107 protein-coding genes, 4 tRNA genes, 1 pseudogene and 1 riboswitch (2 of these 113 only partly in view) are annotated in these 114,181 nt (G+C 61.5%); of the genes and pseudogenes, 41 read left to right on the forward strand and 71 right to left on the reverse strand.

The genetic code is table 11. The features are described 5' to 3' along the window. Positions 1-395: the 3' portion of a DNA polymerase IV gene (locus QMO80_RS04755; protein WP_283200111.1), read on the forward strand. Its footprint begins 898 nt before the window's first position; the window shows 395 of its 1,293 coding nt (coding positions 899-1,293); its start codon lies off the left edge, out of view; the stop codon is at positions 393-395. A gap of 196 nt (positions 396-591) precedes the next feature. Then, on the forward strand, positions 592-1,845 hold the full coding sequence (locus QMO80_RS04760) for a L,D-transpeptidase family protein (protein WP_283199077.1): 1,254 nt from the start codon (positions 592-594) through the stop codon (positions 1,843-1,845). A 146-nt stretch (positions 1,846-1,991) separates the two neighbouring features. Here the strand turns inward: QMO80_RS04760 and dnaE are convergent, their stop codons facing one another. Beyond that, a complete protein-coding gene (dnaE, locus tag QMO80_RS04765) occupies positions 1,992-5,489 on the reverse strand; it encodes a DNA polymerase III subunit alpha (RefSeq protein ID WP_283199078.1) in 3,498 nt (1,165 codons plus the stop codon). Positions 5,490-5,991: 502 nt separating this feature from the next. Between dnaE and QMO80_RS04770 the strand changes: the two genes are divergently transcribed. Further along, positions 5,992-6,456, forward strand: a complete 465-nt coding sequence (locus QMO80_RS04770) for a DUF5680 domain-containing protein (RefSeq protein ID WP_283199079.1) — start codon at positions 5,992-5,994, stop codon at positions 6,454-6,456. Positions 6,457-6,585: 129 nt separating this feature from the next. Here QMO80_RS04770 and QMO80_RS04775 read toward each other — a convergent pair whose 3' ends face one another. From QMO80_RS04775 to QMO80_RS04900, 26 genes and pseudogenes are all read right to left on the reverse strand, one after another. After that, the gene (locus QMO80_RS04775; RefSeq protein WP_283199080.1) at positions 6,586-7,269 is read right to left on the reverse strand and encodes an ABC transporter ATP-binding protein; all 684 of its coding nucleotides are present in this window, start codon (positions 7,267-7,269) and stop codon (positions 6,586-6,588) included. Positions 7,270-7,283: 14 nt separating this feature from the next. Beyond that, positions 7,284-8,588, reverse strand: a complete 1,305-nt coding sequence (locus QMO80_RS04780; RefSeq protein WP_283199081.1) for a lipoprotein-releasing ABC transporter permease subunit — start codon at positions 8,586-8,588, stop codon at positions 7,284-7,286. A gap of 15 nt (positions 8,589-8,603) precedes the next feature. Next, entirely contained in the window at positions 8,604-9,926 is a 1,323-nt protein-coding gene (gene proS / locus QMO80_RS04785; RefSeq protein ID WP_283199082.1) for a proline--tRNA ligase, read from the reverse strand. 590 nt (positions 9,927-10,516) lie between these two features. After that, positions 10,517-10,792, reverse strand: a complete 276-nt coding sequence (locus QMO80_RS04790) for a DUF1467 family protein (protein WP_003587260.1) — start codon at positions 10,790-10,792, stop codon at positions 10,517-10,519. Positions 10,793-10,935: 143 nt separating this feature from the next. Beyond that, positions 10,936-11,340 carry a methylmalonyl-CoA epimerase gene (gene mce, locus QMO80_RS04795; protein WP_283199083.1) on the reverse strand — a complete coding sequence of 135 codons (405 nt, stop codon included), beginning with the start codon at positions 11,338-11,340 and terminating at the stop codon, positions 10,936-10,938. A 2-nt stretch (positions 11,341-11,342) separates the two neighbouring features. Continuing rightward, positions 11,343-13,013: a ribonuclease J gene (locus QMO80_RS04800; protein ID WP_283199084.1), complete on the reverse strand. Its 1,671-nt coding sequence runs from the start codon at positions 13,011-13,013 to the stop codon at positions 11,343-11,345. A gap of 17 nt (positions 13,014-13,030) precedes the next feature. Then, positions 13,031-13,795, reverse strand: coding sequence for a biotin--[acetyl-CoA-carboxylase] ligase (locus QMO80_RS04805; protein ID WP_283199085.1), 765 nt, complete (start codon positions 13,793-13,795; stop codon positions 13,031-13,033). Then, positions 13,795-15,240: an NADH-quinone oxidoreductase subunit NuoN gene (gene nuoN, locus QMO80_RS04810; RefSeq protein ID WP_283199086.1), complete on the reverse strand. Its 1,446-nt coding sequence runs from the start codon at positions 15,238-15,240 to the stop codon at positions 13,795-13,797. Before nuoN ends, QMO80_RS04805 begins: the two co-directional genes overlap by 1 nt. An 18-nt stretch (positions 15,241-15,258) precedes the next feature. Further along, positions 15,259-16,770 (reverse strand): NADH-quinone oxidoreductase subunit M, encoded by a 1,512-nt coding sequence (locus tag QMO80_RS04815; protein WP_283199087.1) that lies wholly within the window; start codon positions 16,768-16,770, stop codon positions 15,259-15,261. Beyond that, positions 16,770-18,770 carry an NADH-quinone oxidoreductase subunit L gene (gene nuoL / locus QMO80_RS04820; protein WP_283199088.1) on the reverse strand — a complete coding sequence of 667 codons (2,001 nt, stop codon included), beginning with the start codon at positions 18,768-18,770 and terminating at the stop codon, positions 16,770-16,772. The genes QMO80_RS04815 and nuoL overlap by 1 nt, the downstream gene beginning before the upstream one ends. A gap of 7 nt (positions 18,771-18,777) precedes the next feature. Further along, a complete protein-coding gene (nuoK, locus tag QMO80_RS04825; RefSeq protein WP_049734055.1) occupies positions 18,778-19,086 on the reverse strand; it encodes an NADH-quinone oxidoreductase subunit NuoK in 309 nt (102 codons plus the stop codon). A gap of 22 nt (positions 19,087-19,108) precedes the next feature. Then, entirely contained in the window at positions 19,109-19,723 is a 615-nt protein-coding gene (locus tag QMO80_RS04830) for an NADH-quinone oxidoreductase subunit J (RefSeq protein ID WP_283199089.1), read from the reverse strand. A gap of 141 nt (positions 19,724-19,864) precedes the next feature. Next, entirely contained in the window at positions 19,865-20,356 is a 492-nt protein-coding gene (nuoI, locus tag QMO80_RS04835) for an NADH-quinone oxidoreductase subunit NuoI (protein ID WP_003547385.1), read from the reverse strand. A 40-nt stretch (positions 20,357-20,396) separates the two neighbouring features. Then, positions 20,397-21,440, reverse strand: coding sequence for an NADH-quinone oxidoreductase subunit NuoH (nuoH, locus tag QMO80_RS04840; protein ID WP_003587271.1), 1,044 nt, complete (start codon positions 21,438-21,440; stop codon positions 20,397-20,399). A 12-nt stretch (positions 21,441-21,452) separates the two neighbouring features. After that, positions 21,453-23,534, reverse strand: a complete 2,082-nt coding sequence (nuoG, locus tag QMO80_RS04845; RefSeq protein ID WP_283199090.1) for an NADH-quinone oxidoreductase subunit NuoG — start codon at positions 23,532-23,534, stop codon at positions 21,453-21,455. A gap of 223 nt (positions 23,535-23,757) precedes the next feature. Then, on the reverse strand, positions 23,758-24,462 hold the full coding sequence (locus QMO80_RS04850) for a 5' DNA nuclease (protein ID WP_283199091.1): 705 nt from the start codon (positions 24,460-24,462) through the stop codon (positions 23,758-23,760). Positions 24,463-24,464: 2 nt separating this feature from the next. Next, positions 24,465-25,769, reverse strand: coding sequence for an NADH-quinone oxidoreductase subunit NuoF (nuoF, locus tag QMO80_RS04855; RefSeq protein ID WP_003547378.1), 1,305 nt, complete (start codon positions 25,767-25,769; stop codon positions 24,465-24,467). Between the two features lie 10 nt (positions 25,770-25,779). Beyond that, a complete protein-coding gene (locus tag QMO80_RS04860; RefSeq protein WP_283199092.1) occupies positions 25,780-26,943 on the reverse strand; it encodes an NADH-quinone oxidoreductase subunit E in 1,164 nt (387 codons plus the stop codon). 16 nt (positions 26,944-26,959) lie between these two features. Then, positions 26,960-27,232: a hypothetical protein gene (locus tag QMO80_RS04865; protein WP_049734051.1), complete on the reverse strand. Its 273-nt coding sequence runs from the start codon at positions 27,230-27,232 to the stop codon at positions 26,960-26,962. After that, the gene (locus QMO80_RS04870; RefSeq protein WP_283199093.1) at positions 27,232-28,422 is read right to left on the reverse strand and encodes an NADH-quinone oxidoreductase subunit D; all 1,191 of its coding nucleotides are present in this window, start codon (positions 28,420-28,422) and stop codon (positions 27,232-27,234) included. The genes QMO80_RS04865 and QMO80_RS04870 overlap by 1 nt, the downstream gene beginning before the upstream one ends. Before the next feature lie 79 nt (positions 28,423-28,501). Next, positions 28,502-28,857, reverse strand: a pseudogene (locus tag QMO80_RS04875) (four helix bundle protein). Positions 28,858-28,908: 51 nt separating this feature from the next. Further along, positions 28,909-29,511, reverse strand: coding sequence for an NADH-quinone oxidoreductase subunit C (locus tag QMO80_RS04880; protein WP_283199094.1), 603 nt, complete (start codon positions 29,509-29,511; stop codon positions 28,909-28,911). 18 nt (positions 29,512-29,529) lie between these two features. Further along, the gene (locus QMO80_RS04885; RefSeq protein WP_003573916.1) at positions 29,530-30,114 is read right to left on the reverse strand and encodes an NADH-quinone oxidoreductase subunit B family protein; all 585 of its coding nucleotides are present in this window, start codon (positions 30,112-30,114) and stop codon (positions 29,530-29,532) included. Then, the gene (locus tag QMO80_RS04890) at positions 30,105-30,470 is read right to left on the reverse strand and encodes an NADH-quinone oxidoreductase subunit A (protein ID WP_007626195.1); all 366 of its coding nucleotides are present in this window, start codon (positions 30,468-30,470) and stop codon (positions 30,105-30,107) included. Before QMO80_RS04890 ends, QMO80_RS04885 begins: the two co-directional genes overlap by 10 nt. 247 nt (positions 30,471-30,717) lie before the next feature. Further along, positions 30,718-30,794: transfer RNA gene (locus QMO80_RS04895), tRNA-Asp, on the reverse strand. A gap of 83 nt (positions 30,795-30,877) precedes the next feature. Continuing rightward, positions 30,878-30,954 (reverse strand) — tRNA-Asp (locus QMO80_RS04900). A 402-nt stretch (positions 30,955-31,356) separates the two neighbouring features. On the opposite strand from QMO80_RS04900, the gene QMO80_RS04905 reads away from it, so the two are divergent. The 4 genes from QMO80_RS04905 to QMO80_RS04920 all read left to right on the forward strand — a co-directional run bounded on the left by QMO80_RS04905 (position 31,357) and on the right by QMO80_RS04920 (position 32,770). Continuing rightward, positions 31,357-31,432 (forward strand) — tRNA-Val (locus tag QMO80_RS04905). A gap of 134 nt (positions 31,433-31,566) precedes the next feature. Beyond that, positions 31,567-31,821: a type II toxin-antitoxin system ParD family antitoxin gene (locus QMO80_RS04910; protein WP_283199095.1), complete on the forward strand. Its 255-nt coding sequence runs from the start codon at positions 31,567-31,569 to the stop codon at positions 31,819-31,821. A 5-nt stretch (positions 31,822-31,826) separates the two neighbouring features. Beyond that, complete coding sequence (locus QMO80_RS04915) at positions 31,827-32,132, forward strand: type II toxin-antitoxin system RelE/ParE family toxin (RefSeq protein WP_283200112.1); 306 nt, start codon at positions 31,827-31,829, stop codon at positions 32,130-32,132. A gap of 425 nt (positions 32,133-32,557) precedes the next feature. Continuing rightward, positions 32,558-32,770: a hypothetical protein gene (locus QMO80_RS04920; protein WP_283199096.1), complete on the forward strand. Its 213-nt coding sequence runs from the start codon at positions 32,558-32,560 to the stop codon at positions 32,768-32,770. Between the two features lie 305 nt (positions 32,771-33,075). On the opposite strand, the gene QMO80_RS04925 is transcribed toward QMO80_RS04920, so the two are convergent. Together QMO80_RS04925 and QMO80_RS04930 are read right to left on the reverse strand one after the other, a co-directional pair. Beyond that, positions 33,076-33,624, reverse strand: a complete 549-nt coding sequence (locus tag QMO80_RS04925; RefSeq protein ID WP_283199097.1) for a glutathione peroxidase — start codon at positions 33,622-33,624, stop codon at positions 33,076-33,078. A gap of 133 nt (positions 33,625-33,757) precedes the next feature. After that, positions 33,758-34,117 carry a hypothetical protein gene (locus tag QMO80_RS04930; protein WP_283199098.1) on the reverse strand — a complete coding sequence of 120 codons (360 nt, stop codon included), beginning with the start codon at positions 34,115-34,117 and terminating at the stop codon, positions 33,758-33,760. Between the two features lie 163 nt (positions 34,118-34,280). Between QMO80_RS04930 and QMO80_RS04935 the strand changes: the two genes are divergently transcribed. Continuing rightward, positions 34,281-34,886 carry a class I SAM-dependent methyltransferase gene (locus QMO80_RS04935; RefSeq protein ID WP_283199099.1) on the forward strand — a complete coding sequence of 202 codons (606 nt, stop codon included), beginning with the start codon at positions 34,281-34,283 and terminating at the stop codon, positions 34,884-34,886. Here QMO80_RS04935 and QMO80_RS04940 read toward each other — a convergent pair whose 3' ends face one another. Next, the gene (locus tag QMO80_RS04940) at positions 34,887-35,288 is read right to left on the reverse strand and encodes a cupin domain-containing protein (protein WP_049734043.1); all 402 of its coding nucleotides are present in this window, start codon (positions 35,286-35,288) and stop codon (positions 34,887-34,889) included. It lies immediately after the preceding gene. A gap of 151 nt (positions 35,289-35,439) precedes the next feature. Between QMO80_RS04940 and QMO80_RS04945 the strand changes: the two genes are divergently transcribed. Next, positions 35,440-36,426, forward strand: a complete 987-nt coding sequence (locus tag QMO80_RS04945) for an aldo/keto reductase (protein WP_283199100.1) — start codon at positions 35,440-35,442, stop codon at positions 36,424-36,426. A 185-nt stretch (positions 36,427-36,611) separates the two neighbouring features. Here QMO80_RS04945 and QMO80_RS04950 read toward each other — a convergent pair whose 3' ends face one another. From QMO80_RS04950 to clpP, 6 genes are all read right to left on the reverse strand, one after another. Next, positions 36,612-38,822: an esterase-like activity of phytase family protein gene (locus QMO80_RS04950; protein ID WP_283199101.1), complete on the reverse strand. Its 2,211-nt coding sequence runs from the start codon at positions 38,820-38,822 to the stop codon at positions 36,612-36,614. Positions 38,823-38,902: 80 nt separating this feature from the next. Further along, positions 38,903-39,802, reverse strand: a complete 900-nt coding sequence (locus QMO80_RS04955) for a DMT family transporter (protein ID WP_283199102.1) — start codon at positions 39,800-39,802, stop codon at positions 38,903-38,905. 91 nt (positions 39,803-39,893) lie between these two features. Then, positions 39,894-40,048: riboswitch (FMN riboswitch) on the reverse strand. A 140-nt stretch (positions 40,049-40,188) separates the two neighbouring features. Then, on the reverse strand, positions 40,189-40,464 hold the full coding sequence (gene hupB, locus QMO80_RS04960) for a DNA-binding protein HupB (protein ID WP_003573937.1): 276 nt from the start codon (positions 40,462-40,464) through the stop codon (positions 40,189-40,191). Between the two features lie 206 nt (positions 40,465-40,670). Further along, on the reverse strand, positions 40,671-43,088 hold the full coding sequence (gene lon / locus QMO80_RS04965) for an endopeptidase La (protein ID WP_283199103.1): 2,418 nt from the start codon (positions 43,086-43,088) through the stop codon (positions 40,671-40,673). Positions 43,089-43,508: 420 nt separating this feature from the next. Then, positions 43,509-44,786 (reverse strand): ATP-dependent Clp protease ATP-binding subunit ClpX, encoded by a 1,278-nt coding sequence (clpX, locus tag QMO80_RS04970; RefSeq protein WP_003573940.1) that lies wholly within the window; start codon positions 44,784-44,786, stop codon positions 43,509-43,511. 297 nt (positions 44,787-45,083) lie between these two features. Beyond that, positions 45,084-45,713 carry an ATP-dependent Clp endopeptidase proteolytic subunit ClpP gene (gene clpP / locus QMO80_RS04975; RefSeq protein WP_003573944.1) on the reverse strand — a complete coding sequence of 210 codons (630 nt, stop codon included), beginning with the start codon at positions 45,711-45,713 and terminating at the stop codon, positions 45,084-45,086. Between the two features lie 430 nt (positions 45,714-46,143). Between clpP and QMO80_RS04980 the strand changes: the two genes are divergently transcribed. Further along, positions 46,144-47,397, forward strand: coding sequence for a GGDEF domain-containing protein (locus QMO80_RS04980; RefSeq protein WP_283199104.1), 1,254 nt, complete (start codon positions 46,144-46,146; stop codon positions 47,395-47,397). Between the two features lie 153 nt (positions 47,398-47,550). Further along, positions 47,551-48,795 (forward strand): cytochrome P450, encoded by a 1,245-nt coding sequence (locus QMO80_RS04985; RefSeq protein ID WP_283199105.1) that lies wholly within the window; start codon positions 47,551-47,553, stop codon positions 48,793-48,795. Positions 48,796-48,842: 47 nt separating this feature from the next. Here the strand turns inward: QMO80_RS04985 and QMO80_RS04990 are convergent, their stop codons facing one another. From QMO80_RS04990 to QMO80_RS05000, 3 genes are all read right to left on the reverse strand, one after another. Then, a complete protein-coding gene (locus QMO80_RS04990) occupies positions 48,843-50,966 on the reverse strand; it encodes an EAL domain-containing protein (RefSeq protein ID WP_283199106.1) in 2,124 nt (707 codons plus the stop codon). A gap of 234 nt (positions 50,967-51,200) precedes the next feature. Then, the gene (locus QMO80_RS04995) at positions 51,201-51,545 is read right to left on the reverse strand and encodes a cupin domain-containing protein (RefSeq protein ID WP_283200113.1); all 345 of its coding nucleotides are present in this window, start codon (positions 51,543-51,545) and stop codon (positions 51,201-51,203) included. A 129-nt stretch (positions 51,546-51,674) separates the two neighbouring features. Continuing rightward, positions 51,675-52,193 (reverse strand): nucleotidyltransferase family protein, encoded by a 519-nt coding sequence (locus tag QMO80_RS05000; protein WP_283199107.1) that lies wholly within the window; start codon positions 52,191-52,193, stop codon positions 51,675-51,677. A 103-nt stretch (positions 52,194-52,296) separates the two neighbouring features. On the opposite strand from QMO80_RS05000, the gene QMO80_RS05005 reads away from it, so the two are divergent. Beyond that, positions 52,297-53,493, forward strand: coding sequence for an IS256 family transposase (locus tag QMO80_RS05005; RefSeq protein ID WP_283197540.1), 1,197 nt, complete (start codon positions 52,297-52,299; stop codon positions 53,491-53,493). Positions 53,494-53,720: 227 nt separating this feature from the next. Here QMO80_RS05005 and QMO80_RS05010 read toward each other — a convergent pair whose 3' ends face one another. The 3 genes from QMO80_RS05010 to QMO80_RS05020 all read right to left on the reverse strand — a co-directional run bounded on the left by QMO80_RS05010 (position 53,721) and on the right by QMO80_RS05020 (position 56,349). After that, positions 53,721-54,326 (reverse strand): nucleotidyltransferase family protein, encoded by a 606-nt coding sequence (locus QMO80_RS05010; protein ID WP_283199108.1) that lies wholly within the window; start codon positions 54,324-54,326, stop codon positions 53,721-53,723. A gap of 193 nt (positions 54,327-54,519) precedes the next feature. Next, entirely contained in the window at positions 54,520-55,803 is a 1,284-nt protein-coding gene (locus QMO80_RS05015) for an O-acetylhomoserine aminocarboxypropyltransferase (RefSeq protein WP_049734034.1), read from the reverse strand. Positions 55,804-55,920: 117 nt separating this feature from the next. Next, complete coding sequence (locus QMO80_RS05020; RefSeq protein ID WP_283199109.1) at positions 55,921-56,349, reverse strand: CoA-binding protein; 429 nt, start codon at positions 56,347-56,349, stop codon at positions 55,921-55,923. A gap of 120 nt (positions 56,350-56,469) precedes the next feature. Between QMO80_RS05020 and QMO80_RS05025 the strand changes: the two genes are divergently transcribed. Together QMO80_RS05025 and QMO80_RS05030 are read left to right on the forward strand one after the other, a co-directional pair. Then, entirely contained in the window at positions 56,470-56,793 is a 324-nt protein-coding gene (locus QMO80_RS05025; RefSeq protein WP_049734148.1) for a hypothetical protein, read from the forward strand. 475 nt (positions 56,794-57,268) lie between these two features. Then, a complete protein-coding gene (locus QMO80_RS05030) occupies positions 57,269-58,105 on the forward strand; it encodes an EamA family transporter (protein WP_283199110.1) in 837 nt (278 codons plus the stop codon). 1 nt (position 58,106) lies between these two features. Here the strand turns inward: QMO80_RS05030 and QMO80_RS05035 are convergent, their stop codons facing one another. Together QMO80_RS05035 and QMO80_RS05040 are read right to left on the reverse strand one after the other, a co-directional pair. After that, positions 58,107-58,931, reverse strand: coding sequence for an enoyl-CoA hydratase (locus QMO80_RS05035; protein WP_283199111.1), 825 nt, complete (start codon positions 58,929-58,931; stop codon positions 58,107-58,109). Positions 58,932-59,028: 97 nt separating this feature from the next. Then, positions 59,029-59,259 (reverse strand): DUF1127 domain-containing protein, encoded by a 231-nt coding sequence (locus QMO80_RS05040; RefSeq protein ID WP_283199112.1) that lies wholly within the window; start codon positions 59,257-59,259, stop codon positions 59,029-59,031. A gap of 73 nt (positions 59,260-59,332) precedes the next feature. Between QMO80_RS05040 and QMO80_RS05045 the strand changes: the two genes are divergently transcribed. From QMO80_RS05045 to rpsI, 3 genes are all read left to right on the forward strand, one after another. Continuing rightward, positions 59,333-60,211, forward strand: coding sequence for a LysR family transcriptional regulator (locus QMO80_RS05045; RefSeq protein WP_283199113.1), 879 nt, complete (start codon positions 59,333-59,335; stop codon positions 60,209-60,211). Between the two features lie 316 nt (positions 60,212-60,527). Further along, positions 60,528-60,992: a 50S ribosomal protein L13 gene (gene rplM / locus QMO80_RS05050; protein WP_010069368.1), complete on the forward strand. Its 465-nt coding sequence runs from the start codon at positions 60,528-60,530 to the stop codon at positions 60,990-60,992. A gap of 2 nt (positions 60,993-60,994) precedes the next feature. After that, positions 60,995-61,462: a 30S ribosomal protein S9 gene (gene rpsI / locus QMO80_RS05055; RefSeq protein WP_049734030.1), complete on the forward strand. Its 468-nt coding sequence runs from the start codon at positions 60,995-60,997 to the stop codon at positions 61,460-61,462. A 181-nt stretch (positions 61,463-61,643) separates the two neighbouring features. On the opposite strand, the gene QMO80_RS05060 is transcribed toward rpsI, so the two are convergent. Next, complete coding sequence (locus QMO80_RS05060; protein WP_283199114.1) at positions 61,644-63,614, reverse strand: acyltransferase family protein; 1,971 nt, start codon at positions 63,612-63,614, stop codon at positions 61,644-61,646. 381 nt (positions 63,615-63,995) lie between these two features. Between QMO80_RS05060 and cml the strand changes: the two genes are divergently transcribed. The 4 genes from cml to QMO80_RS05080 all read left to right on the forward strand — a co-directional run bounded on the left by cml (position 63,996) and on the right by QMO80_RS05080 (position 68,154). Next, a complete protein-coding gene (cml, locus tag QMO80_RS05065; RefSeq protein ID WP_283199115.1) occupies positions 63,996-65,183 on the forward strand; it encodes a CmlA/FloR family chloramphenicol efflux MFS transporter in 1,188 nt (395 codons plus the stop codon). Positions 65,184-65,404: 221 nt separating this feature from the next. Continuing rightward, positions 65,405-66,367, forward strand: a complete 963-nt coding sequence (gene speB / locus QMO80_RS05070) for an agmatinase (protein WP_283199116.1) — start codon at positions 65,405-65,407, stop codon at positions 66,365-66,367. Positions 66,368-66,425: 58 nt separating this feature from the next. After that, positions 66,426-67,358 carry an N-acetyl-gamma-glutamyl-phosphate reductase gene (gene argC / locus QMO80_RS05075; protein ID WP_283199117.1) on the forward strand — a complete coding sequence of 311 codons (933 nt, stop codon included), beginning with the start codon at positions 66,426-66,428 and terminating at the stop codon, positions 67,356-67,358. 4 nt (positions 67,359-67,362) lie between these two features. Further along, positions 67,363-68,154: a sulfite exporter TauE/SafE family protein gene (locus tag QMO80_RS05080; protein ID WP_283199118.1), complete on the forward strand. Its 792-nt coding sequence runs from the start codon at positions 67,363-67,365 to the stop codon at positions 68,152-68,154. 18 nt (positions 68,155-68,172) lie between these two features. Here the strand turns inward: QMO80_RS05080 and QMO80_RS05085 are convergent, their stop codons facing one another. Further along, entirely contained in the window at positions 68,173-69,276 is a 1,104-nt protein-coding gene (locus tag QMO80_RS05085; RefSeq protein WP_283199119.1) for a COX15/CtaA family protein, read from the reverse strand. Between the two features lie 115 nt (positions 69,277-69,391). Here QMO80_RS05085 and QMO80_RS05090 point away from each other — a divergent pair, with 115 nt between their 5' ends. Then, positions 69,392-69,601, forward strand: a complete 210-nt coding sequence (locus tag QMO80_RS05090) for a DUF2842 domain-containing protein (RefSeq protein ID WP_003573983.1) — start codon at positions 69,392-69,394, stop codon at positions 69,599-69,601. 167 nt (positions 69,602-69,768) lie between these two features. Continuing rightward, positions 69,769-70,965: a GNAT family N-acetyltransferase gene (locus QMO80_RS05095; RefSeq protein ID WP_283200114.1), complete on the forward strand. Its 1,197-nt coding sequence runs from the start codon at positions 69,769-69,771 to the stop codon at positions 70,963-70,965. Positions 70,966-70,969: 4 nt separating this feature from the next. Here the strand turns inward: QMO80_RS05095 and QMO80_RS05100 are convergent, their stop codons facing one another. Continuing rightward, positions 70,970-73,135 carry a GumC family protein gene (locus QMO80_RS05100; RefSeq protein ID WP_283199120.1) on the reverse strand — a complete coding sequence of 722 codons (2,166 nt, stop codon included), beginning with the start codon at positions 73,133-73,135 and terminating at the stop codon, positions 70,970-70,972. A gap of 190 nt (positions 73,136-73,325) precedes the next feature. Here QMO80_RS05100 and QMO80_RS05105 point away from each other — a divergent pair, with 190 nt between their 5' ends. From QMO80_RS05105 to QMO80_RS05120, 4 genes are read left to right on the forward strand one after another with little or no spacing between them, the layout of a single operon-like run. Beyond that, entirely contained in the window at positions 73,326-73,901 is a 576-nt protein-coding gene (locus QMO80_RS05105) for a polysaccharide biosynthesis/export family protein (protein WP_003573986.1), read from the forward strand. Between the two features lie 3 nt (positions 73,902-73,904). After that, positions 73,905-75,074, forward strand: a complete 1,170-nt coding sequence (locus tag QMO80_RS05110) for a glycosyltransferase family 4 protein (protein ID WP_283199121.1) — start codon at positions 73,905-73,907, stop codon at positions 75,072-75,074. Positions 75,075-75,129: 55 nt separating this feature from the next. Then, entirely contained in the window at positions 75,130-76,695 is a 1,566-nt protein-coding gene (locus QMO80_RS05115) for an undecaprenyl-phosphate glucose phosphotransferase (protein WP_283199122.1), read from the forward strand. Continuing rightward, positions 76,692-77,924 (forward strand): O-antigen ligase, encoded by a 1,233-nt coding sequence (locus QMO80_RS05120; protein ID WP_283199123.1) that lies wholly within the window; start codon positions 76,692-76,694, stop codon positions 77,922-77,924. Before QMO80_RS05115 ends, QMO80_RS05120 begins: the two co-directional genes overlap by 4 nt. Before the next feature lie 19 nt (positions 77,925-77,943). Here the strand turns inward: QMO80_RS05120 and QMO80_RS05125 are convergent, their stop codons facing one another. The 3 genes from QMO80_RS05125 to QMO80_RS05135 form a co-directional block, all read right to left on the reverse strand. After that, entirely contained in the window at positions 77,944-78,774 is an 831-nt protein-coding gene (locus QMO80_RS05125) for a carbohydrate ABC transporter permease (RefSeq protein ID WP_283199124.1), read from the reverse strand. Next, entirely contained in the window at positions 78,774-79,667 is an 894-nt protein-coding gene (locus QMO80_RS05130; protein WP_283200115.1) for a carbohydrate ABC transporter permease, read from the reverse strand. Before QMO80_RS05130 ends, QMO80_RS05125 begins: the two co-directional genes overlap by 1 nt. Before the next feature lie 129 nt (positions 79,668-79,796). Further along, complete coding sequence (locus QMO80_RS05135) at positions 79,797-81,131, reverse strand: extracellular solute-binding protein (RefSeq protein WP_283199125.1); 1,335 nt, start codon at positions 81,129-81,131, stop codon at positions 79,797-79,799. A gap of 177 nt (positions 81,132-81,308) precedes the next feature. On the opposite strand from QMO80_RS05135, the gene QMO80_RS05140 reads away from it, so the two are divergent. After that, complete coding sequence (locus QMO80_RS05140; RefSeq protein WP_283199126.1) at positions 81,309-81,923, forward strand: GNAT family N-acetyltransferase; 615 nt, start codon at positions 81,309-81,311, stop codon at positions 81,921-81,923. A 20-nt stretch (positions 81,924-81,943) separates the two neighbouring features. Here QMO80_RS05140 and QMO80_RS05145 read toward each other — a convergent pair whose 3' ends face one another. Continuing rightward, on the reverse strand, positions 81,944-83,704 hold the full coding sequence (locus QMO80_RS05145; RefSeq protein WP_283199127.1) for a glycogen debranching protein: 1,761 nt from the start codon (positions 83,702-83,704) through the stop codon (positions 81,944-81,946). 360 nt (positions 83,705-84,064) lie between these two features. Between QMO80_RS05145 and QMO80_RS05150 the strand changes: the two genes are divergently transcribed. The 3 genes from QMO80_RS05150 (at position 84,065) to QMO80_RS05160 (ending at position 85,831) form a co-directional block, all read left to right on the forward strand. Continuing rightward, positions 84,065-85,246, forward strand: a complete 1,182-nt coding sequence (locus tag QMO80_RS05150) for an ROK family transcriptional regulator (RefSeq protein ID WP_097627134.1) — start codon at positions 84,065-84,067, stop codon at positions 85,244-85,246. 49 nt (positions 85,247-85,295) lie between these two features. Further along, positions 85,296-85,589, forward strand: coding sequence for a RodZ family helix-turn-helix domain-containing protein (locus QMO80_RS05155; RefSeq protein WP_097627132.1), 294 nt, complete (start codon positions 85,296-85,298; stop codon positions 85,587-85,589). A gap of 92 nt (positions 85,590-85,681) precedes the next feature. Then, positions 85,682-85,831 carry a hypothetical protein gene (locus QMO80_RS05160; protein WP_097627130.1) on the forward strand — a complete coding sequence of 50 codons (150 nt, stop codon included), beginning with the start codon at positions 85,682-85,684 and terminating at the stop codon, positions 85,829-85,831. Positions 85,832-85,834: 3 nt separating this feature from the next. On the opposite strand, the gene QMO80_RS05165 is transcribed toward QMO80_RS05160, so the two are convergent. Continuing rightward, positions 85,835-86,047, reverse strand: coding sequence for a hypothetical protein (locus tag QMO80_RS05165; RefSeq protein ID WP_003587392.1), 213 nt, complete (start codon positions 86,045-86,047; stop codon positions 85,835-85,837). 195 nt (positions 86,048-86,242) lie between these two features. Here QMO80_RS05165 and QMO80_RS05170 point away from each other — a divergent pair, with 195 nt between their 5' ends. Beyond that, positions 86,243-86,476, forward strand: a complete 234-nt coding sequence (locus QMO80_RS05170; RefSeq protein WP_283199128.1) for a DUF982 domain-containing protein — start codon at positions 86,243-86,245, stop codon at positions 86,474-86,476. 2 nt (positions 86,477-86,478) lie between these two features. Here the strand turns inward: QMO80_RS05170 and QMO80_RS05175 are convergent, their stop codons facing one another. After that, positions 86,479-86,697: a hypothetical protein gene (locus QMO80_RS05175; RefSeq protein WP_283199129.1), complete on the reverse strand. Its 219-nt coding sequence runs from the start codon at positions 86,695-86,697 to the stop codon at positions 86,479-86,481. Between the two features lie 564 nt (positions 86,698-87,261). Here QMO80_RS05175 and QMO80_RS05180 point away from each other — a divergent pair. After that, positions 87,262-87,894 (forward strand): bifunctional 2-polyprenyl-6-hydroxyphenol methylase/3-demethylubiquinol 3-O-methyltransferase UbiG, encoded by a 633-nt coding sequence (locus tag QMO80_RS05180; protein ID WP_283199130.1) that lies wholly within the window; start codon positions 87,262-87,264, stop codon positions 87,892-87,894. A gap of 89 nt (positions 87,895-87,983) precedes the next feature. Here QMO80_RS05180 and QMO80_RS05185 read toward each other — a convergent pair. The 7 genes from QMO80_RS05185 to bcsN all read right to left on the reverse strand — a co-directional run bounded on the left by QMO80_RS05185 (position 87,984) and on the right by bcsN (position 98,136). Next, positions 87,984-88,060 (reverse strand) — tRNA-Pro (locus tag QMO80_RS05185). A gap of 99 nt (positions 88,061-88,159) precedes the next feature. Then, positions 88,160-88,828, reverse strand: a complete 669-nt coding sequence (locus QMO80_RS05190) for an HAD family hydrolase (protein WP_283199131.1) — start codon at positions 88,826-88,828, stop codon at positions 88,160-88,162. A 125-nt stretch (positions 88,829-88,953) separates the two neighbouring features. After that, positions 88,954-91,353, reverse strand: coding sequence for a cellulose synthase (locus QMO80_RS05195; RefSeq protein WP_283199132.1), 2,400 nt, complete (start codon positions 91,351-91,353; stop codon positions 88,954-88,956). Beyond that, positions 91,350-92,393, reverse strand: a complete 1,044-nt coding sequence (locus tag QMO80_RS05200) for a glycosyl hydrolase family 8 (protein WP_283199133.1) — start codon at positions 92,391-92,393, stop codon at positions 91,350-91,352. The genes QMO80_RS05195 and QMO80_RS05200 overlap by 4 nt, the downstream gene beginning before the upstream one ends. After that, a complete protein-coding gene (locus QMO80_RS05205) occupies positions 92,390-94,852 on the reverse strand; it encodes a cellulose biosynthesis cyclic di-GMP-binding regulatory protein BcsB (protein WP_283199134.1) in 2,463 nt (820 codons plus the stop codon). Before QMO80_RS05205 ends, QMO80_RS05200 begins: the two co-directional genes overlap by 4 nt. Further along, positions 94,849-97,044 (reverse strand): UDP-forming cellulose synthase catalytic subunit, encoded by a 2,196-nt coding sequence (bcsA, locus tag QMO80_RS05210; RefSeq protein ID WP_283199135.1) that lies wholly within the window; start codon positions 97,042-97,044, stop codon positions 94,849-94,851. Before bcsA ends, QMO80_RS05205 begins: the two co-directional genes overlap by 4 nt. Before the next feature lie 111 nt (positions 97,045-97,155). Beyond that, the gene (gene bcsN / locus QMO80_RS05215; RefSeq protein ID WP_283199136.1) at positions 97,156-98,136 is read right to left on the reverse strand and encodes a cellulose biosynthesis protein BcsN; all 981 of its coding nucleotides are present in this window, start codon (positions 98,134-98,136) and stop codon (positions 97,156-97,158) included. Positions 98,137-98,466: 330 nt separating this feature from the next. On the opposite strand from bcsN, the gene QMO80_RS05220 reads away from it, so the two are divergent. Next, a complete protein-coding gene (locus QMO80_RS05220) occupies positions 98,467-98,781 on the forward strand; it encodes a DUF1236 domain-containing protein (RefSeq protein ID WP_283199137.1) in 315 nt (104 codons plus the stop codon). Positions 98,782-98,844: 63 nt separating this feature from the next. On the opposite strand, the gene QMO80_RS05225 is transcribed toward QMO80_RS05220, so the two are convergent. After that, the gene (locus QMO80_RS05225) at positions 98,845-100,491 is read right to left on the reverse strand and encodes an ATP-binding protein (RefSeq protein WP_283199138.1); all 1,647 of its coding nucleotides are present in this window, start codon (positions 100,489-100,491) and stop codon (positions 98,845-98,847) included. A gap of 268 nt (positions 100,492-100,759) precedes the next feature. Between QMO80_RS05225 and QMO80_RS05230 the strand changes: the two genes are divergently transcribed. Beyond that, positions 100,760-101,107 carry a response regulator gene (locus QMO80_RS05230; protein ID WP_283199139.1) on the forward strand — a complete coding sequence of 116 codons (348 nt, stop codon included), beginning with the start codon at positions 100,760-100,762 and terminating at the stop codon, positions 101,105-101,107. 54 nt (positions 101,108-101,161) lie between these two features. Here QMO80_RS05230 and QMO80_RS05235 read toward each other — a convergent pair whose 3' ends face one another. The 6 genes from QMO80_RS05235 to QMO80_RS05260 all read right to left on the reverse strand — a co-directional run bounded on the left by QMO80_RS05235 (position 101,162) and on the right by QMO80_RS05260 (position 105,616). After that, positions 101,162-101,701: a MerR family transcriptional regulator gene (locus tag QMO80_RS05235; RefSeq protein ID WP_283199140.1), complete on the reverse strand. Its 540-nt coding sequence runs from the start codon at positions 101,699-101,701 to the stop codon at positions 101,162-101,164. A 149-nt stretch (positions 101,702-101,850) separates the two neighbouring features. After that, positions 101,851-102,189, reverse strand: coding sequence for an integration host factor subunit alpha (locus QMO80_RS05240; RefSeq protein ID WP_003578475.1), 339 nt, complete (start codon positions 102,187-102,189; stop codon positions 101,851-101,853). A gap of 104 nt (positions 102,190-102,293) precedes the next feature. Continuing rightward, on the reverse strand, positions 102,294-103,265 hold the full coding sequence (locus QMO80_RS05245) for a beta-ketoacyl-ACP synthase III (protein ID WP_283200116.1): 972 nt from the start codon (positions 103,263-103,265) through the stop codon (positions 102,294-102,296). A gap of 20 nt (positions 103,266-103,285) precedes the next feature. Then, entirely contained in the window at positions 103,286-104,332 is a 1,047-nt protein-coding gene (gene plsX / locus QMO80_RS05250) for a phosphate acyltransferase PlsX (protein ID WP_283199141.1), read from the reverse strand. Positions 104,333-104,430: 98 nt separating this feature from the next. Then, the gene (locus QMO80_RS05255; protein ID WP_283199142.1) at positions 104,431-104,985 is read right to left on the reverse strand and encodes a DUF177 domain-containing protein; all 555 of its coding nucleotides are present in this window, start codon (positions 104,983-104,985) and stop codon (positions 104,431-104,433) included. Between the two features lie 10 nt (positions 104,986-104,995). Beyond that, the gene (locus QMO80_RS05260) at positions 104,996-105,616 is read right to left on the reverse strand and encodes a ubiquinol-cytochrome C chaperone family protein (protein WP_283199143.1); all 621 of its coding nucleotides are present in this window, start codon (positions 105,614-105,616) and stop codon (positions 104,996-104,998) included. A 188-nt stretch (positions 105,617-105,804) separates the two neighbouring features. On the opposite strand from QMO80_RS05260, the gene QMO80_RS05265 reads away from it, so the two are divergent. Beyond that, on the forward strand, positions 105,805-106,338 hold the full coding sequence (locus QMO80_RS05265; RefSeq protein WP_088940485.1) for an outer membrane protein assembly factor BamE: 534 nt from the start codon (positions 105,805-105,807) through the stop codon (positions 106,336-106,338). A 266-nt stretch (positions 106,339-106,604) separates the two neighbouring features. Here the strand turns inward: QMO80_RS05265 and QMO80_RS05270 are convergent, their stop codons facing one another. The 4 genes from QMO80_RS05270 to QMO80_RS05285 form a co-directional block, all read right to left on the reverse strand. Further along, on the reverse strand, positions 106,605-108,743 hold the full coding sequence (locus QMO80_RS05270; protein WP_283199144.1) for a sodium-translocating pyrophosphatase: 2,139 nt from the start codon (positions 108,741-108,743) through the stop codon (positions 106,605-106,607). Positions 108,744-108,941: 198 nt separating this feature from the next. Continuing rightward, positions 108,942-109,424 (reverse strand): transcription antitermination factor NusB, encoded by a 483-nt coding sequence (nusB, locus tag QMO80_RS05275; protein WP_003587419.1) that lies wholly within the window; start codon positions 109,422-109,424, stop codon positions 108,942-108,944. A 3-nt stretch (positions 109,425-109,427) separates the two neighbouring features. After that, positions 109,428-109,883, reverse strand: a complete 456-nt coding sequence (gene ribH / locus QMO80_RS05280; protein WP_003574043.1) for a 6,7-dimethyl-8-ribityllumazine synthase — start codon at positions 109,881-109,883, stop codon at positions 109,428-109,430. A 3-nt stretch (positions 109,884-109,886) separates the two neighbouring features. Beyond that, entirely contained in the window at positions 109,887-110,096 is a 210-nt protein-coding gene (locus QMO80_RS05285; RefSeq protein ID WP_283199145.1) for a hypothetical protein, read from the reverse strand. Positions 110,097-110,226: 130 nt separating this feature from the next. Here QMO80_RS05285 and QMO80_RS05290 point away from each other — a divergent pair, with 130 nt between their 5' ends. From QMO80_RS05290 to QMO80_RS05310, 5 genes are all read left to right on the forward strand, one after another. Then, the gene (locus QMO80_RS05290; RefSeq protein WP_283199146.1) at positions 110,227-110,586 is read left to right on the forward strand and encodes a hypothetical protein; all 360 of its coding nucleotides are present in this window, start codon (positions 110,227-110,229) and stop codon (positions 110,584-110,586) included. A gap of 175 nt (positions 110,587-110,761) precedes the next feature. After that, positions 110,762-111,265: a cupin domain-containing protein gene (locus tag QMO80_RS05295; protein WP_283199147.1), complete on the forward strand. Its 504-nt coding sequence runs from the start codon at positions 110,762-110,764 to the stop codon at positions 111,263-111,265. 10 nt (positions 111,266-111,275) lie between these two features. Further along, positions 111,276-111,791, forward strand: a complete 516-nt coding sequence (locus QMO80_RS05300; RefSeq protein WP_283199148.1) for a GNAT family N-acetyltransferase — start codon at positions 111,276-111,278, stop codon at positions 111,789-111,791. A 245-nt stretch (positions 111,792-112,036) separates the two neighbouring features. Further along, on the forward strand, positions 112,037-112,843 hold the full coding sequence (locus QMO80_RS05305) for a hypothetical protein (RefSeq protein ID WP_283199149.1): 807 nt from the start codon (positions 112,037-112,039) through the stop codon (positions 112,841-112,843). Positions 112,844-113,182: 339 nt separating this feature from the next. Beyond that, positions 113,183-114,181: the 5' portion of a glycosyltransferase family 1 protein gene (locus QMO80_RS05310; protein WP_283199150.1), read on the forward strand. The gene runs 978 nt beyond the window's last position; 999 of the gene's 1,977 nt are visible here — the first part of the coding sequence; it begins with the start codon at positions 113,183-113,185; the stop codon falls past the right edge of the window.

The raw sequence follows: 114,181 nt of genomic DNA on the forward strand, positions 1-114,181 counted from the left end.
TGCCGATCCTGCGCAATCTTTCGGAGAAGGTCTCCTGGCGGCTGAAGAAAAACGACATCGCCGGCCAGACCGTGGTCCTGAAGATGAAGGCCGCCGACTTCAAGATACGGACGCGCAATCGCAAGCTCGAAGACCCGACCCAGCTTGCCGACCGGATCTTTCGCATCGGGCTCGAGCTTCTCGAAAAAGAGACCGACGGCACGAAGTTCCGGCTGCTCGGCATCGGCGTCACCGATCTCGGCGATGCCGCCCGCGCCGATCCGCCCGATCTCATCGACCGGCAGTCGGGCCGGCGGGCGGCCGCCGAAGCGGCGATGGACAAGCTGCGCGACAAGTTCGGCAAGAACACCGTCGAGACCGGCTACACCTTCGGCAGCGGCAAACGCGATCACTAAAGCGCGCCGCGGTTAACTTGAATCTTGCGACGCGCTTTAGCTCTTTGTCTTTATGCATGTCGTTATCCGGGAACCGCTGCACACTTCCCGGCGACATGCATTAACGCGTGAGCCGCGAGCGCCGCGCGGCCTATAAAATCTTCCTTAAACTTCGTCCCATAATGTGCCGGGCAAGTATTGCGTATGGTTGGCTATCATGTTCTCGCGTCTCGTCTTCGGCCTCGGCTTGCTGTCGGCCACTGCACTCGTGCACCCTGCTCTTGCCGCCGATGCGCGCACGCTGCAGATCATCGTCTCGAAGGACAAGCAGTCGCTTGCGGTCTATGACGGCACCGAGGTCGTCGCGACTTCGAAGGTCTCGACCGGCAAGGACGGGCACACGACGCCGAGCGGCATCTTCTCGGTGCTCGAAAAGCAGAAATACCACGAATCCAATCTCTATTCGAACGCGCCGATGCCCTTCATGCAAAGGCTGACATGGTCGGGCATCGCGCTGCACGAATCCAATTCCGTGCCGCGCTATCCGGCCTCGCATGGCTGCGTGCGCATGCCCGGCGCTTTTGCAAAAAAGCTTTACGGGATGACCGAGCCCGGCATTCCTGTCATCATCAGCGACGGCGAAGTAGTGCCGCAGCCGATCGACCATCCGACCCTTTTCCACCCAGAGGCGCCGGCGCCGATGCTGCTGCTTTCGGATGTCGAACTGCGGCCCTCGATGCCCGACAGCCCGGGGACACCGGTGCAGGTGGCGATGAACGATACCGCCGCAATGCCGATGCCGGCAGCGCCGGTTGCAGCGCCCGAAGCCGAGCCGCCGTCCGAGCCGATCAGCATGCTGATCACCCGCCGCACGCTGCGCGAGACGGTGATCGACATCCAGACCCTGCTTAACCAGCTCGGCTTTTCCGCCGGCGATCCGGACGGCTTGCTCGGGCCGGCGACCGTCCAGGCGATCAAGACCTTCAAGACGCTGCGGCCGGCGGAATTTGCCGGCGACAGGAGCCTCATCTCCGATGCGCTGCTCAAATCCGTCTATGCGGCGACGGGCAAGGGTGAACCGCCGAACGGCGTTATCATGGTGCGCCAGGCGTTCAAGCCGATCTTCGAAGCCCCGGTGACGATCGCCGATCCGGGACTGGCGCTCGGCACGCATTTCTTCACGCTGCATGCACTCGATGAAAAGGCCGGCACGGCGGATTGGCTCGCTATCACGCTGGAGAACAATCTCTCGCGCGAGACGATGAAGCGGCTCGGCATCACCAATCAGGAAAGCTCGATCGTCAGCGGCAGGCCGATCGCCCGGTCGCTCAGCCGCGTCACGATCCCAGAGGAGACCCGCCGCAGGATCGACGCGCTGATCGCGCCCGGCTCGACCCTGACGATCTCCGATACGGGCCTCGGCCGGGAGACCGGCGAAGGCACGGATTTCATCACCATCACAAGGGGTTGATGATTCCCCGGGGCGATAAACTATCGCCCGGGATAAACCATCGCCCGGGGCGATAACCGTCCACCCCGGAGATGATAATCATCACCCCGGGGATGATAATCATCACCCTGGGTGATGCGCGTCACCTAAGGTGAGGCGCATCACTCCTAGACAAGCTCGACATCGACGACGCCAGGGGCGGCGCGAAGCGCGGCGGCGATCTCCGGCGTGATGCGGTATTTCTCCGCCAGCGCCACTTCCACCTCGCGTTTGCCATCCTCCTTGATGACGATGAAGGAAACGAGGCCGTCGCCCTTGGCGTTGAGGTGGCCGGCGACCATTCTCAGCGGCCCGGAATCTCTGATATAGACGCGCAGCGCCTTCTGCATCTGCAGCGATTTTTCCTCCAGCGACTGGATCGTCTGGATGCGCAGGCCGATGCCCTCCGGCCGCTCCTCCCCCGTCGCGGTCAGCACGAAGGATTTTCCCGACTCCAGTACGTCGCGATACTGGTTGAGCATTTCCGAAAACAGCACCGCCTCGAACTGGCCGGAGGAATCGGAAAAGACGATGATGCCCATCTTGTTGCCGGTGCGGGTCTTGCGCTCCTGCTTCGAAATGACGGTGCCGGCGAGGCGCGCATTGAAGGCGCCCTGTTTGATCGCCTGGGAAAATTCGGCAAAGGTCTGCACCCGCATCTTCTGCAGGATGTTGCTGTAGGAATCGAGCGGATGGGCGGTGAGGTAGAAGCCCAGCACCTGGAACTCCTTGAGCAGCCGCTCGGAGGCAAGCCAGGGCGAAAACGGCGGCAGGGAAATTTTTTCAGGCCCCGAGGTCAGAGTGCTGCCGAATATGTCCGACTGGCCGCTCAGCTTGTTCTCCTGGGCGCGCTGGGCATAACCGAGGATACGGTCGAGGCCGGCTGAAAGCTGGGCGCGGTCGGTGCCGAAACAATCGAAGGCGCCGGCAAAGATCAGGCTTTCGAGCACGCGGCGATTGACCTGGCGCGGATCGATGCGCAGGCAGAAATCCTCGATACCGGCAAAGGGCTTGTCGCCGCGCACCTCGACGATATGGTCGACGGCGGATTCGCCGACGCCCTTGAGGGCGGCGAGCGCGTAGTAGATGCGGTTGTCGCCGGTCTGGAAATGGCGGAAGGAGGTCTGCACCGAAGGGGCGATCACCTCGATGCCGAGGCGCTTGGCATCCTGGCGGAAATCGTTGACCTTTTCCGTGTTGGACATGTCGAGCGTCATCGAGGCGGCGAGGAATTCGACCGGATAATGCGCCTTCATGTAGGCCGTCTGGTAGGAGACGATGGCGTAGGCGGCGGCATGCGACTTGTTGAAGCCGTAATTGGCGAACTTCGCCAGCAGTTCGAAGATATTGTCGGCCTGCGGCTTCGAGACGCCGTTCTTGACGGCGCCGACGACGAAGCGTTCGCGCTGCTGGTCCATCTCGGCCTTGATCTTCTTGCCCATGGCGCGGCGCAGAAGGTCGGCTTCACCAAGTGAATAGCCGGACAGGACCTGGGCGATCTGCATCACCTGCTCCTGATAGACGATAACGCCCTGGGTTTCCTTGAGCAGGTGGTCGATCATCGGATGGATCGACTCCAGCTCCTCGTCACCATGCTTGCGGGCATTGTAGGTCGGGATGTTCTCCATCGGGCCCGGGCGGTAGAGCGCCACCAGCGCGATGATATCCTCGATACAGTCCGGCTTCATGCCGATCAGCGCCTTGCGCATGCCGGCACTTTCCACCTGGAACACGCCGACCGTCTCGCCGCGCGACAGCATCTCGTAGGTGGGTTTGTCGTCGAGAGGAATGGCGGCGAGATCGACATTGATGCCGCGTTTGGCGACGAAATCGACCGCGACCTTCAGCACCGTCAGCGTCTTCAGGCCGAGAAAGTCGAATTTGACGAGGCCGGCCTGCTCCACCCACTTCATGTTGAACTGGGTGACCGGCATGTCGGAGCGCGGATCGCGATACATCGGCACCAGCTTGGAAAGCGGGCGGTCGCCGATGACGATGCCGGCGGCATGCGTCGAGGCATGGCGGTAAAGCCCCTCGATCTTCTGGGCGATGTCGAGCAGGCGCGCAACGACCGGTTCCTTCGCCGCCTCTTCCTGCAGCTTCGGCTCCTCCTCGATCGCTTTGGAGAGCGGCGTCGGATTGGCCGGATTGTTCGGCACCAGCTTGCAGATCTTGTCGACCTGGCCGTACGGCATCTCCAGCACGCGGCCGACGTCGCGAAGGGCGGCGCGTGCCTGCAGCGAACCGAAGGTGATGATCTGGGCCACCTGCTCGCGGCCATATTTGGCCTGGACGTAGCGGATCACCTCTTCGCGGCGGTCCTGGCAGAAGTCGATGTCGAAGTCCGGCATCGAGACGCGTTCCGGGTTGAGGAAGCGTTCGAAGAGCAGCGAAAACCGCAGCGGATCGACGTCGGTGATCGTCAAAGCGTAGGCAACCAGCGAACCGGCGCCCGAACCGCGGCCAGGGCCGACCGGAATGTCGTGCTGCTTGGCCCATTTGATGAAGTCGGCAACGATCAGGAAGTAACCGGGAAAACGCATGCGCTCGATGACGCTGAGTTCGAAATCCAGCCGCTCGCGATAATCCTTTTCCTCGTAGCCCGGCGACATGCCGAGCGTTGCAAGCCGCATGTCCAGCCCTTCGACCGCCTGGCGGCGCAACTCGCTCGCCTCGGCGCGCTCGGCCTCCTCGGCGTCGTCGGTCGCACCGGTGAAGCGCGGCAGGATCGGCTTTCGGGTCTTCAGCACGAAGGAGCAGCGCCTGGCGATCTCGATCGTGTTCTCCAGCGCTTCGGGCAGATCGGCGAAGAGCTTGGCCATCTCGGCCCGGCTCTTCAGATAATGGTCCGGGGTCAGGCGAAAGCGGCTGTCGTCGGAGACGATGGCATTGTGGGCGACCGCCATCAGCGCGTCATGGGCGTCGTAATCGTCACGCGTCGGAAAGAAGGCCTCGTTGGTCGCAACCAGCGGCAGGTCGTTGCTGTAGGCGAGCCCGACGATCTTCTGCTCGTGACGTTTGTCGTAGGTGCCGTGCCGCTGCAATTCGACATAGAGCCTGTCGCCGAAGAGACGTTTCAGCGCCAGCAGCCGGGCCTCCGCCTGCGCGGGATGGCCCTCCCGGATCGCCGCGTCGACGGGCCCGGTCAGGGCGCCGGTCAGGGCGATCAGCCCTTCCGTGCCGGCCTCCTCCAGCCAGGAGGCACGGATATGGATAGCCTGGTTGCTTTCACCGCCGAGATAGGCGCGGCTGACGAGATCGACGAGCCGTTCGTAACCGGCATCCGTGGCGGCGAGAAGAACGATCGACGGCAGCTTGACCAGCGCCTGCTGGCCGCCGCGCTTTTCCGTTTCCAGCCCATCTTCCATGTCGATCGAGACCTGGCAGCCGATGATCGGCTGCAGGCCCTCATCCATCGCCTTCTGGGAGAATTCCAGCGCGATGAACAGATTGTTGGTATCGGTGATGGCGATCGCCGGCTGGCTGTCGCCGGTCGCCTTGTAAAGGATCTTCTTCAGCGGCAAGGCGCCTTCGAGAAGCGAATAGGCGGAATGGACCCTCAGGTGGATGAAGCCCGGCGTGCCGCCGATCGCCTCACCCGTGGAACCCTTTGCCGTATCCGCCATGTCATGCCTTCCCAATCACCCGAATGAATCGGACGCATTGTCGGCATAGAGGGCGATGATGTCCAGAAGAAGTCCCGCGTCCGGACCGCATGATTGCCATGCGGTCCCCTGAAAACTTTAGATCGCCATGACGATGAGCGAGAAGCTGGCAACGAACATTGCGATGGAGGTGAATGCTGCGATATCACGGATCATGTCAGTCATTTGGCTCTCCTTTACTCGTTATGTTTTCAATTTGTTCGATGTATGTTCCATTGTCAACAGGAATCTTTTCCTTCTTTCTTGCGTTTGAAAAACCCGAAATGCGCATTGCGAATCGGTAGGCGGCAGCGAGCGATCCGATGGGGCGGCTCCTCCCCCTACCCGATCCGTGACGGATCGGACACGCTGCCCGAGCGGCAGACCGCCTCTCACGGCGACCGCCTGTTTTTGGCTTCCGTTCTGTTTTTGTTCTTTACATGGCGCAGCATATTTGCCAGCATCCGGCCGGGAGGAGAACGGCATGTTCGACATTGCGATGCTCAATGAATTCGTCGTGGAGGCCAAAGCTGCGACCTATGTCGGCGGCGGTGTGCCGCGCACGCCCTGCCGGCCGGGCGCTCACGATATCGGCTATGAGCGCGGCGACTGGCGTTATCTCGACAGTTACTTCGGCGGCACCGATTTCGCCGGACAGGAGGTTGTCTGGTTTGCCGGCGAGCCCGTCTGGGTGATGAATTATTTCGGCTGGATCGTCGCACCGGAGCTCATCGACGGCGCTGCCGCCGGTGCGGTGATCAAGGCGGCACTTTCAGCCATGTATCGGCAGGGACGCTTTCTCGGCGGCATGGAATTCGACCATCCGCTCGGCCGCTATCTCGATCGCAGCGAAGGGAACTGCGAGCGGTTCAGCGGCAATGAATGCATCATGGTCGACTTCAGGAAAGCCTATATGCTCGAATATCGCGGCGGATTGGTCGTCCCCTAATTGCAAGCCGACATATTGGAGCATGAAGTTATCCGAAAACCGCACACACTTTTCGGCATCATGCTTTAGCTCGTTGTTTTTATGCATGTCGTTATCCCGGAACCGCTGCACACTTCCGGGCGACATGCATTAGAAATCGACGATCTTGCCATCGGAGATCGTCACACGCCGATCCATGCGGCGGGCGAGCTCGTGATTGTGGGTGGCGATGAGGGCCGCGAGGCCGGACTGGCGCACCAGCGCCTCCAGCGCGTCGAAGACGTAACTTGCCGTTTCCGGGTCGAGATTGCCGGTCGGCTCATCGGCAAGAAGCAGGGTCGGCGCATTGGCGACGGCGCGGGCGATCGCAACGCGCTGCTGCTCGCCGCCGGAAAGCTCGCCGGGGCGATGGGCGCCGCGGTGGCCGATGCGCATATAATCGAGAAGCTGGCCGGCCCGCTCTCCTGCTTCCTTCCAGGACAGCCCGGCGATCAGCTGCGGCATCATGATGTTCTCAAGCGCGGAAAATTCCGGCAGCAGGTGGTGAAACTGGTAGACGAAGCCGATTTCGCTGCGGCGGATCGCCGTGCGCTTGTCATCGCTCAGGCCATCACAGGCATGGCCGTTGATGTTGACCTCGCCGCCGTCCGGATGCTCCAGCAGGCCGGCGACATGCAGCAGGGTCGACTTGCCGGTGCCTGAAGGAGCGACGAGAGCGACGATCTCGCCCTTCGACATCGAAAAATCCGCGCCCTTCAGGATCGGGAGCAGCGTATCGCCCTGCCCGTAATGGCGCTCGACGCCGGTAAGCTTGAGAACGACGTTGCGTTTCATGAAGGCGGCATTCCTTATTCGTAGCGCAGGGCCTGCACCGGATCGAGCCTGGAGGCGCGCCAGGCGGGGAAGATGGTCGCGATGAAGGAGAGCGTCAGCGCCATGACGACGATCGAGATCGTTTCGCTGAGATCCATCTCGGCCGGCAGCTGACTGAGGAAATAGACCTGCGGATTGAAGATCACGGTGCCTGAAATCCAGGAGAAGAACTGGCGAATGGATTCGATGTTGACGCAGACGAGGACGCCGAGCAGAACCCCGGCAACGGTGCCGACGATACCGATTGCCGCCCCGGTCATGAAGAAGATGCGCATGATCGCGCCGGCACTGGCGCCCATGGTACGCAGGATGGCGATATCGCTGCCCTTGTCCTTCACCAGCATGATGAGGCCGGAGATGATGTTCAGCGCCGCGACAAGCACGATCAGCGTCAGGATCATGAACATGACGTTGCGCTCGACCTGCAGCGCCGAGAAGAAGGTCTGGTTGCGCTGACGCCAGTCGGTCAGGTTGATCTGACGGCCTGCCGCCTGCTCGACCTTCGGTCTCAGCGTGTCGATATCGTCGGGGTGATCGACGAAAAGCTCGATCGACTGCACCAGCCCCTCGGCATTGAAAAAGAGCTGCGATTCCTCCAGCGGCATGAAGATGATCGAGGAATCATATTCCGACATGCCGATCGTGAAGAGGCCGGAGATCTTATAGGACTTGACGCGCGGGCTGACGCCCATCGGCGTGATGTCACCGTCCGGCGACGTCAGCGTGATAAGGTCGCCGACGCTCAGGCCGAGCTGGTTGGCCATGCCGGTGCCGATCAGTACGCCCTGGCCGGAGGCAAAACCCACCATGTCGCCCGGTTTGATATTCTCGGAGACCGCTTTGAGTTTGGTCAGGTCCTCGGCGCGGACGCCCCGCACCAGCGCGCCGGTACTGCCGCCGGCCTGGGCGGAGGCGAGCACCTGGCCTTCCACCAAGGGAAGCGCCATTTTGACTCCGGGCACCGCAGCAAGCCTGCTGGAGAGATCGGCATAATCGGTGAAGGGACCATCGGACGGCTGGACGATCATGTGGCCGTTGATGCCGAGGATGCGCGAGACGAGCTCGGTGCGGAAGCCGTTCATGACGGCCATGACGATGATCAGCGTCGCAACGCCGAGCATGATGCCGACGAAGGAAAAGCCGGCAATGACCGAGATGAAGGCTTCCTTGCGCCGGGCGCGCAGATAGCGCCAGGCCACGAGGCGTTCGAAGGTGGAAAATGGCCTGCCAGCCGGACCCAAGCCGGATTTTGAACTCCGGTCCACTGCTGCCTCTGCCATTTCGCCTCCGTTTCCTTAAGCCACGAACCTGTTGATCGCCGCTTCGATGGTCATCGTTTCGCGGGCGCCGGTCTTGCGGTCCTTCACCTCGACTTCGCCGTTGGCGACCGCGCGCGGGCCGGCGATGATCTGGACGGGCACGCCGATCAGGTCGGCGGTCGCGAACTTCGTGCCGGCCCGGTCGTCGGTATCGTCGTAGAGCACATCCTTGCCGGCCTTGGTGAGCGCCGCATAGATCAGCTCGCAAGTATCGTCGCAGGCCTGATCGCCCGCCTTCATGTTGATCACCACGACATCGAAGGGCGTGACCGAGGCCGGCCAGATGATTCCGTTGTCGTCATGCGATGCCTCGATGATGGCGGGAACAAGGCGTGTCGGGCCGATACCGTAGGAACCCATGTGAACGAAGTGTTCCTTGCCGTCGGGCCCCTGCACTTTCGCGCCCATCGCCTCGGAATATTTCGTGCCGAAATAGAAGATATGGCCGACCTCGATGCCGCGCGCCGAAAGCCGCTCGCCTTCGGGAACGGCGTTGAAGGCGGCCTCGTCGTGCATTTCCGAGGTCGCCGCATAGAGCGAGGTCCATTTGTCGAAAATCGCCTTCAGGCCCTCGACGCTGTCGAAATCGGTGTTGTCGTCGGGAATATCGAAGCCGACGAAATCCTTGTGGCAGAAGACCTCGGATTCGCCGGTGTCGGCGAGGATGATGAATTCATGGCTGAGATTGCCGCCGATCGGGCCGGTATCGGCACGCATCGGAATGGCGCGCAGGCCAAGCCGATCGAAGGTTCTGAGGTAGGCGGCGAACATCTTGTTGTAGGAATGCTCCGCCCCTTCGCGCGTCAGATCGAAGGAATAGGCATCCTTCATCATGAATTCGCGCGAGCGCATGGTGCCGAAGCGCGGACGGATCTCGTCGCGGAACTTCAGCTGGATGTGATAGAGATTGAGCGGCAGATCCTTGTAGGACTTGACGGAGGAGCGGAAAATATCCGTCACCATCTCCTCGTTGGTGGGGCCATAGAGCATCGGCCGATCCTGCCGGTCCTTGATGCGCAGCATCTCCTTGCCATAGGCGTCGTAGCGGCCGCTTTCCTGCCAGAGTTCGGCCGACTGCAGTGTCGGCATCGACAGCTCGATGGCGCCTGCCCGGTTCTGCTCGTCGCGGATAATGGCGTTGACCTTATCGAGCACGCGTTTGCCGAGCGGCAGCCAGGAATAGATGCCCTGCGACTGCTGGCGGATCATGCCGGCGCGCAGCATCAGCCGGTGGGAGACGATTTCCGCCTCCTTGGGGTTTTCCTTGAGGATGGGCATGAAATAGCGGGACAGACGCATGGCGGATTCCGAAGCAGTTGAGATCCCGCAGCAGGCGGAATCGAAAGACAATGGTTAATGTCGGGAGGTTCATAGCCGCTTCGCGGCAGGAAGGAAACCCGCAACTGATGTCGGCAACCTCCCGCACGCGCATGTTCGCAGCCGCAAAATGCAAGGGGGTGAAAAAGCGCGTGTTTATAAGGACTTGAACGAAAGTCCTGTCAACAGAAAAATTTTGCTAGAGTGTAGCAAAAATGCAAAAAAAGCTGATGACAAAGCCCAATGTTTGAGCTAGCTTTAGCTCACAAAACAGGCAGGAAGGATAAATTCTTGCCGAATTCGCGGTCAAGTCTTGGGAGGATCAGATCTTAGGCGCGCTCGTCGCTGCCCCGGCAACGGTTACAGATCACGCGATACTTAAAACAAGGCTTTTAGCCTTGTTTTTTTTTGGCTTTTCGGCCTCATCCCATCCGCAAAATACTGCTGTCTTCCGTAACGGAATCGACCCAGTTCCGTTACGGGAGCTCTTTGCCGTAAAAATGTGACGTCGATATGACGGTATACCGTCTGGCGAATTTACATCTGCCCAAAGTTTGAGCAAAAGCTACTTCTTAGTAGAAGCTCGGCCCGAGTTGTGGAAGGGCATCGAAGCCCCAGCCGAAATAGGTGTCGCAGACATACCAGGTGCCATAGATCAGAGCCGAGATCAGCGTCGTCAGCGAAAAGGTGAAGACGGCGCGAAACCGGCTGGGCGCGCTCGGAACGGTGCCGAGCACGACGTCATTGTCCTCAGCCTGGGTGCGCAGACCAATCGGCAGGACAGCGAAAAGCGTCATCCACCAGATGATGAAGTAGACGGCAAATCCCTGAAGAAAAATCTGGAGCATTAGGGTTCCCGGTGGGGTCGCGCCGACAGAACGGGCGACAGACGTTCATTCACTTTGAGTTAGGCGCCCTTATACGGCGGAATGGCGATCAATTCAAAGCGGATGAAGCGCGTGGCCGCCTTGCGGGCATTCTGCCGCAGGCTTCACGCCTGTTCGATCTCGATCAGCGTGCCGAAGAAATCCTTGGGGTGCAGAAACAGCACCGGCTTGCCATGCGCGCCGGTTTTCGGCCGGCCGTCGCCGAGCACCCTCGCCCCGGCCGCGACCAGCCGGTCACGGGCGAGAACGATATCGTCCACCTCGTAGCAGATGTGATGCATGCCGCCGGACGGGTTCTTTTCGAGGAAGGCTGCGATCGGCGAGGCCTCGCCAAGCGGCTGCAGCAATTCGACCTTGGTGTTCGGCAATTCGACGAAGACGACGGTGACGCCGTGCTCCGGCAGAGCCTGCGGCTGCGATACGGCAGCACCCAGCGTGTCGCGATAGGCAGCCGTCGCCGCTGCCAGATCGGGAACGGCGATGGCGATATGGTTTACTCGCCCAAGCATGGTCAGACCTTGGTGACGAAGGCGGTGACGACCGGCTTCTTGCCCCAGGCATGGTTTGCGGCGGCGCGAATGGCGCGGCGCACCGCCTCCTGCACCATGTCGATATCCTTGCGGCGGGCGCGCGGAATGCTTTCGACTGCGCTGATCGCCGCTTCGAAGAGCGTATCTTCCATCTCCTCGCCCTCGTCGTCATAAACCGGCAGGCCGATCGACACGAGATCGGGATCGCCGATGATGTCATAGCGGGCGTCGAGCACGATGCTGACCGCGACGTGACCGACATAGGAGAGCTTCTTGCGCTCGCCGATCCCCATCTCGTCGAAATCGCCGATCAGCGACCCGTCCTTGTAGATGCGGCCATGCGGCGCCTCGCCGATCACCTCGACGGGGCCTGGCGCCAGCCGCAGGATATCGCCGTTGCGCACGCGCGGCACGATCGCGATGCCGGATTGCTCGGCAAGTTCCTTATGCGCCGTCAGATGCGTCGCCTCGCCATGCACCGGCACGACGATCTTCGGCCGCGTCCACTCGTACATCCGCTGCAGCTCGTTGCGGCGGGGATGGCCGGAGACGTGAACCAGCGCCTCGGTATCGGTGATGATGTGCACGCCCTGCTCGACGAGGCCGTTCTTGATGTCCTGGATCGCCTTCTCGTTGCCGGGAATAGCGCGGGAGGAAAACACGACGATATCGCCTGCCGCAAAGGCGACATTGCGCATCTCGTCGCGGGAGAGCTTGGCAAGCGCTGCCCGCGCCTCGCCCTGGCTGCCGGTCAGGATGACGACGACCTTGTCACGCGGGATGTAACCGTATTCCTCCTCGGAGATGAAAGGTTTTACGCCCTCCATCAGACCGATATCCTGGGCGACGTCGACGACGCGCTTCAGCGAGCTGCCGAGCAGCAGCACTTCGCGGCCGGCCGCCTCGGCAGCTTCGGCAACGGTGCGGATGCGCCCGACATTCGACGAGAAGGTGGTGATCGCCACCCGGCCCTCGGCATCCTCGATGATCTTGCGCAAGCTTTCCGACACATCCTTCTCGGAGGGCGAAACACCGTCGCGCAGCGCATTGGTGGAATCGCACATCAGCGCCAGCACACCCTCGTCGCCGAGCTGGCGGAAGCGCGTCTCATCGGTCAGGGGGCCGAGCGAGGGCTCGTGGTCGATCTTCCAGTCGCCGGTGTGGATGACATTGCCGGACGGCGTGCGGATCATCAGCGACATCGGCTCGGGGATCGAATGGTTGACGGCCACGCCTTCGATGCTGAAGGGGCCGACATTGATCGTGTCGCCTGCCTTGAACGGCGTCACCGGCACTTCGCCGATCCTCGCCTTCTCGAAATTGCGCTTGGCTTCGAGCAGGCCAGCGGTAAAGCCCGAGGCATAGACCGGCACGTTCAAGCCCGGCCAGAGATCGGCGAGCGCGCCATAATGATCTTCATGCGCATGGGTGATGATGATCGCTTTGAGATTCTTGCGCTCACTGGCGAGGAAGCGGATATCGGGCAGCACGAGGTCGACGCCCGGCAGATCGGGCCCGGGAAAGGTGACGCCGCAATCGACCATGATCCATTGGCGATGCTCGGGCGGGCCGTAGCCGTAAAGAGCGAGATTCATGCCGATCTCGCCAACGCCGCCCAGAGGCAGGAATACCAACTCGTCCTGTTTCGCCATAATTTTCGTTTTTTCCGCTATCCAAAAAACACATCACCGGCAGCAATGGGCATTATCCTGCCAGTGCCGGTATCGAGCATCAACAAGCCATTATCATCAATTCCGGCGAATTGTCCGGAAATCGAGCGGTCCGGCAAATTCACCGTGATCTTTTCGCCGATGCCGCAGGCGATCGCCCGCCAGCGGGCGGTGATTTCGGCGATGCCGCGGCCCTGGTCCCATTGATCAAGCACATCGGCCATCGAAGCGAAGAGATGCGCGAACAACTCTTCCGGCGAGGCCGCACTTGCGTGCTGACGCAGGCAGGTGACGGGGTAGAGGGGATTATCCGGCATCACCGAGACATTGATGCCGATGCCGACGATCAGCGCGTAGCGGCCGTCGGGCAGCCCCTCGCCTTCGACGAGGATGCCGCAGGTCTTCTTGCGGCCGATGAGAATATCGTTCGGCCATTTGACCTCGAGCGGCTCGGCGCCCGGCGGCAGCACCTGGCGGATCGCCTGGTGCACCGCAACGGCGACGGCCAGCGGCAGGGAACTCAGGCGCTCCATCGGCGCCGGATCGATCAGCAGAAGAGAGGCGTAGAGATTGCCGCGTTCGGAAACCCAGAGCCGGCCGCGACGGCCGCGACCGCCCGTCTGCCGTTCGGCCGTCACCCAGAGATCGCCGCCGTCGCCCGCCCGAGCCCGGGCGAGGCATTCGCTGTTGGTGGACGATGTTTCCGACAGAGCCTCGTGCCTGAAATCGCCGAGCGATATCCGGCGCCGTCCGTCGGAAGCCATCAAAAGAGCGTCGCGGCGGCAAGCTCCGCCGCACCGCCGATCGGGCCGCCGATGAGGACATAGGCGGTGACGAAAAGACCGGAGAGACCGAAGACCAGACGCAACGAACCGGAGACACGGGCGAATTCGCCGGTCGCCTCATCGAACCACATCAGCTTGATGACGCGCAGATAATAGTAGGCGCCGACAACCGAGGCGAGAACGCCGATGATGGCGAGCGCATAAAGCTTGGCTTCGATGGCGGCGACGAAGACGAAGTACTTGGCGAAGAAGCCGGCGAGCGGCGGAATGCCGGCAAGCGAGAACATCAGCGCCGTCAGCACCACGGCCATGAACGGGTTGGTGGTGGAAAGCCCGGCGAGATCGTTGACCTCCTCGACGACGGTGCCGTCCTTGCGGCGCATCGACATGATGATCGCAAAGCTGCCGAGGGTCATGACCATATAGATGACCATGTAGAGCATGACACCGGAAACACCGGTCTGATTGCCGGCGGCAAGGCCGACCAGCGCGTAGCCCATGTGGCCGATCGACGAATAGGCCATCAGCCGCTTGATGTTTTTCTGGCCGATCGCGGCAAAGGAGCCGAGCAGCATCGAGGCGATCGAGATGAAGACGACGACCTGCTGCCAGTCGGCCAGGACCGGCTGAAAGGCGGTGATGACGATGCGGGTCATCATTGCCATGGCGGCAACCTTGGGGGCTGCGGCCAGGAAGGCGGTGACCGGCGTCGGCGCGCCTTCATAGACGTCAGGCGTCCACATGTGGAAGGGAACGGCCGAGATCTTGAAAGCGATGCCGGCGAGGATGAAGACCAGACCGAAGATCAGGCCGAGCGACCGCGCACCCTCGACCGAAAGCGCCTGGGCGATCTCGGAGAAGTGGGTGTGGCCGGTGAAGCCATAGACCAGCGACATGCCGTAGAGCAGCATGCCCGAAGAAAGCGCGCCGAGAACGAAATATTTCAGGCCGGCTTCGGTCGACTTCAGGCTGTCGCGGTTGATCGCGGCGACGACATAAAGCGCCAGCGACTGCAGTTCCAGCGCCAGATAGAGCGAGATCAGGTCGTTGGCCGAGATCATCAGCAAGATGCCGAGGGTCGCAAGCACCAGCAGAACCGGGAACTCGAACTTGTCGAGCTGATTTTCGCGGGCGTGGCCGATCGTCATGAACAGGGCGACCAGCGAACCGATGAGCGCCACCAGCTTCATGAAGCGCGAGAAGCCGTCGGCCATGTAGACGCCGCCATAGGCAAGGCCTTCTGCCGGCACGAAGAGCAGCCACAGGCCTGCAGCCAGCAGCAGCACGATGGCGAGGCAGGTGACGACGAGGCCCGACCGCTCGCCCGAGAAGACGCCGACCATCAACAGGACCAGGGCGCCGACCGCGAGGATCAGCTCCGGCGCGGAAAGATGCAGACTGAGGAGAATTGTTTCAGCGGTCATGTCCGATAAGTCCCGTCATCAATTCATAGACAGCGCAACATTCTGCGCTGCGTGCACGGCGGCCGTGTAGTTGTTGACCAGCAGATCCACCGAGGCGGCCGTCGCATCGAAGACCGGAGCCGGGTAGACGCCGAAGAGGATGGTCAGCGCGACCAGCGGGTAGAGGATCAGCTGCTCGCGGGGCGAAAGATCGAGCAGCGCCTTCAGCTTTTCCTTCTCCAGCGCGCCGAAGATCACCCGGCGGTAAAGCCAGAGCGCATAGGCGGCCGAGAGGATGACGCCGGTGGCGGCAAAGAGCGCGACCCAGGTATTGACCCGGAAGACGCCCATCAGCGTCAGGAATTCGCCGATGAAACCGGAGGTGCCGGGAAGCCCGACATTGGCCATGGTGAAGACCATCATCGCCACCGCATATTTCGGCATGTTGTTGACGAGGCCGCCATAGGCATTGATCTCGCGGGTGTGGGTGCGGTCATAGACGACGCCGACGCAAAGGAAGAGCGCGCCGGAGACGATGCCGTGCGAGAGCATCTGGAAGATCGAGCCCTGGACACCCTGCATGTTGGCGGCAAAAATGCCCATGGTGACGTAGCCCATGTGCGCCACCGAGGAATAGGCGATCAGCTTCTTGATGTCGTCCTGCATCATCGCCACCAGCGAGGTATAGATGATGGCGATGACCGACAGGGCGAAGACGAACGGCGCGAAATAATCGGACGCCACAGGGAACATGCCGAGCGAGAAGCGGATCAGACCGTAGCCGCCGAGCTTCAGGAGTACGCCGGCCAGGATCACCGAGCCTGCCGTCGGTGCCTGAACGTGCGCATCCGGAAGCCAGGTATGGACCGGCCACATCGGCATCTTCACCGCAAAGGAGGCAAAGAAGGCTAGCCATAGCCAGGTCTGCAGCGCCGGCGGGAACTTGTAGGCGAGCAGCGCGGTAATGTCAGTCGTGCCGGCCTGCCAGTACATTGCCATGATGGCGAGCAGCATCAGCACCGAGCCGAGCAGCGTATAGAGGAAGAACTTGTAGCTCGCATAGACGCGGTCCTTGCCACCCCAGACGCCGATGATCAGGAACATCGGAATGAGGCCCGCCTCGAAGAAGACGTAGAAGAGCACGATATCGAGCGAAACGAAGACGCCGACCATCATCGTTTCCAGGATGAGGAAAGCGATCATATATTCCTTCAGGCGCTTCTCGATCGAGAGCCAGCTCGCCAGCACGCAGAAGGGCATGAGGAAGGTCGACAGAATGATGAACAGCATGGAGATGCCGTCAGTGCCGACATGATAGCCGATGCCGGTGCCGAGCCAGTCATGCTTCTCGACCATCTGGAAGCCCGGATTGGCATTGTCGAAGCCGATCCAGATGAAGAGCGAGACGATGAAGGTGAAGACGGTGGTGATCAGTGAGATCCACAGCACGTTCTTCCGGCCGGTTTCGCTCTCGCCGTTCATCAGCAGCAGGAGCACCACGCCGACGAGCGGCAGGAAGGTGACCGTTGAAAGAATAGGCCAATCGGTCATCAGAAGGAACTCCCGAGCATCATCCAGGTAACGAGCGCCGCAATGCCGATCAGCATGGCGAAGGCGTAGTGATAGAGGTAACCGGTCTGCAGGCGGACGACGCGGTCGGTGACGGCGACGACGCGGGCCGCCACGCCATTCGGGCCATAGGTGTCGATGACGCCGACATCACCCTTCTTCCACAGGAAGCGGCCGAGCGCCTTGGCTGTGCGGACGAAGAGGAAGTCGTAGAGCTCGTCGAAATACCACTTGTTCAGCAGGAACTGGTAGAGGACGCGGTGCTGCCTGGCGAGGACGCGCGGCGTCTGCGGCGAGCGGATATACATGTACCAGGCGGTGACGAAGCCGAGCAGCATGGCGATGAAGGGGCTCAGGGCGACCAGCGCCGGCACGTGGTGGAACTCTTCGACGAGTTCGTTCTCAGCGCCGGTGAAGAGCGCCCCCTTCCAGAACTCGGCATATTCCTCGCCGTAGAAGCGGCCTTCGAAGAAATAGCCGGCAAGGACCGCGCCGATCGCCAGGAGATAGAGCGGCACCAGCATGACCTGCGGCGACTCGTGGACATGGTGCATCACCTCGTGCGAAGCGCGCGGCTTGCCGTAGAAGGTCATGAAGATCAGACGCCAGGAATAGAAGCTCGTGAAGAGCGCGGCGATCACCAGCAGCGAGAAGGCAAAGCCTGCCACCGGCGAATGCGAAGCATAGGTCGCCTCGATGATCACGTCCTTGGAGAAGAAGCCGGCAAGGCCGATCGGCGTAAAGGGAATGCCGACGCCGGTGATCGCCAGCGTGCCGATGATCATCATGCGGAACGTCCACTTGATGTGCGGCCTGAGGCCGCCCATGTAGCGCATGTCCTGCTCGCCATCGACGGCATGGATGACCGAGCCGGCGCAGAGGAAGAGCAGCGCCTTGAAGAAGGCATGCGTGAACAGGTGGAAGATCGCCGCGCCATAGGCCCCTACTCCGAGCGCCACGAACATGTAGCCGAGCTGCGAGCAGGTGGAGTAGGCGATGACGCGCTTGATGTCGTTCTGCACCAGGCCGACGGTCGCCGCGAAGAAGGCGGTGATCGCGCCGATCACGGTGACGACGGTCAGTGCATCCGGCGACAGTTCGAAGAGCGGCGACATGCGGGCGACGAGGAAGACGCCGGCGGTGACCATGGTGGCGGCATGGATGAGGGCCGAGACCGGGGTCGGGCCTTCCATGGCGTCGGGCAGCCAGGTGTGCAGCAGGAACTGCGCCGACTTGCCCATGGCGCCCATGAACAGCAGCAGGCAGATGCCAGTCAGCGCATGCGCCTTGTCGAGCTGCATGCCGAAGAGGTTGAGGATCACTTCACCAGCCTCGCCGCCGCCTTCATGCGGGGCGAAGTTCGAGGCATTGGCGAAGATCGTGTCGAAGTTGATCGAGCCGAACAGCACGAAAACGCCGGCAATGCCAAGCACGAAGCCGAAGTCGCCGACGCGGTTGACGATGAAGGCCTTCATCGCCGCAGCCGTTGCCGAGGGCTTCTTGAACCAGAAGCCGATCAGCAGATAGGAGGCGAGACCGACACCTTCCCAGCCGAAGAACATCTGCGCCAGGTTGTCGGCGGTCACCAGCATCAGCATGGCGAAGGTGAAGAGCGAGAGATAGGCGAAGAAACGCGGGCGATGCGGATCGGTATGCATGTAACCGATCGAATAGATGTGAACCAGCGTCGAGACCGTGTTGACGACGATCAGCATGACTGACGTCAGCGTATCCACGCGCAGCGACCAGGAGACGTCGATGCCGCCGGACTGGATCCAGCGCAGCACCTCGACCTTGATCGGGCCGCCTTCGGTATGGCCCATGCCGACGGTGAAGAACACGTACCAGGAGAGGATGGCGGCAATGATCATCAGGCCGCTGGTGACATATTCCGAAGCCTTGGCGCCGATGGCGCGGCCGAACAGGCCGGCGACGATCGCACCGATCAAGGGAAGAAAGACGATAGCCTTATAGAGGAACATGAGCCACTCAGCCCTTCATCATATTGACGTCTTCGACCGCGATCGAGCCGCGGTTGCGGTAGAAGACAACGAGAATTGCAAGACCGATCGCCGCTTCGGCAGCCGCGACCGTCAGGATGAACAGCGCGAAGACCTGGCCGACGATGTCGTTCAGGAAGGAGGAGAAGGCGACCATGTTGATGTTGACGGAAAGCAGGATCAGTTCGACCGACATCAGGATGACGATGACGTTCTTCCGGTTCAGGAAGATGCCGAAGACGCCGAGCGTGAAGAGGATGGCGCTGACCGTCAGGTAGTGGGAAAGTCCGATGACCATGTTCTTTGTTCCTTGACCTGCCTTAGACGCCCTGCCCGGGCTTGACCGACACCACCTCGACGGCGGTGGCGGGCGTGCGGGCAACCTGCCTCGGGATATTCTGCCGCTTGATGTTGGTGCGGTGCCGGAGCGTCAGGACGATGGCGCCGATCATCGCGACCAGCAGCACCAGACCGGCGATCTCGAAGAAATAGACGTAGTTGGTGTAGAGCACGTCGCCGAGAGCGGCGGTGTTGGTGCGCTCGCTGAGCGCCGGGATCGGCATGGCGACGGATTTGGCGATCTCGGGCGAGATGACGCTGCCGCCGACGACGACGATCAGCTCGGCGGCGAGAATGATCCCGATCAGCCCGCCGATCGGCGCATATTCGAGAACCCCTGCCCTGAGCTCGGTGAAGTCGATATCGAGCATCATCACCACGAAGAGGAAGAGCACGGCGACGGCGCCGACATAGACGACGAGCAGGATCATCGCCAGGAATTCGGCACCGAGCAGCAGGAAGAGGCCGGCCGCGTTGAAGAACACCAGGATCAGGAACAGAACCGAGTGAACCGGGTTCTTCGCCCAGATGACCATGAACGCCGACGCCACCGCGACAAAGGCGAAAAGATAGAAAAATAGAGCCTGCAGACCCATGTTGGTGCCTTTTTCATCTTCCCCCGGGCAGCCGGGAGTTTATCTGCCCGATAGAGATTTGCGCGGCTGACCGGCAAAGCTCCTGTGCATATTGACCGCGACAGGAGCAGCAGAGCTCCATCGCGGCATTTCAAAACCCAATCAGCGGTACGGCGAATCGATCGCGATGTTGCGGGCGATTTCGCGCTCCCACCGGTCGCCGTTGTCGAGAAGGCGCGCCTTGTCGAAATAGAGCTCTTCGCGGGTTTCCGTCGCAAATTCGAAATTCGGGCCTTCGACGATCGCGTCGACCGGGCAGGCTTCCTGGCAGAAGCCGCAATAGATGCACTTCACCATGTCGATGTCGTAGCGCACCGTGCGGCGCGTGCCGTCGTTGCGGCGCGGACCGGCCTCGATGGTGATGGCCTGGGCGGGACAGATCGCCTCGCAGAGTTTGCAGGCGATGCAGCGCTCCTCGCCGTTCGGATAACGGCGCAGCGCATGCTCACCGCGGAAACGCGGGGAAACCGGGCCCTTTTCGAAGGGGTAGTTGATCGTCGCCTTCTGGCGGAAGAAATAGCGCATCGACAGAAAGAACGCGCCGACGAATTCCTTGAGAAACAGCGAGCTGATGGAGCCGGACAAGCTTGCCATCTTCAACCTCCAATTTTGCCGGAAACGAGAGAGGGCGTCATCAAGCCCATCCCATCAGCTTCAGCACGAATGCAACGATGATGACCATGGCGAGCGACAGCGGCAGGAAGACCTTCCAGCCGAGGCGCATGAGCTGGTCGTAGCGGTAGCGCGGGACGAAAGCCTTGACCATCGCGAACATGAAGAACACGAAGCAGGCCTTCAGCATGAACCAGATGATGCCCGGGACCCAGTTGAGGATCCAGATGTCGACCGGAGGCAGCCAGCCGCCCAAGAACAGGATCGTCGTCAGCGAGCACATCAGGCAGACGGCCGCATATTCGCCGAGCATGAACATCATGTATGGCGAAGAGCCGTATTCGACCATGAAGCCGGCAACCAGTTCCGATTCGGCTTCCGGAAGGTCGAAGGGCGGGCGGTTCGTTTCGGCCAGCGCCGAAATGAAGAAGATGATGAACATCGGGAAGAGCGACAGCCAGTGCCAGTCGAGGAACGACGCCGGCAGGCCGAGCATGGTGCCGAGGCCGGTATGCTGCGCATTGACGATATCGGTCAGGTTCAGCGAGCCGACGCAGAGAAGCACGGTGACGATGACGAAGCCGATCGAGACTTCATAGGACACCATCTGCGCGGCCGAGCGTAGCGCGCCGAGGAACGGATACTTCGAATTCGAAGCCCAGCCGCCCATGATGATGCCGTAAACTTCGAGCGAGGAGATCGCGAAGATGTAGAGGATGCCGACATTGATGTTGGCAATCACCCATCCATCGGCGAGCGGCACGACCGCCCAGGTGGACAGTGCCAGCAGCACCGTTACCAGCGGGGCCAGCAGGAACACCGCCTTGTTGGCGCCGGCCGGAATGATCGGCTCCTTGAAGACGAACTTCAAAAGGTCGGCGAAGGACTGGAACAGGCCGAAGGGGCCGACGACGTTGGGGCCGCGGCGCAGCTGCACGGCCGCCCAGATCTTGCGGTCGGCGAGCAGTACATAGGCAATGAAGACGAGCAGGCAAACCAGCAGCAGCAGCGACTGACCGATCATGATGATCGCCGGCAAGACATAGGTCGAAAAGAAAGAATCCATAGTCCCCTGCCCTTACTCTGCCGCGACTTTGAAGTTGTTGCGGGCCAATGCCGAGCACTCCGCCATCACTGCCGAGGCACGCGCTATCGGGTTCGTCAAATAGAAGTCTTTCACCGGCGACGCAAACCCTGACTTGTTCATCTTGCCGGCTTTTTTCGCAACTGCGGCAATTTGGGCGCTATCGGTTTCGGCGATCTCGTCGATGGCGGCGAAATGCGGGAAAGCGGCATAGAGCTGCACGCGCAACTGGCTGAGCGAATCGAAGGGAAGCTTCTTGCCGAGCACGTCGGAAAGGGCGCGGATGATCGCCCAGTCCTCGCGGGCGTCACCCGGCGCAAAGCCTGCGCGGTTGCCCATCTGGACGCGGCCTTCGGTGTTGACCCAGGTGCCGGACTTTTCGGTATAGGCTGCGGCCGGCAGGATGACGTCGGCATGATGGGCGCCGTTATCGCCGTGCGAGCCGATATAGACGGTGAGCTTGGCCTTCTTGGCGGTGAAGTCGAGTTCGTCGGCGCCGAGCAGGAACAGCACGTCCATCGCCGTCAGCATTTCGGCGGCGTTGACGCCCTTGGCGCCCGGCACGAAGCCGAGGTCGAGGCCGCCGACGCGCGAGGCGGCGGTATGCAGGACGGCAAAGCCGTTCCAGCCTTCGACGACCGCGCCGACCGAACCGGCAAGCTTGGCGGCACTGGCGAGAACGCCGGCGCCGTCGGTGCGCGACAGCGCGCCCTGGCCGATGATGATCATCGGCTTGGCGGCGTTCTTCAGCACGTCGGCGAAGGCGTGGGTGCCATCGACCAAATCCTTCAGCGTGTCGGGACCGCCGCCGAGATAGTCATAGCTGTAGCGCAGTTCGCCCGGCTCGCCGATCACGCCGACCGGGAACTTGCCGCGGCGCCAGCGCTTGCGGATGCGGGCATTGAGAATGGCCGCCTCGAAGCGCGGATTGGCGCCGATGATCAGCAGCGCATCGGCCTGGTCGATGCCCGAGATGGTCGGGTTGAAGAGGTAGCTTGCGCGGCCGAGCGACGGATCGAGTGCCGCCCCATCCTGGCGACAGTCGAGATTCGTGGACCCCAGCGACTTCACCAGTTCGGAGAGCGCATACATTTCCTCGACGGAGGCAAGATCGCCTGCGATCGCGCCGATCTTGTCGCCCGAGGTGGCGCCGACGGCGGCCTTGATGGCGCCGAAAGCTTCGGCCCAGGTGGCCGGCTGCAGGCGGCCGTCGCGGCGGACGTAAGGCCGGTCGAGGCGCTGGGTCTTCAAGCCGTCCCAGATGAAGCGGCTCTTGTCGGAGATCCACTCCTCGTTGATCGCCTCGTTGACGCGCGGCAGGATGCGCATGACTTCACGGCCGCGGGTATCGACACGGATCGCCGAACCGACGGCGTCCATGACGTCGATCGATTCGGTCTTGTTCAATTCCCATGGGCGCGCGGTAAAGGCGAAGGGCTTGGAGGTGAGCGCACCGACCGGGCAGAGATCGACGACGTTGCCCTGCAGCTCGGAGGTCATTGCCTGCTCGAGATAGGTGGTGATCTCGGCATCCTCGCCGCGGCCGATCAGGCCGAGTTCGGAAATGCCGGCGACCTCGGTGGTGAAGCGGACGCAGCGCGTGCAGTGGATGCAGCGGTTCATCACCGTCTTGACCAGCGGGCCGATATACTTGTCCTCGACGGCGCGCTTGTCTTCCTGGTAGCGCGAGGTGTCGATACCGAAGGCCATCGCCTGGTCCTGCAGGTCGCATTCGCCGCCCTGGTCGCAGATCGGGCAATCGAGCGGATGGTTGATCAGCAGGAATTCCATCACACCTTCGCGGGCCTTCTTGACCATCGGGGTGTTGGTGAAGACTTCGGGCAGTTCGCCGTTCGGGCCGCCGCGGATGTCGCGCACGCTCATGGCGCAGGAAGCCTGCGGCTTCGGCGGGCCGCCCTTCACCTCGACAAGGCACATGCGGCAATTGCCGGCAACCGACAGGCGCTCATGGAAGCAGAAGCGCGGAACCTCGGCACCGGCATCCTCGCACGCCTGCAACAGCGTGAAATGATCCGGAACTTCGATCTCGTTGCCGTCAATCTTCAGTTTTGCCATCGTCGCTCAGTCCTGTTTCCCGTTTGCCTGATGACGGCAAACAAACCTATTTTTGCAACAGTCTCATTGCCAAGCCGGATCTTTCGTCCTGCCGACATCTGATGCCGCCCAAATTCTCTATCGCGTGTTCCAGGTCCGGAACCCGCACCGGCTTCTGCAGCGTGAGGCCCCCGCCCGTCCGCCGATCCGCCCATCTTTCCGGCCGATTGCACGGCCGGACAGTTCATTTCTTTCGGCGCGCCCGCCCGGCCAGAACTTTCGCCTGACCGGTCCAGTCGTCACGGCCGATGCGGCCGTTGAAGCCAAGCTCGGCGTCGAGCCGGGCAATGTCCTCGGCGCTCCAGCCGGCAATCTCGGCGAAGCTGCGAATGCCCTTGGCGTTCAGCACCTGCTCCAGCTTGGGGCCGATGCCGGCGATCAGCTTCAGATCGTCGGCCTTTGCAGCCCGCGCAACCGGTTTTGCCTTGACGGCGGGCTTCGGCTGGCTTGCCGGTACCGGTGCGCTGACCGGTGTTACCACAGTCAGTTTCGGCCTTGCCGTCTTCTCGACGTCAGGCTTGGTCTCCGCCGCCGGCCGGTTCGCGGCCGCCGGTTTGGTGACAACCTTGACGGCAGGGCGAATATTCTCCGGCCGGATCTCGACGTCGGGCGCCAGCGCATCCGGCGGCGTGTCATCGAGGGCGGCAGCGACCTTGCCGGTGGTTTCCAGTGCGCTCTGGAAGGCGCCGAAGAAGGCGCCCGCCATCTGCGTCGAGAAACCGAAGCCGATCGCGGTTGCGGCGGCAAAGGCGGCGGCCGGATGCGCCATCAGCGGATGCACCGGCATCGCCCGTGCATTTTCCAGCATCTCGGCGGCAAGACGGCCGAAGCCGGCCGCGAAATCGGCGACGTCTTCCTTCTGTCCACTCTTCGATGCCTTGTCCGCCATGATTATTCAGCCGCCTCCAGAACCGCGCCGTGATCGAGCGCGCTTGCCGTATACTGGTCGATGCGCTTTTCGATCTCGGGACGGAAGTTACGGATCAGACCCTGCACCGGCCATGCGGCGGCGTCGCCGAGCGCGCAGATGGTGTGGCCTTCGATCTGCTTGGTCACCTGGAACAGCATGTCGATTTCGCGCTTCTGGGCATTGCCCTTGGCCATGCGCTCCATGACGCGCCACATCCAGCCCGTGCCTTCGCGGCAGGGCGTGCACTGGCCGCAGCTCTCATGCTTGAAGAAGGCGGAGATGCGGGCAATCGCCTTGATGACGTCGGTGGACTTGTCCATGACGATCGCAGCCGCCGTGCCGAAGGAGGAGCCGACGCCGCGCAGGCCATCGAAATCCATTGGGCAGTCGATGATGTCCTTGGCCGGAACGATCGGGCAGGATGCGCCGCCCGGAATGACGGCGAGCAGATTGTCCCAGCCGCCGCGAATGCCGCCGGCATGGCGGTCGACCAGTTCGCGGAAGGTGATGCCCATTTCCTCTTCGACCGTGCACGGCTTGTTGACGTGGCCGGAGAGCATGAACAGCTTGGTGCCGACATTGTTCGGACGGCCGATGGCCGAGAACCAGCCGGCGCCGCGGCGCAGGATCGTCGGCGCGACTGCAATCGATTCGACGTTATTAACAGTCGTCGGGCAGCCGTAGAGGCCCATATTGGCCGGGAAAGGCGGCTTCAGGCGCGGCTGGCCCTTCTTGCCTTCAAGGCTTTCGAGCAGCGCGGTTTCCTCGCCGCAGATATAGGCGCCGGCGCCGTGATGGACGAAGATGTCCATGTCCCAGCCGAGCTTGTTGTTCTTGCCGAGCAGGCCGTAATCATAACATTCGTCGATCGCCGCCTGCAGCGCTTCGCGCTCGCGGATATATTCGCCGCGCACGTAGATATAGGCGGCATTGGCACCCATGGCGAAACTCGCGATGACGCAGCCTTCGATCAGCGTATGCGGATCGTGGCGCATGATGTCGCGGTCCTTGCAGGTGCCGGGCTCCGATTCGTCGGCGTTGACGACGAGATAATGCGGGCGGCCGTCGCTTTCCTTCGGCATGAAGGACCATTTCAGACCCGTCGGGAAGCCGGCGCCGCCGCGGCCGCGAAGGCCCGATGCCTTCATCTCGTTGATGATCCAGTCGCGGCCCTTTTCGAGGATCTGCTTGGTGCCGTCCCAGTGGCCGCGGCTCATCGCGCCCTTCAGGGACTTGTCCTTGAGGCCGTAGATGTTGGTAAAGATGCGGTCTTTATCTTGTAACATGCTTCACCTCTTACCGCGGCTTCTTGCCGAAGACCTTGATATATTCCGCTTCGCCGCCCTTGGCGAGCGCCTTGGCCTGCTTGACCCAGTCGTCGCGCTCGATGCGGCCGCGGAAGTTCAGGTAGCCGTCGACCCATTCGCGTTCGGCCTTCTTCCAGCCCGCGACCTGCGCGAAGGTGAAGATGCCGATTTCGTTCAATGTCGCCTCGATCTTCGGACCGACGCCCGAGATCATCTTCAGATCATCCGGCGCGGCGGGCTTTTCGATGCCGGACGGACGGTTCTTGTCGGTCAGGCTGGGCTTCGTCGCCGAGGCTTCGGCCTTGACGGCGGGTGCCGGCGCCGGTTCGGCGGCCGCAGTGCCTGATATCGGCTGCTGCTCGGCCGCCTTGGCATTCTTTGCCGCGGCCTTCGGCGCCGTAGCCGGCGTTTTCAGCGCCGCGTTGGTCTCGGCATCGGTGCTCTTCGGGCGGGCAGCCTCGGAGGGCGGAACCGGAGCGGCGTCAACAGGAGCCGAAATGGTTTCGGCATCGGCCTTCTTGGCGCGTGTCCTTGCCTTCGGCTCTTCCGTCGTCAGCGAGGTCGGGCCGCCTTCAGGTGCTGAGAAAATCCGGTCGATCTGGGTACCGGGCTTGATGCTCGCGCCATTGCCGGCGGCGAAGCTATCGATGATCTCTTCGAGACGGGCCGGCGTCAGGTCCTCATAGGTGTCCTTGCCGATCATCACCATCGGGGCGTTGACGCAGGCGCCAAGACATTCGACCTCTTCCCAGGACAGCGTTCCCTCGGCATTGCGCTCGAAGGCATGGGCATGGATCTTGCTCTTGCAGACCGACATCAGCGCTTCCGAGCCGCGCAGCATGCAGGGCGTCGTGCCGCAGACCTGCACATGGGCGCGGGTGCCGACGGGATGCAGCTGGAACTGCGTATAGAAGGTCGCGACTTCGAGCACTCTGATATAGGCCATATCGAGCATGTCGGCGATCTTTTCGATCGCCGCGCGCGTGACCCAGCCGTCCTGCTCCTGCGCCCGCATCAACAGCGGAATGACCGCCGATTGCTGGCGGCCGGCGGGGTATTTCTGGATCGTCTTGTCCGCCCAGACCGCATTTTCATCGCTGAAAGCGAATGCGGCAGGCTGAAATTGATCTTCGGCTAATCGACGAACGGACATTCTTCCTCACGCCTTGTCAGTTTAGGGTTCCACACCGCGAAGCGGTCAAAGACTGCATTTCGCAGGCATAGGCCGACTGGTCTTTCTGCATAAATACGACGAATTTGCTGCCATTCGGGATGGCAGCCTTGATTTGATAGCCCTTGGACAAAAGCTCGCCCATGGATGTTTTCGCCGCCGGCGGCGTCACTTCCTTATGCCCCAGCGGCGTGCCGAGCGTATCGGTCTCCTGGGCCGAAACCCCGGATGCCGCAAGAAGAAGGGCGACGACAAGCGGCAGACGCTGCATCAGCGGTCCACCTCGCCGAAGACGATATCGAGCGAGCCGAGCACAGCCGCGACGTCGGCAAGCTGGTGGCCGCGGCACATGAAGTCCATCGCCTGCAGATGCGCATAACCCGGTGCGCGGATCTTGCAGCGATACGGCTTGTTGGAGCCGTCCGAAACCAGATAGACGCCGAACTCGCCCTTCGGCGCTTCGACCGCGGCATAAACTTCGCCGGCCGGCACGTGGTAGCCTTCGGTATAGAGCTTGAAGTGGTGGATCAGCGCTTCCATCGAGCGCTTCATCTCGCCGCGCTTCGGCGGCACGACCTTGCCGTCGATCGACGAGAAGGGGCCGGTCTTGGCATCCGACAGCAGGCGGTTGACGCACTGCTTCATGATGCGGACCGATTGGCGCATCTCGATCATGCGGATCAGGTAGCGGTCATAATTGTCGCCGTTCTTGCCGATCGGAATGTCGAATTCGAGATCGGAATAACATTCGTAAGGCTGGGAGCGGCGCAGATCCCAGGCAGCGCCCGAACCGCGCACCATGACGCCGGAGAAGCCCCAGGCCCAGCAATCCTCCAGCGAGACGACGCCGATATCGACGTTGCGCTGTTTGAAGATGCGGTTGCCGGTCAACAGATCGTCGATGTCGTCGAGCGCCTTCAGGAAGGGATCGCACCAGTCGCCGATATCCTGCACGAGCTGTTCCGGCAGATCCTGATGGACACCACCGGGACGGACGTAAGCGGCGTGCATGCGCGAGCCGCTGGCGCGCTCATAGAACACCATCAGCTTTTCACGTTCTTCGAAGCCCCAGAGCGGCGGCGTCAGCGCGCCGACGTCCATGGCCTGCGTCGTGACGTTCAGGAGATGTGAGAGGATACGGCCGATTTCCGAATAGAGAACGCGGATCAGCTGGCCGCGGATCGGGATCTCGATGCCGAGCAGCTTTTCCACCGCCAGCGCATAGGCATGCTCCTGATTCATTGGCGCGACGTAATCGAGACGATCGAAATAGGGCACGGCCTGAAGATAGGTCTTGGTCTCGATCAGCTTCTCGGTGCCGCGGTGCAGCAGGCCGATATGCGGATCAACCCGCTCCACAATTTCGCCGTCAAGCTCCAGGACAAGACGAAGAACGCCGTGCGCCGCCGGATGCTGCGGTCCGAAATTGATGTTGAAGTTGCGGACGTTATGTTCGGTCATGCTGCGTGCTCCGTGCCAAACGCGCTGCCAATCAAGCGAATAGCGAATGGCGAATAGCGAGTAGTTTCGTTCGGTCTCATCACTTCTCCTGGAGACTCCGTATCAACGCTCGAATCATCCGTCCGATCTCGTCGCATTTTCCGGTCATCTGCCTGAACTCCCCCTCGTCGATCAGACCGATACGATGAGAGATGAGCATATGCGTTTCCAATTCCTTCAGCGAACCTTGGGAGATCCGCAGAACTGAATGAAACTTCCCGTGAGCTCACGTCCGTGTCCTTCAGCTATATTGGCGGCAATCGAACTCGCCGCCCTGCGTATCTGGGTCGTCAGACCGTAAATCTCCTCCTTGGGAAATCCTCTGGTCAACTGATAGCAATCCACCGCGAGATCGATCGCCATCTGCCAGACCTTGAGATCTTTGTAGGAGTTTATCGTCTGCCAACCCTTCCCAACTATTCGCTATTCGCTACTCACTATTCGCTTCTACTGCTTCGCCTTTTCATCCCCCGGCAACACATACTCCGTCCCCTCCCAAGGCGACATGAAGTCGAAGTTGCGGAATTCCTGCTTTAGCTCGACCGGCTCGTAGACGACACGCTTTGCCGCGTCGTCATAGCGGACTTCGACAAAACCCGTGGTCGGGAAGTCCTTGCGCAACGGATGGCCTTCGAAGCCGTAGTCGGTCAGGATGCGGCGCAGGTCCGGATGGCCGGTGAAAAGCACGCCGTACATGTCCCAGGTTTCGCGCTCGAACCAGTCGGCGCCGGGATGGACAGCACAGGCCGAGGGGACCGGCGTATCTTCGTCGGTTGCGACCTTGACGCGGATGCGGACATTCTGCTTCGGCGACAACAGGTGATAGACGACATCGAAACGCAGCTCGCGCTGCGGCCAGTCGACGCCGCAAATATCGATCAGGTTGACGAAACCGCATCTGGCGTCGTCACGCAGGAAGGTCAAAAGCGCGATCAGGTTTTCACCCGTCGTCGTCAGCGTCAGCTCGCCATACTTCATCTGCGATGCGGCGATCAGGTTGCCGCGCGCTTCGCCAAGGTAGGACGCAAGCTCAGTCAGGGCTTCACTCATATGCCTAGTCCTTAACCCTTAGCGTTCGATCGTGCCGGTGCGCCGGATCTTCTTCTGCAGCAGAAGCACGCCGTAGAGCAGCGCTTCGGCCGTGGGGGGACAGCCCGGCACGTAGATATCGATCGGCACGATGCGGTCGCAGCCGCGCACCACCGAATAGGAATAATGATAGTAACCGCCGCCATTGGCGCAGGAGCCCATCGAGATGACGTAGCGCGGCTCTGGCATCTGGTCGTAGACCTTGCGCAGCGCCGGCGCCATCTTGTTGGTCAGCGTGCCGGCCACGATCATCACGTCGGACTGGCGCGGCGAAGCGCGCGGCGCAAAACCGAAGCGCTCGACGTCGTAACGCGGCATCGACAGCTGCATCATCTCGACGGCGCAGCAGGCCAGACCGAAGGTCATCCACATCAGCGAGCCGGTACGGGCCCAGTTGATCAGCTCGTCGGTCGAGGTGACCAGGAAACCCTTGTCGGCCAGCTCATTGTTGATCTCGCCGAAAAAGGCGTCGTTACTGCCGATCGGCTTGCCTGTGGAGGGATCGATGATCCCCTTCGGCTGCTGGGCGACGAGCGGCTGATTGCTCACAGGGGTCACTCCCATTCCAGCGCTCCCTTTTTCCATTCATAGATAAAGCCGATGGTCAGCACGAAGAGGAAGACCATCATGGACCAGAAGCCGAACCAGCCGATGGCGCCGAAGGAAACGGCCCAGGGGAAGAGGAAGGCGACTTCCAGATCGAAGATGATGAAGAGGATCGACACGAGGTAGAAGCGGATGTCGAACTTCATGCGGGCGTCGTCGAACGCGTTGAAGCCGCATTCGTAAGCCGAGAGCTTTTCCGAATCGGGCGCTTTGAAAGCGACGGCGAACGGCGCAATGAGCAGCGCCAGGCCGATAACGAGCGCGATAGCGATGAAGATAGCAATCGGAATATAGGAACTGAGCAGTTCAGTCATCATGTTCATCCCTGCTTGCCGGAGGCGCCAGGCGGCACATTTGGGCAAATGCCCGGCAAGCGAACGTGCGTTGCAACAAAGCCGTGGTTAGCGCAGCCGAAGCCCCGGCGCAAGAGATTTACAGAGGCAATTCGACGCGTCGCGCGCGGACATTATCAAGCAGATGCAACGATGTCGCGACAAATCCGCGCAAGTTGCCTGAAGCTGCATGTCTGATCACTGGAAACTGCATGGCTGTGAGAAGAAATGGCGCGAGTGACGGGGCTCGAACCCGCGACCTCCGGCGTGACAGGCCGGCACTCTAACCGACTGAGCTACACCCGCGCATTGATTGGCCATTTGCGGCCGCAGGGATGAAGAAAACCGGACGAACGACAAATCACATTTGCGTTCTACAAGACTTGAAATGGCGCGAGTGACGGGGCTCGAACCCGCGACCTCCGGCGTGACAGGCCGGCACTCTAACCAACTGAGCTACACCCGCAATTCATTTCAAGCAGTCCGGATGCCTTCGCACCCTCACCAAAACGGCTGCCCGTTTCGATGAGCGGCTAACTACGGGGTTCGCCATTTAGTGTCAAGCAGGTTTGGAGACAAAACCATGACAGTCGTTGAATTGTTTCGGCAAGGCCCATGCGGGAAGAATGAAAAGCCGGCAATTCCGTTGCCCGCGCCGGCGCCGGCGCCCGATCAAAGCCGCCGGCACAGTCGAAGCCGACATGCCCTCCCCTTTATCCACAGCCCGGCCGCGCCCGACAGGCGCCGGACGGAACGGGACCGGCGCCAAAAAAATCAAAAATTCTTCACAAACACTCTTGCGGTTTTGCCGCGATCCGCATAGATCACGGCCACCAACGCGGCAGGCCGATCCGGCTTCGTCAGCGATGGGCGATTAGCTCAGTTGGTAGAGCGCCTCGTTTACACCGAGGATGTCGGGAGTTCGAGTCTCTCATCGCCCACCATTTTTCCTTCGAAATCGCTGAATGAAGTGTTCATTCGCATCGGGGCTTCTCACGCGCTGGATGGTGACCCATCAGTTTTATTTGCGCGAATTATCCGATATTGATAAGATCGGATAAACGAAGGGATTGGTACCATGCCCTCAAGCTACAACATCGGTTTGCATTATGAAGGCCTTGTGCACGCGCTTGTCGAAAGCGGTCGCTACGCCAGTGCGAGCGAAGTGATACGCGATAGCCTGCGTCTGTTGGAAGAACGCGAAGAGCAGCGCCAGGCCCGTCTTGAAGCCTTGCGTTCGGATATCCGCACAGGCGTGGAAAGCGGTACAAGCGTCCCTGCCGATCAAGTATTTGACCGCCTCGAAGCCAAGTACAGCGGAACCCGCACCTAGTGGCGGTGTCGTTTGCCCCTGCGGCTGTGCAGGACTTGGAAGATATCGGCGATTACATCTATGCCGAGAACCCACAGGCGGCCTTTCGGTTCGTCACAGCGCTCCGTGTCCGGTGCAACCGGCTGGCCGATGCCCCTCGCGGCGGCGCACCACGGTCCGAATTGTGGGCAGGTCTGCGTTCGGTGCCTTTCCGCCGGTATGTCGTGTTCTACACGGTTACCGGTGATGACGTGCGTGTAGAGCGTATTCTACATGGCTCTCGCGATGTCGTGGCGGTGTTTTCTGAGGATGAAGAGCCCCCGCAAAACTAAGCGGTGTTACCCTTGGCACGAGCAAGGATGGTTCCCAAAGCTCTGCTCAGTGCTTTGCCCTGCCGACTAAAACCCCGACCATCGCCCACCGTTCACCCCTTCTCGCCAGTTCGTGATCCACCGCCGAAACCGGCCCGCGAGTCATCCGCCGTCACGTTCAAGACTTCGCTGTCCGCTCCTTCAACGGGTTGGCTCCCGCTCGGGCGTCCGCATCTGCAGAGATTGTCGGCTACGGAGCAACAAGGCGCCGCCCCGCCGGATTCAGATGCGCGCGGCGCCTGAAAGCCAGCACTCCACCAATACGGACTACTCCGGCCACCCCGCCACCTCCTATTGGGCGAATGGATGGGGGCTGGCAAAAGTGGGAATATTCGTCGCCCGGAAAGTCTCCGCGCTTGAAGGCCTACGAGGCCTGGAGATGTGCCATGAGGACTCTCAGCTCCGCATTGACGCTGTGCATCGCAATCGCCCTTTGCACGCCAAACGCCATCTATGTCAGCCTGCCCGGATACGCATTCAAGACCAATCCGCAATGCCAGCGCCACGAACCAAAGACGAAGTTTGACAGGAGGTGCGACTGGCCGAGAGTGGGCTTCAAGGACTTTACGCCCCCGCTGGTGACCGTGCTTGGGATCTGACGATTCTCAGCGTCTTTGCGAATCATCGTGGTCCAGTCGCGCTTGCCAGCCCGACGGCACCCATCGCTTTTTGACTGCGACAGAGTTTCCGATCGTGGCTAAGTGCCTTCGCTCCGAACTCCCTACCAGACTCTATATAGCCCTTCGGAATCCCGAAATTGGTTGCGGGATTGAAATCATTGCATGATTTTTTCTGTCGAAACCGCGCAAAGCTCGGCGAATTTCGGAATCCCGAAGCGGGGAATTTCGGGATTCCGAAGTGGCGTTCTGGAATCGGGAAACGGTCGGGGCCGGTCGCCGGCCATTCACCCCTTGGCCAGTTCCTTCTCCACCGCCGAAACCAGCCGCGAATCATCGGCCGTCACGTCAGGCGCGAAGCGGGCGGCTATTTTGCCGTCGCGGCCGATCAGGAATTTTTCGAAGTTCCAGAGGATATCGTCCACGTCGCCGCCCGATATGCCGTGGGATTTCAGGCGCTCGCGCATCGGGCCGTCGCCTGTGGTCTTCACGCCCGATTTGGTCAGCTGCCGGTAAAGCGGGTGCTGGGTCTCGCCCTTGACCGAAATCTTCGAGAAGATCGGGAAGGTGACGTCATAGGTGCTGGTGCAGAAGTCGAGGATCTCTGCGTCGGTGCCGGGCTCCTGGCCTTTGAAGTCGTTGGCGGGGAAAGCGGCGATGACGAAGCCGCGTTCGCGCTTTTCGCCGTAGAGCTTTTCGAGGCCCTCATATTGAACGGTCAGCCCGCATTTCGAGGCAACGTTGACGATCAGCAGCACCCTGCCCTTGTATTCGTTGAGCGTGGTCTCACGACCGTCCACTGACTTGACAGGGATATCCAGCACGTTGCCCGTCACGGGAACCTCCAATTTTGGTCGGAACATATCCGCCAAACTTAGCGATAGCGCCGCCTTTGTCATCAGCGTCTGGATCAACTCGGCGTCAACAAGAGCCGGCGCAGGCTTGCGGCCGGCGCCGGACTCAAGCCGTTCAGGCGGGGGATGTTTCCTTCACGTCGTCGAGCAGGAAATGCACGACGAGATAATCGGTCTTGTAATGGCGGCCGCTGTCGGACACGGATTCGACGCTGCCGCCGTCCTTCGGGTGCCAGGCATGGTAATGGGGGTTGGTGGTGATCAGGGTTATGGCCTTGCCTTGCAGGGCTTCCTCGCCAAGCCGGAAGCGCATCTCGGCCAGCGGCCATATCCGCTCGTAATCCGCCATGCTGATGCGCGCCTTCAGCGCCTTGCGATGCAGCGGTGCTTCGCCGGCCTCTGCGGGTGCTTCCAACATCACCTCCTCGGCTCCCTTGATGATGGCGTTGAACTCTTCAGGCCACATGCGTCTCATGAAATCGCTCCTCCCGGGGCTCTCGTCAGTCCACAGGTGAAACTTAGCGATTTGTTCGAAAGAAGCAAATTCCCGTCATGTGGTTGTCATCGAGGTCCGCTGCTCCTACGTTTCCCGCAGACCGCATCAGGGCCGTCAGACGCCCGCAATCCCGAGATCCGAGATGAAGACACGTGAAGACAGGCAGGCGCTCCGGGCGAGCATGCCGCGCACCCCGCTCAGCGCCCATCATATGGAAAACGCCCGTCTGCTGCCCGATCGCGGCGAGTTGCTCTACCGCATCCCGAACGGCGGCATCGGCGTCGAAGTGGGTGCTGCCTTCGGCGAATATACGGCGGAGATTCTCGAAAAAAATCGCCCGGCGCAGCTCTACCTCATCGATCCCTGGTCGATGGATCGCTACAGCTCCGGCCTCGATTCGATCCATACGCAATTCGCAGCTGAGATCGAGGCCGGCCGGCTGCATCTGATGCAAGGCACATCGCTGGAGAAGCTCGCCGAATTCGAGGACGATTTCCTCGACTGGGCCTATATCGATACCGACCATTCCTTCGAGCTCACCTGGCAGGAACTGCTGCTCTGCGAAAAGAAGGTGAAGCGGACGGGGCGCATCGCCGGGCATGATTTCTGCACCGGCAATACGGTCAAGCCGATCGTCTATGGTGTCGTCGAGGCGGTCACCAAATTCTGCAAGGATTACGGCTGGCAATTCGAGTTCCTGACGGTCGAATCACATGCGCATTTTTCCTATTGCCTGAAGCGGCTCTGATCAGCTTTTGCCGGAATATTGCGCGTCGCTGACCTGCTCCATCCAGTCGACATGCCTGCCGTCCAGCGCTTCGTGAATGGCGATGTGCGTCATCGCCGTATCCGGGGCAGCGCCGTGCCAATGTTTTTCGCCCGGCGAAAACCACACCGTGTCGCCGGCGCGGATCTCGCTGATCTCACCGCCCCAGCTCTGGACGAGCCCCCTGCCCGAGGTCACGATCAGCGTCTGGCCGAGCGGATGCGTGTGCCATGCGGTGCGGGCGCCGGGTTCGAAGGTGACGGAGGTTGCCCGCATCCGGGCCGGTTCGGGCGTCTCCATCAGCGGGTCCTGGCGAACGGCGCCGGTGAAATAGTCGGCCGGCGGCGTCATCGAGGGGCGAGAGCCGGCGGGTTTGATCTCCATGATCTTTCCTTTTCTATTCCATTGCGGTTGAAGCCTTACCACGCTCCACGATATTTCAACGGGACGACCGATCAAGGCCGGATCGGCAATTGCCGCACAGTTCCTCGCCTGTTAGGCCAGTGTCTTTCATTACTTACGAAGGATTTTTCTCATGAAACACCATGCTTTCGGCCGCATGCCCTTCACCGTCACCAATGTCGGCTTCGGCGCCTGGCAGATCGGCGGCTCCTGGGGCGATATCAGCGAGGCGGATGGACGCGCGGCGCTGAATGCCGCGCTTGATGCCGGCATGACCTTCATCGATACGGCTGACGTTTATGGCGACGGCCGCTCGGAAAAGATCATCGCCGACGTGCTGAAGGCGCGCGGCGGCGAACGGCCGATGGTCGCCACCAAGGCGGGCCGCCGCCTCAACCCGCATGTTGCCGAAGGCTATACCAAGGCGAACCTCGAAGGCTTCATCGACCGCAGCCTTGCGAATCTTTCCGTCGACAGTCTCGACCTCGTGCAGCTTCACTGCCCGCCGCGCGAGGTGTTTTACCAGCCGGAGGTCTTCGAAGGTCTCGATGCGCTGCAGAAGGCCGGCAAGATCAAGGGTTATGGCGTCAGCGTCGAAAAGGTCGAGGACGGGCTGAAGGCGATCGAATATCCTGGCGTCGTCAGCATCCAGATCATCTACAACATTTTCCGCCAGCGCCCCGACCACCTGTTTTTCCAGGAGGCGCGCCGCAGGAACGTGGCGATCATCGCCCGCGTGCCGTTGGCCAGCGGTCTGCTCTCCGGCAAGATCACCGGGGAAACGCACTTTGCCAGCGACGACCACCGCAATTTCAACCGTCACGGCGAGGCCTTCGATGTCGGCGAAACCTTTGCCGGCGTGCCCTTCGAGGTCGGCCTGCAGGCGGTGGAGGAGGTGCGCAAGCTGGTGCCCGCAGGCGCCACCATGGCCGCCTTCGCGCTGCGCTGGATCCTGATGACTGACGCCGTCACCGTCGTCATCCCCGGCGCCCGCAACGGCGAACAGGCAAGAGCCAATGCGGCGGCGGCCGATCTGGCGCCGCTGTCGGCCGATGTCATGGCGGCGACACGCGAGATCTACGAGCGGCTGATCGCGCCGCATGTGCATCAGCGCTGGTAGCGTGCGGTTGCCTGTTTTGAGGGCTGCGGCACGACGGAGAGCAGCCCCTCATCCGCCTGCCGGCACCTTCTCCCCGTAAACGGGGCGAAGGAGAATAGCCGCAACCTCTCCGTTCCTCGCTACGTCTCGTTTGGCACGTCCCCTCTCCCCGTTTTACGGGGAGAGGGTTAGGGTGAGGGCAGCTTTCAGTTCGTCGCGTTCAGCTCAACCGGGAAGAACAGCGTCTCGCCGGAGGAATCGCTGACGCCGTCATTGTCGGTGACGGCATAGGGCTTGCCTGAGGCGTCGAAGGTGAAGCCTTCGAGCTTGTCGAGCACGTAGCCGTTGGTCGCGCTCTTCAGTTCGCCGAGGAAGTCGTGGGCTTCGGTCTTCTTGACCACCGGCAGCTCGGCCCCGAGCTTGGCGGGCTTCAGTTCCGAGATCGCCACCTTGTAGAGCTTCTTCAGCTTGGCAGCGTCGCCGACGAGGTTGTCGCGTTCGATGATGTAGACGCTGTCGCCCTGCGCCGAGATTTCAGACAGGCCGACCCAGCCGCTTTCGGTCTTGTCGAGCGGATAGCGCACGGCACCCCATTCCTTCTTCTTCGGATTGTAGGAGACGAGCTTGACGAAGCCCTTCTCGTCGTCACCCCATTCGCGCTGGACAGCCATCCAGAGCGTGGCATCGTCGCCGGTGCCGACAATGGTGACGCCTTCGAAGCCGTAGCGGATTTCGTTGGCGGCGAGTTCCTTCGGCAGGGCGATCTCGGCCTTGATATCGCCTTTGGCGTTGACGTTGTAGAGGGCGTGTGGGACGAGACGCTCGCTGTAGCCTTCCGAGGCGAGCCAGAACGAGCCGTCGGCGGCCACCGCGATGCCTTCGATGTCGAGCTTCTGGGCCGGGGCGCCGTCGCGCTTGACGATGAGCGCATCGGTGATCACCGCCGGCTTCTTGCTGGCATCGATCGTGTAGATCGTCGGCTGCGAGCCGAGAACGCTGTCGCTGACGGCATAGAGCATGCCCGGTTTACCAGGCACGGCGGCGAGGCCGGAAAGGGCGGCGAAGCCGATCGGATTGCCGTCCTTTTCCGCAGAGACGATCTGTGGATAGGCCCTTTCGCCTTCCGCGCGCTGGTAGATCATCACATGCGAGCGCGCGCCGCCGTCCTTGCCGAGGTCGAGTTCATTGGCGGTCGCCAGCAGATTGCGCTGGGGAATCGCGATCGCGCCTTCCGGCGAAATGCCGGACGGCAGCAACTGCAGGAGCTCGGGATCGGCGCCGGTATCCTTATAGACGCCGACGACCGAGGCGCGCTCGGCGAGCAGGAAGAAATATTGTTCATCGCCGAATTTTGCCGCTTCGAGGCCTTCCGGCTCGACGCCTTTCGATCTCGAACGGCTTTCCGGATAGTGGCCGATATGGGCGACGGCGCGTTCGAAGGATGCACCCGATTCGTAGAGAAGCTTGCCCGTCTTGTCGAAGATGGTGAAACCGCGCGAGCCGCCCTGATAGTCGCCTTCATTGGCGACGACGAGGCGGTTATCATCAAGCCATTTCACGGCGTCGGGCTCGCGCGGCACGCCCTTCGATTCGCCGGTGAATTTCAGGGCGCCGTCCCGCTTGGTGTCGATGCCGGTGAGATCGACGCTGCCGGCGGAGAAATGCGTTTTCACCTGAGCCGTATTGGCGTCGATGATGACGATCTCGTTGTTTTCCTGCAGCGTCAGGGCGATCTCGTTCAGGCCGTTGAAGGCGACGAATTCCGGCTCCGGATCCTCCGGGGCGACGCCGGCAAGGCCGGTCAGCGCCACGTGCTTGATGGTGGCGCAATCGACGGTGCCGTTCTTGAGCTGGAAGACGACGAGATCGCCGGCCGGCATCTGCGGGATCTTGCCGTCATTGACCTCTTCGTCACGCTCGTTTTCGATCGCAATGGTGCCGAGCGTCTTGTCCTTGTTGAGCGCGATCGAATCCGGCTGGCCACCGAGATCGCAGCTGTTGTCGATCGTCTTCGTCGCCACGTCGACGATCGAAAGGCGGCCCGAGGGCTTCGCCTTGCTTTCGGAGGTGTTGACGGCAACCAGCGCCTTGCCGGCGCTCGAGGTGACCGAGGTCGGTTCGCCGTCCATCATCAGCGCGCCGCCTGATTTCGGCGCCTTGGCGTCGGTAATGTCGATGAAGCCGATCGCGCCGAGCGGGCTGTCGCTATAGATCAGCGTGTTGCCATCGTCGGTCGCGGTGATGATTTCGGCCGACGTCGCCGAAAGCTTGTCCTTGTCATCAGGCAGGTTCTCTGCGACCGGGAAAGAGGCGATGCGGTTGAAGACCGGTTCGGCCGCGGCCGGAGAGGCAACGGATGCGAGAAGCACGGCAGCGAGCGCTGCCTTGCGCGATGAAATTGTCATGGAAACCCCCATTGTCGAAAGATCGAACAGAGGTTTTTTGCGGGACCGCCATGACAGACACATGACAGCTGCGACATTTGCTGCGGATCGCCTCAGGCAGCTTGCCTTTCCCGACGCATCTCGTTCCTCATGATGAAGAGCGACGCGGAGAGAATCAGCGCGGCGCCCAGCCACAAATAGCCGGCCGGCGCGTAACCGAAGAACAGCCAGCCGGCGAGCACGTTCAGCGGCAGCTTCAGGTCGTCGAACGGCTGCACATAGGCGGCGTCGGCACTGGCATAGGCAAGGGTCAGCAGATATTGCGCCACGACCGTCAGCAGGCCTGCCAGCAGGAAAAGCGCAAGCGTTGCGCCCGTCGGCACGGCAAAACCCGCCGCAAGCGCCAGCCCGCCATTGATCGGCGTCAGCAGCACCAGCAGCCAGACGGTGATCGTCTCCGGCTTCTCGATGCCGGTGAGGTTCTTGGTGATCAGCGACGACGCGCCCCAGAGCAGCGCCGAGAGAACGGGCAACAGCGCCGACCAGGAGAAGCTGTCCGACCAAGGCTGCAGGATGATCATTGCTCCGGCAAAACCGACACCGGTCGCCGTCCAGCGGGCGGGACCGACGCGTTCGCCGAGGAAGAGCCGGGCACCGAGAATGATGAAGAAGGGCGAGGTCATGACGAGGGCGATCGCCTGCCAAATCGGGACCGTAGCGAGGCCGGACACCCAGGCCTCGACGCCAAGCGCGGCGAAGACCACTCGCACGACATGCCGCCATGGGTAATCGGTACGCATGGCGGAAAGGCCGACCTTGCGCAGGAAGGGCAAGGAGAAAAGGAAGGCGAAGCCGTATTGCCAGAAGGCCGCAGAGGCCGGGGGAAAGGCGAGCTTCATGGTCAGCCACTGGGTGACGACGTTGAGGAGCGAGAAGGCCATACCTCCAAGCACCATGAAAGCGGCGCCGACAAAGGCGCGGGACTGCGAGGCTGCAAGGGATTTCTGATTCATGCTCTTCATCCGCAACTAGGGACCAACATAAATCAGGACGCATGAGGCGGCGGCACACAATGCCGGCAGTCCCCTGCCCGCACGCGGCCATGCTCATTCTCTTCCATCCGGACTATACCGTCGGCTCCGGAATTGCACCGGATCTGCTGACCCTCCCCCCGCATGGGCGCGGAAGCAGGCGCTCGCGGGCTTGGGCCGAGACCCTCTACCGCCGGTGGGGAGTTTCACCCCGCCCTGAGAACAGAAATCTCGTAGATCAAAGCCGGCGCGACGGCAAGACCTGCCAAAACAAAGCGAGCCTGAATCAAAAAGGGGTCCGGCAAAGCCGAACCCCTCAAAAAATCCTGCACAGCCGGTCTCGTTTACGGCTGGCGGATAATCTCAGATCAGCCGTTGACGGCGTCCTTCAGGCCCTTGCCGGGCGTGAACTTCGGCACGTTGCGAGCCGGAATGTCGACTTCAGCGCCCGTCGACGGGTTCCGGCCCTTCGATGCGGCACGATGAGAAACGGTGAAGCTGCCGAACCCTGCGAGGCGGATATCGCCCTTGTTCTTGAGTTCACCCTGGACAACGTCAAAAACCGCGTCAACAGCGGAAGCCGCGTCAGACTTCGTCAGTCCTGCCTTTTCGGCGACTGCGGACACGAGTTCATTCTTGTTCATGTTTCCACCCCTTTCTAAATGGTACGAAACGACTCAAAAGTAAGCTAGGCGCAGAATAGGTTTCATCAGGCCCGCCGGGAACCCAAAAGCCCTGCAAATCAAGGAAAAGCAAGCGTCTCCATGACGTTTTCACAAAAAAGGCTGGCGTTTTCGCCAGCCTTTTTCCGTCTTTTCAGCCAATGGGGCATAAATGTGGCCAAGGCCGCTCAATGCGCTATGGTTGCGCCCGTCTCATCGAGGCCTTCGACCGACGTGATCACAGGCGTTTCCACGGTGCCGTCCCATTCGATCGGCTCCGGCCGCCGGATCAGCGCATGCTTGATCACCTCGCCCATGCGGGACACCGGGATGATCTCCATGCTGTTCTTCACGTTGTCAGGAATCTCCGCCAGGTCCTTGGCGTTCTCCTCAGGAATCAGCACCTTCTTGATGCCGCCGCGAAGCGCTGCGAGCAGCTTTTCCTTGAGACCGCCGATCGGCAGCACACGGCCGCGAAGGGTGATTTCACCGGTCATGGCCACATGCCTGTTCACCGGAATGCCGGTCATGATCGAGACGATGGCGGTCGCCATGGCGACGCCGGCCGAGGGGCCATCCTTCGGCGTCGCGCCTTCCGGCACGTGCACGTGGATGTCGCTCTTGTCGAAGCGCGGCGGCTCGATGCCGAAATCGACAGCGCGCGAGCGGACATAGGAGGCCGCTGCCGAGATCGATTCCTTCATGACTTCCTTCAGATTGCCGGTGACCGTCATGCGGCCCTTGCCCGGCATCATCACGCCTTCGATGGTCAGCAGTTCGCCGCCGACTTCCGTCCAGGCAAGGCCGGTGACAACGCCGACCTGATCCTCGCCCTCGGCTTCGCCGTGGCGGAAGCGCGGGACGCCCAGATAGTCGGAGATGTTGGCAGCCGTCACATGCACGGACTTCGTCTTGCCCTTGATGATCTCGGTGACCGCCTTGCGGGCGAGCTTCATCAGTTCGCGTTCGAAGCTGCGCACACCGGCTTCACGGGTGTACTGCTGGCTGATCGCCATCAGGGCGTCGTCGCTGACCGAGAATTCTTCCTGTTGCAACGCATGTTCCTTGATGGCCTTCGGCAGCAGATGCCGCTTGGCGATCTCGCGCTTTTCATCTTCGGTGTAGCCGGCGATACGGATGATCTCCATGCGGTCCATCAGCGGCGCCGGGATGTTCAGCGTATTCGCCGTCGTGATGAACATCACGTCCGACAGGTCGTATTCGACTTCCAGATAGTGGTCCATGAAGGTCGAGTTCTGCGCCGGATCGAGCACTTCGAGCAGGGCCGAAGACGGATCGCCGCGATAGTCCTGGCCGAGCTTGTCGATCTCGTCGAGCAGGAAGAGCGGGTTGGACTTCTTCGCCTTCTTCATCGACTGGATAACCTTGCCGGGCATCGAGCCGATATAGGTGCGGCGGTGACCGCGGATTTCGGCTTCGTCGCGAACGCCGCCCAGCGCCATGCGGACATATTCACGGCCGGTCGCCTTGGCGATCGACTGGGCGAGCGAGGTCTTGCCGACACCCGGAGGGCCGACGAGGCACAGGATCGGGCCCTTGATCTTGGTGGCGCGGGCCTGCACGGCTAGATATTCGACGATGCGCTCCTTGACCTTGTCGAGACCGAAGTGATCGGCTTCGAGGATCTTCTCGGCATTGTTGAGATCGGCCTTGATCTTCGACTTCTTGCCCCAGGGAATGCCGAGCAGCCAGTCCAGATAGTTGCGCACGACGGTGGCCTCGGCCGACATCGGGCTCATCTGGCGCAGCTTCTTCAACTCCGCATCGGCCTTTTCACGGGCTTCCTTGGAGAGCTTGGTCTTGGCGATGCGCTCTTCCAGTTCGCTCATCTCGTCGCGGCCTTCCTCGCCGTCGCCGAGTTCCTTCTGGATCGCCTTCATCTGTTCGTTCAGGTAGTATTCGCGCTGGGTCTTCTCCATCTGGCGCTTGACGCGCGAGCGGATGCGCTTTTCGACCTGCAGGACCGAAATCTCGCCTTCCATGAAGCCGAGCGCCTTTTCGAGGCGGGCCTTGACGCTGGTGGTTTCCAGCATCTCCTGCTTCTCGGTGATCTTGATCGACAGATGCGAAGCAACCGTATCGGCGAGCTTGGAATAGTCGTCGATCTGGCTGGCAGCGCCGACCACTTCAGGCGAAATTTTCTTGTTGAGCTTCACATAGCTCTCGAATTCGGAGACGACCGAACGCGACAAGGCTTCCAGCTCGACCGGATCGTCATGCGGCTCCTCAAGCACGTGGCCGAGCGCCTCATAGAAATCCTCGCGGCTGGTATAGGTGTCGATCTCGGCGCGGGCGCGGCCTTCGACCAGGACCTTGACGGTGCCGTCGGGCAGCTTCAGGAGCTGCAATACGTTCGCCACGGTGCCGACCTTGTGGATCGCGGAAGGATCCGGATCGTCGTCACTGGCGTTGATCTGCGTCACGAGCATGATCTGCTTGTCGGACCCCATGACCTCTTCGAGCGCACGGATCGACTTTTCCCGTCCGACGAACAGCGGCACGATCATATGCGGGAAAACCACGATGTCGCGCAAAGGCAGAACAGGGTAGGCAGTACTGCTCGCTACAGACGTTTTCTTCGTCATTTTTAAGTCCTTTCCATCGTCCCGTTACCGGGCTCTCTGCACGGCCGCTTGGGACCGGCCGGCACTCTCACTTGTTGCTACAAGTGGAGGTTCTGACTACGCTTTTCAAGCCACGCTAACGCCCGCGTTCCCCGGATGTGACAGCTTTGCTACAACGGAACGCCAACACTATGAAGCGCGTGGCTGGACCGGCGCTTACCATTTCCGACCGGCTAAAATACAAGCGCCGGCAATAGGCTTACGGAATCACGGCATCATTGCCAAGCACTCTTCCTTGCGCAACATCGGCCCTTCCCAACATCGGCAAAGTCAATTCCGGTTCCCACCGGCAAAATACTAACAGTGCCTCGGATGGTTTTTCAAATAGAAAGGGGCCTGCCGATGGCAAGCCCCCAAAATAATCGTGCGAAAGCGCAAAGGTTACGCCGAAGCGTTGGCCTTTTCTTCCTGACGATCGGCATAGATGTAAAGCGGCCGGGCCGAACCGCGCACGACCTCCTCGGAGATGACGACTTCGCGCACGCCTTCCAGCGTCGGCAGTTCGAACATCGTGTCGAGCAGGATCTTCTCCATGATCGAGCGAAGGCCGCGGGCGCCGGTCTTGCGGACGATCGCCTTGCGGGCGATTTCGCGCAGGGCATCCTCGTGGAAGGTCAGTTCCACGTCTTCCATCTCGAACAGGCGCTGATACTGCTTGATCAGTGCATTCTTCGGCTCGGACAGGATCTGGATCAGCGCATCCTCATCGAGATCCTCGAGCGTCGCCAGAACCGGCAGACGGCCGATGAACTCGGGGATGAGGCCGAACTTGACCAGGTCTTCCGGCTCCAGCTCGCGCAGGACTTCGCCGACGCGGCGGTCGTCCTGGGCCTTGACGGTCGCGCCGAAGCCGATCGACGTCTTCTCGCCGCGGGCGGAGATGATCTTGTCGAGACCGGCGAAGGCGCCGCCGCAGATGAACAGGATGTTGGTCGTGTCGACCTGCAGGAATTCCTGCTGCGGATGCTTGCGACCGCCCTGCGGCGGAACGGAAGCAACCGTGCCTTCCATGATCTTCAAGAGCGCCTGCTGGACGCCCTCGCCCGAGACGTCGCGGGTGATCGACGGATTGTCGGACTTGCGCGAAATCTTGTCGACTTCGTCGATGTAGACGATGCCGCGCTGCGCACGCTCGACATTGTAGTCGGCCGACTGCAGGAGCTTGAGGATGATGTTTTCGACGTCCTCGCCGACATAGCCGGCTTCGGTCAGCGTCGTCGCATCGGCCATGGTGAAGGGAACGTCGATGATGCGGGCGAGCGTCTGGGCAAGATAGGTCTTGCCGCAGCCGGTCGGGCCGACCAGCATGATGTTCGACTTCGCCAGCTCGACTTCGCCGTTCTTGGAGGCGTGCGCCAGGCGCTTGTAATGGTTGTGAACGGCGACCGACAGGATCTTCTTCGCCTGCCGCTGGCCGATGACATATTCGTCGAGGACCTTGATGATGTCCTGGGGCGTCGGAACGCCGTCGCGGGACTTGACCATCGAGGACTTGTTCTCCTCGCGGATGATGTCCATGCACAATTCGACGCATTCATCGCAGATGAAGACGGTCGGTCCGGCAATCAGTTTCCGGACTTCGTGCTGGCTCTTTCCGCAGAACGAACAATAGAGTGTGTTCTTGGAGTCGCCGCCGTTGCTGCCGCTGACCTTGCTCATATCACTTTCCTTCCAGCACGCCGCATTTCAAGGCGAAATCGCGGTCCACTCAATCAGCTCCTGGCGGCACTCCGTCACCGGAGCCTTTGCCGAGAAGGGCTTCAGGGGGTACGAACCGGGCCCAATCATGTCCGGGTTCCGGCGGCAACGAATTCCCCTTCGAATGCCGATGCTATGTCATAAAAATTCAACATAGCATTAATGGCTACTATTAGCGTCTTCGTCGCCAGTTGAAAGCCTTGTTCGATCACAAATGAGATAGAACTGTGGCGACAAAAACACCATCCCAATTAATTACTAGGCCTGCTCGCCTTCCATTTCGAGGCGCGACGTCAGAACCTTGTCGATCACGCCCCAGCCCTGGGCTTCATCCGCATCCATGAAATGGTCACGATCGAGCGTCTTTTCAACTTCCTCGTAGGTGCGGCCGGTGTGCTTGACATAGACCTCGTTCAGGCGGCGCTTCATCTTGAGGATGTCGCGGGCGTGGCGCTCGATGTCCGAAGCCTGGCCCTGGAAACCGCCCGAGGGCTGATGCACCATGATGCGGGAATTCGGCGTGGCGAAGCGCATGTCCTTGTGGCCGGCGGCCAGCAGCAGCGAGCCCATGGAGGCGGCCTGGCCGATGCAGAGCGTCGAAACCGCGGGCTTGATGAACTGCATCGTGTCGTAGATCGCCATGCCGGCGGTGACGACGCCGCCCGGCGAATTGATGTAGAGGGCGATTTCCTTCTTCGGGTTTTCGGCCTCGAGGAAGAGAAGCTGGGCGCAGACGAGCGTCGCCATATGGTCTTCGACGGCACCGGTCAGGAAGATGATGCGCTCCTTCAACAGGCGGGAATAGATGTCGTAGGAGCGTTCACCGCGGTTGGTCTGTTCCACGACCATCGGCACGAGGGCCATTGCGGTATCGACTGGGTTTCTCATGTGCGTCCTTTGTCAACGTCTCGCCGGCCGGCGCCGGGAATCAAAGAAAATGTCTTATCCCTACATAGAGTGTCCCGGCCCTCCTCTTCAAGACACGCATGCGGATAACGTTAAGAAGCCGGGGCAAGGCGGCCTTGGCTGTAGCCTCTTTCCAACAAGCGCCTGTTAACGGCGAGCCCATGGGACCGCCCTCCCCGGCTTTTCTCCACGACAGGATGAAGGAATGCTTACTCCATTCGAGAGTGCTCACACACGTTTACCCTAGAGAAAGCCTACCGATAGATATCGGCCCAAAACCATGCCGCAGCGCAGCAGCATTAAGGAAGTGGCGAGCTTCCTCGGCAAGGATGCACACCAATAAATCGGGCCAACAAATCGGGGCCGACACACAAGGCCGACTGATAAGGCCGACGGGCAAGGGGTTGCTGCCGTGTTCAATATCGCTACAGGTCTCGCCATCTGGTGTTCCGAGGCCATGACGCTCGCTTTGGTGCTGTTCGTTGCCTGGCGCCACAATGTCAGGAACGAGGCCTATCTCTATTGGGGCCTCGGCTTCCTTCTGACCGGCATCGGTTTTGCGATGATCGCGCTGCGTGAGCAGGTCCCCAGCCTGCTGTCCATCGAGATCGGCAATGCCATCGCGCTGCTCGGCCAGAGCGCCTGGGTGGCGGGTTTTCTGGCGCTCGACCGCAAGAAGATCGAATGGTGGGCGCTGCTGCCGCCGGCGATCTGGCTGGCCGGCGTCTTCCTGCCCTGGGTCAACAGCGACTATTCAAACCGCGTCGTGCTCTACAATCTCGCTTCGGCGACGGGCGCGACTGCGCTTGCCCTGGCCGTCGCTGCCGGCGACATGCGCCGTGAGCGTACCCGCGTCAAACTGATGGGCGTCTTCGTCATCCAGGGCTGCCTGTGCTTCGGCTCGGCGCTGACGATGGCGCTGACGCTGCCGAGCGATATCGAGGCAACCAATCTCGGCGGCGCCTCGGCCATGGCAAGCGCCTTCCTGCTCACCATCGCCTTCGCCTTCACCTGCCGGCTGATCATGGAGCGCTCCGAACGGCACCTGCGCGCCCTCACTTTGACCGATTCGCTGACCGGCGTGCTCAACCGCCGCGGCCTGCTCGGTTATTTCGACGCCATCCAGGAAAAAGCCCATGACGAGCAGCGCCAGGTCGCGGTGATGCTCTTCGATCTCGACCATTTCAAGCGCGTCAACGACCGTTTCGGCCACCAGTCCGGCGACGCCGTGCTGACCGCCTTCGCGCGCATGGCCCGCCAGTATATTCCGAACAGCATCTTCGGCCGCATGGGCGGCGAGGAATTCGCAGCCTTCGCCGCGGTCACCGACCAGACCGAGGCCGAGGCGATCGCCGAAGCGATCCGCACAGAATTCTGCCGCCTGCCCGTCAGCACCGGCGAAGCGATCGTCCCCGCCACCGTCAGCATCGGCATCGCGCTCGCCTCCTCGATCGAAGCCAATATCGACAAATTGATTTCGGCCGCCGACCGGGCGCTCTATGCGGCGAAGGGCGCCGGCCGTAACTGCACGGTCACCTTCGGCGAAGCGGAGGCCGCAGCCCCGGCACCGGCGACGCCCAGCACCACCGCCGGCGAACTCGTGCCGACGGTCGACGATCAGGTCGAGGCGCTGCGGCGGATGGGCACGCTGTCGCGGGCCGGCTAACTTATAACCCGAAAATCGGAATCGATCCCCGGGGTTGCGAGCAAATCTTCAAGTGATGGGGCACCGGACGCGCGGCCTGCTGGACGCGCATCCCAGCAGAGCCCCCTCGCCCGCATCTTTCCGAGGCCCGGCAAATCCGCTAAGCCTCGGGGCATGACGATACCGCCCTTTCTCTCGATCGACCCTGCCAGCCGCCACGTCTCGCTGGATGCCCGCAATCCTGATTTCTACGGCAATCCGAATGCCGTCTATGCCGCGTTGCACGCCCATTGCCCGACCTTTTACTGGCGCGAGCAGAAGCAGTGGTTCTTCACCGGCTACGACCATGTGAACGGGTTGCTGCGCGACCGCCGCTTCGGCCGGCAGATCCTGCATATCGCCAGCCGCGAGGAGCTCGGGCTTGCCGAACCGATGCCGCATCTTGCCAGTTTCGATCTGTCGGAACGTTATTCCCTGCTCGAACTCGAACCGCCCGAGCACACGCGGCTGCGCACGCTGGTCAACCGCGCCTTCGTCTCGCGCCATGTCGAGAAGATGAAGCCGGAGCTTGCCGAACTCGCCAACCGGCTGATCGACGGCTTCGCCGGCAAGCGCGAAGTCGAGCTGCTCTCGGCCTTTGCCGACATCATCCCGGTGACGATGATCGCCCGGATGATCGGCATTCCCGAGGAGATGGGCCCGCAGCTGCTCGCCTGGTCGCACGCCTATGTCCGCATGTATATGTTCGGCCGCACGCGTGCGCAGGAGGACGAGGCCGAACGGGCGGCGAAGGAATTTTCCGACTATGTCAGGACAGTGATCGCCGAGCGCCGCGCCGAGCCGCGCGACGACCTGCTGACCCACATGATCCATACCGAGCACAAGGGGCAGTATCTCACCGAGGAAGAGCTGATCTCGACGACGATCGTGCTGCTCAACGCCGGGCACGAGGCCACCGTGCACCAGATCGGCAATTCCGTGCGCACCATCCTCGAGAGCGGCTCGGATCCGGCGGACCTCTTCCGCGACGAGGCGGCGACGGAGCGCACCGTCGAGGAGACGCTACGCATCTGCGCGCCGGTCCACATCTTCCAGCGCTGGGCGCTGGAGCCCGCTGAAATCGACGGTATCTCCTTCCAGCGCGGCGACAAGGTCAGCCTCATTCTTGCCGCCGCCAATCTCGACCCGGCGAAATTCACCGATCCGCTCGCCTTCCGGCCCGGCCGCAACGAGGCGGCGAACCTGTCCTTCGGCGCCGGCATCCATTTCTGCATCGGCGCACCGCTGGCGCGACTGGAGCTCAATGTCGTGCTGCCGATCCTGTTCGCCCGGCTTGCCGGCCTCAGGCTGGCAAAGACGCCTGAAGTCAAGGACGTCTATCATTTCCACGGGCTGGACCGGCTGGACCTGCGGTGGTGACCCGTTCGGGAGCGCTGATCAGCCGTAGCGGCGGTGAATCCCCGGCGTCAGGCGGCTGACTCTTCCAGCTTGCTGGATATGTCGCGTGCCGACATGGGTCTGCCCATCAGATATCCCTGAAGCTGATCGCAGCCGGCCTCCCGCAGGATCATCGCCTGGCGGTTGTTCTCGATACCCTCAGCGGTCACCGGAATCTGCAGGGCGGTCGCCAGGGAAATGGTCGCCCGAAGGACCTCGGCGCCGTTGGCGCCTTCATCGAGGGCGGATACAAGCGAGCGGTCGATCTTCATGCGATCGAACCCGAACTGCCGCAATGCGCCGATGCTGGCGTAGCCGCAGCCGAAATCATCAAGCGCGAACTTTATGCCGACGCGCTTGAGCTGGTCTATCGACCGCCGGGCCTGATCCGGATTCGTCATCAGCACTCCTTCGGTGATCTCCAAGGTCAGGCGCTTCGGATTGAAATCAAGTTCTTTCAGGACCGAAATCACTTCGGCGGCAAACTCGGGATTGCAGAGCTGGATCGGCGAGACATTGACCGACAATGCCAGATCGGGCCAGCTCCTGGCATGCTCGATCGATGTTCTCAGCATGTGAACGCCGAGCGCATCGATGAGGCCGCACCTCTCGGCGAGAGGGATGAAAACTTCCGGGCTGATGTTTCCTGTCGGCGTTCGCCAGCGCGCCAGCGCTTCAAGCCCGGTGACAGCGCCTGTCGTGGCAGAGACGAGAGGCTGGAAAACGGCCTCGATCGCACCACTGCCGATGGCGCCTTTCAAAAGGCCTTCCAGTTCGGCGATCCTTTGGCGCTCCTCGTCCAGTTCGGGGTCGTATTCGATCGCCTGGCCTCGGCCGTTTGCCTTGGCGCGATAGAGGGCCATATCTGCTCTGCGCAGAAGCTCCAAGGGTTCGATATCTCTGTCGCCGGCGGCAGCGCCGATGCTTGCGCCGACCTCGATCGTCCGGCCGTCGATTTTGAAGGGCTCGGCAAACAGCGCCAGAATGGTCTTTTCCATCTCTTCGCAGGTCGCGGCCCCGACATGCACCAGCGCGAATTCGTCGCCTCCCAGCCGGGCCGCGGCAACGACGTCGGGATGGCAGCCCGCGAGCGCGGTCGAGACCAGCCGGATCAAATCGTCGCCGACCGCATGCCCCCAGGCATCGTTGACGGCCTTGAAGCCGTCAAGGTCGACCAGATAGAGCCGTGGCGGCGAAGAGCCCGGCCCCTCCAACTCCTCCAGCAGGCTGAGAAGTCCATGCCTGTTCAATAGGCCGCTCAGGCTGTCATGGCCCGCTTCGAAAAGCGCTGCTTGCGCCAATTGGCGCAGGCGCCGCGTCTCCGACGCGCCGACCATCAGCACGCCGATCAGGAACAGCGAAAGGATGGCGACGGCGGCCGCGACATAGGGCGTTACCTGCTGAAACACGGTGCTTCCAGGGGCTTTGCTCGGCCAGACGAGATAGCCGATGACGGCCCCCTTCATGTCCGTGATCGGCGTGTTCAGAAATTCCGGCCTGGGCTTCGCCTCAAGGTGCAAGCCTTCGAGTTCATGTTCGTTCGAGAGCGTGTCGAGAACTTCGGGCGTAAATTCCTTGTAGAAGCTCAGCGTGCTGAGCTTCGGAAGCTCGGTAGTGGGTTCGTATGGCTGGATCGCCTGCGATGCGAGCAGAGCGATACCGCTTCCGGTCTTGATGAAATTGACCACCGGCGCCCGTGCGGGATCGGCAGCTGCGTTGACCTGCCGATAAAAGCCTTCGCCGAAAAAGGCGCTCGGCTCGAATGGCTTGCCCTTGGCGTATGCAGAGACGATCGAAGACCGGTCGGGACCGATGACGACCGCGCCATCATAGAGCGCGTAATCCTCGCTAGTCTTTCCCCAATTTTCATAGGCCCAATCGGCGGCGGTCGGAGACGAGGCCGCACTATAGGCATCGTCCCAGATGGCATTATCCGTCGTCGTCCCGCTCAGGCGCGCCACAAAGGCTGAGATCGCCGCGCGGGCGGCGCGCGTGGCCCGCGCATCATCGATCTCATTCGCCGATCGGGTCATCGTGAAGACGACATGCGCCATCAGGCCGGTCAGGACGAGGGCGACGACGAGGAAGCAGACCGTTGTCGCAATGATGGAGGACGTTTGAGTCCGAACGTACCTACCTGCAAGAGTCGACATGCAAATTCCGCAAAAGATTAATTGCAAGACCATGTCTGTGAGACGGCAGGAGACATCATGTCCGCTATGCGCTGCGGACGAGATATAGCATTTTGACGATGTAAGCCCGATTAATAGGACTGGTAAAAAGCACTCTATCTAGGAAAGAAGCGCGGCCATTCGCGGAAAGACGGGCCGTCATCGCCGCAAATCGGGACAGGCCTGTCATCGTCGGCGGCGATTGACCGGCACGGTTTAAACCTTGATCACATAATCCTTGCGAGTCGTTTCAACGACTTCCCAGGTTCCCTTGAAGCCGGGTCTCAGGATCATCCGGTCGCCCGTCTTCAGATGAACCGGCTCGCCGCCGTCCTCGGTGACGATCGAATGGCCGGACAGCAGGCTGAAATATTCCCATTCCTCATAGACGATCCGCCACTTGCCCGGCGTCGCCTCCCAGATACCGGAATAAATCCCGCCCTCGGCCTCCTCCAGGTTCCAGGTGCGGAATTGCGGATCGCCTGAAATGATCCGGCCGGGCTCCGGGGCGCCGAACTCCGGTTCGATGCCGTCAATGCTGAAGGTGATGAAATTTGCCATGGTTGTCACGGACCTTCCCGATATTAGTGCCCTTCGCAGCATACGTTTGTATGCGCCATGATTGAAATCGCTCGATTTTTCAGGTGCGATCGCAGCATAGGTTCAACATCTTCCCTTCCTCGTATTTGCCTACCACTTCACGACCGTGAGGTTTGGCCAGACATTGATCCATCGGTCGACCTTCCGCTCATACACTTCCCGTGTGATCTGCCTCGTGTTCGCACGGACAATGCCGCCGAGAAGGTCGGAAAGGCCGAAAGGAGCGCAAAGCTCCAGGCCGCCATCACCAGGACGTATCCCGACGGCCGTCGCAGTTGTCGGGAAGGTGGCGATGGCATCGGTCGTCGATATGTAAGGCTCGATTGGATACCCGAACTTTGCCTCATACCACAGGTGAACCCGGGCCTCATTCTTCACATCGATCCAGATCGGCAAATCGGAGAAGGCCACTTGGATTCGAGCGGCATGATCCGCTTCCGCCTCCTCGGAAAGGTCGCTAGCGTCAAAATAAACGATATCGATGTCATTGATGCCGTGAACGAGCGGGAAAGCAAACGCATGGTTCCAGACCGTCTGAGCGATTGCACCAGCCACGAGCCAGGCGTCTGGAAGCGCGATGTCATGCCAGCGCCGTAACAGCGGTGACAATAATGGGGATCGTGTCCCAGGGAGTGGTGTAGCTGGATTTCATAGCCATCGGTGATTTCCGGTAGGGTCGGGTTGCTTAGAGCCAACCTGAAGGACTCCACCGATGACCGACGACATGATGAACCTACGCTCACTCGTTGAGAAGAGCGCTGACGCCGATTTGCTGCGCGAGATGATCGGCTTTGCTGCCGAGAAACTGATGGCGCTGGAAGTCGGCACGAAGACCGGTGCGGGCTATGGCGAGAAGAATGGCTTTCGACTTGCCCAGCGCAACGGCTACCGCGACCGAGACTGGGAGACGCGGGCGGGCACCGTCGAGCTGCGCATTCCCAAGCTTCGTACCGGCAGCTATTTCCCGAGCTTCCTTGAACCACGCCGTATGGCCGAGAAGGCTCTGACGGCGGTTATTCAGGAGGCCTATATCCAGGGCGTTTCGACCCGCTCGGTTGATGACCTCGTCAAGGCGATGGGCATGTCGGGCATTTCCAAGAGCCAGGTCTCCCGGCTGTGCGAGGAGATCGACGAGAAGGTGAAGGCCTTTCTCGACCGGCCTATCGAGGGCGAATGGCCCTATCTGTGGATCGATGCTACCTACCTGAAGGTCCGGCGTGGCGGGCGCATCGTCTCTGTTGCAGTCATCATCGCCGTCGGCGTCAACACCGACGGCCGACGCGAAGTGCTCGGCATGGAGATCGGCACGTCCGAGGCCGAGGCGATCTGGACGGAATTCCTGCGCAAGCTGACCAGGCGGGGTCTGCGTGGCGTCAAGCTCGTCGTCTCCGATGCCCATGAGGGCATCAAAGCCGCAGTATCGAAGGTGCTCTGCGCCACCTGGCAGCGCTGCAGGGTCCACTTCATGCGCAATGCTTTGGCCCATGCTGGAAAGAGCGGACGGCGCGTCGTCTCCGCCTTCATTGCCACGGCCTTCGCTCAAGACACGCCGGAGGCGGCAAGCACTCAGTGGCGCAACGTCGCCGACCAGATCAGGCCAAAGGTCCCGAAGCTTGCCAGTTTGATGGACAACGCTGAGCAAGACGTACTCGCCTACATGACCTTTCCCAAGCAGCATTGGGCCAAACTTCACTCGACCAACCCGATTGAGCGATTGAACGGCGAGATCAAGCGGCGGACAGAGGTCGTCGGCATCTTCCCCAACGACGACGCCATCGTGCGCCTGGTCGGTGCGCTGCTGCTCGAACAGAATGATGAATGGGCCGTCCAGCGATCTCGCTATATGACCCTTGAGACAATCGCTACGATGAGCGATGATCCACTCATCAGCCTGCCAGCAGCAAGCTGACACTCATCCGGCCCTCTGGGATGAGCCGTGGCCGTCTAAGCTACACCACTCCCTGGGACACGATCCTGAACCATTTTACAAGGCCCATGGCTACGAGGTCAGGGAACGGAGCCATCACGTCCTCGGTTCCGGGGTGCGTATGGCTTGCGTGAAGATGTATAAAGCCATCGGATCGCAAAGTTCCTGAGGCGGTGGCCTATCGAGCCGCGGCGGGAGCGCAAGCCTCTTCACCAGTGATGGATTCTTACCTCCGGCCACAGTGTTTTCGCCCTCGCGGCCTTCTCCTCGTGAGTGTTTCGGTTATCCAATGCATAGTTTGGCACGACCCGGAACGAAAACATGTCGTTTAGACCGAAGGGGGCTTCGATGTGCAATTGGTCGTCGTCCGCCAATCGCACGGCGACAGAATGCGTCTTCGTCGAGTATCGAAGCAGGGCGTCTTTCGAACACGTTAGTGGCTCAACCGAGATACCAAATCGCTCCTCGAACCAGAGGTGAACACGCGCCTGGTTTCTGATCTCAAGCGGGATCGGCAGGTCCACTGCCACAGGGAGGACCGCACGGATAACACGGTCTTCGGCCTCGTAGGACAGGTCGGCATCGTCGAAATAGATTATATCGATATCCTTAACGCCATACCAGCGGGGCCGCCCTGTCAGCGCGTTCCAAACCGTCTGGTAAATTGCACCTCCCCCAACAAGGTGGCCTGGCAATCTCATCGCCTCCAGATGCCGGAGTACCTTCACCAGCTCTGGAACTTGCAATATTAGGGAGGTCAAACGAGAGCGTTGCTGGCTGCCTTCAATATCTGCGTAACGAAGATGTTCTTCCATATCCATCTCTCGAATTTCGCCCAGGCTTCAGAAAATTGAGTTCTTTCGGCTAGGCGTCGGAAGCACCCGGCATCCAGCCAGTCCCTGCCGCCCAACGGTCCGCACGGCGAATAATCTGCCAAAGTTGATCCTCCTTGCCCGTTGTGTACGCCACCCCGTCGTTTTGGAACCACGCAGCCAGCCTGCGCTTCAATCAGATCTTCGAGAGCGCCTGTTCGAGATCGGCGATGATGTCCTTGACGTCTTCGATGCCGACGGAAAGGCGCACCACATCCGGCCCGGCGCCGGCTGAGGTTTTCTGTTCGTCGCTCAACTGCCGGTGTGTCGTCGAGGCCGGATGGATGACGAGCGAGCGGGTGTCGCCGATATTGGCAAGATGGGAGAAGAGCTGCAGCCCCTCGACCAGGGTCTTGCCCGCCTCGTAACCGCCCTCGACGCCGAAGGTGAAGACCGAGCCGGCGCCTTTCGGCGAGTAGCGCTGCTGCAGGGCGTGGTTCGGGTCGTCGTCGAGGCCGGCGTAGTTCACCCAGGCGATCTTGCTGTGCGCCTTCAGCCATTTCGCCACCGCGATCGCATTGTCGCTGTGACGCTGCATGCGCAGCGGCAGCGTTTCGATGCCGGTCAGGATCAGGAAGGCGTTGAAGGGCGAGATCGCCGGGCCGAGATCGCGCAGGCCGAGCACGCGGGCAGCGATCGCAAAGGCGAAATTGCCGAAGGTCGCGTGCAGGACCATGCCGTTATATTCCGGCCGCGGGCTCGACAGCATCGGGTAATTGCCGGATTTCGACCAGTCGAAGGTGCCGCCGTCAACGATGAGGCCGCCCATGGAATTGCCGTGGCCGCCGAGAAACTTCGTCAGCGAATGCACGACGATATCGGCGCCGTGCTCGATCGGGCGGATGAGATAAGGGGTCGCCATCGTATTGTCGACGATCAGCGGCAGGCCGTTGCGATGGGCGACATCGGCAATGGCGGCAATATCGACGAAGGTGCCGCCGGGATTGGCCAGGCTCTCGATGAAGATGCCGCGCGTCTTCTCGTCGATCTGGCTTTCGAAGCTTGCCGGATCGGCGGAATCGGCCCAGCGTACCTGCCAGCCGAAATTCTCGAAGGCATGGCCGAACTGGTTGATCGAGCCGCCGTAGAGCTTGCGGGCAGCGATGAAGTTTTCGCCGGGGCGCATGATGGTATGGAAGACGATCATCTGCGCCGCATGGCCGGAGGCGACGGCAAGGGCCGCCGTGCCGCCTTCCAGTGCTGCGACACGCTCCTCCAGCACGGCCTGCGTTGGGTTCATGATGCGGGTGTAGATATTGCCGAAAGCCTGCAGGCCGAAGAGAGCAGCGGCATGATCGGAATCGTTGAAGACGAAGGCGGTCGTCTGATAGATCGGCGTTACCCGCGCGCCGGTCGCCGGGTCGGGCTGAGCGCCGGCATGGATCGCCAACGTGTTGAATCCCGGATCATTCTTGGCCATGTCGTCCTCCAATTATTGCTGACGGACGGGATCATAGCCGCTTGAAGACGAAAGTTAATCGCGATCCGTTTCAACCCAACGGCGTTCGGTGGAAAATCCGTCTCTCCAGACCGCAACTCAGGCAATGAGACGGGGATATTCGATCGCCGGGCAGCGGTTCATCACCACCTTGATGCCGGCGGCCTCAGCCTTTGCCGCGGCCGCATCGTCGCGGACGCCGAGCTGCGCCCAGATGATCCGCGGCAGCGGCCTCAGCGCCAAGGCCTCCTCGACCACCCCATCCAGATATTCGGCGGCGCGGAAGACGTCGACCATGTCGATCGGCACGGGAATGTCGGCAAGCCGGGCATAGACGGTGCGGCCCTGGATCTGTTTACCCGCCTGCCCCGGGTTGACGGGAATGACCTCATAGCCGCGCGACAGCAGATACCCCATGACGCCGTTGCTCGGCCGGGCCGGATTGGGCGAAGCGCCGGTCAGGGCGATGGTCTTGACCGAATGCAGGATGCCGGCGAGGAAATCATCCGTGTAGCTGTCGTGATTCATGTCCGCTTCTCCGCTTGCGAAAGCCTTTGGCCACGGCACGCATGATTTTTTGCTTTTGCATGAAACCAGCTGCGTGCCTTTCCCGTATATATGAATTGGATACTTCCTGAGGATGATTCGATGAAAAAAATCGCTCTTGCCCTCATGCTCGTGCTCGCAGCATCGCCAGCCCTGGCTATCTCGCGCTACAATCCGCTCACCATGAGCTGCGCCAGCGTGCGCGCCGCCATCCATAATCAGGGCGCCGTCATCTTTCGCTACCAGTCCCCCCGCGGTCTGCCGCTCTATGATCGCTACGTCCGCAACAGCAATTATTGCGACGCGACCGATTATGCGGAGTGGACCCACATCCCCTCGAAAGACGATCCCCGCTGCCCCGTTCTGAACTGTCAGAACATCGACAACCTTGACGGGATGCTGTTCGTTCCGCATTATCAGCTCTGATGTTTTCGCCATCATGACGGACGCCGAACCGCAACGCCTTTCGCGGTTGCGAGAAGTTCGAACTCAATCGCGCGCTGCGATTTATTAAAGATAACACAACCTCCGGCTTTAATTTTCCCCTATGTCAAAGCTATAGAATAATATCTATATTTCAGCATCATAGAATAATCCGCTTCGGAATTCCGCTATGCATTTTCCCTTTTTGTTCACGATAAACCCCTAATGCGTTCCTAGGTAAATTAGAAACATCTCATAGTTGAAAGCCTCGTCTGGATTGAACGCATATCGCGCGCACGTAAAAATTGCCGCAGCAATCCAACATTGTTCCCCTGAGGAAAGGATGTTATTGGACATTTGAACGCATCCGGAACCGGCTCGCGTTCATTTTCGTGCAAATGCCAGTTGTCTTTTCAAGAGGTTGCCCCGTCCGAGGGCGAAGCATCTTGTCTTCCCCATCTGTTTGCGGATTTATCCCTTGCCTCTCGACGTCATCCTGCTCGTTCTCTTCGGCGCATTACTGCACGCGACATGGAACGCCATCGTCAAGGCCGGCAGCGATAAATCCCTCGATGCGGCGTTGATCTCGGCCGGCGGCGCGGTTTCGGCGCTGCCGTTCCTGGCATTTCTGCCATTGCCGGACAGCGCGTCCTGGCCGTTCATCGGCATCTCGGCCATCCTGCAGTTCGCCTATTTCCAACTGGTCGCCGCTGCCTACCGGGCCGGCGATATCGGCCTCGTCTACCCGCTTATGCGTGGCTGCGCACCGCTGCTGATCGCCGCGACAAGCGGCTTCATTCTGAAGGAAAATCTTTCCGGCGGCGCCCTTGCCGGCACAGTGACGATCTGCGCCGGTGTGCTGACGCTCGCTCTGGAGGCGCGGCGCGGCAGCAGCCGCGCCGTCATGCTCTCGCTTGTCAATGCCTGCGTCATCGCCAGCTACACCTATGTCGACGGCATCGGCGCACGCCTTTCCGGCAATGCGGTGTCCTACACATTATGGATGTCGCTGCTGCCGCCGGTGCTGCTGTTTTCCTGGGCGGTTTCGCAACGCGGCGCCGTGGCCGTGGCGCGTCACGTCCGTGGCAACTGGTGGCGCGGCCTGATCGGCGGCGCCGGCTCGATCGCTTCCTACGGGTTGGCGCTCTGGGCGATGACGAAAGCCCCGGTCGCAACCGTTGCGGCCCTGCGCGAAACCGCGATCCTCTTTGCACTGGTGATCTCGATTACCGTCTTCAAGGAAAAGGCCAGCCTCTGGCGCTACGTCGCCGGCGTCGTCATCGCCATTGGCGGGCTGGTTCTGAAACTGGCGTGATCTACTCGCGCTTCCATTCCGGCAAGCGCTTGCCGAGGAAGGCGTCGATCCCCTCCTTGGCATCCTGCGTCAGCATATTGTCGACCATCACCCCGGCGGCATAATCATAGGCGGCCTCGACCGGCAGTTCGAGCTGCCGGTAAAAGGCTTCCTTGCCGATCTTCAGGGTCAGCGGCGACTTGCTCGCGATCACCCCCGCATATTTGGCAACGACCTGCGCCAGATATTGCTTCGGCACGATGCGGTTGACGAGGCCGAAATCCTTGGCTGTGGAGGCGTCGATCGTCTCGCCGGTCAACAGCATCTCCATCGCCTGTTTGCGATGGGCGGCGCGGGAAACCGCCACCATCGGCGTCGAACAGAACAGGCCGATATTGACGCCCGGCGTGCAGAATGTCGACGTGTCCGTGCAGATCGCCAGATCGCAGGAAGCGACGAGCTGGCAGCCGGCAGCCGTCGCCAGCCCATCGACCTCGGCGATGACGGGCTTCGGCAGATGCGCGATCTTCAGCATCAGGTCAGCGCAGAGCCGGAAGGCCCTCTCGAAGAAACCGGCTCCCTGATCCTCATCGGCACGATGGGCGGTGAGTTCCTTGAGATCATGGCCGGCGGAAAAGACATTGCCGGTCGAGGCGATGACGACAACGCGCACGCTCGCATCCGATCCGGCGTTGTCGAGCTCGGCGATCAGCGCTTGCAGAAGCGCAATCGAGAGCGCATTGGCCGGCGGATTGTTGAGCACGAGGCGCAGCACGCCATCGCGCAACGAGCGGAGCAGCAATCCATCCGCCCTGCCTGCGTCCGGGAAGGATACGATTTCGGCCATGAGTCTGCTCCCTGCGCTCGATTTCCAGACTGAGGTATTGCCACAAGGCGCCGGCAATTTCGAGCGGGATCGACGCTTTTCGCGCAAGCCTTCGCGGTCAGGACCAGAACCAGGATTTCGCTATCTCGGCTTTTGCCTGTGCCCGGGTGAGGCCGACATCGCGAAGCTCGTCCTCGGTGAGGTCGCACAGCGTGCGGCGGCTGCGGCGCTTTTCCAGGCGATCTTCGACAGCAGCCAACAGCCGCCTCCCCCAATGCGCCGTCCCGCCAATTTTCGACCGAACGATATCGCGCGGCGTTTCGCGTATCGCGCTCAATTCCAGGGCCATCTCGTCTTCCTTTCTTCGACGGATGAAAGATGCGCTGGAGAATGCTACGAAGGAAGCTTATGGATATTATGAGATGCATAAGGATTCCTTTGGTATGGCGCTCAGCCTCGATCAGCTTGCAACCTTCGTCAACGTCGCCGATCTCGGGAGCTTTACGGCGGCGGCCGACAAGGAAGGACTGACGCAGCCGGCCGTCAGCCTGCAGGTCAAGGGGCTCGAACAGCGGCTCGGCGTTCGGCTGATCGAGCGCGTCGGACGGCGGGCGCAGCCGACTCCGGCAGGCCTTGACCTGCTCGTGCATGCAAGGCGCCTGCTCCAGGACGCTGCCGCCGCTGAGGAAGCGATGATGCCCTACAGAGACGGCGCCAGCGGCCGTGTGCGTATCGGCAGCGGCGGCACGGCGTCGATCCATCTGCTTCCCCGGGCCATTGCCGCCGCCCGCAAATCCATGCCCGGCCTCGAAATCACCGTCCATATCGGCAATGCCGACGACATCCTGCGCGACCTGGAGGCGAACAGCCTCGATATCGCCGTCATCGCCCTGCCGGCCTCGGGGCGGAACCTCGAGATCGAACCGTTCTACGAGGAGGAATTGCTGGCGGTCGCACCCGCCGGCAGCCGCATGCCCGAAGACGGACCGGACGCCGCCTTCATGCGCGACAGGACGCTGCTGCTCTATGAGGGCGGCAATACGCGGCGGGCAATCGATGCATGGCTGGCCGCACCGGACGCCAGGATCCGGCCGGCGATGGAGTTCGGCAGCATCGAGGCGATCAAGGAACTGGTGGCCGTCGGGCTCGGCTGGTCGATCCTGCCGGGGCTGGCAGTGAAGCGCGACCGCGCCGGCCTCGTGACGACATCATCGCTGCAGCCGAAGCTCACGCGCCGCCTCGGAATGGTTCTGCGCCGCGATCGCGAAATGATGAAATGCCTGCGCGCCTTCGAGGATTAGCGGCTGCTTTCGACCGTGGCATGCTCCTTCAAATCCGGCAGGACGATGCCGAAAACGGTCAAATACGGCAGATCTTCAGCCGACAAATTTGAGGCAATATAATACCACATATTTAACCTATTGTTTTTACTTGTATTTTTTTCAAAGCCTCGGGGAAGTCGATATTGACCCCATGTCACGTTCCCGTTATACACCGCGCCAGAACGCAGCCTGTCCGGGCTGCTTTCTTTTTGGCATGCCGCAAGCCTGCCAATCCAAGCAACAAGAAACGCCCTTCAAGCCCTCGGGCCAAGGGTCTCAAAAGAGAGTATTCACTATGGCAACCTTCTCCCAGAAGCCTGCAGAGGTGGAGAAGAAGTGGGTGATCATCGACGCCGAAGGGCTGGTCGTTGGCCGTCTCGCTTCCATCATCGCTATGCGCCTGCGCGGCAAGCACAAGGCAACCTTCACGCCCCACGTTGACGACGGCGACAACGTCATCGTCATCAATGCCGACAAGGTGGTTTTCACCGGCAAGAAGTATTCCGACAAGGTCTACTACTGGCACACCGGTTTTGCCGGCGGCATCAAGGAACGCACCGCGCGCCAGATCATCGAAGGCCGCTTCCCGGAGCGCGTCCTCGAAAAGGCCGTCGAACGCATGGTTCCGCGCGGCCCGCTCGGCCGTCGCCAGATGAAGAACCTGCGCGTCTACGCCGGCTCCAACCATCCCCATGAAGCCCAGCAGCCGGTCGCCCTCGACGTTGCCGCGCTCAACAAAAAGAACGTAAGGAGCGCCTGATCATGGCTGACCTCTCCTCCCTGAAGGATCTCGGCACGGCTTCCGAAGCTGCTGCTCCGGCCCACGTCCGCAAGGTCGACTCGCTCGGCCGCTCCTACGCGACCGGCAAGCGCAAGAACGCCGTCGCCCGCGTATGGGTCAAGCCGGGCTCCGGCAAGATTATCGTCAACGGCAAGGAATTCGCGGAATATTTCGCGCGCCCGGTGCTGCAGATGATCCTGCGCCAGCCGATCGTCGCAGCTGCCCGTGATGGCCAGTTCGACATCATCGCAACCGTTGCCGGCGGCGGTCTCTCCGGCCAGGCCGGCGCCGTTCGCCACGGCCTGTCCAAGGCGCTCACCTACTTCGAACCGGGCCTGCGCTCGGTGCTGAAGAAGGGCGGCTTCCTGACCCGCGACAGCCGCGTCGTCGAACGCAAGAAGTACGGCAAGGCAAAGGCCCGCCGCTCCTTCCAGTTCTCCAAGCGTTAATCGCTTCGGACAGACGGAATTTACGAAGGCCGGGGAAACCCGGCCTTTTTTGTTGTCCCATCGGCTTTTGATAAAATGGCGCAAAACCGTGCAGCGATTCTGCGGCAGCGGCATGGGTCAAACAAAGCAGAAGCAGCGCGTCTGAAGATAGCGACGCGCTTCGGTTCTTCCGGGCGACGCATCAGTCGGAAGAAAGGGCCGCCACGCCGTTCCCATCCACCATGTCGTCTCGCCTGAGAGCGGCCAGGATTTCGTCGGCGACAGCTTCCGCACCCGCCGGGGTGAAATGCACCTTATCGAAAATGAACGTCTTGCCGTCCCGCGCCAGATCGCATCGGCCCGCCTCTCTTCCGCAGAAAATCCTGGCTGGATCGACACGCAGGACATGCCTGTCTTTGGGGTCGTCGAGATAGGCGTAGGAAAGCGACGATTGCTCAAGAAATTCATCCTGAGCGATCGTGATCGTCGGCGCCGGTGTGCCCTTGTGCATCAGCTTCGCGACCTTGGCGGCAATCTCCGTATCGCCGCGCGGATGAGGATAGACGATGACGACGCGGATGCCGGCCGATGTCAGTGCGCCGACGGTTTTGTCGAAAGCATCCCTCAACCTCTGCCCTACGTCTGATGTCGCGACTTCCTCGCCCTTGAACAGATAGCGCGGCTGCTCGAAAAAGATCTTCCAGGAGGCGGCGAGAAAGACCGTTTTCACCTTGCTCTTGACGAGATAGTCGATCGCCGCAGCGTTGAAGGCGCCGCAATCGCGCGCCTGGTGAGGGACCATCGAGACGTCGGCGACCGGCGCACAGAAGCTGTGTGTGATCTGCTGCAGGCCGATATTCAGGCCGTCCAGGCGCTTGGCCAGCGCCGGCGTCAGTGACGATGCCAGGGAATCTCCGAGGATGGCGTATGTCTGGGCATGGCTGCCGTTGAATACGCACTCCTCGATCGGCATCGCATCCCAGCCCGACGCGCCCTCGAGAAGGCAGGTCTTGCTCCAATCATTGTCCGCCATGAATTCCTTGATCGGCGCCGGCAGGCGCCATGGAATGCCGCGCGTATCATGGCCGTAGATGCCGAAGGCGATCAAGGCTGCAAGCACCAGGGATACCGATGCGACCAGGCTGCGGGTGGACGGCAGCAAGCGGCGCTCGCCCCGGCGGAACGGCTGCTCGACGAAACGCCACGAGACATAAGCGAGCACAAGAGAAAGGCAGGCGAGAGCCCCCATCACGGCGAGCGACGGCGGATCGATGCTGCGGATGCGCGCAAAGGCAAAAAGCGGCTGGTGCCAGAGATAGGCGCTGTAACTGATCTGCCCGACCATGGTGAAGGCGGGGGTCGAAAGCAGTGCCGCCACCCAGGTTCCCTGTCGGGCATAGAGCAGCACGAGCATCGCGCCGACCACGGGAACCAGGGCGAGCGTGGAGGGAATGGCCGAGGTTTCGTCGAAATAGAAGATGGAGACGGCGATCATGCCGAACCCCAGCAGCGACAGCGGATCGTTGCCGCGCCTCTGCCCTTTCAACTGCACCAAGCTGCAAATCGATCCGGCCAGAAACTCCCATGCCCGCGAGGGCAGGAAATAAAAATTGGCCGAGGGAAAGACCCGCGACGCCCATTCGCTATAGGCAAGGCTGGCACATGCGATCGCAACCAGGATTGCGAAGAGCCAGTTCGGCTTGCGCTTCCACATGAATAGGACGAGCAGCGGAAAGAACATGTAATACTGTTCTTCGACGGCGAGGCTCCAGATGTGGAGCAGCGGCACCTCTCCCGCCTCCGGTGCGAAGTAGTCGCTCTTGAACCAGAACAGGAAATTGGCGCCGGAAAGACTGGTGGCAATCAGGCTGTCGGAGAAGGCGCGAAACTCCTCCGGCATGACACAGAGCCAAGCGAAGGGAAGACAGCACAGGACGACGAGAAACAGGGCAGGCAGCAGCCGGCGGGCTCGGCGCTCATAGAATGCCGCCAGCGAGAATGTGCCGTTGCCCATCTCCTCAAGGATGATCGAGGTGATCAGAAAACCGCTGATCACGAAGAAAACGTCGACACCGATGAAGCCGCCGCTGAAGACACTGAAGCCCGCATGAAAGAGAATAACTGGAATCACCGCGGCCGCCCGCAGGCCGTCAATCTCTCTTCGGTAAATCACTCAAATATTCCCAAAAATATGATGCTATTGCCGGCGAAAAGGAGCGAATCTGCAACCCGGCCTTGCATAGGCAGTCTCGGGATTTTCTGCAAGTATTACTTTTAGAAAAAATTCTACTAAACCACCGCTTTTATCCGGATCACCGGCGCCGGAGGAGGCACGCTCAGTTGTCGAGCCTTGGCTACGCTGCTAGATATGGGCAAAGGGGCTTCGGGAATGAGCGGAGCCGCAGTCAGGGGTGTATGATGGGAACAACCAAGTCCGCAGACAAATAGGCCGCAACAACTCTGCCCTGTTGTTGCGGCGTCTGTCCGGCCAATCCTGATACTGATGAAGAGACAGATCGCCGCCGAATGAAATCATTTGAGCGGGTTCTTTCCCATGTCTTATCCCAAAATCCAGCAGTGGACCTATTCCGTGCCGGCAGCCTTGCTGCTGATGGCGCCTTTCGACATCCTGGCCTCGCTTGCCATGGACATCTATCTGCCGGTCGTGCCGGTCATGCCGGCCGCACCCGGCACTTCGCCGGCCGTCATCCAACTGACCCTCAGTCTCTATATGCTGATGCTCGGCGCGGGGCAGATCGTCTTCGGTCCGATTTCCGATCTTGTCGGACGGCGGCCCGTCCTCATCGCAGGGACGGCGCTCTTTGCCGCTTCATCCTTGCTGCTTGCCGGCGCCTCCTCGGCACCGCTTTTCGTGGTCTTGAGGTTACTGCAAGCGATCGGCGCGTCGGCGGCTATGGTCACAACTTTCGCAACCGTGCGTGACGTCTACGCCGGGCGTCCCGAAAGCAGCACGATCTATAGCCTTCTCGGCTCCATCCTCTCCTTCGTGCCTGCGTTAGGCCCGATCGCCGGAGCCTTGATCGCCGATCGCTTCGGCTGGCGCGCCATTTTCCTCGTCATCGGCCTGTTGTCGGTCGCGGCCCTTCTCAACGCCTTCTTGCGGTGGCATGAGACCCGCCCCGCCGCAACGGCGCAGATCGCTCTGCGCCCAATCCTGACAAGCTTTCCCTTCTGGGTCTATACAGCCGGCTTCAGCGCGGCGATGGGCGCCTTCTTCGTCTTTTTCTCGACGGCACCCCGCGTCCTGATCGATAAAGCCGGTTTCTCCGGTATCGGCTTCAGCGTCGCCTTTGCGACAGTGGCGCTGGTGATGATCGTGACGGCGCAGTTCGCCAAACGTTTCGTCATGCGCTGGGGCATTACAGGCAGCCTTGCCAGAGGCATGGCAATGCTGCTTCTCGGCGCCGTACTGCTAGCCTTTGGCGAGCTGTTTCTGCAGCCTTCCCTTCTCAGCTTCGTCGTGCCGATGTGGATCATCGCGATCGGCATCGTCCTTGCCACCGCGGTCACCGCCAACGGCGCGCTTGAAGCCTTTGGCGACATGGCCGGAACGGCGGTCGCGCTCTATTCCTGCGTCCAGAGCATCATCGTCAGCTTTGCCGGAACCTTGTTCGTGCTTCTGCTCGGCGGCGACAACGCCTGGCCGCTCGTGGGTTATGTCTGTGTGACCGCGCTGACGACGCTTTCTGGATCGTGGTTCCTGCAAGACCCTGCCGGATAGGCAAATGGGACAAAGGACGGCCGCTCGATACGATGAGCGGCCGCCTTCCGAACGATTGCTTGAAATCCGTGCGCACCTCGCCTACCCCTTTCTGCGCGCGAACGGATCGGCCAAATCCTTCGCGCAGATCCGCCCCGACGCTCCGGCGTGAAACGGCGATCCTGCAATACTGCGTCCGTTTCGGACGCGACTATGTTCTGCGACCGAAAAAGGAGCATGACTTGGCGAACAGATCGATTGACCACGCCTTCACGGCGACCAGCCTCACTTCAGCCGCCAGCGATCCGACCTTTGCCGGAGCGCTGTCCTTCATGCGCCGGCGCTTCACCAAGGAACTTGCGGGCGTCGACGTCGCGGTCTGGGGTATTCCCTTCGATGCCGCAACCTCGAACCGGCCGGGCACGCGCTTCGGGCCGCAGGCGATCCGGCGTGCCTCGGCGATCTTCGACAATGATGCGCAATATCCCTTCAACCGCGATCTTTTCGCCGACATGGCGGTGATCGACTATGGCGATTGCCTGCTCGACTACGGCAACCATCAGGACACGCCCGCGGCCATCGAACGCCAGGCAAACGTCATCCTCGACAGCGGCGCCTTCCTGTTGACGCTCGGCGGCGATCACTACGTCACCTGGCCGCTGCTGAAAGCCCATGCGGCAAAACACGGGCCGCTTGCGCTCGTGCAGTTCGACGCTCACCAGGACACATGGTTCGACGAGGACCGGCGCATCGACCATGGTTCTTTCGTCGCGCGTGCCGTCCGCGAAGGTATCATCGATCCCGACCGCTCGATCCAGATCGGCATCCGCACCCATGCGCCGGAGGATTGCGGCATCAATATTCTCTACGGCCATCAGGTCGAGGAGATGAGCGCCGGCGACATCGCCTCGGCGATCATCTCGCATACGCGCGGCGCGCCTGCCTATCTCACCTTCGATATCGATTGCCTCGATCCGGCCTTTGCGCCGGGCACCGGCACACCGGTTGCCGGCGGGCCGTCGAGCGCCAAGATCCTCTCGGTGCTGCAGCGCCTGCATCAGCTCGACATCCGCGGCGCCGATATCGTCGAGGTATCGCCACCGTACGACCATGCCGATATCACCGCCATTGCGGGGGCAACGGCGGCGATGTATATGCTGGGGCTTCACGCCGAGCGACGCGCCATCGCCGTGTCACAAGGCTGACCTATTATCCCAAAATGAATCCGGAAACCTTCTGAACCCATTGAAAGCGCAGGTTAACATGGCACCGAAAATCTTCATCGACGGCGAACACGGCACGACGGGTCTGCAGATCCGCACGCGCATGGCCGGTCGCCGCGATGTCGAGCTTCTGTCCATTCCCGAAGCCGAGCGGCGCAACGCCGCCATGCGCGAGGACATGCTGAACAGCGCCGACATCGCCATTCTCTGCCTGCCCGACGATGCGTCGAAGGAAGCGGTACAGATGGTTTCTGGTAACAACAATGTCCGCGTCATCGACACTTCGACCGCCTTCCGCGTCAATCCCGGCTGGGCCTATGGCTTTGCCGAAATGGACGGCGCCCAGGCGGGCAGGATCAGAGCCGCCCGCTTCGTCGCCAATCCCGGCTGCTACCCCACGGGCGCAATCGGCCTGATCCGGCCGCTGCGGGCCGCCGGTCTCCTGCCGGACGGCTATCCGGTGACGGTCAACGCCGTCTCCGGTTATACCGGCGGCGGCAAGCAGATGATCGCGCAGATGGAAAATGCGGATCACCCGGATGCGATCACCGCGCCGCATTTCCTCTACGGCCTGCCGCTGACCCACAAGCATGTGCCCGAGATGACCGTGCACGGCCTGCTCGACCGCGCGCCGATCTTCTCGCCGTCGGTCGGCAAGTTCGCGCAGGGCATGATCGTGCAGGTGCCGCTGCATCTCGATGACCTCGCCGAGGGCATGACGCTGGAAAGCATCCATGCCGCCCTCGCCGCCCATTATGCCGGCCAGGAGATCGTCACCGTCGTGCCGCTCGCCGAAAGCAAGGCGCTGCCGCGCGTCAACGCCGTCGAGCTCGAAGGCAAGGACACGATGAAGCTCTTCGTCTTCGGCACGCCGGGCGCATCGCAGGTCAATCTGGTGGCGCTGCTCGACAATCTCGGCAAGGGCGCCTCGGGTGCCGCCGTGCAGAACATGGACCTGATGCTCGCCTCCTGACGTCATGACGCTCGATGCGCTTCTCGCCGGCGTGCACGCCTGGTTTGCCGCCGCCCTGCCCGACCATGGCATCTCTGCGCTGATGGCCTTCGCCTTCATCGCCGGGCTCGCCCGTGGCTTTTCGGGCTTCGGCGCCGCATTGATCTTCATTCCGCTCGCCGGCGCGATCGTCGGGCCGAAGCTGGTTTCGCCGATCCTGCTCGTCATCGACGGCATTGCCACATTGGGCATGATCCCGCCCGCCTGGCGCGGCGCCAACCGGCCCGAGGTCTTCGTCATGGCGGCGGGGGCCGCACTCGGCGTGCCGGCCGGCACGGCGATGCTGGCACTGCTCGACCCGCTGCTTTTGCGCTGGAGCATCACCATCATCGCTATCGCCCTGCTCGCGCTTCTCGCGTCGGGATGGCGCTATCACGGCGCGCCGTCGGCCCCGCTCAGCAGCGGCGTCGGCCTGATCGCCGGGCTTTTCAGCGGCGCCGCGCAGCTCGGCGGCCCGCCTGTTGTCGCCTACTGGCTTGGGGGCAAGAGCGACTTCACCCGCGTCAGGGCGAATGTCGTGCTCTATTTCTCGATCTCGTCGGTCTTCAGCGCCATCAGCTATTATGTCGGCGGGTTGTTCGTGCCTGCCGTCTTCGCGCTGACCGCCGTCATCCTGCCGAGTTATGCGGTCGGGCTCTACGGCGGCTCGAAACTGTTCGGGCTCGCCGAGGAGCGGACCTTCCGCATCGCCTGCTACATCCTGATCGCCGCCGCCGCGATCATCGGCATGCCGCTGCTCGACGGTGTGCTGCGCTAAACGCCTGACGCTACGGCTTCAGCCGCGCTCCGCGATCGCCGTCACGTGCGGATATTCGCCGTAAAAGCCGCGCCAGTTGGCGACGGCGAAACCGAAGACCACCAGGGCGCCGGCCTGATGCAGCAGGCCCCAGTGAAGCGGCACCTGCATCAGCAGCGTGGCGATGCCGATCGCCGCCTGCAATGTCACCAGCGAGAAAAGCACGACGGCACGGCGGGCATGGGTGGTCCAGGCTGCGGCGCGAAGCGCGATCACCATGTTGATCAGTGTCAATGCGAAGAGCGTATAGGCGCCGATGCGGTGGATGAACTGAACCGTCTTCGGGTTCTCGAAGGCATTGATCCAGAAGGGCTGCTGGATCAAGAGATCCGACGGGATGACGGCGCCATCCATCAGCGGCCAGGTATTGTAGGAAAAGCCGGCGTCGAGCCCCGCCACCAGCGCGCCGAGATAGATCTGGAACAGCGCGAAAATGGCGATCGCGGCGGCGAAACCGCGCGAGCTGCGGGCCGGCGCCGGATCGCTGGAATGCGGTGAGAGCCCGCGCATGATCCACATGCAGCCGGCAAAGATCAGGCAGGCCATGACGAGATGCGTCGCCAGCCGGTACTGGCTGACATCGGTGCGGACGGAAAGGCCCGAGGACACCATCCACCAGCCGATAAAGCCCTGCAGACCGCCGAGCGCCAGGATGCCGACGAGCGGCCAGCGCAGGCGCCTTTCGATCCGCCCCGTCAGCCAGAAAAAGAGGAGCGGCAGCGCGAAGATCACGCCGATGCCGCGGGCAATCAGCCGGTGTGCCCATTCCCACCAGAAGATGCCCTTGAATTCCTCGACGGTCATGGCGCTGTTCAACTGCTGAAATTCGGGAATGCGCTGGTAGAGGCGGAATTCCTCCTCCCACTCGGCAGCCGACAGCGGCGGGATGACGCCGTGGATCGGCTTCCATTCGGTGATCGACAGGCCCGAATTGGTCAGCCGGGTGGCGCCGCCGACGAGAACGAGACAGAAGAGCGCCAACAGCACGAAACCAAGCCAGAAGCGCAGGGCGCGGCGGTCGCGGTTCTGCTTGTGCACTTCGCTCAGGATCGCCTGTTCCGTGGTCGGGTTTGCGACGGCCATGATGTCTCCTTCTATCCGGCAGTTGATTTGCCCCACCGGCTCATGCAAAACAAGCCCCGAACCTTTGCGGCATGCCGTCGCGCCGGTCCGTCCCGTCCCTGCCGAGAGAGAATTGATGCCCGTCCGCCTTCGCAAATTCATCGGCACGATCCTCATCATCGTGCTCGTACTGGTCTATGCGCTGGTGGCGAATACGATCGCGGTGGCAACGCTCGGCAACGCGCCGTGGTGGGGCCACCTGCTCTATTTCCTGCTCACCGGCCTGCTCTGGGTCCTGCCGGCGATGGTGATCATCAAATGGATGGCCGGGCCGCGGCAGCAATAGGCCATTAACGGCCGAATAACCGTGATCGGCGGAAAACCTCGCCCATCGCCTGCGAGTAAACCAAATATACGTCCTGCATTCCTACCTTCCCGTTCAGCATTCTTGACCGGAGAAAACCCGTGCAGACGACGCAAAAGCTCGATGTTCATGGACAGTCGTCGGAAGACATGGCGCTGGCCCAGACGGCCATTTCGCGCCTGCGTCAGCTGAGCATGAAACTCGCCATGGCCGAAGTCGACATTAGCGTTTTTGACGCGATGCAGCCGCTGGAGGACGACTGGCGGGCGCTGGAGCGCGACAATCTCCAGTCCCTGCATCAGAGCTATGACTGGTGCGCCGCCTGGGTGAGCGCCTTTCAGCGGCCGCTGGCGATCCTCAAAGGCACCCATGCCGGTGAGACGGCCTTCATTCTGCCGGTCGAAATCGTCAAGTCGCGGGGGCTTGCGATCGCGAAATTCATCGCCGCCGATCACAGCAACATCAATACCGGCCTGTTTTCGGAAGGCTTTGCCGAAACCGGCGGTACCATCGACGCCGGCAAGTTCGCCGGCCAGCTTCAGCAGGCGCTCAAAGGCCGGGCCGATCTGCTGCTCCTGCAGAATATTCCGCTGGAATGGCGCGGGCGACAGACCCCGCTCACGGGGCTGCCGATGGTGCAGAACCAGAACCATGCCTATCAGCTGCCGTTCTTTCCCGCCTTCGAGGAGACGCTGAAGCAGCTCAACGCCAAGAACCGGCGCAAGAAATTCCGCGTTCAGTCGAAACGCCTCGAGGCGGCCGGCGGCTTCGAATATCTTGTCCCCGAGGCAACGGAAGAACAGCACCGCCTGCTCGATATCTTCTTCCGGCTGAAAAGCGCCCGTTTCGCCAGCCTCGGCCTGCCCGACGTCTTCGCCGACAGGGAAACGCAGTCCTTCCTGCACGCTCTGATCGACAAGCGCGAAGACCGCAGGCAATATTTCGGGCTGCAGATGCATGTGCTGCGGCTCAAGGGCGAGAATGAGGGCCGGATTGCCGCGATTTCAGGGATTTCGCGCAAGGGCGACCACATCATCTGCCAGTTCGGCGCGATCGATGAAGAGCTGGTGCCGGATACCAGCCCCGGCGAATTCCTCTATTGGCAGACCATCTCGGGATTGCATGGCAAAGGTATCGCGCTGTTCGATTTCGGGCTCGGCGACCAGACCTACAAACGTTCCTGGGCGCCTGTGGAAACCGCGCATTACGACGTGGTGCTGCCGGTCTCGCCGCTCGGCGTCGCCGCCGGCGCCGCGCACCGGATCGTCACCCGCGGCAAGGCGCATATCAAGGCGCGCCCGAAGCTCTATAAATTCGCCCAAAACATCCGGGCACGGATCGGCTAAAGGTTCAGGCCGCCTGGCCGAGCGTCTGCTCGCTCCCCTCCCCACCCGACATCAGCACGACGCGCTCGTAGCCCGCAGCCTGGAATTCCGTCATCAGGGTCACGAAGATCGTCTCCTCGATCTCCGGCATGGAGAGGATGATCTCGACATCGCGGCTGCGCGTTAGCCGCGAGACGCCGGCGACATCGGCCGAACCGCATTCGACCACCACGAGGTCATAGGCGGCGGCAAGCGCATCGAGCAGCAGCGACAGCCGGTCGACACCGCGCATGGCGCGGCGCACATCGCTCTGGCCCTGGGGGATCAGATGCGCGTCGGAAAGGCGGTCGCCGTGGATCGTGTCGCCGAAGGCGGCCTCGCCGCAGAGCAGATCGGTAACACCTAGAGCGGCCTGGTCCTCGGCCATCAGTTCCGTGGGGTAGCCGGAACCGGTCATGTCGATCAGGATGACGCGGCGGCCGGCGTCGGCGAGCATGCGGGTCAGCAAAACCGTCGCCGCCGAGCCATTGTCACCAGTCGGAGATATTGCAATTGCCAGCGGCGCACGACTGCCCGTGAGATAATCCGCAACGGAGGCGACGGAGAATTCATTGTCGTCCTCCGGCAGCTCCTCGGCAGCCTCCGTGTCTTCGATCGTATCGTCATCACCGACGACCGCGAGCATGCTCGGCTGGGCGGGCTTTCTGGGGGCTGCGACAACCGGGGCGACCTGTGGCGCATCCCTTTCCTCGACGAGGGTTTCCGCCTCGATCGTCTCAGGGGACACGTCGACGGGACGCAGCGCCCGGCCGCTGAAGAGTTCGGCCAGCATGGTGACGATGGCGCTCAGGATCAGCGTGGCGACGGCAGCGACGACGACGATCGGCACCACCTTCGGGAAATAGGGATCGACCGGCTCGATGGCCTTGGAAACGATCCGGGCATCCGCCGGGCTCGAATTGCTGTCGGCGCGGGAGGCGGCTTCGCGGTAGCGCACCAGATAGGTTTCGAGCAGCTGGCGCTGGGCGGTCGCCTCGCGCTCCAGCGCGTTGAGGCCGACCTCGTCCTCACCGGCGCGGGCGCTGTTGGCCTGCACCGCGTCCGACTGGCGCTCAAGTTCGCTCGCCCTGAGATCGGCGACCTTGGATTCGTTCTCGATGCTCGTCAGGATTTTCTGCGTCTCCTGGCGGATCTGGGTGCGGATATCGGCGAGCTGGGCGCGCAGGCTTTTCAGCCGCGGATGATTGTTGAGAAGGCTGGTCTGCAGATCCGAGATCTGCGACTGCAAGCCGGATTCCGTCGCTTTCAGCCGCTGGATCGCCTGAGAGGACATGATGTCGGGCAGCGTGTCGGAGGCCTCGCCTGAAGACAGCGCGTTGCGCACCGCCTGCGCCCTCGCCTCGGCATTGGCCTTGTCGCCGCGGACACGGGTCAGCTCGGCGGAGATATCGTTCAGCTGCTGGGCCGGAAAGGTGGTGGTGCCGTTGGTCTGCAGCAGCCCGTGCGAGGTGCGGTATTCGGCAACCTTCTTCTCGGCTTCGCTGACCTTGCGGCGCAGCCCCTCGATCTCCGGCTCCAGCCAGCGCGTCGCTTCCGAATTGGAATCGAGCTTGGCGCCGCTCTGGGTCGAAAGATAGACATTGGCCATGGCGTTCGGAATGGCGGCGGCGAGCTTCGGATCCTTCGAGGTGAAGCTGACGCCGATGACGCGTGAACCCGGCACCTGATAGACCTGCAGACGCTCGACGAAGGCGTCGATCACCCGCTCTTCCGGCGGGTTCTCCATCGGGTTCTTCTTCAGGTGCAGCTTCACCAGGATGCTGTTCATCGCCGATCCGTTGGCGGCATCATCGAATTCCGGCAGGTTGTAGAGCTTCAGATCGTTGATCACCTTCTTCAGGAGATCGGCCGATTGCAGCAGCTGCACCTGGCTGGCGATATTCAGCTCGTCCATCAGCGGGCCGGCGCCGGCGTCGTTGACCTGCTGGGTGCTGGCGAAGGCCGGCGCGCGGGGTTCGATCAGAATGCGCGTTTCACTGCGATATTGCGGCGACATGATCTTGGCGCCTGTAAAGGCGACGCCCGCCCCCGCAAGCGTAATCGCCAAAATCCTGAGCCGCCGCGCCCAGACGGCGCGGACCAGCTGGCCGAGGTCGATGTCCACATCCTGATCACGCGCTACGCCGGACATGCTCTTACTCCACAACAAAGGTGCCGCAAGCGTAAACGACCATGGTAACTCAACGGTTAATGGCAATCTTGCCGAGAATAAGCGACGGCTGATGAAGGAAGCCAGGAAATTGCAAGCGGCCTTTACCGGGCATTAACCCTAACGGATCGATAACGGCTCTACCGAGTTCATTTTCTGTGAGCACCAACGGATGTCTGTCGTCCAGCCCAAGATCCTTTTGGCCCTGAGCCTTGCAGCCATGACGGCGGCATTGGGCGGCTGCACGACGTACAAGCCGGCTCCGAAGGCGTTCAACGAGGCGACCATCCAGCCCTATACGCTGGATAGCGGCGACCGGTTGCGCGTTACCGTTTTCGACCAGCAGAGCCTGACCAACACCTATACGGTGGATCAGGCCGGCTATATCGCCTTTCCCCTCATCGGCCAGGTCCCTGCCCGCGGCCGAACCCTGCAGCAACTCTCGGGGCAGATCGCCCAGAAACTGCAGCAGGGCTATCTTCGCGATCCTGATGTCACCATCGATGTCGATCGCTACCGTTCGATCTTCCTCATGGGCGAAGTCGGCCAACCCGGCCAGTATGCCTATGTCCCCGGCATGACGGTGCAAAATGCCATTGCGGTCGCCGGCGGCTTCACCAGCCGCGCCAACCAGAGCATGGTCGACGTCACCCGCAAGATCAACGGACAGGTGCTGACCGGCCGCATCAACATATCGGGGCCGATCATCGCCGGCGACACGATCTACGTTCGCGAACGGCTCTTCTGAGCGATGACAACACAGAAGCCGCTCCGCATCCTCCATTGCTTCAGATCGCCGGTCGGCGGAATTTTCCGCCATGTCCGCGATCTCGTCGAGGAGCACAGCAAGGCCGGTCATCAAATCGGCATCCTCTGCGACAGCTCGACCGGCGGCGAATACGAGGACAGCCTGTTCGACGATATAAGACCCTATCTCTCGCTCGGCCTGACACGGGTGCCGATCCGGCGTTCGATCAGCCCGTCCGACATTGCGACGATGTGGGATACATACAAGAAAATCAAAAGTTTGCGGCCGGATGTGCTGCACGGACACGGCGCCAAGGGCGGCGTGCTCGCGCGACTTGCCGGCTCAGCGTTGCGGGTGAACAGGTATCGCGTAGCCCGCCTCTATACCGCGCATGGCGGAAGCCTGCATTATTCGCGCTCCTCGCTCGGAGGACAATTCGTCCTCAGGATGGAGCGCCTGCAGGAATATTTCACCGATGCGCTGGTCTTCATCTGCGAATATGAGCGCGACACCTATGCGCGCAAGGTGGGTAAGCCGCGGACGAAGACGAGACTGATCTACAACGGCATCGCCGAGCGCGATTTCGAGCCGATCCCCACCCGCTCGGATGCCGTGCATTTCATCTATGTGGGCATGCTCCGGGACCTCAAGGGTCCCGATCTGTTTGTCGATGCCTTCGCCAAGACCGAACGGCTGCTCGGCCGGCCGCTGTCGGCGCTGATGATCGGCGACGGGCCGGATCGCGACCGCTACCGCGAAATGATGGTCGAGCGCGGCCTCGGTAAACGCATCGGCATGCTACCGGCGATGCGGGTCCACGAAGCCTTCTCGATGGCGCAGAACCTCGTCGTTCCCTCGCGCGCCGAAGCCATGCCCTATATCGTGCTCGAGGGGCTCGGCGCGGGCAAGACGATCATCGCCAGCCGTGTCGGCGGCATTCCCGAGGTGCTGGGCGCCGACAGCGCAGCCCTTGTGGAGGCCGGGAATTCCGACGATCTCGCCCGCGTCATGGCGGAAACGCTGAGCACGCCCGACTGGCACGCCAGGACGATGCCGAAGCCCGAGGCGGTGAAAGCGGTATTTTCCTCGGCCGTCATGGCACGCGATGTCCTGAAATTGTACCATGAACTCGTCGAGCCCGCCGCCGGCCGAGCAATGCCCGCCGCCCTGTAAATATTTCTTAGGGGCTTTCTGGTATTTCGCTTGCTGACAACGAGCGAAAAGCCCCATGAACAAGCTGGAAAGAGGCGATCAATTCGACGTGGAAGCTCTGCGCAAGCAGGTTTCCGACATCGAGGCGCGCGGCGACGCGGGTCAGGAAAAACCGTCCGACCCGACCGAAATCAACCCCTATGCCCGACAGATCGCCGAACAGTTCCGCGACGGAACCAATTCGCCGGTGATCATCATCGGGCAATTGCGGCTGCTGGAATTCCTGGCGCTCTTCGCGATCGCCCTGATCGTCCATTATTTCTGGCCCGGCGACGGCAATGATTCATCGCTGGTGCGGTTAGGCATGGCGGCGATCGCCTCGGCCTTGACAGTCATCGGCCTGCAGCTTGCCGACGGTTACACCATTCCGGCACTTCGGGCCAAGCTGCGGCTGATCCCGCGCATCCTGGCGTCCTGGACGATCGCGCTTCTCCTGACCGTCGGCCTGTTCGCTCTCGTTCGCGGCAGCACATGGGCGATGGTCGTCGACGCCTATATGCCCTGGTTTGCGGCTGGCGCGCTCTTCCTTTCGGCCGAGCGTTTCCTCGTCGCCTACGGCATCCGCAACTGGGCGCGCAACGGCATCATGGAGCGCCGCGCCGTCATCGTCGGCGGCGGCGAACCGGCCAAGGAACTGATTCGCATCCTCGAACAGCAGGATGACAACGACATCCGCATCTGCGGCATCTTCGACGATCGCGGCGAAAAGCGCTCGCCGATCATGGTCGCTGGTTATCCGAAGCTCGGCACCGTGGCCGAACTGGTCGAATTCGTGCGGCTGACGCGCATCGACATGCTGATCATCGCGCTGCCGCTGTCGGCCGAGGCGCGCATCTACGATCTTTTGAAGAAGCTCTGGGTTCTGCCGGTGGATATCCGCCTTGCCGCGCATGCCAACCGGCTGCGCTTCCGGCCGCGCGCCTATTCGCATGTCGGCTCGGTGCCGATGCTCGACATTTTCAAGAAGCCGATCCGCGACTGGGATTCCGTCGCCAAGCGCGGCTTCGACATCTTCTTCACCGTGATCGCGCTGGCGCTGCTCTGGCCACTGATGGTCGCGACCGCCATCGCCATCAAGGCGACCTCCGAAGGCCCGGTTTTCTTCATGCAGAAGCGCCACGGGTTCAACAACGAAATCATCAACGTCTTCAAGTTCCGCTCGATGTACACCAACATGGCCGACCCCACGGGCAAGGCCGCGGTGACCAAGGGCGATCCGCGTGTCACCCGCGTCGGCCGCTTCATCCGCAAAACCTCGATCGACGAACTGCCGCAGCTTTTCAACGTGCTGCGGGGCGAGCTCTCGCTGGTCGGCCCGCGCCCGCATGCCGTTCTCGCCCAGGCTCGCGACCGCGCCTTCGGCGATGTCGTCGAGGGCTATTTCGCCCGCCACCGCGTCAAGCCCGGCGTTACCGGCTGGGCGCAGATCAACGGCTGGCGCGGCGAAGTGGACAACGACGAAAAGATCAAGTTCCGTACCGCCTACGACCTTTATTACATCGAGAACTGGTCGCTCTGGTTCGACCTCAAGATCCTGTTCCTGACGCCGATCCGGCTGCTCAACACGGAAAACGCCTATTGACCGCGATCGAGGCGACATATCCCCGTGTCGCCCAGCCGCAGCGGATGACGCTGCGCCTGATCGGCTCGGCCTTCGTCGCCTTCGGCGTCTTCCTCTCCGGTTTCGTGATCGACGAGCCGGCGCCCTACGAACTCTGGATGGCGGGACTGATCGGCCTCTGGTTCATCCTGGGCCTCAGGATTTCGCGCGGCGTGGCGCCACTGCTTGCGCTGCTCCTCACCTTCAATATCGGCGGCATGCTGTCGCTGACGCAGATGAAGGATCTGGCCACCGGGCCGATGTATATCGCGGTCTCGACCTTCCTGGCGCTGACGGCGGTCTTCTACGCGGCGATTGTCGAGGATAGCCACAAGCGGCTGCCGCTGATCTTCAACGCCTGGACCTTCGCCGCCGTCGCCACCTCAGCGCTCGGCATACTCGGTTATTTCCACGCCTTTCCTGGAGCGGAGATCTTCACGCTCTATGATCGCGCCAAGGGCGCCTTCCAGGACCCGAACGTCTTCGGCCCCTTCCTGGTGCCGCCATCGCTCTATCTCGTTCACGGCATCCTCGTCGGCGACCTGAAGAAGTCGCCGCTGAAGGCCGCCGCCCTGCTGGTGCTTGCGCTCGGCATCTTCCTGTCTTTTTCCCGCGCCGCCTGGGGGCTCTTCGCCCTCGGCGTGGCGCTCCTGATTTTCATCATGCTGCTCAAGGAGCGCAGCGGCGCCTTTCGTCTCAGGGTGCTGGTGCTGTCGCTGGCGGCGATCATCATGCTGGTCGCCTCGCTGCTGGTAGCGCTGCAGATCCCGAAAGTCGCCGAACTGTTTTCGGCGCGCGCCCAGCTGGTGCAGCAATATGACGGCGAGCATCTCGGCCGCTTCGAGCGGCACCGGATCGGCTTCACCATGATGATGGAGCGGCCGCTCGGCATCGGCCCACTGGTGTTCGGCACGATGTTTCCCGAGGACGAGCACAATATCTGGCTGAAATCGCTGACCACCTATGGCTGGCTCGGCTTCGTCAGCTATGTCGGCATGCTCATCTGGACGCTGGCCCTCGGCTTCCGATACCTGCTGCTCGACCGCCCGTGGCAGCCCTTTTTGATGATCGCCTGGATCTCGGTTCTCGGCCACGCCACCATCGGCAACGTCATCGATATCGACCACTGGCGCCATGTCTATCTGCTGCTCGGCACGGTCTGGGGCTGCGCGGCGCTCGAGGTGCGCCACAAGCGCGGCCGGAGGCCATAGCAGCCAGCACGTGGCTCGCCTATTTCGTCGCGCCTGCCGTCAAGCCGGCGATAAACCGCCGCTGGAAAACCAGATAGGTCAGAATCAGCGGGAAAATGACGATCACCGCGCCGGCGGTCAAAACCGGCGTATTGACGGTGTAACGCCCCTGGAAAAACAGCATGCCGAGGGGCAGCGTCCGATAGGCGTCGTCATTGACCAGGATGAACGGAATGAGAAACTCGTTCCAGGTCCAGATGAACAAGAACAGCGCCAGCGTCGACATGGCCGGTATCATCAGCGGTATAACGATCTTGCGCAGGATATAGAAGCGTCCGGCGCCGTCGAGGACCGCCGCTTCGAGAACCTCCTCCGGCAGTTGCTGCATCGCGCTGGCGAGGAAGATCGTCGAGAACGGTATCGACATCGCGATCTGCGGGATGATGAGAGCCGCATAGGTATTGATCAGCCCGAGATAGCGCATTTCATAATAAAGCGGGATGATAAAAGCCTCTGCCGGCACCATCATGCCGAGCGTCAGGATGGCGAACAGCGTACGCCGCAGCGGAAACGACAGGTAAGCGAAGGCAAAACCGGTCAGCAGGCCCAGAAAGACGCTTGCGGCAACGACGGGTATGACGACGACGATCGAATTCCAGAAGTAAATGTTGAAATGCCCGGCATTCCAGGCATCGAGGTAATTTTCGAAATGCGGATAGGCCGGAAGGGCGAATGCGCCTTTCAGCACGTCAGCCTTGCTCTTTATCGAGGTCAGCAGCAAAAGCAGGAACGGGATGATCGTGACGAGGGCCAGGAGCCAGAGGACAACGCGAAGGAAGAGCGCGGCGGGAATGTTGGACGAACGGCTCATCAAGCCAATCCTTTGCTTCTGGCGCCCACCAGCCGGTGAATTGCGAAATTGATTGCGAATGTCAGCAAGGCGCCGACGATGGCGATGGCGGCCGCGGCGCCGAAGCGGTTGAGCTCGAAGCCGAGCTGGTACATGTAGATATTCGGCACCAGCGTCGCGTTGGCGGGTCCACCTCGGGTCATCGTGAAAATCAGGTCGAAGCTTTTGATCGAGGCTATAACCGTCAGAAGCAAAACCACCCTGATCTCAGGCATGAGAAGCGGCAGCGTTATCCAGAAAAAGGTCTTTCGCGCCGACGCGCCGTCGACCTTGGCGGCATCGAAAAGAGACGGGTCGATGCGCTGGATTCCGGTGAGGAAGATGACCATGCAAAAACCGAAGAAATACCAGGTGGCAACGATCCCCACCGCGGGAAGCACGAAATTGAAATCTCCGAGCCAGGGCAATGCGAACCTGCCCAGGCCCACCGCTCGCAGAAACTGATTGAACGGGCCGAATGCCGGATTGTAGAGCCATGCCCAGATGATGCCCAGCACGGCAGTCGGCATGATGTAAGGCAGGAACAGGAAGGTTCTGAGGGCGAGCTGTTCGCGCTGCTTCAGATTCCACACGCAGGCGGCAAGCGTTATGCCGAGCACGAGCGGCAGGACGCAGTAGAAGATCATGAGCTCGGCATTGTTGCGCAAGGCAATGTAAAAGCGGCTGTCGGAAAAGAGATCGGCGTAATTGCCCAGCCCAACCCATCTGGGCATCGTCAGGCCGTCCCAACTGGTCAGGCTCAAACCCAAAGCCGCGACGATCGGCCCAAAGACAAACGCCGCATAGAGCAGCAATCCAGGCAATAAATAGATGAAATTGGTCTGTTGCGTTCCATCCAGTGCGGAGCGTTTCATCCAGTACTCCCTGAAGCCAAAGCTCTGGTCATCGCGCAGCAAGCCGCAAGCTCGCAACGCTCATTTCAGCGTGATGAACGGGACGCCGGCCGGACCGCCCGAGGGCATCGCAACCGGCGTCCGCGCTTCTTATTTCTTATCCTTCAAATAGGCCTGATAGTCCTTGTCCATGGCATCGACAAAGGCTTCGGGTGTGACCTTGCCGGACAAGAGAAGCGGCGTGTTGTCGTCGATCGTCTTCAGCATCGTCGGGCTCGACCAATCGGGGTAATGGCCGAGCGCATCGTTGGCATTGAGCGTCTTCCACATCTCGATGCCGGAAGTCAGGAGCGGCGTGAGCTTCGGCTTTGCATCCGCCGGGAGCGATGTTGCAGGAAGATAACCTGCCGCGGCCCAGCTTTCCGCAGCCTTTTCAGACACCATATAGTCGATGTACTCGCCGGCCAGATCCTGCTTCGCCTTGTCTTTGGCAAGGCTGGTGATCGCCCAGGCAAGATCCACGCCGCCGACGCTCATCGGCTTGGAAATGCCCTTCGGAGCGGGAATGGCCATGAAGCCGATATCCGGATTGTTTTGCATGTCGCCGAAGTACCAGGTTCCGGAGATCAGGAAGGCGCCCTGCCCTGATATGAACAGCTGGACGGCGTCGTCACCCGAGATGCCCTCGAAGCCGGGATAAAAATAGCCGCCCTGCGCCCATTTCTGCACCAGTTTGGCGGATTCGATATTCCCCTTAGTGTTCCAGGAGCCGCCTTTGCCGTAGATAAGGTCGTCAAGCTCGGCGCGATTGGCCGCGTCGATATGCGCCTGATCGATGGCGCCGATCATGTGCAGGGCGAGATGCTGCTTGGCCGAGCCCATCATGAAGGGCGCGACGCCTTTTTCCTTGAGCTTGTCGAGATCGGCCAAAAGCTCCTCGAAGGTCTTCGGCAGCGCCACGCCCGCCTCGTCGAGGATCTTCTTATTGTAGTAAAGGCCGACGATCTCGCCGAGACCCGATATGCCGTAGGTCTTGCCGACCCCGAATTTCGCTCCCTCCCAGCGGTCTCTGGCAAGCACGGAATCCGACTGCCGCTTATCCCAGCCGTATTTCTTGATGTATTCGTCAACCGGCAGGAGCAATCCTTCCTTGACCATCGCGCCCATGTCGCCGGCGCCCTGATTGACCTTGGTGATGACGGGGCCATCGCCTGCCGAAACCGCGAGCTTCAGCGTCAGCTTCATATCATCGAAGGTGCGGGCGGTGCGTTTGATCGTGACACCGGGATGCGCGGCTTCGAACTCCTTGTTCAGCTGCTCGATGACTGCGCTCTGGCCTTCAAAGGTTTGGTCGTCCCACACCGCCAGATCGTCGGCGCGGGCGGCGGAAAGGCCGAAACTCACAAGCGCCGCGCCGGCAAGCGCGACAGCTGCTTTCAATCGGTATGCCGGCAGTATGCTGATCGATTTCACGGTTCTGTTCATCTGCTCCACCTCATTTGGTTTATTCTCCACTCCCCGTCCGGACCTTACGCCTGGCGCCGGCCGAACGTTTTCTTCCCCCAGAGCTTTGCCTGGCTGGCGAATCTGAGGTAATCGTCACTGCATCAGCCCCTCTCGCGATCCAGAATGACAAAGCGCCACGCAGGAGGTGGCAAAGCGATGGACAGCAACTGCTTCATCCGCCCGGCGATCGAGGCCGATACCGACGCTCTTTTCGACATCTGCCTGAAAACCGCCAATGGCGGCGAGGATGCCAGCGCGCTTTACAGCGACCCGCATCTGCCCGGTTACATCTGGTCGGTACCCTATCTCAAGTTTGCCAGGGACTTTGCCTTTGTTCTCGTGCAGGGCGACCGGCCGGTCGGCTATGTCGTCGGGGTGCCCGATACCGGCGGGTTCGACAAAACCCTTGAGGCAAACTGGTGGCCGTTCGTCCGCCGAGAGATCGCCGGGCTGACGCCTACGCGTCCGCGCGACGCCGACGTGATCGAACGAATTCAAAATCCGCGCAGCGGAACGACGTGGCTTCAAGACGATTACCCGGCGCATCTCCACATCAACATTCTTCCCGGACTTCAGGCAGGCGGCTGGGGCCGCAAGATGATCAGCACCGAGCTTGAAGCGCTTCGCAATCACGGGGTCGCCGCGGTGCATCTCGGTGTCGATCCAAACAATGAACGTGCCAGAGGTTTCTACCGTCATCTTGGCTTTTCCGAACTCGAACGCGATGGCTCCGTCGCCTTCGCCATGCGGATCGATAAGGGATCTGAGTAGAACCGACCGAGCCGTCATGCTCATGAGATTGGCTCCGCATTTGCGGCGTCAAGGCCATATTTCAAAACGACCGCCGCTGGCATGGCGCTCCAGCCCTGAAGCAGGGAGCCACGCCCGTACGGCGGCGAGAAATATTCCACCGCCCCGATCCAGCCATTGTCGAGGCAGGTTTGCCACCAGCGCGTCAGCGCGTAGCGTGCACCTCCAAGTCCGTGGCGAAGGCGTTCTTCGGCATAGGCGCCATCCCAATAGGGCCAGTCCGAGCCATTATGGTAGCGATAGGGAAAAGCGGTCTTGGATCGCAGATCGCCTGGCCGCTTGAAGGGCGGATAGGCGCACATCACCCCCCAGCTGCCATAGGGCTGCTGCTGATTGTTGCGCGTTTCCAGCTTGCTTTCAAAGGCTCTCAGCAAGCCAACGGCCTTCTGTTTTGAAATTGCGCCGAACCGCGACAAGGTCAGGCTGTCGAGAGCCAGATGATCCTCGACAAAGGCGCCAGGCGTTCCATAGTCGACATATCCTCCCGTTGCCGGAACGAAGAGCTTGGCCTCGATTTCCTGGCGGGCCAGATCCGCGACCTTGCCTGCGCGTTCGGCAAGAGCAGGATCGTGCCCTTCCCCAAGCCTTGCCACAGCGTCCATGGCGCCGACGAAAAGACCGAGATCATAGGAGACGAGACCCTCGCGATAGACGTTGTCGGCCCAGTCGCGGTCGTTGCGCGGTTTCAACGGCAGAACGCTGTCGGGGCCGGCCAGGCTGAGATAGCGGTCGACGATCGCCCGAACGATCGGCCAGTGCAACTGCGCCTCGGCCAGATCCTTCGTTGCGCTGACATAGTCGTCGATGAACAGAATGAAGAAAAGCGGGCTGTCGAAGTGATCGCTCCACCAGTCTTGCGGACGGTTGTGGTATTCCGGAACGGCCTTTTTATGGGTTTTGGGATTGGCCTTGCTGTCTTCGACAAAGCGCTGCCACGCCTCCGATTGCGCAGGTCCGGTCAAGATCACCCCGCTCGGGGCTTCTCCATCCGGCTGCACGCCCTTGGCAAGCAGCCGGATCTCGTCGCGCACCGCCTCCGGTGCAAGCGTCAGGAGAGGCTGCATCGTCCAATAGCCATCGCGGTAATAAGTCCGCGCCGGAGCGCTATAGGCCTGCCCCGCGGCAAGACCGGCAAAGGCGCCGTTTTCGTCGCGCCTGATGCTGGAAAGGGCGGCATGGATGCTCTGGCTGACCATGCTGCGCATCAGCGGGTCGGCGTCGGGCGCCAGGTCGCAACGCGCGACATATTCGGCGGCTTCGGCAATGATCGCTTCGCTGGAAAGCGTGAGAGCCTTCTCGGCCTCGTCTCTCGAGGCGCCGACGGCAATCCGCACATCGGAACCGAGAACCTCCACGATGAGCACACCCCAGCCCAGTTCGGCGGTCTGCCGATGACGGGTCCGGGTGACCTTCGCGCTTGCGCCTTGCCCATCCGGCTCATGCCACCAGGCGCAGCGACGCGCCGGATATACGCCCTGAAGGCGCGCGCCGCTGATCAGCATCACCGGCCGCGACTGCGCGACGAATATGCCGCCATGTCTGGAGACCATTCGGTTCGGGGCATAGGTATAAGGGCCACCGATGGCGGAAAATCTGACACGCCCCAGGCTGCCGGCGCCCCAGAGGGCGAGATCGGCATATCCGTCCGGATGAACATCCGCCTGAAGGCGCGGCGCCATGACAGGCAGTAAAACGCCTTGTTCGGCGGAAAGCTGTCCATCGGTCGAGGGCTGCCTTATCATCGATAATCCCCCCACAGCCAAGTTGAAGAAGCTGCAGAATGCGAAAGAGAGAAATAGAGGGACAAGCCGGGGCCTGCTCCTCTTCGGGCGACCTTGGCGAGCGCGCGGCTATCCAGACAATGCGGGTGGCGCATACTTGTCCTCGACCCTCTTTATTTCGCCGTGCATTTCATTGCACGTTGATATCAGCCTACAGGCGACCTCCCATTTGTCAAGGACATAGACAAATCTCCACCTTGGGTGTACTGAAATCCGCTCATATGACGAAGTTGAGCCGAAGCCGTCCTTTTTACGAGGGTTTCGGGTCAATATCGACCCCTGATTAGGTATATGCTCCGAACTAATTGGAAGAGTTAGCCGATGGCACTGACACTTTCTGCCACGCAGACGCCCATCGCACGAAAAATCTCAACTCATGCCGTGATCCGGACCGTCTTGGCGAGCGGCTCGATTTCCCGCGCCGACATTGCCAAGCTGACCGGCCTGTCGAAACAGACGATTTCCGATGTCGTGCGCGACCTCGAGGATGATGGATGGTTGAAACCTGTCGGCCAGACCGATGGCCGCCCGGGCCGCAATGCGATTACGTATGAACTCAACGCCAGGGCGGGTCTTGCGGTCTCCATCGATCTCGGCGGCACCAAGATCGCTGCGGCGATCTGCGATCTGCTAGGTAACATCATAGCCGAAACCAAAGTGGCCACCGACCCCCGCGGCGGAATGCATCTCGTCAATCAATTCAGCGATCTCATCGTCGAACTCTTGCTTGCAGCCGGAACGACTGCCGACAAGCTCCGTCTCGTCGTTCTGGGCAGTCCCGGCGTGCTCGATCCGGCCACCGGCCATATCAATGTGGCGCCGAATATCCCCGGCATCGACGCGATCAATCTGCGGCAGGTCTTCTCCGACAGAATGGGCATTCCGGTGATCGTCGAAAATGACGTCAACCTCGCCGCGCAAGGCGAGAAATGGCGGGGACATGGTGTCGAAACCGGTAATTTTGCCTTCGTCGCGCTCGGAACGGGCGTCGGCATGGGCATCATCGCTAATGGCGCACTGCTGCGTGGCGCGCGTGGCGCGGCCGGCGAGATCGCCTATCTCCCGATCGGCGGCGATGTTTTCGATCCCGGCGGGTTTACGCTCGGGACCTTTGAGAGTGCAGTCGGCAGCGTCGCGATGTTACGCCGCTACACCGGCTTCGGCGGGCGCAACGCTGCCACCGTGGCCGATCTCTTCAACGCCTTCAATGCAGGCGATGCCAGCGCCGTCGCCGCAATCGAAGAGACGGCAAGGCTAGTGGCGCTCGCCATTGCCGCCATCGGAGCAACTCTCGATCCCGAACTGGTGATCACCGGCGGCAGCATCGGCGCAAGACCGGAATTGGTAAACGCCATCCGGGGTTTCCTGCCGCGCTGCACGCCTTATCCGCCGCGCATCGAGATCAGCCGGTTTGGGAACCGGGCCGCCCTCATGGGAGGCATGGGGGTCGCGGTCGAGCGCATGCACGACGATCTATTCGGCGTGAAATTGAAGGATACTTGATCGGCCTGCGCCACTTGAGAACTGCGGTAAATGCGCTAGATTTTCCGCCATGATAACAGCGACACAGATACGCGGCGCGCGCGCCATGATCGGGATGAGTATCGAAGAGCTCGCCGCCGCAACCGGCCTGCCTGTGGAGACCGTGACGGCGCTGGAAAACGGCGAATTTGCGGGCGAGCCGCACGCGCTGTTCGATGTGCGCAGCACGCTGGAGGCGCACGGCATCATCTTCCTGTCGAGCGGCAATCAGGATGAAGGCGGCCCCGGCATCCGGTTGCGTGCGCGCACCGTCAGCGACGACGGTATCCGGCCGGAAAACCTCAACGCCGCAAACGACGATTAGGCCGACGCGGGCTCAATTCATCCTGTTCGTTGCGGAACCAATCCGACACTTGGCCGTTTCCGCTGTCCTATCAGATATTTGAGGGCAGTCATTTGAACAGCAGGAATGGTCTCTACGTTCTCATCGGCGTTCTCGTCGTCACCGTCATCGGCCTCGGTACTTATATCTACCGTGAGGAAAGCAAGCCGCAGGGGATTGAGATGAGCATCGGCAAGAACGGTGTCTCGATCGAGCAGAACTGAACGTCAGAGGTAGGTCTTTGCCAGGTCGGCGAGTTTGCCGCCGTCCTTCACGCCCTGCCTGTAGAGCTGAATGATGACCGCACCGATCCGCTCGGCCTCGGGTGTCGTCCTGACGAGGCCGCGTTCATCGCAGACCTTGTCGAGCACCTGCGAAAGCAGATCGAGATCTTCCGAAAACAGCGGCAAATCATGCGGATGAATTGATGACCGTAACATCACGCCGCATTCCCTCCGAGGGCAAACGCATCCACGCTTGCATCGCCGGCCGCCCTCCGCAACCGACAGAAATGATTATGCGCGACGGCTTGAATTTTAGCAACTGCGCAAATTTCCACGAAACAAAATCCGGGAACAAATTTTCGTCCCGCGCGTTTTGACGCCGCCCTGTGCAATAATCAGTGAGTGCAGACGTTGAGTGAAATACGCTTCCCCTCCCACATCCGGGTGTTTTCTCCAGAGAGCAGCCTGATCGTGTCCACCGTCTGGGAAGCCGTCGAATACCTCAAACAATGGCCGAGCAAGCGTGGGCGTCACTATCGCGTCGCGCGCCAGCATTGCCTGGACGCGCTCGACGGGCTGCGCAGCCCGCGCGCCGCACAGGCTTCCTTCATCACAGCGGCGAAGACGGCGGGATTGTTGCTGTGAGATCAGCTGCTGTGGCGGCTGGCGGCGGCGAGCTGGGGGTGAATGGAGCCTTCCATAATCACCTTGGCGGTCACCTCGATCACCCGCTCCTCGGCAAGTTCAGCAAGCGCGAGGGCGACATCGCCCTCCGGCCAGCCGGCCTTGATGGCCTCCTCGGACAAAGCCTGGAATGCTCCGGCGAGGGCTTGCCTGCAAGTGAGATTCTGCTTCATATCCGGCATGCGCTCGCGCTAGGCTAATTGTGACAGGGACGCTTTAATCTACACATATTCGCATGAATGCGAAGAGGTTTTGCGTTCCTTGATTTCAAAATTGTGTATTTCATATTCAATATTGGTATAACCTTAACAAAACCTGACAAATACCACCTCCAGAAATTGGAGGAGTACCAAAAAGAACTAATCGATTTATTTGATTCCACACCCACAAGGGCATTTCACCGCATTATTTACTGAAAATAGCCGCGACAGCGGAGTCGACGCAGTGACTATTTACCCCCGCCCGACCGGACGAAATCGGAGTTGCGGGCACGTTTCATCATCTTCCCTGCACCCTGTCAATCGGCTTCGAAGCCTTCCCAAGGCGAGCGCCGGGCGCTCATCGTTCTTGAGGTGACGGCGCGCCCGGCTGAATGCGCAATATCGTCAACAGTATCCTCAGCTGCCGCGAGCGCCTTCGGCGCTAATCACTTTAATACCACAACGACACCACACTGCCGTCAAAGTCCGCCGTACGATTGTGCTGCGTATTATTGGGTTGGCGGGCCCACTTCTCCAGGAGGTTAAATGTCTATCGAACTAGACGCTACTACCTATGTGCATGCCAAACCGGCGACCGCGCATTCTTATATTTTGCCGGCCGTTGTCGATGTTCTCGAGAACATTTTTCAGGAGGCTAACGAAACGTCTGTCTTCGACCTCGGTTGCGGTGCCGGCGGCGCCGCAGCCGTGCTTGCGGGAAAGGGCTACGATGTCATCGGCGTCGATCCGTCCGAGGACGGCATCGCAAAGGCGCGAACAGCCCACCCCGATCTGCCGCTGGAAATCGGCTCCGGTTACGAAGATCTTTCGAGCCGCTACGGGACCTTCGATGCGGTAATCAGCCTCGAGGTCGTGGAGCACGTCTATGACCCCAAGGCGTTCTCGGCCACCATGTATGATCTGGTAAAGCCCGGCGGCATCGCGGTCATGTCGACGCCTTTTCACGGCTACTGGAAAAATCTGGCCCTGGCCGTAAGCGGAAAGATGGACGACCATTTCATGCCTCTCAAGGACCATGGCCACATCAAATTCTGGTCTCCGGGAACGCTGAGCACGCTGCTGCATGAAACGGGTTTCGAAGACGTCGGCTTCGAATATGTCGGGAGGATTCCGCTTCTGGCCAAATCGATGATCGCGATCGCCCAGAAACCGCACTGAAGATCAACCGTTCTCCACAAGGGCCGAATGGCCGCAAGAGCGGCGGCCGCACGAAACGTGATGTTCTGACTGGATTTCAAGGGGATAAATGGTCGGGGCGACTGGACTCGAACCAGCGACCCCTTGACCCCCAGTCAAGTGCGCTACCGGGCTGCGCTACGCCCCGACCTGCCGAAACGGCTTGCTTCGTTTAGTTTTTCGGCGCGTGCAATGCAAGCGGAAAAAACTCGCCTCCGACAAAAAGGAGAGTGGTTTGTCGGATTGCTCAGATCGCCGTGAGCTTCAACCGGCCTTCAGCGGTGTGGCGGGGCTGCCATGCCTGGTAGTTGGCGATGGAGAAATGCGGGGTTTCGAAGGGGGTGGCGTGGGTTTCGGTAATGACGGCGACATCGGCGCCGGCCGCCTCGCCAGCGAGGATGCCGGCGACGGCGTCTTCGAAGACCAGGCATTTTTCGGGATCGACACCGAGGCGGCTGGCGCCGAGCAGGTAACCCTCGGGACTCGGCTTGCCGGACTTGACCTCGCCACCGCTGACGATGACTTTCGGCATCGGTATGCCGGCGGCAGCCATGCGGCGCACGGCGAGTTCGATCGGCGCCGAGGTGACGATCGCCCATTTGCCGTCGGGAATGGCGGAGAGGAAGCGGACGGCATCGGGGATCTCGACGATGCCGGAGACATCCTCCATCTCCTCGGCGAGCAGCAGGTCCGCCTCATGGGCCGGATCGACGCCCGGCAGGCCGAGCCCACGGATCACGTCGGAAGCGCGGATGCCGTGGATCGTCTTCAGGAAAACCTCGGGTTCGAAGCCGTGGCGCCTTGCCCACTCGCTCCAGACGCGTTCGACCACGGCAATGGAATTCAGCAGCGTCCCGTCCATGTCGAAAAGGAAGGCGTCATAGGACTTGTCGAGGATATCGTGGAGAGCGGGCACGGGCGTTTCCTTGCGGGTGCGAGGCCGGGCGACCCCTGCACAGGCGAGTAGCGGAGAGCGGCGGCGGCGTCAACGTCAGTCGTTGACGTCGACGTCAACGCTAGTCGTTGACATAGATGTCAACGCTAGTCGTTGACATCGGGATGGGTGACGTTGCGAACGTCGGCCAGACCGCGGGCGGCGTCGCGGCTGCCGGTCGCGGCAGCGGCTTCGAAGATACGGGTCGCATCGCCATACATTTTGAGATTGAGGTAGCTGTAGCCGCGCAGAACCATCAGGTCGATGCGTTCCTGCTGCAGCTGGGCGCGCTGATCGAGATAGATCAGCGTCTCGCGATAACGCCCGGCGTCGAAGGCCGAAAGCGCACGGTCGGCGAGGATCGCCACCTGGAGCTCGGCGGCGCGCTGGCGGTTCTGCGGCGCCTTGGTGGCGGCGACAGCGGCATTGCTCGAAAGGCCGGCGCGCAGATAGGCAAGGCTCTGGCCGTAGGCTGCGTCTTCACGGTCCTTGCGGACGGGGCTCTGCAATGCCGCCTCGAAGGCCGAGATCGCCTCCATCGGCCGGTTGATATCCATCAGGCACCAGCCGCGCGACAGCGCGTTTGCCGGGCTGAGCTGTCCCGCATCGATGGTTGTCGAGCAGCCGCGCGCCTGGCGTGAACCGCGCTGAACGGTCACCGTCTGCATCGCCGGCCCTGCCGGGCGAACGGCCACATCAGGCCCCGGCTGCAGCGGGGTGCGGCGCTCAGTCGGAAGCGGCTCGGCCGCCGTGGCAGGGCGTTGCGCCGGCGGCGTCGGCTGAACCGGCTGCTGTGGGGCAAGCGTGCCCTTCCCCGCCGGCAGAACGCCCCCATTCGGCATCAGTGAGGAGGTGTCTTCGAGATTGGCGATCCGGGTCGACCGGCCGGCCCAGGCGCGCTGCAGGTCGAGCACGCCCTTGCGGTCGTTCAGTTGCTCGCGGGTGACGGCAAGGCCATAGGCCGACGGCTCGTCATCGGGTTTCCAGGCAAGCGCGGTCTCGAACCAGCGTGCGGCGGTCTGGAACTGGTTGAGCGAGCGGGCATACCAGCCGAACTGCTGCGCCGTCGGCACATATTTCCGGGCGATAATCTCGGCGGCGATGCGATGCAGCACGTCTTCGGCGAGATCGGCTGGCGGCTGCAGCGCCATCAGATTGGCGGTGGCGGCGAGATAGGTGGCGGTCGCATCATCGGAATCGGCGCGCCAGCGGAACATTACATCCTCGGCCTCCTCGGGCGCCTTGCGGGCGATCAGCGCCAGCGCCAGCCCCTGCGAAGCCGCAGCCGTATTCTCTTTGGCTCGGGCGGTGCGGAACCACTTCTCCGCCTCGGCATCGTTGTTGCGGCGAAGCTGGTACCAGCCGAGCAGCAGCGCATCCGAGGCAAGCCCCTCGCTCCCGGCGAGTTTTTCGAGGCGGGCGACGTAATCTGGCGCGATGGCGAGCTTCGGATCGTTATTGCCTTCGGCCATGAAGCGCCGGGCGAGATTGTCGCGGATCGCGTCGAATTCCCTGCTGCCGTCGGCAGCAGGCTTCTCCAGCGCCAGCAGCGTCTGCATCGGCCGATAGGCAAGCAGTGTCGAGGCCTTTTCCACAGTCGCCTGCCGCTCGGCCGGATTGGGGCAGTTCTTCAGTATATAGCTGTAGGCGTCCTGGCCGCGCTGCACCCTCTCCGTCTGAATGAAAGCTTCGGCGACACGCCAGAGGACGTCGACCTCGCTGCAGGTGAGCAGGCTCGGCGTTGCGGCGGCGATATCGACCACGGTCGCATATTGCTTGAGGTCCGAAGCGTTGATCAGGCGGGCGCGGGCTTCGGCGACGTCGAGCCGGTCGAGCAGATCGGCCGGCGGCTGCCATCCGGCATCGGCTGCCTGACGGTCGGCGATCGCCTTGCGCAGCTCGGCATAACGGCCATCGGAATAAAGCTGCCACATGGCCTCGAGCTGCTTGTCGCCGTTCTGTGGCACGGCGAGCGGATCGGCCGGCGGAACCCAGTTCGGGTAGAGCGCCTGAAGGCGGGAGATCTCGGCCTGCAGGCGCAGCTTGTCGCCGCGGCTGGCGAAATAGCGAAGCGCGCTTTCATCGACGGCAGGCTGCGGCGGCGCGGCGGCGGCCTGCTGCGGCGCTATCGGCTCGGACACGATGGGAGGCGTGACCGGCGCCGCCGGAGCCGCCGGCTGAGGTGTAGGTTGGGGCGCAGATTGAGGCGCGGCGGATGGCGGCGTTGCGGGCTGCTCCGCGACGGCATTCGGATCTGGACTATCCGATGCTGATGGCGGCGAGGAGGTGATCGCCTCGATCTTGTCGGCGACGAGCTGCGCATTGAAATCGGAATTACCGGCAGGGGCATCCGTCGGCTTGATGCGGCCCATCATCATCAGCTCCGGCGCCGGCTTGCCGGCCGAGCCCAGGCCGAACTTTTCCTGCAGGGCGGCGCGGTCCTTCAGCCCGGTGACGAGGCTCGCCACCACCACTGCCGCTGAAACCGCCACGAGAGAAGACTTCACAGACACTCCGGATGCTTCTCCCCGATATAGGCCAGCCCCAGCAGTTGAAGGGTGGACGGATAATAGAGTGCGGGGGCAAACTGCAGCGCCGAACTCGGCAGCCTGGTCCCATCGACAACACAGGCCACAACATCGTTAACAATTCTATAACCGGGGTCCGACAGCACGGTCTTCGGCCGGCCGGTAGCCAGATCGATGGTGGCGGGAACGCCGTCTTGCGACATCCCCATTTGCAGGCGCATCAGCAGCGCCTTGTCGGTGATGCCGCCGCGCGCGAGATAGAGCGGGATGCGGATGGCGTTATATGAGAACTCGGCGTCGAACCCTTCTGCCGGCCGCGGCTTATCACGCAGGCTCACCCATTCGGCGGGAAGCTTGCGCGGGCCGAATTGCATCGTCTTCAACAGCTCCACGCCGTCGTCCGACAGTTTTTTCCAGGCATCTGACGGAGCGAGCGCAGCCATCACCGGAATCGCCTCATAAATCCAGTAGGACGGGTTGACGACGGGCCCGTCGTCTCGGTCGCTGCCGGTAAAACCTTCGGTTCCCGGCATCAGCAGGGTGCGGCCCTGCGAGCGGCCGACGGTTTCGGCAAGCAGGGCCTGCGCCATGCGGGAGGCGGCCAGAATATAGTCTTCTCGTTTCCATGCCGTGCCGGCCAGCGCCAGCGCGTAGGCGATCAACATGTCGCCATCCGTGGCATTGTTGGTGTCGGCCACGTGCGGCCTGACGTTCGGATCCCATTTCCAGACGGCCAGGCCATCGTCGCGCAGCAGCAGCTCGGTGCGGGTAAAATACCAGATCTGCTCGAAATCGGCCGGGCTTGCGGCGAGATAGGCGAGCAGCAGGCCATAGCCCTGCCCTTCGCTGTGGCTGATGTTGCCGTTGCCGTTGTCGACGATGCGGCCGCTCGGATCGAGAAACTTCGCCTTATAGGCCGACCACGCGCCGGCATTGATCATCGCCTGCTGGGCGGTGGCCGGCAGACCCGGTGCAAGCGCGACCGTTGCCGCCACTAGGAGCATACGCCACCGCCTCATTTCGACCGGCCCAGCCTTTTGAGCATCTTCGACGTGGTGATGCCGATCAAGAGCACGAAGACGACCAGCAGCGAGGCATAGGAGAGAATATTCGTCGACAACCAGTTGGCCGCGATCAGGCGGTAGTTGGCGATCGACCAGGGTGTCGACGGCACGAAATCGAAACGGGTGACCGGCACCGTCTCGATCTTGCCGGTCTTGCTGGAATAGGTGGTGATATGGCCCGATATCTGCGGCCAGTTCAGCTGCGAAGTCAGAACCTCGACCCCCTCACGCAAATCCTTCGCCGATGGCGCCGCCACCACGGTCCAGGCGCCGGCTCCGGCCGGGCTGGAGCCCTGGGCCACCAGAAGCGAGGCGGTGTTGGGCGGCGTGAAGATTTGCTCGGCGCCCGGCACGAATTGCAGCGAACTGCGGGAAATATCGAAATTGCGCCACAGCCACTCGCGGAAGGCGGTCATCCGGCTGCGCAAGACACCGCCGCTGACCTTGGAATTCCATTCCTCGAAGGCCGTATCGGTGTCGACGACGCCCGTCTGCGCATCCGTCACCGGACGCCACGAGGCCTGGCTCGCCGTCGCGATATTGGTCTGCGACAGCGCCGTTGCCGGCATCTGCGAGATGGAACCGATGAAGATGGCGTCACGATCGCCGATCGTATTCGGCGAGGCGACGGTTTCCACAGGGATCGGATGGCCGGCCATGATCGCCATCTGGCCAAGCAGGGTCGCGGCGGCCGAAAGCGTGTCGGCATCGACGCGGTCGATGAACAGCGGCGTCGGCTCCGTGGCCCGGCCATAGGGATAGGCAGTGCCGGCCATGGCGGCCAGATTCGGCCGCTGACCGACGCGGGCGAAATCCGGCATGTGCAGTTCGGAAGTGTCGAACAGGGCAAAGCGGGGATTGGCGCCGGCGGTGGCGCCCGGCGCGCAAGCCGCATCGTCCTTGGTCATCAGGATCGCCTCGATCGCCACCGTATTCAGGCCGGGCTTGAAGTGGCGCATCGTCACGCGGATCGGCAGATGACGCAGAATGCCGCCTGTTGTCGTGGTGATCGGCACGGTCGAGGCGATATTTTCGTTGACGTAGATATCGATGTGGCTGCCGGGCAGCACGTTGTCGGTATAGGCGGCGTCGAGCAGCACCTTCGCCTCGCCATAGGCATTGGCATAAAAGTCCGCCGGCACGGCGATATTGAAGCTGGTCCGCAGCCGGCGGCCGGAGAATTCGGTGGTCTTTACGCCGAGCTGAGACAAAGCGATGTTCGTGTCGGAAAAGACCAGCGGCGCGTTCGGCGCGCTCCAGCGTTCGGTGGTCAGCACGTCGCGGCGGCTATCTGCGGATCTGTCCGTCGGTGAGACGATGGTATCGATGGCCGCGGAGACCGCCTGCCAGGAGGGGCCGCTGATCAGAAGCACCGGTGCGCCGCTGCGCGGATCGGTGACGAAAGCGGCGAGTGCCGCACTCTCGGCGCCGGGCGGCAGGCCGGGAAAGAGCGGCCGCAGTTCGGCGGCGGTGCCGACGAGCACGCTGAGCCTGCCGGCCCCGCCGGCCGGCAGCGAAGCGGTGCTGAAGGCAAAGATCTGGCTCGGCATGCTGCTCAGCACCGAGAGGCCCTGCGCCAGCCGCAGCAGTGGCCTGGTGGTTCCCGGCTGCTCCAGCGCCGGGACGACGATGTCGAACTCGGTCTTGCCGGCGCCGTCGACGCCGATGGCGCGGATCGCATCGGCACTCGCCGGCTCTGCGGCATCGCTGCCGGCAAAGCTCAGATAGGTTCCACCAGGATCGATATTCGACCACAATTCATAGGTGGACTGGATGCTGCAATCGGTGCGGTGGCGCTGAGCGGCTTCGAAGCTGACGACATTGGCGCCAGGCTGCAGCAGACCTGGCGGAACCGCGAAGGTGACGGCCGACGGGCCGTCCGGCGAGCCGACGCGCTGCTGGCCGATCGGGCGATTGTTGAGATAGACGGTCAGCGCCGAGGCCTCGGGGGCGACGACGATCGCATTCTGGTAGGCGAAGGTGAAGCTCGCCTGGGCGGCCGCCTGCTCCGGCGTCAGATAGACGGACCATGACCGCCGGTCATATTCACCGGTGAGACCGAGCTTCGAAAAGGGCACGACATAACGGCGGACGCTGCCGGGGTGCTGAGCCGGAGCCGTCTCCGCCGCCGCGGCCGGCTGCAGCGCCGGCGATTGAACGACGATCGGCGGAGGAACTGGCGCAGGTGTCGGAGCAGGAGTCGACTGGGGTGCGGGCGCCGGCAATACGGAAACCGGCGGCGTGACGGGAACCGGCGCGGCTGCTGCCGGCGGGGTCGCTGCCGGCGGGGTCAGCCTCGGGGTAACGGAGGCGCCGGGCGGCCGCTCGCCGGACATGTCGAAAGGTGCCGTCTGCGTCTGGGCGAAGGCGGAGGCATTCAGCAGGAAAAGCGAGGCGGCGACGATGCTTCTCATCCGGCGTTGACCTTTGCCGCCTGCCGCTGCTGCGCCTCGCGCTCCGGCCGCATGCTGCGAAAGAAATAAACGAGGCCGCGGCTGGTCTGGTAAAGCGCCAAGCCGAGGAACCAGACGGTGCCGCGGATCAGGCCGGGATTGCGGCGGCGCGACGCCTGGAACTCGGTCCACTGGCCTGAGTTGGCAAACATCAGATCGGCGATCAGGCGATGGTCGAGCGCGCTTTTCGGCACGTATTGGCAGCCGACATTGCTGATGTCACCCGACGGCTCGATATTGCGGACGATCAGCGGCAGGGTTTCCAGTTCCGCGCCGCTATAGGGCCGGAAGCGGATTTCGCCGACGGCGCCGACCAGCATCTCGTCGAGTTGCTTGTTGAAGATGTGAAGCCTTGCGCCATGAACGGAGACGTCCTCGATCGAGGCGGTATACCACTTGCCGTTGGCGCCGAATTCACAGCGCCGGTTGACGCGGACGCGGCGGGACAAGGCCCGCTCGCCGCGCTCCGACACGACACCGAGCGCGCAGCCGGCCATGATCAGGTTGATGACGTTCCAGCCGCCGACGACGAGCGTGACGTCGGCCTTATAGGGCTCGGCATAGATTCTGTAGAAGGTGATGACGAGCGCGATGATCTGCACCGCAAAGATGACGAAGAACGGACGGCTGATCTCCGACAGGCGGCTGACGGCAATCGATTCGTCCTTGGCGGTAACCTTGAAGGTCGGCTTCCTCGGATTGAGCATGACGGAGACGACAGCCGGCAGCAGATGCACGGTCTGGACATATTCGTAGAGCTCGGAAATCCATGGCCAGCGGAACGACCCGTAGAGGTAGTTCTGCATCATCAGGTTCACCAGCATGTAGGCAAGCGTATAGGCGAGGAACTCGCCGCCGGAGGCGGTGAAGATTTCCAGATCGAAAAACAGGTAGAAGAGCGGCGCAAACAGGAAGATCGTGCGCGGGAACGGGAAGAGCCAGAACAGCGTCGAAGACATGTAGCAGAGGCGCTGCGGGATCGACAGGCCGCGCTTCAGCAGCGGGAAGCGGAAGCGCAGGATCTGCATCATGCCCTGCGCCCAGCGGCTGCGCTGGCCGATGAAGCTTGCGAATGTGGCCGGCTGCAGGCCGGCAATCAGCGGCTTGTCGACATAGATGCTGTTCCAGCCGCTGCCGTGCAGCGCCAAGGCCGTCTCGCAATCCTCGGTGATGCTGATGCCGGAAAAGCCGTTCTGGGATTCGAGCGCCCTGCGGCTCAGGACCGCGGCCGAGCCGCAGAAGAAGGCGGCGTTCCATTTATCGAGGCCGCGCTGGATGATGCCGTAGAACATTTCGTTCTCGCTCGGCATCTTGTCGAAGGTGCGCAGATTGCGCTCCAGCGGATCGGGATTGATGAAGAAGTGCGGGGTCTGGACGAGGAAGAGCTTCGGGTCGTCTTCGAAGTAACCGACGGTCTCGAGCAGGAAATCGCGGGCCGGCGCGTGATCGGCGTCGAAGACGGCGATGAGTTCGCCGGTCGAGTGTTTCATGCCGTTGTTGAGATTGCCGGCCTTGGCATGTTCGTTGCGATCGCGCGTGAGATAATGGACGTCGAGGTCCTGGCAGAGCTGCTTCAGCTCGACATGGCGGGCAGCGGCGGCCTGGGCCTCGAGCAGCTTGCCGGAATTGCGCTTCTGCAAGGTGCCTCCGTCGTCGAGCAGCCAGACATGCAGCTTCTCGGCCGGATAGTCCATCGCCTTGGCGGCGGCCAGCGTATTGCCGAGAAGCCCGGCATCCTCGTTGTAGGACGGCACGAAGACATCGACATGCGGCAAACGCCCGGGATTGGCGGCACGCGAGGGGCGTGGCGGCAGCGGTGTGGCGACGATGAACAGGCTGAGCGCCAGCATGGCGACGCTGTACATTTCGGCGAGATAGAGCAGCAGGCCGGGAATGAAATTCTCAAGCTGGTTGACAGGCGGCAGCGTATTGGTGGTGCGCCAGTAAACATAGCGCAGCACGATCGAGGTGCCGAAGGCGAGCGCCACCAGGCGCCAGGTCCCCTCGCCCTTCAAGACCTTGATCAGCGCCATCACCGTCACGACCGTGATGCTGGTGATGAGCTGGGTCTGCAAATTGACCGGCAGCGTGATCAGCACGATCATGCAGAGCGAAACCACGGCCCATATGAAGACACTGCGGGCTTTGCGCATCGACGTTCCTTCGAAATTGCTCAACCGAGGCGCCCTTCGGCACTTCGGGCATGCTCACTAGAACAGGCATGATGTCGTCCGAAAAACGCTCACACTTTTCGGCATCATGCTCTATCTCCGGCAGGCGGCCGTCATGGCCGCGTCGCCTATGCAGTCTGGCGACGGCACGGTGACGCCGATCGCTCTTGCGGATTGTTCGACCGGCTGTTCGGGCGGCGCTGCATCCGGCATCAGCCTCGCCTGCGGCGCCTCACCCGGCAGCGGCACGCGCGGGCCGATGGGCGCGGGCATCGGTGCGGCGCCCTGTGCCGGTTGCGAAGCGCTGCGGGCTGGAGCGACCCGCGGCCGGCCGACAATGGCAGGCGCCGGCTCGTAGCCGATCGGCATCGGGCTGGCGCGATAGCCGCCCTGGTCAGGATAGATCGGCTCGCCGGTGCGCCCGAGCGCGGCATCGGCGGGCGGCGGATTGCCGTAAGGGTTCCAGATCTCCCCGTCGAAGGCGCCCGATATGGTATAGCCATAGACGATGCCGAGCAGCTGACGCTCGCTGGCATTCGCGTCGCAGAGACGCAGGCGCAGCTGGATCATACCGAAATTGCGCGCCTGCGTGGTGGCGTTGACGCTCGAGCGGATCTGCTGCCAGGCATAGATGCAGGTGTCGCCGGCACGGCTGCGGCCGGAGGCATAACCGAAAGGGCCATAGCTGTTCTGCAGGAAGGTCGCCGACGTCGCCATCGGCACGCCCGGGGCCGCGCGCGCCACTTCGCGGGCGATGCCACTCTCGTTGATCATGCTGAAGCCGGCATTGCCGGTGCCGGGGTTGGCCCCGGACGCGCCGAAAAACTGAACCTTCAGGGAGTTCTGACCGGGCACGGAGGATGAGGTAAACAAGGAGATTGTCTGCTCGACGCCGTTGCCACGCTTGCGCTCGACGACGCTGACGATCGACGGGCCGCCCGGCGGCGGCAGGACCAGCGCCTTTTCAGGCGCCACGGTCTCCGGCCCGGAGGGCTGGCGCACACCGCCTGTCGAGGTGCAGCCGGCCATCATGCCCACTACGGCCACCAGCGATATCGTCTTCCGCAAACGCATGTTTCGAGCCGCCGCAATCGTCTTTCCAGATATCCATTCGCAAACCGAAACGCGACGGACCTTCGAATCAACGACCACGCGGCCGTTCACAGGGTATAAATCGCCAACATGGTTAACGAACGGTAAACAACCACCGCCCCCTGACGCCACCGGACGAACGCGCACTGACAGTGATTCGAATAGATCAACCGTATGGTGCATGAATTGATATAGAAACACTTCCGTTGCGCTCATGGGGCCCGTCTTGCGCCGCCATGAAACGCCGGCGCGGGAACTATGCCGCATTGCCGGCGTTGCCTTGAGGTATCAGGTAAAAGAGGAGAACATCCCATGCGCAAGATCATGCTGGCCGCGGCCGCCATGCTGACCATCAGCTCCGCCGCCTCCGCGCAGAGCACCGTCATCGTCACCGATCCCGCCCCGACCGGCTCCGTCGTGCTGCCGGGCGAAGTTCGCACCTATGTCATGGAGCAAAACACGCCGTCCGTCGTCTATGAAGGCGATATCGCCGTCGGCGCGACGCTGCCGGATACCGTCGAAATACACACGGTGCCGAATATAGACGGCTATGGCTATACCGTCGTCAACGAGCGGCGCGTCATCGTCGAGCCGAAGACGCACCGCGTGATCCAGGTCCTGGAATGAGGCGATCGGGAACAGTGGACGTGCGGCTGCCTGGAACAGGATGGCCCGGTTAAAGGAGCGGCTTCACGTCCTCTCATCTTCCATTCTCGCCGGCACATTCAGAAGTTCGCGGACCTTATGGGCGAGCTGCTCCAGGCTGAAAGGCTTGGCAAGCAGGGAGACGCCGTGATCGAGCACCCCGTTATGGACGATGGCATTGCGGGTATAGCCGGTGGTGTAGAGGATCCGGATCGCCGGCCATTTCTCCTGGACGATATCGGCAAGCTGGCGCCCGCTCATTTGCGGCATGACGATATCGGTGAAGATCAGGTCGACCTCCCGATTTGCTTCCAGAAGGAGAAGCGCCTCCATGCCGCTTGCCGCCTGCAACACGGTGTAACCGAGTTCATGCAGGCTTTCGGCGGTCATGATGCGGACGTTCTCATCATCCTCCACCACCAGGATCGTGTCGTTGACGCTGCCCTGAGGAATGGGCTGGGCGCCTGAGGCACTCAGCCTGGCGTCCGTCGCGCCGACATGACGGGGCAGATAGATCTTCACCGTCGTGCCCCTGTCGATCTCCGAATAGATCTTGATGTGGCCGCCGCTCTGCTTGATGTAGCCGTAAACCTGGCTGAGGCCGAGACCGGTACCCTTGCCGGGTCCCTTGGTGGTGTAGAACGGGTCGAATGCCCGCTCGATCACGTCGGGCGACATGCCGGTGCCGGTGTCGGTCATGCTGATCATCACATATTGGCCGGCATCGACCTCCGAATGCATGCGGGAATATCGCTCGTCGAGTTCGGTATTGGCGGTCTCGATGGTCAGATTTCCGCCGCCGGGCATGGCGTCGCGGGCGTTGACGGCAAGGTTCAGGATAGCGTTCTCAAGCTGGCTCAAATCGGCAAAGCTCGGCCAGAGGCCGCCGGCAAGCACGGTCTCGATCCGGATCTGCTCGCCGAGCGTACGCCGCAGCAGCTCCGACATGCCGCCGACCAGTTTGTTGAGGTCGATCACTTCAGGGGCGAGCGGCTGCTGGCGCGAGAAAGCGAGAAGACGGGCGGTCAGGACCGCGGCCCTCTGGGCGCCGTCTTTGGCATTCTGGATGGAGTGCAGCAGGCGGGGATCCTCATGTCCGCTCATGCGCCGCTGGGCGAGATCGAGGTTGCCAATGATGATCGCCAGCATGTTGTTGAAATCATGAGCGACGCCGCCTGTGAGCTGACCGATCGTCTCCATCTTCTGCAACTGGCGCACCTGCGCCTGCGCGGCGGCATTCTCTTCCATCTCGTGCCGGAGCTCGGCGGTGCGCTGGACCACCGTCTGTTCAAGGCGCGTGTTGAAACTGTTGAGTTCGTCGCGGAGGCGGCTCTGCCGGCCATGCGCGACGATGATCATCTCCATCAGGCCGATAATGATCACCGCATTGATGAGATAGGTTGAAAGCCCAACCCATTGGCCGGCGCTGACCGGCCAGAAGATATCGTACGGCTCGACGAAAAACTGCTGGACGATGAAAGCGGCCAGTATCGCCGCGACGAAGCCCGGCCCCGCGCCGCCGATGAAACTCGCCAGCAATATCGCCGGAAGGAAGCTCAGAAAGGGAAAGCCGGAGAGATAGTCGCTGGCGGCAAGCCTCAGAAGAAACGTCAGGCCCACGAAGGCAACGGCCAGCGGATATGTATAACCCGGCCTATGACGCAGCCAATCCGTGGCGCTCAGCAAATCCATTCCAGACCCTCCTTACGGCACCGCGTCTTTTCAGACCTTCGAAGAACGCCGTAACACTTTGAATTACTGCATAGTTTTATCCAAGAATCGATGCCGATCCAAGCATTATGCAGTCGCCGTTGCGCAGACGGCATCTCAGCTTTTACACATCGAATTTCACCCGGCAATATGTTGTTTCTCGCACTACCGGGCACGACGTCTTGACGAGCAGTGCCAGGAGTCCACATAAATCCGCATGCCCGGCAAGGGGAAATGGGTGAACGGGAACATGAAAGACATATTCATCGTCGAAGACGACGCGCTGATTGCCATGCTGCTCGAGGACATGCTCGCCGATCTCGGCTACCGGGTTTGCGCCAGCGCGCCCGATCTGGAACGGGCGCTGGCAACCGCCAGGGACACGGAATTCGACGCTGCGATTCTCGACGTCTCACTTGCCGGGCAGAGTTCGCTGCCGGTCGCAAAACTGCTCGACGAACGGGGTAAGCCCTATGTCTACGCAACGGGATATGGTGCGGCCCCTGCCGGCAGCAGCCCAAGCACATTGCCCGTGCTGCAAAAACCCTTTCAGCTCAGCGAACTCGAACAGGCGATGAAGCGGCTTACCGAAGCCTGATGCCTGTCGCCGGAAGCGGTGCCAGGATGACAACATGCATTAAAAAAGTTCTGGTCAGCGCACCTGATCGAGCAGACGCTTGCATTCCAGCAGGTCGTAGAGCGCCTCCTGCAGCAATGCCCTGTCTTCCTTGCCGACGCTCGACTTGCCGATCGAGACTTCCTGTTCGTCCTCGCCAGCCACGAAATTGAAGAAGCGGCGGGTGATCGGCGGCTTGGCGCGGCCGACAATCTGGTCTTCATCGGCCATGCCGACGCGCGGTTCCCCGCCACTCGCCTCCTGAACGCCCGATGCAAGTGCCTCGACGCTGGCGAGATCGCCGTGGCCGACCGAGATAACGAACTTGTTGCCGTTGGTTTTCAGAAGCTTCTGCACACCCTTGATCGTATAGCCGTGATCATAGAGCAAATGCCGGATGCCCTTGAGGAGATCCACGTCCTCGGGCCGGTAATAGCGACGGCCGCCGCCGCGCTTCATCGGCTTTATCTGCGGAAAACGCGTCTCCCAGAAGCGCAGCACATGCTGCGGCAGATCAAGATCGTCTGCGACTTCGCTGATGGTGCGAAAGGCATCGGGGCTCTTGTCCAACGTCATACTGCTACGCGACCTCGCGGCTCGATCTTACGGCGACTCATCATATTTCAACGGTTTGGCGCCGACAATTCAAGTCATGTCTCGACGTTGCGCACAACGCAGGACAGTGCGAAGGGAAAAAACGCCGTTCAGAAACGGCGAGCCGATGATCAGGAGGCCGGATTCTGCGGCTTCAGCTTGACCTTGCGGGCGACATGCGCCTTGAGGATGCGCGTCTTCAGCACATTCGACGCCTTGAAGGTCATGACCCGGCGGGGAGAAATCGGAACCTCCTCGCCGGTCTTCGGGTTGCGGCCGATCCGCTCGTTCTTGTCGCGCACCTGGAAAGTGGCGAAGGAGGACAGCTTGACGGTTTCACCACGCACGATGGCGTTGCAAACTTCGTCGATGACGGTTTCCACAAGTTCCGCAGATTCGGTCCGGGAAAGCCCGACCTTGCGGAAAACGGATTCCGCCAGGTCTGCTCGCGTCACTGTTTTTCCGGTCATGGTTTCCCCGCCCATTACAAATATTTTGTGAAATCGCGCAAAGAGTATTTGTCTTGCGCCTTACGGTCAAGCTCTTGTTCGCCGCCAGTTTTTTGGATTCGTGCCTACCAGCGCAGCAGAACGGCGCCCCAGGTGAAACCGCCACCCATCGCTTCGAGCATCACCAGGTCGCCCTTCTTGATGCGGCCGTCGCCGGCAGCGGTCGCGAGCGCGAGCGGGATCGAGGCCGCCGAGGTATTGCCGTGCAGATCCACGGTGACGACGACCTTCGCCGCATCGATGTTCAGCTTCTTGGCCGAACCGTCGATGATGCGCCGATTGGCCTGGTGCGGCACCAGCCAGTCGAGGTCCTCGGCAGTGGTGCCGGTCGAATCGAAGGCAGCCTGAATGACATCGGTGATCATGCCGACGGCGTATTTGAAGACCTCGCGGCCTTCCATGCGCAGCTTGCCGACGGTGCCCGTCGTCGACGGGCCGCCATCGACATAGAGCTTTTCCTTGTGCGAGCCGTCGGAGCGCAGATGCGCCGTCAGCACGCCGCGATCGGCAACGGTGCCCTCGCCTTCTGCGGCTTCGAGCACGATCGCGCCGGCGCCATCGCCGAACAGTACGCAGGTGGTGCGGTCGTTCCAGTCGAGAATGCGTGAAAAGGTTTCAGCGCCGATGACGAGAACGCGCTTGGCAAGGCCGCCGCGGATATAGGCATCCGCCGTCGTGACCGCATAGACGAAACCGGTGCAAACGGCCTGGACGTCGAAGGCGAAGCCGTGGCTCATACCGAGGCGGTTCTGAATATTGACCGAGGTTGCCGGAAAGGTGTTGTCCGGCGTCGAGGTGGCGCAGATGATCAGATCGATATCGGCAGGCGTCAGGCCGCCATTGGCAAGAGCGGCACGCGCGGCGGCCTCCCCCAGCGAGGCCGTCGTCTCGTCGTCGCCGGCGACATAACGCTGGCGGATGCCGGTGCGCTGGACGATCCATTCGTCCGACGTGTCGACGATCGCCTCCATATCACCATTGGTCATAACGCGCTTCGGAAGTGCGGCTCCGAACCCGCGAACCACTGAACGGATCATATTCGATTGAACCCCATTGCTCATGCAGCTTCCGGGCCCATCGGGGGCAGCCGCTTGGCATGATATTTCTTAAGATCGTTTTCTATTTTCTGATTGAGGCCGTTCTTGGCCATATCGTAGCCGACTTCGATGGCGGCTGCGATGCCCTCGGCATTCGCCCCGCCATGGCTCTTGATGACGATGCCGTTCAGGCCGAGAAACACGCCGCCATTGACCTTGCTCGGATCGAGCTTCTCGCGAAGCAGGTCGAAGGCGCTTTTGGCAAAGAGGTAGCCGATGCGGGCGAGCAGCGTGCGCGACATGGCGGCGCGCAGATATTCGGCGATCTGCTTGGCGGTGCCTTCGGCGGTCTTCAACGCGATATTGCCTGAGAACCCTTCGGTGACGACGACGTCGACCGTGCCCTTGCCAAGGTCGTTGCCCTCGACGAAGCCGGAATATTCGAGCGAATCGATGTTCGCCTCACGCAACAGCCGGCCGGCCTCCTTGACCTCTTCCTGGCCTTTCATCTCCTCGACGCCGACATTCAGAAGGCCGATCGTCGGACGTTCGACCTCGAACAGCGCCCGCGCCATGGCGCCGCCCATCAGGGCGAAATCCATCAGCTGCTGCGCATCGGCGCCGATCGTCGCACCGACGTCGAGCACGATGCTCTCACCCTTCAGCGTCGGCCAGATCGCTGCGATCGCCGGGCGCTCGATATTGGCCATGGTGCGCAGACAGAACTTCGCCATCGCCATCAGCGCCCCGGTATTGCCCGCCGAGACCGCGACATCGGCCTCGCCCGTCTTCACCGCCTCGATCGAGCGCCACATGGTGGAGATATAGCGGCCGCGGCGCAGCGCCTGGCTCGGCTTTTCACCCATGCTGACGGCAAGCTCGCAATCGTGAAAGAGCGATTTTTCCCTGAGTTTCGGAAACTTGGCGAGAACCGGATCGCACTGTTCCTTGAGACCGTAGAAAACGAAGAAAATATCCGGATGCCGGTCCAGCGCCTTGGCGGCGCCGGGGATGACAACCTGGGGACCAAAGTCGCCACCCATGAGGTCGAGAGATATTCTGATCACGCGTCCCTGATCCTTCTTTTCGCCGAGGGCGAAATTTCGGCCAAAATACCGGTTTTGGCGTCGCTTACAACTGAATTATGTCAAATGCCAGAGGCGCTTCAGTCCTTTTTCCAATCCTTGAGGGCAGCGAAAGCCGAGGGCTTTTTATCGTCCTCGCCGCTATCTTCGATATGGCCTGCGAATTCGATGCCCCCCTTGCGCGGATAGGGATCGATCGCGAGAGCGGCGAATTCGGCAACCACCTCGCCGGCATCGATCGTATCGCCGACAAAGGTTTCGGGCAGATCGGGACCATCGGGATCGAGCAGCATCTCGCCCGCATCATTGCCGGCCTGGCGGGCAAGCTTGGAACCTTCAGGCACGAAGATCTGCTCGAAGCTCTCGTCGATGGCAGATTCGACCGGCTCCAGCGTCACGACGCAGGACTGGACGATCTTCGCCTTCACGCGGCCCTTGATACGCACGCCGTCGCGCTTCCAGCGGGCAATCTGCAGATCGGCGCTGAGATCGTCGACCGAGACGACGCTCCAGCTCTCGGCAAGCGCCTTCAACTCGTCGGCATCAGCCTCGACATGAACCTCGACGGGGTTGGCCGAGATATGGCCGACCTTGACGTGATAGGAGAAGGGAACATCGTCCCGATGGTTCTTCATGATTTCCTCCTCAAGCAACCGGCGGGTGGGCAACCGGTGGCCAGGCGACCGGCGGGAGCGTCGCCGAACCGATGGCGATCTCATCTTCGGCAAGAGCCGACAAATGCGATTCCGCGGCGAGCATCCAGCCGGCGAGGCCGGACATATCGGCCGGCACCGGGCTTTCCGGATAGATATTGCGCGTGAGCGCGAGGGCCAGCGCTTCGGTATCGCCCGCGTCCATCGCCTTCGAATAGGCTTCGAGCCGGCCGTAAAACATGCCGGCGAGCTTCTTCATGCGCTTCGGCACGCTGTTATCGCCGATGCCGAGTTCGCGGATCGAATAGTCGATATCCTGGAAGAAAGCATCGACGATCTCCTGGGCGATCTCCTGGCCGCTGGTGGCGGAGCTGCGCGTGCGGCGGAAAAACAGAATCATGGCGATCGACAGCATCTCGAAACGGCCCATGACCGTATCCGGCACATTGAGCCGCTCATAAATCTCCGGCATGCGCGCGGCCGCCGTCAGCAGCGCATATTGCCTGTCGACGATTGCCTGATTGTTGTTTTTCTTGCGGAACAGCCCGAAGATCATTGTTTTTTCCGGAAATGCCTCATTCTTCACGCCGGCTGGCCTCTGGCCTTGTTGCATGATTTCGAAAGCTGGTTTACCGAAGCAGGCGCGAATTGCAATGCCGATCGTGGCCAGTTTCGGGACGACGCCCTCGATGCGTCAGCGAAGCGAATTCGGGATATTCGACCCGGAATGGCCACAATGGTTTTGCAGGAGGTAAAGCGTGCAAGGCCCAAAATGGCTGCTATCGACACTCAAGGGAGTAGATGTCGTTGAAGAAACGGTATTTCAAGTCTGACGTGAAATTCTTCAGCAGTGCGGCCATTGCCCTTATAATCGCCTCCACCACAGCTCTTTCCGGTTGCCAGACCAGCACCGTGCTCAACGGCGGATATGTCGCCGACCAGCAATCGCTGAACCTCGTTCCCGAGGGATCCAGCCGCGAGCAGGTGCTGCTTTCGCTCGGCACCCCGTCGACGACGGCGACCTTCGACGGCGAAGTCTTCTATTATATCTCGCAGCGGCGCACACGTGCGGTCGCCTTCCAGAAGCTGAAGGTCGTCGACCAGAGCGTTCTGGCGATCTATTTCGACAAGGACGGCGTCGTCAGCCGCCGCGCCAATTATACGCTGCAGGACGGCAAGGTGTTCGACACGATCGGACGCGTCACGCCGACCGGCGGCAAGGAGCTCACCTTCCTGCAGCAGATGCTCTCCGGCGGCAGCGCCGCGAGCGCGGCCCGCAGCCTGTTCGGCGGCGGCGCCGGCGGCACGCCGCAGAATCCGAGCAGCCTGCGCTGATCGGACAAGCTTCAACAACAAAACCCGCCGGATCGCTCCAGGCGGGTTTTTTATTGACAAACCTCGTCTTTTACCCGGCATCTCGACCCAGGAAATTGCCGACACCGCCCCTCATCCGCCTGCCGGCACCTTCTCCCCGTAAACGGGGCGAAGGGCGATAGTTGCACCCTTTCCGTCCATTACGAACGTCTCGCATGGCACGTCCCCTCTCCCCGTTTTTACGGGGAGAGGGTTAGGGTGAAGGGCTGCCAGCCGCTGTTGCGGCATCAACCTGCGAGAACGGCGAGCAACAGCAGCGCGACGATGTTGGTGATCTTGATCGCCGGGTTGACGGCGGGACCGGCGGTATCCTTGTAGGGATCGCCGACGGTATCGCCGGTGACGGAGGCCTTGTGCGCGTCCGAACCCTTCATGTGACGCACGCCGTCCTTGTCGACGAAACCGTCTTCGAAGCTCTTCTTGGCATTGTCCCAGGCGCCGCCGCCCGATGTCATCGAGATAGCGACGAAGAGGCCGTTGATGATGACGCCGAGCAGCGATGCGCCGAGGGCGGCAAAGGCGGAGGCCTTGGAGCCGGAGATGAGAAGCACGCCGAAATAGACGACGATCGGCGCCAGCACCGGCAGCAGCGACGGCACGATCATCTCGCGGATGGCAGCCTTGGTCAGAATGTCGACCGCCCTGCCGTAATCCGGCTTTTCCGTGCCCTGCATGATGCCGGGCTTTTCCTTGAACTGACGGCGGACTTCCTCGACGATCGCGCCGGCCGCACGGCCGACGGCGGTCATCGCGATGCCGCCGAAGAGGTAGGGAATGAGACCGCCAAAGATCAATCCCGCCACCACGTAAGGGTTGGAAAGATCGAAGGAAATTTCACCGATGCCGACGAAATAAGGGAACTTGTCGCCATTCGCCGCAAAATATTTGAGGTCGTAGGAGTAGGCCGCGAAGAGAACCAGGGCCCCGAGACCGGCGGAGCCGATGGCATAACCCTTGGTGACGGCCTTGGTCGTATTGCCGACGGCATCGAGCGCATCAGTGGATTTGCGCACCTCCGGCGGCAAATGCGCCATTTCGGCGATACCGCCGGCATTGTCCGTCACCGGTCCGAACGCGTCGAGCGCGACGATCATTCCGGCGATGCCGAGCATCGCCGTGACCGCAATGCCGGTGCCGAACAGGCCGCCGAGCTGGTAGGTGGCCAGAATGCCGCCAACGATGACGATCGCCGGCAATGCCGTCGATTCCAGTGAGACGGCTAGGCCCTGGATGACGTTGGTGCCGTGACCGGTGACCGAGGCCTGGGCGATCGAGACGACCGGGCGCTTGCCCGTGCCAGTATAATATTCAGTGATCACCACGATCAACGCGGTGACGACGAGGCCGATAATGCCGCAGAAGAAGAGGTTCGCGCCTGATATGTCGGCCCCTCCGACGGCGCCGAGCGAGCCCCAGCCAACGGTCAGCGAGGTGGCGGCGCCGAGACCGACGATCGACAGCAGGCCGGTGACGATGAGCCCCTTGTATAGAGCGCCCATGATCGAGCCGTTCGAGCCGAGCTTGACGAAGAAGGTGCCGATGATCGAGGTGATGATGCAGGCGCCGCAGATCGCCAGCGGATAGATCATCGCAGACTGGAGGATCGGCGCGCCGGCAAAGAAGATCGCGGCGAGAACCATGGTGGCGACGACGGAGACCGCATAGGTCTCGAAGAGGTCGGCGGCCATGCCGGCGCAATCGCCGACATTGTCGCCGACGTTGTCGGCAATCGTTGCCGGGTTGCGCGGATCGTCCTCGGGAATGCCGGCTTCCACCTTGCCGACGAGGTCGCCGCCGACGTCAGCGCCCTTGGTGAAGATGCCGCCGCCGAGACGGGCGAAGATCGAGATCAGCGACGCGCCGAAGCCGAGCGCCACCAGCGCATCGATGACTTCGCGCGAGCCGCTCTCATGGCCGAGGCCGAAGGTCAAAATGGTATAGTAGATGGAGACGCCGAGCAGGGCGAGGCCCGCCACCAGCATGCCGGTGATCGCACCAGACTTGAAGGCGATGTCGAGGCCGGCGGAGAGGCTGGCGGACGCGGCTTGCGCGGTGCGCACATTGGCGCGGACGGAGACATGCATGCCGATGAAGCCGGCAGCCCCTGATAGTACGGCGCCGATCAGGAAGCCGATCGCGGCCGTGGCGGAAAGAAGCAGCCAAGCTGCGATGAAAACAACGACGCCGACGAGGGCAATGGTTTTGTACTGGCGCGTCAGATAGGCTTGGGCGCCCTCGCGGATATAGCCCGCGATCTCCTGCATGCGGCTATTGCCCTGATCGGCGGCAAGCACCGACCGGGTTGCCCAGGCGGCATAGACCACCGAGAGCAGACCGCATGCGATTACGCATAAAAGAATGGTCATTTCGCTCTTTCCTCCCATAGGCCGGAGCTCACTCCTTCTCCGGCAGATACGCCGCCGAATCGCCTTCCTCTCCACAGAAATGCCACAGCTAAGCGGTGCGGAGATTGCGTGGTCGATCACGTGGCGTCAAGACCGCAACGGGCGAAAACCGTTGCAGTGCGAAGAAAGACTTAGGAAGATTGTTTGGCGGCTAAAGACTTACTTCTTCGTCTCGCCACGAACCTGCTTGGCAATGCGGTCGAGCACCGCATTGACGAGCTTCGGCTCGTCGTCGTCGAAGAAGGCCTGGGCGATCTCGACATATTCGGTGACGATGACCGCCACCGGGACGTCCTTGCGGTCGGTGATCTCGAAGACGCCGGCGCGCAGGATGGCGCGCACGGTGCTGTCGAGGCGCGACAAGGCCCAGTCATCCTGAAGAGCTGCGGCAATCAGCGGATCGAGACGGGTCTGATCGCGCACGACGCCGGAAACGATCGACCGGAACCAGCCGGCATCGGCCTTCAGATAGGTCGCGCCGTCGAGTTCCTGGCCAAGACGGTGCGCCTCGTATTCGGCGACGATTTCCAGGACGCCGGTGCCGCCGACATCCATCTGATACAGTGCCTGAACGGCAGCAAGACGGGCAGCACCCCGCTGGTTTGCAGTCTTGACCGGCCGTTCCGTCTTGTCGTCGTTCATTCGTTATGCACCCAGTTTCTGCTTCAGCTCGATCATCGTCAGAGCCGCGCGGGCGGCAAATCCGCCCTTGTCCTTGTCCGAGCGGCGCGCGCGCGCCCAGGCCTGTTCGTCATTTTCCACGGTCAGAATGCCGTTGCCGATGGCAAGCGACTCGCTGACCGCAAGATCCATCAAAGCGCGCGAGGATTCGTTCGACACGATATCGAAGTGATAGGTCTCGCCGCGAATGACCATGCCGAGAGCGACATAGCCATCATAATGCGTTCCGCCATTGTCGTCTCCATCGAGCGACATGGCAATCGCCGCCGGAATTTCCAGTGCGCCGGGAACCGTGACGACCTCGAAGGTGGCGCCGGCCTGCTCCAACGCGAAGGTCGCGCCTTCGAGCAGGGCGTCGGCCATGTCGTCGTAGAAGCGGGCCTCAACGATCAAAATATGGGGAGCGGTCTCTCTCGGCATGGTTCACCTTCGTTTTGTGGGGCGTTTTCCACTCGGCAGCCCGCGGTCAAAACATGCCTTCATCAGAATGGCAAGCACTTTCGCCCGATGCCGCAGCGCCAAAGACGAAATATCCGCAAGGGGATAGCCGCACCACGACCGCACGGCTCGGCAGGCCTTTCGAACCAGTTTTTCCGCATGCCTGGAAAACGGCAATTCGAAGGCGGATTTCATGAACAATTCTTAATGCGTTTTCAGTGGCTTAACCTATTGAATCGCGAGGAGGAGAACGCCAATTCCATGTCGTGACAGACGATCCCCTGCAACGACAGCCGACCGTCAAAGCAGATGAAAGGATATAATCATGAACCGCGTTGTCACTCTCACCATCGCTGCAGCCCTCTCCTCCCTCGCATTTGCCGGCGTCAGCCGGGCCGAAAGCCTCGGAATGAACACTGCCCAAGGCATCGAGCAAACTCTCAGGACCTTCCACGGCAATGATTTCAACGTCGAGCAGGTCCATAACTGGCGCAACCTCGACGACGAGAGCACCGGGCCGCGCTCGGCGCCGGAACGATCCGGCCAGGCCGTTCACGCCATCCAGGCCTCAATCGACGCCAACAGGTCGCTGGCCCGTCGGCTCAACAACGAAGGCGTCGACGTCCGCAACATCGTCAATGCCGAACAGGCAGCCGACGGAAGCCTGACCTTCTACGTCCGCTGACGCGTCGGCGCATCGCGTCCCTTTCGGGGCGCGGCGCTCAAAGCATGGGCGGCGGTCTCCTCTCCGCCCATGCCTTCTCCGCCATGCCTTTCTCGGCTTATGTCGTGGATTTTCCAGAAAACCATTGAATTTTCCCAGGCGATGATGGTTTCTCTTCCTGCAACAGGAGGACATCATGGCTAGGGAATCGAAGGCGGTGATCAATATCGCCGATCTCAAGCTCGACCATTGGAAACAGGGCACGCTCTATGAAAGCGTCGACACTTCGTTCGGCACCCTTCTTGGCTTGACCGGCCTCGGCATCAGCTACAACGAGGTGCCGCCGGGCAAATCCGGCTGCCCCTTCCACAACCATCATGTCGAAGACGAGCTTTTTTACGTGATATCGGGCACCGGCGAATACCGCTTCGGCGACGAGCGCGATGCGATCAGGGCGGGAGACGTGCTCGGCGCGCCGGCCGGCGGCCCGGAAACGGCGCACCAGATCCTCAACACAGGCACGGCTCCCCTCGTCTATCTCGGCATCTCGACGATGGCGAAGACCGAGATCGTCGAATATCCCGATTCCGGAAAGTTTCTCGCCAAGACGAACAGGGGCGATAGCAAACCTCAGCGCTTCCGCCATATCGGCCGGCCGGAAAGCGATCTCGATTATTGGGACGGCGAGCCCGGCGCCTGAAGGACCCGATATGACCGACATCCCGACCCTCGAAACCGAGCGGCTGACGCTCCGCCCTCACCGCCTCGACGATTTCGAGGCGCATGCGGCACTCTGGGCGGACGAACATGTGGTTCGCTTCATCAGCGGCATCCCCTCGACGCGCGAGCAGAGCTGGAGCCGCCTGCTGCGGATTGCCGGGATGTGGCACCATATGGGCTTCGGCTTTCTTGCGATCGAGGAAAAGGCGAGCGGCCGGTTCATCGGCGAAGCGGGCTTCATGGAATCGCGCCGCGAGATGGAACCGTCGATCGAGGGGACCATGGAACTCGGCTGGGCGCTGATGCCCTCGGCGCATGGCCGCGGTTATGCCACCGAGGCGCTGACCGCGCTGATCGGCTGGGCGGAGCGCTATTTCCCGGGAAAGCCGATGAGCTGCATCATCAGCCCGGAGAACCGGGCCTCGCTCAGGGTCGCAGCCAAGCTCGGTTTCCGCGAGATCACGCGCACGCAGTATAACGGCGAGATTATTCAGTTTTCGAGGTAGGGAATCCGCCAGGTGGGCAGCGCAGTGCGCGCCGTTGCGGGCTTGCTGACCCTTGCCGCCTAACCAACAGCAACATCAGGTCAAACAAAAGCATGTCGACGACCTCGGCTTGCGGCACCCGACTTCATCCCCGGATGGGTCCGGGCTTTTTCACCTGCTACGCGCAAGGAACGCGCTTTAGGGTCGTGACAGAGGCAGATACCTTCGTCCCCTTGCGCCCCATCCATAAGAGGCTGATCACAAATATGACCATTTTCATTGTTTGCCATAAGGATTTGCCGAGCTACCCTCCTCCCGAGGGCTCGAAAATCATATGGCTCAATTCCAAACCTCCTTTGGAAAACAAGGGTATGGACGTCATTGCCGGTTATGATTTTTTCAGCGAGCCGGAGGAGCTTCACGCGAAATTGTCAGGATCGCTAGGAACGATCGTCATTGCAAAAGTCGTTTCGGAAGAATCAGCAAAACCTCGAAACATTACCATCTGGCAGTATCGTAAATTTCTAACACGACTGAAAATCGGAACGCCGAATCCCGAATATCCTGGGATGAATACGGCGACTTCAGAAGAAGTAGAAATCACGAGACCGGAGGACCCGGAATTTTTTCCAGAAAGTTTCTTCCTACCTCGGCCGTTAAATCTCCACAACATATCTCAGCACTATGCACGCTTCCACAATATTGTTGACTTCCTGAGATATACAGCGTTTGCAATCGAAGCAAGCACTATAACCCAAGCCGAAGCTTTGCATTTTTTTAATTCCAGCACTTTCGTTCCTGGAGGCATTGAACTCGGCACGTACCCGACGGACTGGTGGCTGGATACTTTTGTGCGCATGGTGGCGCCGTCTTTTGAATTTGCGAAACGATATCAACCGTTTCAAGCCGAAGATCCGGTGCAGAAACGTGCGATCTCATTTTGCCAGGAGCGTCTGGGAAGCTATCTTCTCATCAAACGGATAGCCGAACTCTACGGCAATACTCTACCAGGATCCTTGTTCGGAGATATAGCTACCGTATCGAATGATGGGCTCTATAGAAGCGGTACCTAAAACCGAGGCGGCCCAATTCCAGACGCAACATCGCAACTCTTTGCGATACTGGTAGCAGAAGCGGCTGAGCCAACAAAGCCGGCTGGAGCATGACGCCGAAAAGTGAGTGCAGCTTTCTCAAATCATGCTCTAATTCCTCAATGGAGAACAGGATTCAGATCTTAGGCCGATCCGGCCTGAGATCATCCCGGTCTAGAACTCTCCCGCCAGGCTGAAACGCGACAGTTCTGCGAACAGTGTGGCGCAAGCTTCACCTCAAATAGTAGGCACCAAACAGGCTCGAATTGCCGTTCTGCGGATTGCCCATGCAGACGGTCGCCATTCGCGAAGGACAATACCTTGACGATCAATCAGCCCATTTCTTCTTTGCCGGCCGGTCTTCCCGATCTGGCGCTTCTCACGGAGAAAGCGGCCGGCACGGGATCCGTCATTATCTATCAGCCTTATCTCGATCCTTCGCAGCGCAGCCAGCTCGACGCGGCGGCCATGCCGTTGGACATCTCGTTCAATACGCAGGCGACGACCCGCGAATATGAACTCTTCCTCACCCTGCATCAGCATCACGAGGCGATCGGTCTCGGCGACGACGTGTTCTGGGGGCTGCTTTCGAGCAAATTCGAGATGAAGTCGGTGACGAGCTTCCCGTCCTTCGTCACGGAAGCGGAAAAGGCCAGGGCGGAAGGTGCGGACGCCTATCTTTACAATCCGCTGATCGGCCACGCGGCGATCTACAGCAACGTCTGGGAACATTCGCTGCTTGGCGGTCATCCCGGCATGGAGCCGATCTTCCTGCATCTCCAGGAGCTCGGCTATCCGATCGCGCCGCCGCAGGACAAGATTGCCTTCCTGTTCTGCAACTATTTCTGCGGCAACCGGAAATTCTGGTCCGGCTATTTCGCTTTTTGCGAACGTATTCTCGAATCGCTGGAAAACCAGGCGCGCGCCGGCACGGCGGCGGGTGCTGCCTATGCCGGTACGGCCAATTATTCACGCGATGCCAACGCGAAGATGCGCCCCTTCGTGATCGAGCGTCTGCTCGGCCTTTATGTCCAGCAGGCTATCGCCTCCGGATTGAAGATCGCCGCCTTCGTGCCGACCCTTGCCGATTTCGAATGGAAGTTCGGTGTCCGCCTCGGCCGGATGCTGCATGGCCTCTTCGCCGCCAAGGAAGCCTTTCTGCGGAGCCGTGAAGATGCTCTCCTGACCGCGTGGCAGCAAGGCCGCCAGCCGCTCATCAAGCAGCCGCATCTGATCTGGGGAGCCGATGATCCGCCCGCCTGGATGCCGCGCGGCCAATTTATCGGCGGCCGCGAATTGACGCGCGCCTATGCTGCGCAG

It is taken from the genome of Rhizobium sp. BT03, assembly GCF_030053155.1.
Lineage (GTDB): Bacteria > Pseudomonadota > Alphaproteobacteria > Rhizobiales > Rhizobiaceae > Rhizobium.

Bases quoted from the DNA above. Each gene is read 5' to 3' on its own strand.
- QMO80_RS05130 (WP_283200115.1), bottom strand. From the start codon at position 79,667: ATGAAACGCTCCGCACTGGATGGAACGCAACAGACCAATTTCATCTAT.
- QMO80_RS04870 (WP_283199093.1), bottom strand. From the start codon at position 28,422: ATGACCGAACATAACGTCCGCAACTTCAACATCAATTTCGGACCGCAG.
- rpsI (WP_049734030.1), top strand. From the start codon at position 60,995: ATGGCTGACCTCTCCTCCCTGAAGGATCTCGGCACGGCTTCCGAAGCT.
- QMO80_RS04860 (WP_283199092.1), bottom strand. From the start codon at position 26,943: ATGTCCGTTCGTCGATTAGCCGAAGATCAATTTCAGCCTGCCGCATTC.
- QMO80_RS04885 (WP_003573916.1), bottom strand. From the start codon at position 30,114: ATGGGAGTGACCCCTGTGAGCAATCAGCCGCTCGTCGCCCAGCAGCCG.
- QMO80_RS05040 (WP_283199112.1), bottom strand. From the start codon at position 59,259: ATGGCCCTGGAATTGAGCGCGATACGCGAAACGCCGCGCGATATCGTT.
- QMO80_RS05045 (WP_283199113.1), top strand. From the start codon at position 59,333: ATGCATAAGGATTCCTTTGGTATGGCGCTCAGCCTCGATCAGCTTGCA.
- QMO80_RS05220 (WP_283199137.1), top strand. From the start codon at position 98,467: ATGCGCAAGATCATGCTGGCCGCGGCCGCCATGCTGACCATCAGCTCC.
- argC (WP_283199117.1), top strand. From the start codon at position 66,426: ATGGCACCGAAAATCTTCATCGACGGCGAACACGGCACGACGGGTCTG.
- nuoN (WP_283199086.1), bottom strand. From the start codon at position 15,240: ATGACCGCTGAAACAATTCTCCTCAGTCTGCATCTTTCCGCGCCGGAG.
- QMO80_RS05200 (WP_283199133.1), bottom strand. From the start codon at position 92,393: ATGAGGCGGTGGCGTATGCTCCTAGTGGCGGCAACGGTCGCGCTTGCA.
- QMO80_RS04865 (WP_049734051.1), bottom strand. From the start codon at position 27,232: ATGCAGCGTCTGCCGCTTGTCGTCGCCCTTCTTCTTGCGGCATCCGGG.
- QMO80_RS05175 (WP_283199129.1), bottom strand. From the start codon at position 86,697: ATGCCGGATATGAAGCAGAATCTCACTTGCAGGCAAGCCCTCGCCGGA.
- QMO80_RS05085 (WP_283199119.1), bottom strand. From the start codon at position 69,276: ATGGCCGTCGCAAACCCGACCACGGAACAGGCGATCCTGAGCGAAGTG.
- QMO80_RS05140 (WP_283199126.1), top strand. From the start codon at position 81,309: ATGGACAGCAACTGCTTCATCCGCCCGGCGATCGAGGCCGATACCGAC.
- QMO80_RS05155 (WP_097627132.1), top strand. From the start codon at position 85,296: ATGATAACAGCGACACAGATACGCGGCGCGCGCGCCATGATCGGGATG.
- QMO80_RS05290 (WP_283199146.1), top strand. From the start codon at position 110,227: ATGAACCGCGTTGTCACTCTCACCATCGCTGCAGCCCTCTCCTCCCTC.
- QMO80_RS04890 (WP_007626195.1), bottom strand. From the start codon at position 30,470: ATGACTGAACTGCTCAGTTCCTATATTCCGATTGCTATCTTCATCGCT.
- QMO80_RS05020 (WP_283199109.1), bottom strand. From the start codon at position 56,349: ATGAATCACGACAGCTACACGGATGATTTCCTCGCCGGCATCCTGCAT.
- QMO80_RS05145 (WP_283199127.1), bottom strand. From the start codon at position 83,704: ATGATAAGGCAGCCCTCGACCGATGGACAGCTTTCCGCCGAACAAGGC.
- QMO80_RS05270 (WP_283199144.1), bottom strand. From the start codon at position 108,743: ATGACCATTCTTTTATGCGTAATCGCATGCGGTCTGCTCTCGGTGGTC.
- nuoL (WP_283199088.1), bottom strand. From the start codon at position 18,770: ATGTTCCTCTATAAGGCTATCGTCTTTCTTCCCTTGATCGGTGCGATC.
- QMO80_RS04770 (WP_283199079.1), top strand. From the start codon at position 5,992: ATGTTCGACATTGCGATGCTCAATGAATTCGTCGTGGAGGCCAAAGCT.
- QMO80_RS04955 (WP_283199102.1), bottom strand. From the start codon at position 39,802: ATGAATCAGAAATCCCTTGCAGCCTCGCAGTCCCGCGCCTTTGTCGGC.
- QMO80_RS04760 (WP_283199077.1), top strand. From the start codon at position 592: ATGTTCTCGCGTCTCGTCTTCGGCCTCGGCTTGCTGTCGGCCACTGCA.
- QMO80_RS05105 (WP_003573986.1), top strand. From the start codon at position 73,326: ATGTCTGTCGTCCAGCCCAAGATCCTTTTGGCCCTGAGCCTTGCAGCC.
- QMO80_RS05035 (WP_283199111.1), bottom strand. From the start codon at position 58,931: ATGGCCGAAATCGTATCCTTCCCGGACGCAGGCAGGGCGGATGGATTG.
- QMO80_RS04985 (WP_283199105.1), top strand. From the start codon at position 47,551: ATGACGATACCGCCCTTTCTCTCGATCGACCCTGCCAGCCGCCACGTC.
- QMO80_RS05300 (WP_283199148.1), top strand. From the start codon at position 111,276: ATGACCGACATCCCGACCCTCGAAACCGAGCGGCTGACGCTCCGCCCT.
- QMO80_RS04995 (WP_283200113.1), bottom strand. From the start codon at position 51,545: ATGGCAAATTTCATCACCTTCAGCATTGACGGCATCGAACCGGAGTTC.
- QMO80_RS04850 (WP_283199091.1), bottom strand. From the start codon at position 24,462: ATGGCGGACAAGGCATCGAAGAGTGGACAGAAGGAAGACGTCGCCGAT.
- QMO80_RS05235 (WP_283199140.1), bottom strand. From the start codon at position 101,701: ATGACGTTGGACAAGAGCCCCGATGCCTTTCGCACCATCAGCGAAGTC.
- QMO80_RS05165 (WP_003587392.1), bottom strand. From the start codon at position 86,047: ATGTTACGGTCATCAATTCATCCGCATGATTTGCCGCTGTTTTCGGAA.
- QMO80_RS05240 (WP_003578475.1), bottom strand. From the start codon at position 102,189: ATGACCGGAAAAACAGTGACGCGAGCAGACCTGGCGGAATCCGTTTTC.
- QMO80_RS04920 (WP_283199096.1), top strand. From the start codon at position 32,558: ATGAGGACTCTCAGCTCCGCATTGACGCTGTGCATCGCAATCGCCCTT.
- dnaE (WP_283199078.1), bottom strand. From the start codon at position 5,489: ATGGCGGATACGGCAAAGGGTTCCACGGGTGAGGCGATCGGCGGCACG.
- lon (WP_283199103.1), bottom strand. From the start codon at position 43,088: ATGACGAAGAAAACGTCTGTAGCGAGCAGTACTGCCTACCCTGTTCTG.
- nuoK (WP_049734055.1), bottom strand. From the start codon at position 19,086: ATGGTCATCGGACTTTCCCACTACCTGACGGTCAGCGCCATCCTCTTC.
- QMO80_RS05115 (WP_283199122.1), top strand. From the start codon at position 75,130: ATGAACAAGCTGGAAAGAGGCGATCAATTCGACGTGGAAGCTCTGCGC.
- nusB (WP_003587419.1), bottom strand. From the start codon at position 109,424: ATGAACGACGACAAGACGGAACGGCCGGTCAAGACTGCAAACCAGCGG.
- QMO80_RS04780 (WP_283199081.1), bottom strand. From the start codon at position 8,588: ATGGCAGAGGCAGCAGTGGACCGGAGTTCAAAATCCGGCTTGGGTCCG.
- bcsN (WP_283199136.1), bottom strand. From the start codon at position 98,136: ATGCGTTTGCGGAAGACGATATCGCTGGTGGCCGTAGTGGGCATGATG.
- QMO80_RS05225 (WP_283199138.1), bottom strand. From the start codon at position 100,491: ATGGATTTGCTGAGCGCCACGGATTGGCTGCGTCATAGGCCGGGTTAT.
- QMO80_RS04815 (WP_283199087.1), bottom strand. From the start codon at position 16,770: ATGACCGATTGGCCTATTCTTTCAACGGTCACCTTCCTGCCGCTCGTC.
- clpP (WP_003573944.1), bottom strand. From the start codon at position 45,713: ATGAGAAACCCAGTCGATACCGCAATGGCCCTCGTGCCGATGGTCGTG.
- QMO80_RS05135 (WP_283199125.1), bottom strand. From the start codon at position 81,131: ATGAACAGAACCGTGAAATCGATCAGCATACTGCCGGCATACCGATTG.
- QMO80_RS05110 (WP_283199121.1), top strand. From the start codon at position 73,905: ATGACAACACAGAAGCCGCTCCGCATCCTCCATTGCTTCAGATCGCCG.
- QMO80_RS04790 (WP_003587260.1), bottom strand. From the start codon at position 10,792: ATGCTCCAGATTTTTCTTCAGGGATTTGCCGTCTACTTCATCATCTGG.
- QMO80_RS04990 (WP_283199106.1), bottom strand. From the start codon at position 50,966: ATGTCGACTCTTGCAGGTAGGTACGTTCGGACTCAAACGTCCTCCATC.
- nuoI (WP_003547385.1), bottom strand. From the start codon at position 20,356: ATGGCAAGCTTGTCCGGCTCCATCAGCTCGCTGTTTCTCAAGGAATTC.
- QMO80_RS05125 (WP_283199124.1), bottom strand. From the start codon at position 78,774: ATGAGCCGTTCGTCCAACATTCCCGCCGCGCTCTTCCTTCGCGTTGTC.
- QMO80_RS04830 (WP_283199089.1), bottom strand. From the start codon at position 19,723: ATGGGTCTGCAGGCTCTATTTTTCTATCTTTTCGCCTTTGTCGCGGTG.
- QMO80_RS05090 (WP_003573983.1), top strand. From the start codon at position 69,392: ATGCCCGTCCGCCTTCGCAAATTCATCGGCACGATCCTCATCATCGTG.
- QMO80_RS05230 (WP_283199139.1), top strand. From the start codon at position 100,760: ATGAAAGACATATTCATCGTCGAAGACGACGCGCTGATTGCCATGCTG.
- QMO80_RS05285 (WP_283199145.1), bottom strand. From the start codon at position 110,096: ATGAAATCCGCCTTCGAATTGCCGTTTTCCAGGCATGCGGAAAAACTG.
- QMO80_RS05265 (WP_088940485.1), top strand. From the start codon at position 105,805: ATGTCGTTGAAGAAACGGTATTTCAAGTCTGACGTGAAATTCTTCAGC.
- QMO80_RS05245 (WP_283200116.1), bottom strand. From the start codon at position 103,265: ATGATCCGTTCAGTGGTTCGCGGGTTCGGAGCCGCACTTCCGAAGCGC.
- QMO80_RS04930 (WP_283199098.1), bottom strand. From the start codon at position 34,117: ATGAGACGCATGTGGCCTGAAGAGTTCAACGCCATCATCAAGGGAGCC.
- QMO80_RS04940 (WP_049734043.1), bottom strand. From the start codon at position 35,288: ATGGAGATCAAACCCGCCGGCTCTCGCCCCTCGATGACGCCGCCGGCC.
- clpX (WP_003573940.1), bottom strand. From the start codon at position 44,786: ATGAGCAAGGTCAGCGGCAGCAACGGCGGCGACTCCAAGAACACACTC.
- QMO80_RS05015 (WP_049734034.1), bottom strand. From the start codon at position 55,803: ATGGCCAAGAATGATCCGGGATTCAACACGTTGGCGATCCATGCCGGC.
- QMO80_RS05095 (WP_283200114.1), top strand. From the start codon at position 69,769: ATGGCGCTGGCCCAGACGGCCATTTCGCGCCTGCGTCAGCTGAGCATG.
- QMO80_RS04805 (WP_283199085.1), bottom strand. From the start codon at position 13,795: ATGGCTTCCGACGGACGGCGCCGGATATCGCTCGGCGATTTCAGGCAC.
- QMO80_RS05205 (WP_283199134.1), bottom strand. From the start codon at position 94,852: ATGAGAAGCATCGTCGCCGCCTCGCTTTTCCTGCTGAATGCCTCCGCC.
- cml (WP_283199115.1), top strand. From the start codon at position 63,996: ATGTCTTATCCCAAAATCCAGCAGTGGACCTATTCCGTGCCGGCAGCC.
- QMO80_RS05305 (WP_283199149.1), top strand. From the start codon at position 112,037: ATGACCATTTTCATTGTTTGCCATAAGGATTTGCCGAGCTACCCTCCT.
- rplM (WP_010069368.1), top strand. From the start codon at position 60,528: ATGGCAACCTTCTCCCAGAAGCCTGCAGAGGTGGAGAAGAAGTGGGTG.
- proS (WP_283199082.1), bottom strand. From the start codon at position 9,926: ATGCGTCTGTCCCGCTATTTCATGCCCATCCTCAAGGAAAACCCCAAG.
- QMO80_RS05025 (WP_049734148.1), top strand. From the start codon at position 56,470: ATGAAAAAAATCGCTCTTGCCCTCATGCTCGTGCTCGCAGCATCGCCA.
- QMO80_RS05295 (WP_283199147.1), top strand. From the start codon at position 110,762: ATGGCTAGGGAATCGAAGGCGGTGATCAATATCGCCGATCTCAAGCTC.
- QMO80_RS05260 (WP_283199143.1), bottom strand. From the start codon at position 105,616: ATGCAACAAGGCCAGAGGCCAGCCGGCGTGAAGAATGAGGCATTTCCG.
- QMO80_RS05080 (WP_283199118.1), top strand. From the start codon at position 67,363: ATGACGCTCGATGCGCTTCTCGCCGGCGTGCACGCCTGGTTTGCCGCC.
- QMO80_RS04935 (WP_283199099.1), top strand. From the start codon at position 34,281: ATGAAGACACGTGAAGACAGGCAGGCGCTCCGGGCGAGCATGCCGCGC.
- bcsA (WP_283199135.1), bottom strand. From the start codon at position 97,044: ATGCGCAAAGCCCGCAGTGTCTTCATATGGGCCGTGGTTTCGCTCTGC.
- ribH (WP_003574043.1), bottom strand. From the start codon at position 109,883: ATGCCGAGAGAGACCGCTCCCCATATTTTGATCGTTGAGGCCCGCTTC.
- QMO80_RS05100 (WP_283199120.1), bottom strand. From the start codon at position 73,135: ATGTCCGGCGTAGCGCGTGATCAGGATGTGGACATCGACCTCGGCCAG.
- QMO80_RS04950 (WP_283199101.1), bottom strand. From the start codon at position 38,822: ATGGGGGTTTCCATGACAATTTCATCGCGCAAGGCAGCGCTCGCTGCC.
- hupB (WP_003573937.1), bottom strand. From the start codon at position 40,464: ATGAACAAGAATGAACTCGTGTCCGCAGTCGCCGAAAAGGCAGGACTG.
- QMO80_RS05010 (WP_283199108.1), bottom strand. From the start codon at position 54,326: ATGGAAGAACATCTTCGTTACGCAGATATTGAAGGCAGCCAGCAACGC.
- nuoG (WP_283199090.1), bottom strand. From the start codon at position 23,534: ATGGCAAAACTGAAGATTGACGGCAACGAGATCGAAGTTCCGGATCAT.
- nuoF (WP_003547378.1), bottom strand. From the start codon at position 25,769: ATGTTACAAGATAAAGACCGCATCTTTACCAACATCTACGGCCTCAAG.
- QMO80_RS04880 (WP_283199094.1), bottom strand. From the start codon at position 29,511: ATGAGTGAAGCCCTGACTGAGCTTGCGTCCTACCTTGGCGAAGCGCGC.
- QMO80_RS05150 (WP_097627134.1), top strand. From the start codon at position 84,065: ATGGCACTGACACTTTCTGCCACGCAGACGCCCATCGCACGAAAAATC.
- QMO80_RS05255 (WP_283199142.1), bottom strand. From the start codon at position 104,985: ATGAAGAACCATCGGGACGATGTTCCCTTCTCCTATCACGTCAAGGTC.
- mce (WP_283199083.1), bottom strand. From the start codon at position 11,340: ATGCTTGGGCGAGTAAACCATATCGCCATCGCCGTTCCCGATCTGGCA.
- QMO80_RS04775 (WP_283199080.1), bottom strand. From the start codon at position 7,269: ATGAAACGCAACGTCGTTCTCAAGCTTACCGGCGTCGAGCGCCATTAC.
- QMO80_RS04910 (WP_283199095.1), top strand. From the start codon at position 31,567: ATGCCCTCAAGCTACAACATCGGTTTGCATTATGAAGGCCTTGTGCAC.
- QMO80_RS05005 (WP_283197540.1), top strand. From the start codon at position 52,297: ATGACCGACGACATGATGAACCTACGCTCACTCGTTGAGAAGAGCGCT.
- QMO80_RS04800 (WP_283199084.1), bottom strand. From the start codon at position 13,013: ATGGCGAAACAGGACGAGTTGGTATTCCTGCCTCTGGGCGGCGTTGGC.
- nuoH (WP_003587271.1), bottom strand. From the start codon at position 21,440: ATGGATTCTTTCTTTTCGACCTATGTCTTGCCGGCGATCATCATGATC.
- QMO80_RS04945 (WP_283199100.1), top strand. From the start codon at position 35,440: ATGAAACACCATGCTTTCGGCCGCATGCCCTTCACCGTCACCAATGTC.
- QMO80_RS05180 (WP_283199130.1), top strand. From the start codon at position 87,262: ATGTCTATCGAACTAGACGCTACTACCTATGTGCATGCCAAACCGGCG.